The following is a 115343-nucleotide window of genomic DNA, read 5'->3' as shown; positions in this document are numbered from 1 at the left end:
GGGCCTGCGGGCGCTGAAGTCGGCGGGAGACGGGCGGGCGGGCGCGGTGGTGCTGGCCACCACCACCCCGGACCAGCCGTGCCCGGCCACCGCGCCGCAGGTCGCGGCGCGGCTCGGACTCGGCGAGGTGCCCGCCTTCGACGTGGCCGCCGTCTGCTCCGGCTTCCTGTACGGCCTGGCCAGCTCTGCGGGCCTGATCGCCGCCGGGGTGACGGACCGGGTGCTGCTGATCGCCGCGGACGCGTTCACGACGATCATCAACCCCGAGGACCGCACCACAGCGGTGATCTTCGCGGACGGCGCGGGCGCGGTGCTGCTGCGGGCCGGCTCCCCCGAGGAGCCGGGCGCGGTGGGCCCGCTCGTGCTGGGCAGCGACGGCGGGCTGAGCCATCTGATCGAGGTGCCGGCCGGAGGGTCGCGGCAGCGGTCGTCCGGCCGGGAGCCCGCACCGGAGGACCGTTTCTTCCGGATGGTGGGCCGCGACACCTACCGGCACGCGGTGGAGCGGATGACCGCCACCTCCACCGAGGCGGCCGAGCGGGCCGGCTGGCGGCCGTGCGACGTCGACCGGTTCGCCGCGCACCAGGCCAACGCCCGCATCCTGGAGGCGGTCTCGGAGCGGCTCGGCATCCCCGGCGAACGGCGGCTGAGCAACATCGCACGGGTCGGCAACACCGGCGCCGCCTCACTGCCGCTGCTGCTGGCCGAGAGCGCGGCGGACGGACGGCTCACCGCCGGGCACCGGCTGCTGCTGACCGCGTTCGGCGGCGGGCTGTCCTGGGGCGCGACCACGCTGGTCTGGCCCGAGGTGCAGACCATCTGACGTCCCGTCACAAGCGGGGCCCGGGCCGGCCCCTCCCCCAAGCGCTGTCCGACACAGCGGAGAACGGGCGCTTGCGCCTTCGAGAGAACTGTCGAAAGGAACCGACATGCTGGAGCAGCTCAAGGAAATCCTGTCCAACAAGCTCAAGGTGTCGCCCGAGGCCATCACCCCGGAGGCCACCCGGGAGGACATCGAGCTGGACTCGCTGGCCGTGGTGGAGCTGTCGCTGCTGCTGAAGTCCGAGCTCGGCCTGGACGTCAGCGACGACGACCTGCTGGAGGCGGAGACCGTGGCCGACATGGTCCGGCTGATGGAGGAGCGGAGTGCGAAGGTCTGATGGCCGGCATGGACATCGCCGTCACCGGGCTCGGCCTGGTCACCCCGGGTGGTATCGGGGTCGGGCCGAGCTGGGCGGCGGTCTGCGACGGCAGGCCGGCCGCCGCCCTCGATCCGCTGCTGACGGATAATCCCGTACGTATCTCCTGCCGGGTGCCCGGCTTCGACCCCGAGCGCCTGCTGAGCGCGCGGCGGGCCCACCGCCTGGACCGGTTCGTCCAGTTCGCGCTGGTCGCCGCGCACGAGGCGGTGGCCGACGCGGGCCTCGATCCGCAGACGTGGGACGGGGCGCGGGTGGGTGTGGTGCTGGGCTGCGCGGACGGCGGCCCGGGCACCGTCGAGGAACAGCACCACGTGCTGCGCGAGCAGGGCGCCGACCGGGTCTCGCCGCTGCTGCTGCCCATGCAGCTGCCGAACATGCTGGCCGGGCAGACGGCCATCGAGTTCGGGGCGACCGGGCCCAACCTGGTGGTGGCCACCGCCTGCGCCTCGGGCGCGACCGCCATCGGCACGGCCCGGGACCTGCTCGCCCTCGGCCGCTGCGACATCGTCCTCGCGGGCGGCAGCGAGGCCATGGTCACCCCACTGGTCATGGCCGGCTTCGCCCAGATGGGGGCGCTGTCGAAACGGCACGACGACCCGGCCTCCGCGTCCCGGCCGTTCGACGCCGACCGGGACGGCTTCGTCGCCGGGGAGGGCGCCGGCATCCTCGTCATGGAACGGGTGGCGGACGCCCGCGCCCGCGGCGCCCATGTGCACGGCCGGATCATCGGCTACGGCGCCACCGCCGACGCCCACCACATGACGTCGCCGCACCCCGACGGCGCGGGCATCGAGGCCGCCGTCCGCGCCGCGCTCGCCGACGCGGGCGCGGACCCGGACGACGTCCAGCACGTCAACGCCCACGGCACGTCGACACCGCTGAACGACCTGGCGGAAGCCCGCATGATCGGCCGGACGCTGCGCGGGGACCCGCTGGTCACGTCCACGAAGGGAGTCACCGGACACCTGCTCGGCGCGGCCGGGGCGGTCGAGGCCGCCTTCACCGTGCTGAGCGTCGAGCACGAACTCGTGCCCCCCACCGCCAACCTCGTCATGCCCGACTCCAAGATCGACATCAAACTCGCCCAGACCGCCACCTACATGCCCATCGACCTCGCCCTGAGCAACTCCCTGGGCTTCGGCGGCCAGAACACGGCCCTGGCCATCGCCCCGGCCTGAACGGCTCGGGCACGTACCGGCAGCCGCCCGCGGAGCACCTCCGCCGGGCGGCTGTTCCCGTGCGGCACCCGGCCGCACGGCGCCCGCCCCGCCGGTCCGCGGGCCACCCCACCCCACGTCAGGAGTCCACCGTGCACGATCCCCAAGAACTGCTGAAGGACGGGCCGCAGGCCGTACGGCGGCTGGCCCGCCGCCGCCACGACCTCGACCCGGCCGCGCTGGCCGACGCCCTGCGCGAGCGCAACGGCGCGCAGGCGGAGGTGACCCGGCTGCGCACCGAGCTGAACCGCACGGCCAGGGCCCGCCGCTCCGGCCCGCCGACCGAGGAGGAGAAGGCGTCCGCCCGGGCGCTGCGGACCGAGGTGCAGCGGGCCGAGGCCGCCGCCCGCACGGCCGCAGCACACCTGACCGAGCTGCTGCTCTCCGTCCCCAACATCCCCCTGGACGCCGTCCCGGACGGCGACTCGGAGAAGGAGGCCGTGGAGATACGCCGGGGCGGTCCCGCTCCGCGTCCGGCGGACGGCGCCCGCCACCACGCCGACATCGGGGAGTCCCTCGGCATCCTCGACGGCCCGGCCGCGGCCCGGCTGTCCGGTGCCCGCTTCGCCGTCGCCCGCGGGGCCGGGGCACGACTGGAGCGGGCCCTGCGCGACTTCCTCCTCGACCTGCACACCCGTGAGCACGGCTACACCGAGCAGTCGGTGCCGTTCCTGGTCGACCGCGACACCATGACCGGTACCGGGCAGCTGCCCAAGTTCGAGGACGACCTGTTCCGCACCCAGGTCGGTGAGCGGGAGCTGTTCCTCATCCCCACCGCCGAGGTCCCGCTGACCAACCTGGTGGCCGGCCGGCTCCTGGACTCCCGCTCGCTGCCGCTGGCCTTCACCGCCTGCACACCGTGCTTCCGGGCGGAGGCCGGGGCGTACGGCCGGGACACCCGCGGCATCCTTCGGCTGCACCAGTTCGAGAAGGTGGAGCTGGTGCGCGTCTGCGCCCCCGAGGACGCCCCGGCGCAGCTCGAACTCATGGTGAACCACGCCGAGGAGTGCCTGAAGCGCCTGGAACTGGCGCACCGCGTGGTGCTGCTGCCGGCCGGCGACCTCGGGTTCTCCGCCCGGATGACCTACGACGTCGAGGTGTGGCTGCCGGGCAGCGGCTCCTACCGGGAGATCTCCTCGGTCTCCGACTGCGGCACCTTCCAGGCGCGTCGCGCGGACATCCGCGTCAAGCGGCCCGACGGGAGCAGGACGCCGGCGGTCACGCTGAACGGCTCGGCGCTGCCGATCGGCCGCACGGTCGCCGCGCTGCTGGAGCAGGGCGTGCGCGAGGACGGCTCGGTGGTGCTGCCCGAGGCCCTCGTCCCGTACACCGGCTTCCGCCGGATCCTGCCGGGCGGGGACACCGCGTAGGCGCCGGCGGGCGCCACCGCGAAAGGGGCGGGAGCCGGGTCCGCGACCCGCTCCCGCCCCTTTCGCCGCGCGCCCGGCCCGGGGCTCAGGCGCCCATCATGTGCACCCCTCCGTCGACGTGCACGATCTCCCCCGTGGTGCGCGGGAAGAAGTCCGACAGCAGGGCGACGACCCCGCGGGCCGCCGGGTCCGGGTCGGTGGGGTCCCAGCCCGCCGGGGCCCGGTGCTCCCAGACCTCGGCCAGGTCGGCGAACCCGGGGATGGACTTGGCCGCCATGGAGCGCAGCGGTCCCGCCGCGACGAGGTTGCAGCGGACGCCGCGACCGCCCAGGTCCCGGGCGAGGTAGCGGCTGGTCGACTCCAGGGCGGCCTTGGCGACGCCCATCCAGTCGTAGCGCGGCCAGGCGACTGCGGCGTCGAAGGTCAGCCCGACCACCGAGCCGCCGCGCCGCTCCATCAGCGGCAGGCAGGCCGTGGTCAGCGACTTCAGGGAGTACGCCGACACGTGCACGGCGGTCGACACGTCGTTCCAGTCGCCGTCCAGGAAGGAGAAGGCGCCCCGCGGCCCGTAGGCGATGGAGTGCACCAGTCCGTCCAGGGTGTCGGTGTGCTCGCGGATCCGGTCGCCGAGGCCGTCCAGTTGCCGCTGGTCGGTGACGTCGAGTTCGAGCACCGGGGCCGGCTTCGGCAGCCGTGCGGCGACGCGCTCGATCAGGGAGAGGCGCCCGAAGCCGGTGAGGATGACCTCGGCGCCCTCCTCCTGGGCGATGCGGGCCGTGTGGAAGGCGATGGACGCGTCCGTGACGACCCCGGTCACCAGGATCCGCTTGCCGGCGAGGAGTCCGCTCATGTCCGGGTCACCGCCTCGGGCAGGGCCCGCACCAGCGGGGAGTCGTGACCGAGGGCGCCGAGTGCGGCGGCGCCGCCGGGCGAGCCCACGGCGGCGAAGAAGTCGGCGTTGGAGGCGGTGTGGTCGCCCCACTCGGCGGGCACGTCGTCCTCGAAGCAGATCGCTTCGACGGGGCAGACGGGTTCGCAGGCGCCGCAGTCGACGCACTCGTCGGGGTGGATGTACAGGGCCCGGCGGCCCTCGTAGATGCAGTCCACGGGGCACTCGTCGACGCAGGAGCGGTCCTTGACGTCGACACAGGGCAGGGCGATGACGTAGGCCATCGTCAGCTCCTCTTCGTCACGGGGGTGGTCGGGGGGCCGGGGACGCCGTCGACCGGAGCCCCGGTGGTGCGCTCGCCCAGCAGCAGGACGGTCGCCGCCAGGGCCGCCATCGCCGCGGCGATGACCCCGAACAGGGCACCCGGGCCGTGCGCGTCCAGGACCGGCAGCAGGACGAACGGCAGTGCGGCAGCGCTGAGTTTGGACAGCGAGTAGGCGGCGCCGGACGCGGTGGCGCGGATCGCGGTCGGATACTGCTCGGAGAGGTACACGTGCGAGACGCTGGAGAAGACGTTGCTGCACAGGGTGTAGATGAAGCCGAACGCCACGATGAGCGCGGGGGATCCGGCGTAGGCGAAGCCGAGGCCGGCCAGCATCATCGCCGCCGCGGAGGCCGCGACCAGCGTCCGGCGCTCGAACCGGTCGACGATCGGCAGGGCCAGCGCGGAACCGACCGGGTAGCCCAGGAAGGACAGCGCGGTGAAGCCGATGCCCGCGACGATGCCGTAGCCCTTGGCCGCGACGATCTGGGGGGCCAGCGTGCCGAAACCGTAGTAGCCGACCACGGACAGCACGCAGAAGATCCACAGCACCACCGTGCGGCGCCGCATGCCGCGGCCGAACACGTCGCGCACACGGTGGCGCACCGCGGCCGGTTCCACCGGTCCGGCGGTGTCCGCGGTCACCGGGCGAACCGTCGCGGGGCGGTCCGGGTAGGCCTGCTTCTCCATCTCGGCCACCAGCAGCTCGGCCTCCTCCGTGCGGCCCTGGGCGGCCAGCCACCTCGGCGACTCGATCAGCCGGCGGCGCAGCACCCACACCACGGCGGAGCCCAGCGCCCCGATCACGAACAGCCAGCGCCAGCCGTCGATGCCCAGCGGGGACAGGGGCACCAGCCACAGCGCGGCGAAGCCGACGGCGGGCACCCCGCAGAAGGCGACGGTGTAGGCCCAGGCGATGTACCGGCCGCGCCGCTTGGCGGGCAGCACGTCGGCCAGGTAACAGTCGGACAGCACCTGCTCGGCACCGATGCCGATGCCGGCCATGAAGCGGGTGACGATCAGCCAGGCGGCGTTCGGTGAGAAGGCGCCCAGCAGGGAGAAGCCCGAGTAGATGGCGAGGTTGATCAGGAAGGCCCGGCGCCGGCCGAACCGGTCGGCGATCCGGCCGAGCACCAGCGAGCCGATGAACTGACCGATGAACACCGAGGCCAGGACGAGTTTGAGCTCGGTCGCCCCGAAGGCGAAGTCGCTCTGGAGCACTTTGGCGATGGTGCCCGAGAGGTTGTTCTCGAACGTGTCGAAGAGCAGGCCGATGCCGATGACCATGGTGAGTCTTCGGTGCATCGGGGTGATCGGCATGCGGTCCAGGCGGACCCCGATCGCGGCGGGAGCGGTGACACCGCCCGCCACCGTGGTGGTCTGGGACATGGGGAGGCTCTCCTTGGACTCCTGGTTCTCAGGGGCTCCGGTGAGGGAACCGCCCGGGCCGACGGCGGGCCCGGGCGGGCGGCCCGGGGCCGGGGCTGTGGACGCGTGGGGGTGCGGGGGCCGTGCGGGACCGGAGCGTGGGGGGGTCCCGGACCGGCGGCGACCGAGGGGCGCGGGCCGGGTCAGGCCGCCTGGGCTGCCCGGCGCCTGATCTCCTCCTCCACGGTCCCGGCCCGCACCGGCTCACTGACCTCGTGCAGGTAGGAGGCGACCTCCCGGTAGGACGCCCAGAAGCCGACCTCGTGGTACGGCACCCCGCGCTCGGCGCAATAGGCGCGGGTCAGTTCCCGGGCGCGCGCCAGGTGCTTCTGCGGCATGGCCGGGAACAGATGGTGCTCGACCTGGTAGTTGAGGCCGCCGTAGAGGAAGTCGACCACCGGGTTCGGGCGGATGTTGCGGGAGGTGAGGACCTGGCGCTCCAGCCAGTCCAGGGTCTCCTCCTCGCCGTCGCGGACGTCCATGCCCTTGTGGTTCGGGGCGAAGATCATGCCGAAGTAGACGCCCAGGGCGGCGTGCTGCACGAGGATGAACGCGACGGCGAGGACCGGCGAGAGCACCGTGAAGACCAGGGCGCAGTAGACCGCGGCGCGCAGCACGATCAGGAACGACTCCAGCACGGGCCGCTTGGTCTTGCCCTGCGCGATGGACACCACGGCCGTCCGGAGCATCTTGAAGCCCTCCAGGACGAGCAGCACGAAGAACAGCACGCTCTGGTGGCGCACGACGAACTTCTGCGTGCCCCGCCGGCTGGGGTACTGCTTGACGTCGAAGATGACGGTGCGCCGGCCGATGTCCGGGTCCTTGTCCAGGTGGTTGGGGTTGCTGTGGTGCCGGTTGTGGTGGTTGACCCACCAGCCGTAGCTGACCCCGTTGACGAGGTTGGCGTGGATGTAGCCGACGGCGGAGGCGGCCTTCTTGCTGCGGAACATGGCCTTGTGTCCGGCGTCGTGCCACATGAACGCCGACTGGCCGCCGCACAGCCCCATCCACAGGGCCGTCAGCAGCTGCCACCAGGAGTCGCCCAGGGCGAAGAACGCGGCGAATCCGATCAGCAGCAGGGTGGTGTTGATCGCGAGACGGCCCACGTAGTAGCGCGGGTCGAGGTCGAGGAGACCTTCCGCTTTGACGCGTTTGAGGAGCTCGGCGAACGTCGCCGAGGCACCGGTGCGCGGGCCGGCCGCGGAGGCGGCTGCTGCCCCGGCTTCTTGTGTGTGCGGACGCTGCATGCGTTGCTCTCCTTGGGAGAAGTGCCCGGTTCGGGCGGCGGCGCCGCTGCCCCGCGGACCTGCGGGCGCCGCGAGTCGACAGTGCTCCCGCGGGCGGTCGGGAACGCGCGGGCGTGCCCGCCCGGCGGTCCGGGAACGCCGGAGCACAGTGCGGTACTCCGCCGGAGGACCACCGGACGAACACGTGTCCAGCGTGCTGCGCCGCGCTGATGTGCCACTGATGCCGGTCTGATCGGCGGCGGCCGTCAGGCGGCGGACTCGGCGCGCAGCCGTTCGTCGAGCGCCAGGACGGCGGCGTCCGCGTCGCGCGCCACGTCCTCGTCGTCGGGCGCGCCGATGACGGCCATCAGCCGCTCGACCACGGTGTGCTGGAGGACTTCGGTGCTGGTGTCGGGTCCGTTGTCGCTCATCGCTGGTTCTCCTGTTCCGGAAGACGGGTGGTGCGTGAGGGCGGTGCGGGGAGGGTGACCCGCGGCGCGCCGCGACGCCGCGCCCCGCTGCGGGCACGGTCGGTCCGGAGTTCCCCGCTGCGGGCGTGGCAGATGACGGATCGTCAGAACGCCTTGCAAGCACGGAAGACGTGGGCGAAGGACGCCAGCGAGGCCTGCGGGCCGTCGAAGGCGACGTACTCCGGGATGACCACGTCCGGAGCCCACTTCTGCTTGTACGACAGCTGGGTCTGCGCCGGGTACAGCGCGGCCCCCTCGGCCCACAGGGCGTGCATCAGCCACTGGAACGCCGGGCTGTGGCCGTCGATCTCGTGGCCGGCGTCGAGGCCGGTGAACGGGGTGAAGCCGAAGTGCAGCCACTCGACGCCTTCCGAACGGAACACCTCGACGGCGGTCGCGTTGATGGCCTCCATCAGTCCCGGGGAGCCGTCCGGGACGCGCCGGCTCAGGTCGTGCATCCAGCCGGCCCGGCCGCCGTACACCGGCGAGTAGGAGATGTACGCCACGGGGCTGCCGTCGATGGTGCCGGTGAACAGCCGGCGGTGTGCCTGGGCCGGTCCGCCGATCTGGCCGACCAGGAACTCCAGTTGCTGGGCGCCGCCCTTGGAGCCGAGCCAGGCCCGGTCGATGGCGGCGATCGCTTCCTGCCAGTCGTCGGCGGGGACCTCCTGGACGACCAGGCCGTTGCGGCGGGCCCGGGAGATCTTGTTGCGCAGCTGCATGAAGCGGGTGCCGCGCAGTGTGAAGTCCTGCAGGCCGACGGCCCAGGAGGCGCCGACCTGGTTGACGGTGAAGCCGCGGCGGGCGTAGTGCTCGGCGTCGGCGCGCTGGAGCTGGATGCCGACCAGGGTGCGGCCCTCGTCGCGGACGTGCCGGCGGAAGGCCTCCAGGAGGGGGCCGTAGGCGTCGGGGGCGGCGAAGGGGCCGCCGAACTGGACGGCGAACCGGCCCGTGCGGCGGTACACGACGACGCCGTCGGCACCGGGCAGTGTGAAGACGTCATTTCCGCTGTTGAGGGCCAGGAACGCGCTTGGGTTCTCGCTTGACGTATGGGTGCTTATCGCCTCGAGAACCGGGTTGTCCATGGCGGTCACGGTCATTGTTTTCCCCTTTCGGGAGCGTTTTCCGTCGTCCCGAGTAGAGCATCGAGGGCAGGCGCGGGAAAAGACCGGAAGGGAATTCTCCGATCGAGTCAGAAAGACGTCAGCGCTTTGTCAGACCTCCCTGCCAATGTTGTTCTCGTGAACGGCACGGGAGACCGGAAGCCGGGAACGAGGAGAGGTGCCCGGAGCGGCTCAACGGGGACCAGAGAGCAATCTCACGGTCGGGCCCACAAAGCCCACGCAGGTTCGAATCCTGCCCTCTCCGCGAAAACGGCCACGCACCAACGGCCACACAAGGAGAGGTGCCCGGAGCGGCTCAACGGGGACCAGAGAGCAATCTCACGGTCGGGCCCACAAAGCCCACGCAGGTTCGAATCCTGCCCTCTCCGCGAAAACGGCCACGCACCAACGGCCACACAAGGAGAGGTGCCCGGAGCGGCTCAACGGGGACCAGAGAGCAATCTCACGGTCGGGCCCACAAAGCCCACGCAGGTTCGAATCCTGCCCTCTCCGCTCGTCATATACGCCCCGGCGCCCGGTTTCCGGCGCGGCCCCGCCCCTCCGGCCCGCGCGGCCCCGGTGCCGCACGCACCGTCGGTGACCCCCGCACCGGCGGACACACGCGCCCCGGCGCACCGCCCGGCACTGGGCGGTGCGCCGGGGCGCAGACACGTCCGCATCCACCACCCCTTCCGGTTGACCTCTGCTGTCCGGCAACCGCACAGCTCAGCGCCCCTGTCGGCACGACTCGGACTCGTTCAGAAGAAAAATACCTTCTCAAAGGAATTATTTTGTGTCAGGATGGAGTCGGGAGGAAGCCCCGGGACGGAAACCGGCCCGGGAGACCGCCATGCGGCCTCGGCCGCAGAGACGGACCGCCGTGACCGGCCCCCCGACCACTCTCTGCCGCACTGATCGCCAAGGGGGAAACATGCTGACGTTCTCGATCCTCGGGGCACTGCAGATCCGCACCGCGTCGGGACCGGCCGAGATCTCCGGCGATCTGCAACGGACCCTGGTCCAGACACTGCTGGTCAGCGAGGGCCAGTCGGTCTCCGGTGAGGCGCTGGTCGAGGAGATGTGGGGCGAGGGCGCCCCGGACAACCAGGCCAACGCCCTGCAGGCCCACGTCAGCCGGCTGCGCCGCAAGCTGCGCGGCCTGGAGCCCGACCGCACCACCTCGCGCGTCACCATCCACCCCTCGGGCTACCGCCTGACGGTCAACGAGGGGGAGCTGGACGCCGCCGAGTTCGTCAGGACGGTCCGCCAGGCCGAGACCCTCGGCTCGGGCTCACCGGAGGAGGCGGCCCGGTTACTGAGGCAGGCCCTGGCCATGTGGCGGGGGCCGGTCTTCGGCGGCTTCACCGGCGGGACCCTGTGCCAGCTCGCCGGCGCCCGCTACGAGGAGTACCGCATGCGGGCCATGGAGCTCCGCTTCGACGCCGAGCTGCGGCTCGGTCGGCACGCCGCCGTCCTGGCCGAACTCGCCGAGACCCACACGAGCCACCCGCTCAGGGAACGCTTCTGCGAGCAGCTGATGATCGCCCTGTACTGCGCGGGCCGCCAGGCCGACGCCCTGGACGTGTTCCGCCGTATGCGCCGCCACCTCGCCGACGAACTCGGCATCGAGCCCTCCCCCGCGCTGCGGCAGGTCGAGAGCGCCATCCTGTCCCACGACCCGGCCCTGTCCGGTGACGTGCGCGCTCCCCTGCTCCAGCTCACCTGACGCCACCGGTCCCGACGCCGCGTAAGCGGCACGTCAGCCGCTGGTCAGCACTGCCTGGAACGATCCGGATCGGAAGTGGAAACCACCCCCCGACCTTTGGAGAACCACATGACCACGAGCCAGTCGCCTGCCCGCGCCGTGACGACCCAGGGGCGCGCGGAGGCCGCGCGTCCGTTACGTCTCTTCCTCGGCCTCGACGCCGTCGTGACCGGCGGCAACGGCCTCATCTACCTGTTCGCCGCCGGTCCGGTGGGGGACCTGCTCAGCCTCGACACCGGCTTCCTCCGCGGCATCGGCGTGTTCCTCACCGTCTACGGCGCACTGGTCGCCGTGCTGGCCCGCCGCCCGGTGCCGTCCACCGCGGCCACCAAGGTGGTCATCGAGGCGAACCTGCTGTGGGCGGTCGCGAGCGTGGCCGCCGTGGTCTTCGGCTGGCTGGACCCGAACACCGTCGGCACGGTGTGGACCCCGCTCCAGGCGGCCGTCGTCGCGGCCTTCGCCGTGCTCCAGATGAACGGTCTGCGCCGGCTCGGCAACTGACATCCCGTCCCATCAGGGGGAAGACATGAGGTCCCACGTCGCGGAGCTGGCCGAGATACGCCGCCAGGTGTTGGCCGGCCCTGGTGAGAAGGCGACGCGGGCGCAGCACGCCAAGGGCAAGCTGACCGCGCGCGAGCGCATCGGCCTGCTGTTGGACGAGGGCTCGTTCCGCGAGGTCGAGCAGCTGCGCCGGCACCGGGCGACCGGATTCGGTCTGGAGGCCAGGAAGCCGTACACGGACGGTGTGATCACCGGCTGGGGCACGGTGGAGGGCCGGACGGTGTTCGTCTACGCCCACGACTTCCGGATCTTCGGCGGCGCGCTGGGCGAGGCCCACGCCACCAAGATCCACAAGATCATGGACATGGCCACCGCGGCGGGCGCACCGCTGGTCTCCCTCAACGACGGCGCCGGCGCCCGCATCCAGGAGGGCGTCACCGCGCTCGCCGGCTACGGCGGCATCTTCCAGCGCAACACCAGGGCGTCCGGCGTCATCCCGCAGATCTCGGTGATGCTCGGCCCGTGCGCCGGAGGTGCCGCCTACTCCCCCGCACTCACCGACTTCGTGTTCATGGTCCGCGAGACGTCGCAGATGTTCATCACCGGACCGGACGTCGTCAAGGCGGTCACCGGTGAGGAGATCACCCAGAACGGCCTCGGCGGCGCGGACGTGCATGCCGAGACCAGCGGCGTCTGCCACTTCGCCTACGACGACGAAGAGACCTGCATCGCCGAGGTCCGCTACCTCCTGTCCCTGCTCCCGCAGAACAACCGGGAGAACCCGCCCGCGGTGCCGTGCGACGACCCGCACGACCGTCGCTGCGACACCCTCGCCGACCTGGTCCCGGCGGACGGCAACCGGCCGTACGACATGGCCAAGGTCATCGAGGAGATGGTCGACGACGGCGAGTACCTGGAGGTCCACGAGCGCTGGGCGCGCAACATCATCTGCGCGCTGGCCCGTCTCGGCGGGCAGGTGGTGGGCGTCGTCGCCAACCAGCCTCGGGTGCTCGCCGGTGTCCTGGACATCGAGGCCAGCGAGAAGGCCGCCCGCTTCGTGCAGATGTGCGACGCCTTCAGCATCCCGATCGTCACCCTCCTGGACGTCCCCGGGTTCCTGCCCGGCGTCGACCAGGAGCACGGCGGCATCATCCGCCACGGCGCCAAACTGCTGTACGCGTACTGCAACGCCACGGTGCCGCGGATCTCCCTGATCCTGCGCAAGGCCTACGGCGGCGCCTACATCGTCATGGACTCCCAGTCCATCGGCGCCGACCTCACCTACGCCTGGCCCACCAACGAGATCGCCGTCATGGGCGCCGAGGGTGCGGCCAACGTCATCTTCCGCCGCCGGATCGCCGAGGCCGAGGACCCCGAAGCCATGCGGGCCGAGCTGGTCAAGGAGTACAAGGCGGAACTGATGCACCCCTACTACGCGGCCGAGCGGGGCCTCGTCGACGACGTCATCGACCCCGCCGACACCCGCGAGGTCCTCATCCGCTCACTGGCGATGCTGCGCACCAAGCACGCCGACCACCCCGCCCGCAAGCACGGCAACCCCCCTCAGTGACGGCACGGCCACCCCACAGTGACGGAGGTCCCATGCTCACTCCCCCGCCCCCCATCCGCATCGAGAAGGGCCAAGCCACGGACGAGGAACTGGCCGCCCTCGCGGCCCTGTTGCTCAGCCGTGCCGCCCGGGCCGGCGTCGACGCGCAGGCGTCCACCCCCGGCACCACCTCCTGGCGCCCCCACCCCTTCCACGCCCCGCACAGCTGGCAGACGCCCTGAGCGGTGACCCGCCGAAGCGCCGGGCCGCCCCCTCCCTCCGAGGGGGCCGGCCCGGCGCTTCGGCGCACCCGGCTCCCGCCGGGACCCGGCGGATTCTCCCGACATGAGGCCCGGCGTCCGGGGTACTTCACCCGCTCGGACCCGTACACCCGCTGCCGCATCATCACGATGAACGGCATCGAGGTCGAGGCCATCCTGGTCGGCCACCAGTTCGCGCGCCACACCACGGACCCCGAGATCAAGCGGCAGCTCGCCCGGGTGCGCTACCTCGAGGCGCGGCAGTAGAAGGTGGTCAACTGGCCCCTTCCGGGTGTCTCCTCCGTGCTGGAGACGACGATCGCCTACGAGCAGGTCGCCGTGGACCTGACGGCGTGGGTGGCGCGGTGGAGCCGGACCCCTACCTGAAGCAGGCCTACCAGTTCGGTGTGCTGCAGGACTTCGACCACCTGGACCGGTACGCGAACCATTCGTATGCTGTCAGCTTTGAAGACTTCGGTAGCGGCAATCTGCGATCTGTCACACGTGATCTCTTCGAAAAGAACTCAGTGCGGCCGCACAGCATCAAATCGCAGGATCTAGTGTTTTCCCTCATGGAGTTGAGTCAACTCCGCCACCCAGTATTCTTCGTCTTCCCGCTGGTCGCACAGATGCGCTCCCCGTCCATGGACAAAGCAATGAACTCGACTGACCCATTAACCTTCAGCAGCCGGGAAGGCAGATGAGCATCGTGACGCCCCGTCAGAGTCAGCGTCGAACGAGCGTCAAGACGTTTCGCCAAGCGCCCCTCACGAAGTCGAGGTAGGGCGCACGTCACCGCGCCACTGCTCGAAGCGGCAGGTGAGACACGTGGCGCGAGCTGCGCCGCGCTCCACGCGATGGACCTACGGAAACATGTCGGCACGACCCGCCCACACCCCGGGGAATCAGAAGAACAGCAGGTCAGACGCCCTTTGCTGCGGGCTCGAGAATCGCCACGCACTCCACATGATGCGTCATCGGGAACAGATCGAACGCCCGAAGCGTCCGCACCCGATACCCCCCATCCCGGAAGTACCCCAAGTCCCGGGCCAACGCAGCCGGATCACAAGCCACATACGCGATCCGCCGCGCCCCGAGGGACGACAGATGCTCCACCGTCTTCCGTCCCGCCCCGGCCCGCGGCGGGTCCAGGACGATCAGGTCGACCTCCGTGATCCCCGTGCGCGGCAACACGCTCTCGACCTTGCCCTGCTCGATGCGGACGCGGTCGAACTCGTCGAGGTTGTGCCGGGCGTCCTCCACCGCACGCTTGCCGGACTCGATACCGAGGACCGCGCCCTGCTCGCCGACCCGGTCGGCGAGGGCGCCCGCGAAGAGGCCGACGCCGCAGTAGAGGTCGAGGGCCATGTCCCCCTTGCGGGGCAGGAGGCCCTGCATGACGGCCGTCACCAGGGTGTCCGCCGCCTGCGGGTGGACCTGCCAGAAGCCGCCGCCCCCGACCCGGTGCGTGCGGCCGTCCGCGCGCTCGCGGACGAAGGGGCGGCCGTGGACGCGGTGGACGCCGCCGGAGCGCTCGTCCACGCGCAGCACCGACACCGGACGGTCGAGTTCGACCAGCGGGAGGCGCGCGCCCGGCTTCGGCGTGAGGATCACCTGGCGGTCCTGCGAACCCGTCGCCGCGATCGCCTCGACGGAGTCCATGCCGGTCCAGACCCGCTTCTCGATGCCCAGCTCGCTGACGCCCTCGGCGGCGATCATGCAGTGGTCGATCGGCTCCACCTCGTGGGAGCGGTGCCGGCGCAGGCCCGCGCGGCCGTCGGCCGTGACGGCGTACTGGACGCGGGTGCGCCAGGACGGGACCTGGCCCGCGGGCACCTTGTCACCCTCGGCGGGCACCACCGTGCCGTCCCAGCCGGCCTCCTCCGGTGTGAGCCCGGCGAGATGCTGGAGCTGTTCGGCGATGACGTCGGCCTTCAGGCGCCGCTGCGCGCCCGGCTTGGCGTGCTGCCAGTCGCAGCCGCCGCAGCGGCCGGGGCCGGCGAACGGGCAGGGGACATCGATCCGGTCCTTGGAGGCGTCCAGGATCTTCACCGCGTCCGCACGCAGGAACCGGGCGCCCTGCTCGCCCTCGGTCACCCGCGCCACGACCCGCTCACCGGGCAGCGCGTGCCGGACGAACAGCACCTGGCCCTCGGACGTGCGTGCGATGCAGTGGCCGCCGTGGGCGACGGGGCCGATCTCGACCTCGTACTCCTCTCCCACCAGCGACTTCCTCGGTTCTGCCTGCATGGTGGGGTGACTCCAAAAACGTGAGGGGAAAGGGCCGAAGAAAATCGGCCGGACAACAGCCCACCAGTCTACGTGGGTGCCGCCCGGCCGATTCACGCCCGTTTCGACGAACCGCCGGCTGCCCTCAGGCCTTCGGGTCCGAGGACTCCCTCGGCCGGTCCTGAGCGGGACCTCGCCGCACCGAGCCCGGCGCGTTCCACTCCTGCTGCCTGCGGGCCCGCCGCTTGGCCGCCTCGGAGGACTGGAGCTGGTAGGGCACCGAGGTCACCATGATCCCCGGCGTGAACAGCAGCCGGCCCTTCAGCCGCAGGGCGCTCTGGTTGTGCAGCAGATGCTCGTACCAGTGGCCGACGACGTACTCGGGGATGATCACGGACACCGCGTCCCGCGGCGACTCCTTGCGCAGCCCCTTGACGTACTCGATGATCGGCCGCGTGATCTCGCGGTAGGGCGAGTCCAGGACCTTCAGCGGTACGTCGATGCCGCGCCGCTCCCACTCGTCGCGCAGCGCCTTGGTCTCCGCCGGGTCGACGTTGACGCTCAGTGCCTCCAGGGAGTCCGAGCGCATCAGCTTGGCGTAGGCCAGGGCGCGCAGCGCCGGGCGGTGGATCTTGGAGATCAGGACGACGGAGTGGACGCGGGAGGGCCGCACGCTGTCGTCGCTCGGGCCCTCGGGGGCGGCGATCTCCTCGGCGACCCGGTCGTAGTGCTTACGGATGGCCGTCATCGTCGCGTAGAAGATCACCATGCCGAGCAGGGCGACCCAGGCGCCGTGCGTGAACTTGGTGACGAGGACGACCACCAGCACGAGGCCGGTGAAGAAGGCGCCGAAGGCGTTGATGGCGCGGGAGCGGACCATGTGGCGGCGCTTGGCCTTGTCCTGCTCGGTGGCCAGGTGGCGGTTCCAGTGCCGGACCATGCCGGTCTGGCTCAGCGTGAAGGACACGAACACGCCGACGATGTAGAGCTGGATCAGGCGGGTGGAGTCGGCGCCGTAGATCCCCACCAGCAGGGCGGCGGCGCCCGCGAGGAGCACGATGCCGTTGGAGAAGGCGAGGCGGTCGCCGCGGGTGTGCAGCTGGCGCGGCAGATAGCGGTCCTGGGCGAGGATCGAGCCGAGCAGCGGGAAGCCGTTGTAGGCGGTGTTCGCGGCGAGGAACAGCACCAGCGCGGTGGCCGCGGCCAGCACGAGGAACAGGAGGCTGCCCTTGCCGAAGACTGCCTCGGCGACCTGGGAGATCACCGGGTTCTGGACGTAGTCCGCCCCGAGCGGCACGCCGTTGTGGATGAGGTCGTGGGCCGGGTTCTCGGCCATGCGGACGTCGGTCGCGGCGGCCAGCGCGATGATGCCGCAGAACATGGTGACGGCCAGCAGGCCCATCAACGCGAGCGTGTTCGCGGCGTTCTTGGACTTGGGCTTGCGGAAGGCCGGGACACCGTTGGAGATCGCCTCGACGCCGGTGAGCGCGGCGCAGCCGGAGGAGAAGGCGCGCAGCAGCAGGAAGACGAGGGCGAAGCCGGCCAAACCCTGGTGCTCGGGCTTGATGACGTAGTCCGCCGTCGGTGCCCGCATGGTGTCGTCCAGGACCAGTCCGCGGAAGGCGCCCCAGGCGATCATGGTGAAGACGCCCGCGACGAAGACGTACGTCGGGATTGCGAACAGCGAGCCCGACTCCTTCACGCCGCGCAGGTTCATCAGCGTGAGCAGCACGATCACGCCGATCGCGCAGAGGACCTTGTGCTCGACCACGAACGGGATCGCGGAGCCCAGGTTCTCGATGCCGGAGGAGATCGACACGGCGACGGTGAGGACGTAGTCGACGAGCAGCGCGCTCGCGACCGTCAGGCCCGCCTTGGGGCCGAGGTTGGTGTTCGCCACCTCGTAGTCGCCGCCGCCGCTGGGGTAGGCGTGCACGTTCTGCCGGTACGACGCGACCACGGTGAACATCAGCACGACGACCGCGACCGCGATCCACGGACTGAAGTGGTACGCCGTCACACCCGCGATCGACAGGACCAGCAGCACCTCCCCCGGCGCGTACGCGACGGAGGACAGCGGGTCGGAGGCGAAAACGGGTAGTGCGATGCGCTTCGGCAGGAGTGTTTCCCCCAGCCGGTCACTGCGCAGTGCGCGCCCGATGAGGATTCGTTTGGGCACGTCGGTCAGTTTGGACACAACAGAGGATCGTAAGCGTTCGATTGCGGGCTCGCCCACCCGCCACCCCCCATCGGCGTTCCGTCTGCTCTCCGAGTGAAATCAGGGGCTGCTGCGGCTGGGGATTCCGCAGGTCACCCGGTTCCCATGCCTATATGACTGAGCCCCGGCCGTCCCCCGGCCGTTGCCGCCCCTGGAGGTCCCATGCACACGACCGCAGAAGTGATCGGCGCCGCGGCCACACTTTTCGTCCTCGGAATCCTCACCGCGGCGAGCGTGCGGAGCATCAGCCGCCGCAAGGACGTGTCGCCCGGGACGCGCTAGAGACAGCCCGCTCCAGCTCCGCCACCCCGGCAAGCAGCTCCTCCCGCCCGATGCTGTCCGTCCGGGTCGACGGGACCGTGCAGGCGTACGCCCCCGCCACCGCGCCGTGGAGGGCGCAGCGGTGGGCTGGGGCGCCGCTCAGCCAGGCGTGGAGGAACGCGGCGGCGAAGGCGTCGCCCGCGCCGTTGGAGTCGACGACCGGTGCCGGGGGCGTGGCGGCGGGTACGTGGGTCAGCTCGCCGTCGGCCAGGAGGTACGCGCCGTCCGCGCCGGCGGTGGCGACGACGGTTCGGGCGCGGCCCCGCTCGGTGATCCGCCGCATGGCCCGCTCGGGGTCGGTCAGTGCCGTGCTGGACAGGAAGACCAGGTCGGCCTGGTGCGCGAAGGGCTCGTGGTAGGGGTTGGACCCGTCCCAGTCGTGCAGGTCGGTGGAGATCGTCAGGCCCGCCTCGCGCAGGACGGGCAGCGCGTGGGCGCAGGGCTGGGTGATGACGACATGGGCGTGCCGGCTGGCCGCGGCCAGCTTCCGCAGCGTGGCCTCGGGCAGCCGGTCCGTCTCCGCCGAGCGGGTGGCGTCGTACAGGGACAGCCGTCTGCCGTCGGGGCCGACGAGGTTGACCGCGCGCTTGGTGCCGAGCGGCTGGGGCACGGCGGTGAGCGCGATGCCGTGGTCGCGGTGCAGGGCGCGGACCAGGTCGCCCTCGGGGTCGTCGCCCAGCATGTCGACGTGGTGTGTGCGCAGCCCCAGCGCGCTCGCGGCCAGCGCGACGAAGTCACCGCTCTGGCCCGCACGCGTCACGATCCCGGGCCGGATCATGTGGCTGTCGGCGAACGGCACGGGCAGCTCGGGCACGTGCACGATCGTGTCGACGCCCGCGCCGCCCAGGACCAGGACGTCGATCTCGGTACTCATGCCGGCTTCCTCCCCCGGCCGAGGGCGGGCAGGGCCCTCGGCAACCCCCTCGACTTTGCCGATACGTTGGAGTCGGGCAGTCGAACGCGGCACCGGCCCCGGGAGGCATCATGACGTGATTCCACCGGCATGATGTTGCCTGGCGGCCCGCACTCAGGCCGCGACGTGGTGCCTGGCGAGCCGAAAGAGAGACATGAGCAGGACAATGTTGATGGTCAGAGGGCCCGTAGGAAGCACGGTGTGACGCGATGCATATTGTGATCATGGGTTGCGGAAGGGTGGGCTCCGCCCTGGCCCAGACCCTGGAGCAACAGGGCCACACGGTCGCCGTGGTCGACCAGGACCCCACCGCCTTCCGCCGCCTGGGTTCCTCCTTCGGCGGCCGCCGGGTCACCGGGGTCGGCTTCGACCAGGACACCCTGCGCGAGGCGGGCATCGAGGAGGCCGGCGCCTTCGCCGCCGTCTCCAGCGGTGACAACTCCAACATCATCGCCGCGCGGGTGGCCCGCGAGATGTTCGGCATCGAGAACGTCGCGGCCCGCATCTACGACCCCCGCCGCGCCGAGGTCTACCAGCGCCTGGGCATCCCCACCGTCGCGACGGTCCGCTGGACCGCCGACCAGATGCTGCGCCGCCTGCTCCCCTCGGGCGCCGAGCCGCTGTGGCGCGACCCCACCGGGGGCGTGCAGCTCGCCGAGGTGCACACCTCCACCGCCTGGGTCGGCCACAAGATCAGCCGGATCCAGGAGGAGACGGGCGTGCGCGTGGCGTTCCTGACCCGGCTCGGCGAGGCGGTCCTGCCCTCCTCCCAGACGGTGTTGCAGGAAGGCGACCTGGTGCACGTGATGATGCGCACCGACGAGATCGACAAGGTCGAGGCAGTGTTCGCCAAGGGTCCCGAAGAGGAGGGCGGTCACTGATGAGGGTCGCCATTGCCGGAGCCGGCGCGGTCGGCCGCTCGATCGCGGGCGAGCTGCTGGAGAACGGCCACGAGGTCCTGCTGATCGACAAGGCGCCGACCGCCATCTCGGTCGAACGCGTCCCGCAGGCCGAGTGGCTGCTGGCCGACGCCTGCGAGATCACGTCTCTGGACGAGGCGGCGCTCCAGCGTTGCAACGTCGTCATCGCCGCGACCGGCGACGACAAGGTGAACCTGGTCGTCTCGCTCCTCGCCAAGACGGAGTACGGCGTCCCCCGGGTGGTCGCCCGGGTGAACAACCCGAAGAACGAGTGGCTGTTCAACGAGTCCTGGGGCGTGGACGTCGCCGTCTCCACGCCGCGTCTGATGTCGGCCCTGGTCGAGGAGGCGGTGAGCGTGGGCGACCTGGTCCGCCTGCTCCGCTTCAGCCACGGCGACGCCAACCTGGTCGAGCTGACCCTGCCCGAGGAGTCGGCCCTGGCCGGCACGCAGGTCGGCGACGTCGAGTGGCCCGAGGACACGTCCCTGGTCACGATCATCCGCGGCACCCGCGTCCTGACGCCCTCCCGGGAGGACTCCCTGGAGGCGGGCGACGAACTCCTCTTCGTGGCCGCACAGGCCCGTGAGGAGCAGCTGGAGGACCTGCTGTCGGTACGCCGGGACAGCGCGGCGAGCTGAGCGGGTCCCTGCGGGGAACAAGCAGGAAGGGGCGTCCCGGATCTCCGGGACGCCCCTTCCTGCTTGCTTCACCTCTCGGCCGACCGCGTCGGGCGAGAGGTGAGGCATAGGCCCTGGGGGTCTGGGGGCGGAGCCCCCAGTAAGTCCGGCACAAACGCCGGTCACTACTCGGCGGACCGAGTAGCAGCTCCCCGTTCCCTCTCCTCCGCGGCCTTCTCCTCCGCCTCCATCTCCGCGAACACGTCGATGGGCGCGGGCGCCTTCGCCAGGAAGACCCACGTCAGCCATACGGCGAGCAGGAACGGCGGGATCTTGAGGGCGACCAGGACCCAGCCAAGCTGCGTCGTGTCGGCCCACCAGTACAGCGGGAAGAGGATCGCGCACTTGGCGAGCAGGATCGCACCCCACGCGTAACTGGCCTTCGCGTAGGCCTTCTTGCGGCCGGGGTTCCGCGTGCGCCAGGAGAGGTTCTCCTTGAAGACCGGGCCGAGGATCAGCCCGATCAGCGGGACACCGCACAGGGTGGTGATGATGTAGGCGAGTCCCAGGCCCAGCGTGTAGAGCATGCCGGGCAGGTAGAAGTCCTTGGCGTTGCCGGTCATCATCGCGAAGACGACACCGAAGGCCACGCCGAAGACACCGCTGAAGGCGTGCTTGACGGTGTCCTTCGTCACCAGCCGGACCACGACCAGCACCACCGACACGGCCAGCGCCGCGATCGCCGACAGGTGCAGGTCCTTGTTGATCGTGTAGATGGTGACGAACAGCAGGCCGGGCAGCACCGTCTCGATCATGCCCCGCACGCCGCCGAACGCTTCGAACAGGGCGGCCTCGGTCACCGCCCGGGCGTCGTCCGCAGATGTCTCTTCGGTCGGCTTGTCGAGCGACGTCACCGGCTACTCCCGTCCGAGGGGTCTCAGTTCGTACTTGGGATTGAACAGCACCCGGCGGCCCCGGCTCATGGAGACGCGGCCCGATGCGATCAGCTTGCGCCCAGGCTCTATGCCCACGATCGAGCGTCTGCCGAGCCACACCACGTCCAGCGCCGCGGAGCCGTCGAACAGCTCGGCCTCCAGGGCCGGGACTCCGGCGCGCGGCCGCAGGGTGACCGTGCGCAAGGTACCAGTAACCGTCACTATCTGCCGGTCCTGGCAGTCTCCGATCCGGATACAGCCCGCGGTCTCGGTGTCCTCGCGCAGTTCCTCGGACTCCAGGTCCTCCTGCGACGAGGAGAGCCGGTCGAGCATGCGCCGGAACCGGCCCGCCTGCTTCTGCGAACGAGGAACAGCACTCATGTCTAGAGCCTACCGGGGCGTGCTGACACCCACGTAGCCCCGTGGCGAGGACGTCACTTCTCGAACCGGTAGCCCATCCCCGGCTCCGTGATGAAGTGCTTCGGATGGGAGGGATCCGCCTCCAGCTTCCGCCGGAGCTGCGCCATGTACACGCGCAGATAGTTGGTCTCCGTCCCGTACGACGGCCCCCACACCTCCTGGAGCAGCTGCTTCTGCCCGACCAGCCGGCCGCTGTTGCGGACGAGGACCTCCAGCAGGTGCCACTCCGTGGGGGTCAGCCGTACGTCCTTCCCGGCGCGGTTGACCTTCTTCGCGGCCAGGTCCACGGTGAACTCTCCGGTGTCCACGATCACGTCGTCCTCACCGCCCCCGGCCGGTTCGGCCCGGCGCACGGCGGCCCGCAGCCGGGCCAGCAGTTCGTCCATGCCGAAGGGCTTGGTGACGTAGTCGTCGGCGCCCGCGTCCAGCGCCTCGACCTTCTCGTCGGAGGAGTGCCGGGCCGACAGCACCAGGATCGGCACCCGGGTCCAGCCCCGCAGGCCCCTGATCACCTCGACGCCGTCCATGTCGGGCAGGCCGAGGTCGAGGACGACCACGTCGGGGTGGCGGGCGGCGGCGAGCTGGAGGGCGGTGGCGCCGTCGTGGGCCGCGTCGACCTCGTACGCGCGTGCCCTGAGGTTGATCACGAGGGCGCGTACGATCTGCGGCTCGTCGTCGACCACCAGCACACGGGTCATGAGGCCTGCCTTTCCGGTTCGGCTGCGTGTTCCGCCACGTGAAGTAGGTCCGGGCGCGGTCCCGCCGCCCGGAGGGTGAGGACCATGGTGAGCCCGCCGCCCGGGGTGTCCTCGGCGTCGAGCGTGCCGCCCATGGCCTCGGCGAAGCCGCGCGCCACCGCGAGCCCCAGCCCCACACCGGCGCCGCGCGGGGCGTCGCCGTAGCGCTGGAAGGGCTCGAAGATGCGGTCCTTGGCCTCGTCGGGGACGCCCGGCCCCCGGTCGACCACCCGTACCTCGACCCGGTCGGCGAGCGCGCTGGCGGCGACCAGCACGGGCGTGCCGGACGGACTGTACTTGACGGCGTTCTCGACGAGGTTGGCCATGGCCCGCTCCAGCAGTCCGGGGTCCACGCCGACCATGGGCAGGGTCTCCGGGACGTCCAGGTCGACACTGCCCTCGGGTACGCCGCCGAGCGCCATCGGCACCACCTCGTCGAGGTCGATCTCGCGGATCAGCGGGGTGACCGTGCCGGTCTGGAGCCGGGACATGTCGAGCAGGTTGCCGACGAGGTGGTCGAGGCGGTCGGCGCCCTCCTCGATGCCCTCCAGCAGCTCCGCCCGGTCCTCCTCGGACCACTCGACGTCCTCGGAGCGCAGGGAGGTCACCGCCGCCTTGATCCCGGCGAGCGGGGTGCGCAGGTCGTGGCTGACGGCGGCGAGCAGCGCCGTGCGGATGCGGTTGCCCTCGGCGAGGGTGCGCGCCCGGTCGGCCTCCTCCTGGAGGCGGCGGCGGTCCAGGACGACGGCGGCCTGGGCGGCGAAGGCGGCCAGCACGCGGCGGTCCTCGGCGGGCAGGACGCGGCCGGTCAGCGCGAGCGCCATGTGGTCCCCGACCGGCATGTCCACGTCCGCCTGGTCGGGCCGCTCGACGGGACGTCCCTGCCCGGCGCGGCCGGCGCAGGTCCACGGCTCGACGTCGCTCACCCTCTCCAGCAGGGCCGCGGACTCCATGCCGAAGGTCTCCCGGACCCGTTCCAGCAGGTCCTCAAGGCCGGTCTCGCCGCGCAGCACGTTGCCCGCGAGGAAGGACAGGATCTCGGACTCGGCCCGCAGCCGGGCCGCCTGGTGGGTGCGGCGGGCGGCGAGGTCGACCACGGAGGCCACCGCGGCACCGACGGCGACGAAGATCACGATGGCGACGATGTTCTTCGGGTCGGCGATGGCCCACCGGTGCAGAGGCGGTGTGTAGAAGTAGTTCAGCAGCAGGGAACCCACGGCCGCCGAGGCCAGCGCCGGGAACAGCCCGCCGAGCAGGGCCGCCGCCACGGTCAGCGCCAGGAACAGCAGCATGTCGTTGGCGAGGCCGAGGTCGACGGCGCTGAGCAGCGCCGCCAGGACCGGCGGGCCGGCGACACCGACCAGCCAGCCCCACACGCGCCGGGACCGCCCGAGGCGCGCGCCCCGGGCCACCGGCAGTCCGCGGCCTTTGGCGACCTCGTCGTGGGTGACGATGTGCACGTCGAGGTCGGACCCGGACTCCCGGGCGACCGTCGCGCCGACGCCGGGCCCGAAGACGTACTGCCAGGTCCTGCGGCGCGAGGAGCCCAGCACGATCTGGGTGGCGTTCACACCGCGGGCGAAGGCGAGCAGCGCGGCCGGTATGTCGTCGCCGACCACGTGATGGAACGTTCCGCCGAGGTCCTCGACGAGGGTCCGCTGCAACGCCAGTTCCTTCGGCGAGGCCGAGGTCAGCCCGTCGCTGCGGGCTATGTAGACGGCCAGCACCTCACCGCCGGCGCCCTTCTCGGCCAGCCGCGCGGCCCGGCGGATCAGCGTACGGCCCTCGGGGCCGCCGGTCAGGCCGACCACGATCCGCTCGCGCGAGCCCCAGATCCTCGACACCCGGTGATCGCTGCGGTACTGGGTGAGGTAGGCGTCGACCCGGTCGGCCACCCACAACAGCGCCAGCTCGCGCAGGGCGGTCAGGTTGCCGGGCCGGAAGTAGTTCGACAGGGCCGCGTCGACCTTGTCGGGCTGGTAGACGTTGCCGTGCGCCATCCGCCGCCGCAGCGCCTCGGGCGACATGTCGACCAGCTCGACCTGGTCGGCCCGCCGTACCACCTCGTCCGGCACGGTCTCCTGCTGCCGCACCCCGGTGATCGACTCGACGACGTCGCCCAGTGACTCCAGGTGCTGGATGTTGACGGTCGATATCACGTCGACACCGGCCGCCAGCAGTTCCTCCACGTCCTGCCAGCGCTTGGCGTTGCGGGAGCCGGGGATGTTGGTGTGGGCGAGTTCGTCGACCAGGGCGACCTGGGGGCGGCGGGCGAGGACGGCGTCGAGGTCCATCTCGGGGAAGACGCCGCCGCGGTACTCCAGCCGCCTGCGCGGCACCTGCTCCAGGCCGTGCAGCATCACCTCGGTGCGGGGGCGGTCGTGGTGCTCGACGAAGGCCACCACGCAGTCCGTGCCCCGCTCGACGCGGCGGTGCGCCTCGGACAGCATCGCGTACGTCTTGCCGACGCCCGGTGCCGCACCGAGGTAGATCCGAAGCTTGCCGCGTCCCATGGCCTCATTGTCTTCCGGTCTGCCCACTGCGCAGCGTCGACCTTACGGCCAACAATCACGACATATGGGTTCCGGGCGCGGCAGCGGGGCCGTCTTTGACGGAACTCTGACGCGCCCGGCCGACCGGGGCCTTACGCGGGGTTGTCGCCGTGGGTGAGGGTCTCCCAGGCGACGAAGAGGTTGTTGCTGCCGGCGGGGCGGCCGCGCAGGGTCAGCGTCCCGGTGTTGGTCATGGCGTGTCCGAGACGGTTGGCCAGGGCGTTGTGGCCGACCTCGGGGACCGGCCCGAGCCCGAGCTTCAGGGAGCCGCCGCACAGCCAGCCCGGGGCGGCGGTGCCGAGCTGGTACCTGGCGTGGAAGCCGAGCCCGTGCCGCAGCCGCTCCCCCACGTCGGTGCCGTAGAGGTCCTGCCCCTGGATCCGGCTGGTCTCGGCGACGTGCGAGATGGCGGAGAGGCCGTACCCGGTGTGCGTGAAGTCCCGGCAGGTCTCCTGGCTGAGCCCGTCGACGAAGGTCGACTGCCCCTGCCAGTACTTGACGATCTTCTCGCGGGTGTCGAGGTTCTGGCTCGGCACGGTCTTCGGCAGGTCGCCGTCGGAGGCCAGGTAGACGTAGGCGGCCGTACGCGTGCGGAACTTCGCCATGGCCTTGTCGTACGACGCCTTGTCCTCCAGGAAGACGGAGATGCCCACGGCGGCCTCCATCATCGACAGCTCCCAGTTGCCGTTGGAGTTCGAGCCGTTGATCACCTCGGGCAGGTACACGGTGCGGAGCATGGTGGCGAAACGGCCGGAGTTGGTCCAGGTGCCGGTGTACGTGTACTTGATGATCTCGGCGGCCTTGGGCCAGGAGGAGCCGGCCCAGCCGGTCTGGAGGGGCGCGTTGCTGTTGGTGTGGTCCCGGATCACGGCGGACCAGGCGTCCATCAGCTCGATCGCCTTGCGCGCGTGCCGTTCGTCGCGGGTGACGTACCAGGCGAGGGCCTGGGTGTAGGCCGCGATCGCGTCCTCGCGTTCGTCGGTGCAGCCGTGGTTGGGGTTGGAGTAGGAACCGCATTCGACGATCGCTCGGGGCCTGGGCGTGCGGTTCAGGTCGGCGTAGTTGCTCGCCATCATCTGGTCGAAGGCGCCCTTCCAGGGCTGGGCACCGGCGTTGACCTTGGCGCGGGTGAAGTCCAACTGCCCCTTGGAGACGGTGACTCCGGGGTGGACGAAGGTGCTGGGAGCGGCGTCGGCGGGCCAGGCGAGCACGCCGGCGACGAGGGCGGCCGTGGCCGCTAAGAGTCCGGTTCTGCGCATACGTGAGGGCCTTCCGTTCTCCTATGTGAACGTGAAGCGCCTTTATGAACAGACGCGTTGGACGGAGACGGTAGGTACAGACCAATGGCCCGTCAAGGTTCCAGCATGAGAAAGGGCCGCACTCCGAAGGGTGCGGCCCTGGTGTCTCTACGACGCTCAGCGAACCTCGGTGATCTCCGGTCCGCGCTGGAGCTGGCCCATTCCGCCGGCGAAACGGGAGCCCTCCTCCTGCTGGATGCCCTCGGGGACCATCTGGGCGTCGTTGGGCAGCTTCAGGACGATCGGGTCGCGGGGCGCCATCGGGCCCTCGCCGCGGACCACGACCGTGTCCCGGAAGATCTGCTCGAGCAGCCCGGCGGCCTGCGGCTGCACCGCGCCCTGGCCCGAGATGACCCCGCGCAGGAACCAGCGGGGGCCGTCCACACCGACGAACCGCACGACCTGGAAGCCGCCGGTGCCGTCCGGCAGCTGTACCGGCACCTGGGCCCGCAGCTCCCAGCCCAGCGGCCCCTCGACCTCGTCGACGATGCCGCCCTGCTGGGTGATGCCCGAGCCGATCTCCTCGCGCACCTCGCCCCAGATGCCCTCGCGCTTGGGCGCGGCGAAGGCCTGCAACTGGATGGCGCTGTCCCGCAGCACGACCGTCGCCGCCACGATCGCGTCACCCGCGACCTCGACCCGCAGCTCCATGCCGTCGACGCCCGGTACGAACAGACCGCCCAGGTCGACCCGGCCCTCGCCCGGGTCCCGCACCTCGGAGCTGTCCCAGGGCCCGTCGGGCCGCGGCGCCGGCTCGAGCCTCAGGCGCTCGCCCTCGCCGCCCGCCTCACTGTCGACACCGTCGACGACCTGCTCGGCCTCGCCGGCCGCGCCCTCGGCGGCATCCCTCTTCTTGCGACGTCCGAACACGTCACTGTCCTTCCCGGTCGGATACGACCGAAGCGTATCGATTCCCACCCGCCTGACCGCCCAGGGCGGCCTGACCGCTTGTGCCGCTCGTCCCGTGCACCGCGGCGTGTCCTCCGGTGGACCCGAAGCCCCCCTCGGCCCGCGCGGAATCGGGAAGCTCCGCCACCTCCTGGAAGCGGACCCTCTCGACCTGCTGGACGACCAGTTGGGCAATCCGGTCGAAGCGCTCGAACCGCACGGCCTCGCGCGGGTCGAGATTCACCACGATCACCTTGATCTCCCCACGGTACCCGGCATCAACCGTCCCCGGGGCATTCACCAGGGCGACGCCGCAGCGGGCCGCCAGGCCGGACCGGGGGTGCACGAAGGCCGCGTACCCCTCCGGCAGTGCCACAGACACTCCCGTGGGCAGCACGGCCCGCTCGCCCGGCGCCAGTTGGCACGCCTCGGTGGTGCGCAGATCGGCTCCCGCGTCCCCGGGGTGCGCGTACGCCGGAAGCGGTACGTCCGGATCGACGCGCCGGATCAGCACGTCCACGGGCTGACGGCTCGCAGGAGTCATGGGGCCTTCCGGGCTGACGGGGCTCGTGGGTGTCATGGGAGTTGCGGGAGCGGTGGGGGTGATGGGGGTGATGGGGCCCAAGAGGCCGTCCGGACTCACGGGTTCACCTCGAAGGCACGGGCTCGCCGGACCTGGTCCGGGTCGTTCATGGCCGCCTGGATCTCCTCCTGGCGGCCGTGGTCGACGAAGTGGTCGACCTTCACCTCGACGAAGAGCGCGTCGGCACGGACGGCGACGGGCCCGTCGGGGCCGCCGACGCGCCCGGTGGCGGTCGAGTAGATCTTCCGCCCGGCCACCGCCGTCACCTCCGCCTCCAGGTACAGCGTGGTGCCGACGGGCACGGGCCGTACGAAGTCGGTCTCCAGCCGGCCGGTCACGGCGATCGTGCGCAGCAGCCAGTTCAGCGAGCCGAGGGTCTCGTCCAGGGCGGACGTGAGCACACCGCCGTGGGCGAGGCCCGGGGCGCCCTGGTGGGCGGGCTGCACGGTGAACTCGGCGGTGAGTGACACGCCCTCGCCGGCCCGCGCCTCCAGGTGCAGCCCGTGGGGCTGGTCGCCGCCACAGCCGAAGCACTGGCCGTAGTGCGCGCCGAGGAGCTCACCGGGCGCCGGCGCGTCCGGATGCCGCACCGGTCGCACGGCGTCGGCCGGAGGCTGAAGAGCAGTGGAAGTACGACTCACAGCCGGAGACCTTACCCGCGCGTCGGCCCCTTCCGGACACCGTGTCAAGCTTGGCTCCATGCAGCTCTCCGCCGCCCCGTACGAAGAACGCCTGACCGCTCCCCGGTCCTGGTGGCTGATCTCGTTCCTGGTCGGGGTCTCCATGGCCCTGGTCCTGCTCCCGTTCGGCACGCTGCTCATGCTCGGCGGCCTGGCCGGGGGCACCGCGGTCGCGGCCGTCGCCGCGAGTTCGTACGGCTCGGTCCGCATCCGCGTGGTGGGCGATTCGCTGATCGCGGGCGAGGCGAAGATCCCGGTGGCAGCACTGGGCGAGGCGGAGATCCTGGACGCGGAGGAAACCCGTGCCTGGCGCACCCACAAGGCCGACCCGCGCGCCTTCATGCTGCTGCGCGCCTACATCCCCACGGCCCTGCGCGTGGAGGTCACGGACCCTGAGGACCCGACTCCGTACCTGTACCTGTCCACGCGCGAGCCGCAGCGCCTGGCGGAAGCGCTGAGGGCGGCCAAGCCGGCGTAGCACACCTGCGCGGGGCGTCATCCGGCGGCGGGCGGCGGACCGACGGCACACGCACACGCGGGCCCGGCGTCATCCCGTGCCCGTCGTCCCGGCGTCGCCTCAGTGCCCGTCGTCGCGCTTGTCGCTTTTCTCGTGGTGCTTTTCGCTCTCGGGCTTGTCGTCCCCCAAGCGGCCCAGGGGGTCGTCAGTGATCTCGCCCATCTCCAGGGCGTCCGCCGGACGTTCCAGGGCGGGAAGCGGCTCCAAAGCGTCCCAGGGCACCTGGATCCTGCGCAGGTCCTCGCGGATCCGGACGGCGAGCTTTCTCGTCTCGCTGCGGTTCATGGCCGCTCCGACGGCGGCGCCGATCATGAACGGCACCAGGTTCGGCATGCTGCGGACCATCCGCTTCATGATCCGCTGCCGCAGGTCCCGCTTCATGCGGCTGTTCAGCGCCGTGCTCAGTGTCGACGGCTTGGTCGCGTCGATCCCGCGCTCCCCCGACCACGAGTGGAGGTACGCGGTGCTGCGCTGCTTGATGTTGCCGGGCGGCCGTACGCCGTAGACCTCGTGGAGTTCGGCGATCAGCTTCAGCTCGATCGCCGCGACGCCGGTGATCTCGGCGGCCAGTTCCGTCGGCATGGCGGGCGGCACGGGAAGCATCGCCGCCGCGCCGATGCCCGCCCCGACCGTCGCCGTCGCCTTCGCCGCGCCCGCGACGAGTTTGTCCGCGAGTTCTTCGGGCCCCAGGCCCGGGAACTGCCTGCGGAGCGTCGCCAGGTCCCGTACGGGGACGCGCGGGGCCAGATCGATGATCCGGTCGGCGAGATGGGCGAGGCCGGCCCGGGCCCGGACCGAGCCCTTGCGGGCACTGTCCATGGCCCGCTCCCGGAGCGTCCCCGCCGTCCGGGCGACGGGTGCGGGGACGTCCACGGACGCCGGAAGGTCACTCCGGTCCGCTGCCGGTTCGAGCGAGGCCGCCCCCGTACTGGTTGGGCCTCGCTCGTCGTCACGCGCGCCGTCTTGCGGGCCGTCGATCGGCCCTTCGTCCGCTTTCCGTTTGGAGAAGCGGCGCTTCCAGGGAGGGGTCGAGCCAGTCACGGCCGACCCGTCCTCAGTCGCAGTCGCGGCAGATCGGCTGGCCGTTCTTCTCCCGGGCCAGCTGGCTGCGGTGGTGCACCAGGAAGCAGCTCATGCAGGTGAACTCGTCCTGCTGCTTCGGGAGCACTCGTACTGCCAGCTCCTCGTTCGAGAGATCGGCGCCGGGCAGCTCGAGGCCCTCTGCGGCCTCGAACTCGTCGACGTCCACTGCGGAGGCCGACTTGTCGTTCCTCCGAGCCTTCAGCTCTTCGAGGCTGTCCGAGTCAACGTCGTCATCGGTCTTGCGTGGAGTGTCGTAATCGGTTGCCATGTCGCTCTCCCCCTCTGGGTGTCTGCGGTGTCTCCAGCGCACGTAACGCGTGAGAGGCCGGACTTGTGCCCGACCTGAGGCGGAGATTTTGCCTCACATCAAGGTCTGTTACTCAATCGACACCCAACCGGACTCCTCACGAGTGATCGGCTTGGATGGCGATGGGGACCGTACACGGTCCGAATGCCGCACTTCAAAGGCGTCTCACCGTGTACTTCCCGTGATCAAGACCCCCGAAAACCGGGATTTTCCCGGCTTTCCGACAGGACACATGATCACGGAGAGTAGATGGCCGGAAAAGCGTCGCTGTGATCGATCACACACGGGACACGCGCGGTGCGATATCGAAAATTCCGCGTAAAGCGAACATCCCCGTGTGCCGCCGAGTTGATCGGCGACATGATCTCAGATGGGCAGCGTGACTCGCATCACGAGCCCACCTCCTTCCCGCGGCTGTGCGTAGATGTGCCCGCCGTGCGCCCGGGCCACCGACCGGACGATGGACAGACCGAGTCCGACGCCCTTGTCGCTGCCCGTGCGCTCGGTGCGCAGCCGCCGGAACGGCTCGAAGAGGTTGTCGATCTCGTACGCCGGCACGACGGGACCCGTGTTGGAGACGACCAGGACCGCCTGGCCGTGCTGGACCTCGGTGGTGACCTCGACCCAGCCGCCCTCGGCCACGTTGTAGCGCACGGCGTTCTGCACCAGGTTGAGCGCGATGCGCTCCAGCAGCACACCGTTGCCCTGGACGACCGCGGGCTTCTGCTCGCCGCGGATCCGCACGCCCTTGCCCTCGGCCTCGCCGTGCACCTGGTCGATGGCCTGCGAGGCGACCTCGGCGAGGTCCACCGGCCCCCGCTCGACGACCTGGTTGTCGCTGCGGGCGAGCAGCAGCAGGCCCTCGACAAGCTGCTCGCTGCGCTCGTTGGTGGCCAGCAGCGTCTTGCCGAGCTGCTGGAGCTCCACCGGTGCGCCCGGGTCGGACAGGTGTACCTCGAGGAGCGTGCGGTTGATCGCCAGCGGCGTTCTCAGCTCGTGCGAGGCGTTGCCGACGAAGCGCTGCTGGGCGGTGAAGGCGCGCTGGAGCCGCTCCAGCATGTCGTCGAAGGTGTCGGCCAGCTCCTTCAGCTCGTCGTCCGGGCCGTCCAGCTCGATCCGGCGGGACAGGTCGGAGCCCGCCACCGCGCGTGCGGTGCGGGTGATCCGGCCCAGCGGCGACAGGACGCGGCCCGCCATGGCGTAGCCGAAGGCGAAGGCGATGACCGCCAGGCCCAGCAGGGCCAGGAGCGAGCGGCTGAGCAGGTTGTCCAGGGCGGCCTTGCGCTGGTCGTTCACGCACTGGTTCATGGCGTGGTTGAACTCGCTGGGCGAGGCCTGGTCGGGCAGGTTGCAGATGTCGCTGGTGACCTTGCCCTCGACGATCTTGAACGGCAGCTCGCTGCCCACGTTCAGCGCCTCCGCGGCCAGCAGGTAGATGATCGACAGCAGCAGGATGCCGGCGATCAGGAACATGCCGCCGTAGAGCAGCGTGAGCCTTATGCGGATGGTCGGGCGCAGCCACGGGAAGGGTGGCGCGGGCCTTCTGGGGTCCCAGGTGGGCTTCGGAGGTGCCTGCGGGGGCGCGGGAGTCGCTGCCACGGGGTATCAGATCCGGTAGCCGGAGCCGGGGACGGTGACGATCACGGGCGGCTCGCCGAGCTTGCGGCGCAGGGTCATGACCGTCACGCGGACGACGTTCGTGAACGGGTCGGTGTTCTCGTCCCAGGCCTTCTCCAGGAGCTGCTCCGCCGAGACGACGGCGCCCTCGCTGCGCATCAGCACCTCCAGGACGGCGAACTCCTTGGGCGCGAGCTGGACCTCCTTGCCGTCGCGGAAGACCTCGCGGCGGTTGGGGTCGAGCTTGATCCCGGCGCGCTCCAGGACCGGCGGCAGGGGCACGCTGGTGCGCCGGCCGAGGGCCCGCACGCGGGCGATGAGCTCACTGAACGCGAACGGCTTGGGCAGATAGTCGTCGGCTCCGATCTCCAGGCCCTCCACCCGGTCGCTGACGTCACCGGAGGCCGTGAGCATGAGCACGCGCGTGGGCATGCCGAGCTCGACGATCTTGCGGCAGACGTCGTCGCCGTGCACGAGCGGGAGGTCGCGGTCGAGGACGACCACGTCGTAGTCGTTCACGCCGATGCGCTCCAGGGCGGCCGCACCGTCGTACACGACGTCGACGGCCATGGCCTCCCGGCGCAATCCGGTGGCCACCGCATCGGCGAGCAGTTGCTCGTCCTCGACGACGAGTACGCGCACGTCCCTGGTCCTTCCTCATGTCCACCCGCGTAGCGCCGCACAGGCGCAGACGGGCAGGGGTCTTCGACAGTTCGTTGGTGTGTTGCCCTCCATCCTGCCCTTTTCGGCCATAAGTCGGAGGTAAGGCGGGTGAGGGGACGGGGCCCGAGGCGGAATAAGAGATTTTCTCCTCCGGTTAGGTTTCCACGGAAGGGAGCTTGGGGAGGACGGCTTTACATCCCACGATCACGCTCTGCTTGTACCGCACCACCATGCGGTGCGGCTCAACCCGCTTCCGCAGGGCGGGCGTGGGTGTCCGGCACCGTCGCCGCCCAGCTGAGCGGCGCTGGGCATCCACCGGAGACGTGATCGTCCCTTCCGAACGGCACACCCCCGTGCCATCGACCCACGACCCAGGACGAGGGGGCGCAGCATGGACGCATTCACCGCAGGACTTCTGCAGCGCATAAGGGCGACCGAGTCCGATCTCGACCGGGCTCGCGACGAGGGCGACGACTTCCTCGTCGAGGTGGAGCAGGGCGAGCTCGACGACCTGCGCCGCCTCGCCGCCGAGCACGGTGTGGAGGTCGGCGCGACGAGCGTCTGATCAGGCCGTACGAAGCGGGTCCCGGCGAATCCAGCGCCGGGGCCCGCTTCGTCGTGTTGCGGCCCCGTTCACTCGGTGTCGGGCGTGCCGTCGGCCGTCGTACGACTGCGGGTGCGTCACCGGCTGTCGTACGACGGCCGGGCCGTCCTCAGTCGTGCCGGGCCCGAAGTCAGTCGTGCCAGGCGCCGAAGTCCTCCAGCAGGCGCTGGAGGGGCTCGAAGACGCCCGGGGTACCCGCGACTGTCAGATCCTCCGACGGACGCTCTCCGGGGCGTCCACCGGTCAGCGCGCCCGCCTCCCGGGCGATCAGGTCGCCCGCCGCGAGGTCCCAGGCGTGCAGACCGCGCTCGTAGTAGCCGTCGAGGCGTCCTGCGGCCAGGTCGCACAGGTCGACCGCCGCCGAACCGCCGCGCCGGATGTCGCGCAGCAGCGGGATCAGCCGCCGGGCGACCTCGGCCTGGTGGGTGCGGACCTCGGCCACGTAGTTGAAGCCCGTCGAGACCAGCGCCTGGTCCAGGGGCGGCGCGGGGCGGCAGGCCAGCCTGCGCTCGCCGTCCCAGGCCCCGGTGGCCCAGGCTCCGCCGCCGAGCACCGCGTGGAAGGTCTCGCCGCGCATCGGGGCCGTGACGACTCCGACCACGGTCTCGCCGTCCTGCTCGGCGGCGATGGAGACGGACCAGGTGGGCAGCCCGTACAGGTAGTTGACCGTGCCGTCGAGCGGGTCGATCACCCAGCGGATGCCGCTGGTGCCCTCGGTGGTGCCGCCCTCCTCGCCGAGGATGCCGTCGTCCGGGCGACGCTCGGCGATCAGGCCGGTGATCAGCTTCTCGGCCGCGATGTCCATCTCCGTGACGACGTCGATGGGGCTGGACTTGGTCGCGGCCACCGCGAGGTCGGCCGGGCGCCCGTCCCGCAGCAGCGCGCCCGCACGGCGAGCGGCCTCCTGGGCGAGTTCGAGCAGGTCCTTGTGCAGGGGGTCGGTCACGGGGCTCCTCACGCGTAGGTGCTGTCGGCGCCCGCGGCGGCGGGGCGGGGGGCGCGGGCCGGGCAGCAGCCGACCGGGCAGAGGTTGTGGCTCGGCCCGAGGGCGCCCAAGGCGCAGGGGGTGACCTCCTGCCCGCGCTCGACGGCGGCGCGCTCCACGACGAGCTCGCGGATCGCGGCGGCGAACCTCGGGTCGGCGCCGACGGTGGCCGAGCGGCGCATCGGCAGCCCCAGCTCCTCCGCCTTGGCCTTGGCCTCCGTGTCGAGGTCGTAGAGGACCTCCATGTGGTCGGAGACGAACCCGATGGGAGCGATCACCACGGCCGGGACACCTGCCGCGTGCCGCTCCTCCAGGTGGTCGCAGATGTCGGGCTCCAGCCACGGGATGTGCGGGGCGCCGGAGCGGGACTGGTAGACGAGCTGCCAGGGGTGGTCGACGCCGGTGCGCTCCCGGACGGCGTCCGCGATGAGCTTCGCCACGTCCAGGTGCTGCCTGACGTACGCGCCGCCGTCGCCGTGGTCCTCGACGGGGCCGGAGATGTCGGCGGAGGCCGTCGGGATCGAGTGCGTCGAGAAGGCGATGTGCGCCCCGTCCCGAATGTCCTCGGGCAGCTCGGCGAGGGACCGGATCACCCCGTCGATCATGGGTTCGAGGAACCCCGGGTGGTTGAAGTAGTGCCGCAGCTTGTCGATCTCCGGCAGTTCCAGCCCCTCGGCCTCGAGGGCGGCGAGCGAGTCGGCGAGGTTCTCGCGGTACTGGCGGCAGCCTGAGTACGAGGCGTAGGCGCTGGTCGCGAGAACCAGGATGCGGCGGCGGCCGTCACGGACCATTTCGCGCAGCGTGTCGGTCAGATACGGCGCCCAGTTGCGGTTGCCCCAGTAGACCGGCAGGTCCAGGCCGTGGTCGGCGAAGTCCTTGCGCAGGGCGTCCAGCAGGGCGCGGTTCTGGTCGTTGATGGGGCTGACGCCGCCGAACAGGAAGTAGTGCTGCCCGACTTCCTTGAGGCGTTCCTTGGGGATGCCTCGCCCACGCGTCACGTTCTCCAGGAACGGGACCACGTCGTCCGGGCCTTCCGGGCCGCCGAAGGAGAGCAGGAGCAGGGCGTCGTAGGGGGTGACATCGCGCGCGTCTGGCATGAGTCGATCCTGCCACCCTGCACTGACAGCCGGGAAACGGCGGGGTGACACCTGCGCGGCGGACGGTCCCGGGGCCTGACGGGTGCGTCGGGCGCACCGCGCGGCGTAATCTGTGTCGACTGCGTTCGCAGCTTACTGAGCCTTCCGGAGACCCCGTGCCCAGCCCCTACCGCGCCCTGTTCGCCGCTCCCGGCAGCAAGGGCTTCTCCGCCGCGGGCTTCCTCGGCCGTATGCCGCTGTCGATGATGGGCATCGGCGTCGTCACGATGGTCTCCCAGCTCACCGGACGCTACGGCTTGGCCGGCGCCCTGTCGGCCACGATCGCGCTGGCGGCGGCGGTGGCCGGACCGCAGGTCTCGCGGCTGGTGGACCAGTACGGACAGCGGCGGGTGCTGCGGCCGGCGACGCTGATCTCGCTGGCCGCGGCGGCCGTCCTGCTGTTCGCGGCACACTACGGGTGGCCGGACTGGGTGCTGTACGTGGCGTGCGTCGGCATCGGCTGCGTGCCGAGCGTCGGCGCGATGATCCGGGCCCGCTGGGCGGCCCTGTACCGGGGCACGCCGCAGTTGCACACCGCGTACTCCTTCGAGTCCGTGGTGGACGAGGTGTGCTTCATCTTCGGGCCGATCATCTCCATCGGCCTGTCCACGGCCTGGTTCCCGGAGGCCGGCCCGCTGCTCGCCGCCTGCTTCCTGGCCGTCGGCGTCTTCTGGCTGACCGCGCAGCGCGCCACCGAGCCGGAGCCGCATCCGCGCGAGCACCGTGGCGGGGGCACGGCCATGCGCTCGCCGGGCCTTCAGGTCCTGGTGGCCACCTTCGTGGCGACCGGGGCGATCTTCGGGGCCGTCGACGTGGTCACCGTGGCCTTCGCCGACGAGGAGGGGCACAAGGCTGCCGCGAGCGTCGTCCTCGCGCTGTACGCGGCCGGTTCCTGCGTGGCGGGCATGGTCTTCGGACTGATGCACTTCGCCGGGGCGCCGGAACGCCGGTGGCTGCTGGGCGTGTGCGCCATGGCCGTGAGTATGATCCCCCTCCTACTGGTCGGAAACTTGCCGTTTCTGGCCGTGGCGCTGTTCGTTGCGGGTCTGTCCATCGCGCCGACGATGATCACGACGATGTCCCTCATCGAAGAGCACGTACCACGCGCGCAGCTCACCGAGGGCATGACCTGGGTGAGCACCGGGCTCGCGGTGGGGGTCGCACTCGGCTCCTCCGCGGCCGGCTGGGTGATCGACGCGGCCGGGGCGCGTGCCGGGTACGGGGTTCCGGCGGTGGCCGGGGCCGTCGCGGTCGCGGTGGGTTTCCTCGGATTCCGTCGGCTCAAGCGGCCGGCTACGGGTCGGGGAGGCTCCGTTGAGCAGCACAGCGAGCGGAAAGAACGGCACGTGGCGTAACTGGGGCGGCAACGTCTCCGCGCGGCCCGCGCGGGAGGTCACTCCGGCCTCCGTCGACGAGCTGGCCGCCGCCGTGCGGCGGGCCGCCGAGGACGGCCTGAAGGTGAAGGCCGTCGGCAGCGGGCACTCCTTCACGTCCATAGCCGCGACGGACGGTGTGTTGATCCGCCCTCAACTGTTGACCGGCATACGCGACATTGATCGCGAGGCCATGACCGTCACGGTGGAGTCCGGCACCCCGCTCAAGAGACTCAACGTCGCTCTGGCGCGCGAGGGACTGTCGCTGACGAACATGGGCGACATCATGGAGCAGACGGTCTCCGGCGCCACCAGTACCGGAACGCACGGCACGGGCCGCGACTCCGCCTCGATCGCCGCCCAGATCAAGGGCCTGGAGCTGGTCACCGCCGACGGCTCGGTCCTCACCTGCTCCGAGAAGGAGAACCCGGAGGTCTTCGCGGCCGCCCGCATCGGCCTCGGCGCCCTGGGCATCGTCACCGCGATCACCTTCGCCGTGGAGCCGGTCTTCCTGCTCACGGCCCGCGAGGAGCCGATGCCGTTCGACAGGGTCCTCTCCGACTTCGAGGAACTCTGGGCCGAGAACGAGCACTTCGAGTTCTACTGGTTCCCGCACACCGGGAACACCAACACCAAGCGCAACAACCGCAGCGCGGGTCCTGAGAGGCCGGTACCCCAGCTCCAGAGCTGGTTCGAGGACGAGTTCCTCTCCAACGGCGTCTTCCAGGTGGCCAACTGGGTCGGCCGCGCGGTGCCCGCCACGATCCCCGCGATCGCCCAGATCTCCAGCAAGGCCCTGTCCGCGCGGACCTACACCGACATCCCCTACAAGGTCTTCACGTCTCCGCGCCGGGTGCGCTTCGTGGAGATGGAGTACGCCGTTCCGCGCGCGGCAGTCGTCGAGACGCTGCGCGAGCTGAAGACGATGGTCGACCGCTCCGGCCTGAAGGTCAGCTTCCCCGTGGAGGTGCGTACCGCTCCGGCGGACGACATCACGCTGTCCACCGCGTCGGGCCGGGACACCGCGTACATCGCCGTCCACATGTTCCAAGGCACGCCCTACCAGCGGTACTTCACCGCGGCCGAGCGGATCTTCACCGCGCACGAGGGCCGTCCGCACTGGGGCAAGGTGCACACCAGGGACGCCGAGTACTTCTCCCGGGTGTATCCGCGCTTCGCCGAGTTCACGGAGCTGCGGGACCGTCTCGATCCTGACCGGCGGTTCCAGAACGACTACTTGCGGAGGGTTCTGGGGGCGTAGGGGACGCGCTGGGGGGGTGGCCTTCACCACGTTCAAGATCACGGAAAGCGGGCAGCGGGCGGCCGAGTCCGCCCCCTTGCCAGAAGTTGGACGGCGCGCCAATCCACGCACGTGGCCCAAATGGAGTACTGTGGCGAGCCCTGGGTCCGGTCTCCTGTTCAGGGTGTACGGGGCCTTTAAGGACCGCCGGGAGGGGGCTAGTTGCACAGGGTGACAGAGTTCGTCACTTAGCGTTGCGAATAGGTAACCGTGCCATAACGGCGATCCAGGGCCCGCGCCCGACACGCCGGGCAACTCGGCAAGGTTGTGGCAGGCTGCACCCGGGCAGGCCACACTCGACTAGCGGAAGCAGCGACGCACGTGACGTCGGCAGGCACCACCCGGGAGGTCCCCATGCCCGAACTGCGTGTCGTGGCCGTCTCGAATGACGGCACACGGCTGGTGCTGAAGGCTGCGGACAGCACGGAGTACACGCTTCCGATCGACGAACGGCTCCGCGCCGCCGTGCGCGGCGACCGTCCTCGCCTCGGCCAGATCGAGATCGAGGTGGAGAGCCATCTCCGCCCCCGCGACATCCAGGCGCGTATACGCGCCGGCGCGACCGCGGAAGAGGTCGCGCAGATGGCAGGCATCCCCGTCGACCGGGTCCGCCGCTTCGAGGGTCCGGTGCTGGCCGAGCGTGCGTTCATGGCCGAACGGGCCCGCAAGACCCCGGTCCGCCGCCCCGGCGAGAACTCCGGTCCGCCGCTGGGCGAGGCCGTGCAGGAGCGGCTGCTGCTGCGCGGTGCCGAGAAGGACACCGTCCAGTGGGACTCGTGGCGTCGCGACGACGGCACGTGGGAAGTCCTGCTGGTCTACTGCGTCGCGGGCGAACCGCACTCGGCGAGCTGGACGTACGACCCGCCCCGGCGGCTCGTCCAGGCCGTCGACGACGAGGCGCGCATGCTCATCGGCGAGACCGACGACCTGGCCGCGCCCGAGCCCAGCTTCCCGTTCGTCCCACGGATCGCCCGGCTGCCGCGCGACCGGCCGCTGGACCGTTCCGCCGACCGCGAGCGGCCCAGCCTTCCGCCCGCGGCGTCCGAGCCGGTGGAGGAGAGCACGGGTGAGCGGGACTCGCTGACCAGCCTGCTGGAAGCGGTGCCGAGCTTCCGCGGCGACCTGGTGGTGCCGGAGCGCCCTGCACCGGAGCCCGAGGAAGAGCCCGTCGCCGAACCCGAGGAAGAGGAGCCCCCGGCTCCCGCCGCCTCGGCCGGTTCCGCCTACGCGGACGTTCTCATGCCGCGCTCCGTCGGCAGCCACCGCGACCGGCTCATCGGCGCCACCGACCGCCAGGCCGAGGCCGACGGCGTCCGACCGGGGCGCAGAGCCGCCGTTCCGAGCTGGGACGAGATCGTGTTCGGGACGCGGCGCAAGAAGCAGGAGTAGCCGGATCGGCTTCGGCTTCGGCTTCGGCTTCGGCTTCGGCTGTACGAGGATGCTGTACGAAGATGAGGGCCGCGCCTTCCGGGCGCGGCCCTCGCTCATGCCGGGTTACCGGGGATCAGGTCCCACCGCGACCGGCCGGTCCGGGTCCGAGGACCACTCCGACCACGAACCCACGTACAGCTCCGCCGGAATGCCCGCGACCGCCAGCGCCAGGACCTCGTGGGCCGCGGACACGCCCGACCCGCAGTACACACCGACCCGCGCATCCTCGGTCACGCCGAGCCCCTCGAAACGCGCGCGCAGTTCTCCGGCGGGGAGGAAACACCCGTCCGCCCCCACGTTCTCCGTGGTGGGCGCCGACACCGCGCCCGGGATGTGCCCGGCCACCGGATCGATCGGCTCCACCTCGCCCCGGTACCGCTCCCCCGCCCGCGCGTCCAGCAGCACCCCGGACCGCGCCAACTCCGCGGCGGCGTCGGCGTCGAGCAGGCCTGCCGCACCCGGCTCCGGCACGAAGTCACCCTCGGCCGGTGTCGGCACGGTCTTCTCCAACGGCCCCTCCCAGGCCGGCAACCCGCCGTCGAGGACCCGCACGTCCGGGTGACCCGTCCAGCGCAGCAGCCACCACGCCCGGGCCGCCGCCCAGCCCTGGCCGCCGTCGTAGACGACCACCGGCGTCCCGGACGACACTCCCGCCCGGCGCATCGCGGCACCGAAGCGTGCGAGGTCGGGCAGCGGATGCCGACCGCCCTCCCCCGGCTCCGAGGCCAACTCCCGGTCCAGGTCGACGAAGACGGCCCCGGGAAGGTGCCCTGCCTCGTACGCGGCTCGGCCGTCGTACGGCGGCTCAGCTGTCGCCTTGGCCGCGGTGAGCTGCCAGCGGACATCGAGCAGGACGGGCGGGTTGGCGCCCGTCAGGTCGCTCGCCAGATCGGATGCGGAGATGATGGCGTTCATGGCTCCATCCTCGCGCACAGGGGTGGCCGAGCCGTCCGGGTCCGGCTAGTGTGCTCGGCCGAGCCGGGGCCATCACGCCGTGTACGGGAACAAGCACATGCTGTACAGCTGAACGACACGTGCCGGCAAGCGCGCCGCAAGGGACAGCGCACCGCACATCAGGCATTCTCCCGGACAGGGGCCACCCCGCGGGGCGTGCCCAGGAGGGCTGCGCAGAGCACGCCCACCGCGAGGCCGAGAAGAGAGTGACGATGACCGACGCACGGGAGTCAGCCGGCCCGAACGGCGCAACACCCGCTCGGCACGCGCCCGGCACGCCCTGCTGGGTGAGCCTGATGGTGCACGGGCCGGCCGCGACCCAGGAGTTCTACGGAACGCTGTTCGGCTGGGAGTTCCAGCCGGGCCCTCAGCAACTCGGCCCGTACGTACGGGCGCTGCTCGACGGGCACGAGGTGGCGGGGATCGGCCGGCTGCCGCCGGACCGCCATCTGCCCATCGCGTGGACCCCCTACTTCGCCTCGGAGAACGTGGATCTGACCGCCGAGACGGTGCGCAGTTGCGGCGGCACGATCGGCGTGGGCCCGCTGGACGCCGCCGACGCGGGCCGCCTGGCGATCGGCTCCGACCCCTCCGGGGCGGTCTTCGGCGTGTGGCAGGCCGCCGCGCATCTCGGCACGTCCGTCTCGGGCGTCCCCGGCACGCCCGCCTGGAACGAGCTGCTGACCTTCGAGTCGGCGACCGTCGCCAAGTTCTACCGGACGGTGTTCGGCTTCCAGGAGGAGCCGGTGGTGTCCGCCGACTTCGACTACGTGACCATGAATCTCGGGGGCGCGCCCGTGGCCGGCATCCACGGGCTGGGGCAGGCCCTGCCCCGCGACCGGGGCCCGCACTGGGTGACGTACTTCCTGGTCGCCGACGTCGACGACGCCCTGGACCACCTGGTGCATCTGGGCGGGCAGGTCCTCAAACCGGCCCACGACACCGCGCACGGGCGGGTGGCGACGGTGGCGGATCCGGAGGGGGCGCGCTTCGCGCTGTTGCAACGGAGGCGCTGACGGTCTGCCGGCCCGCCGGGGCGTAGGAACGGCACCGCCGGGTGGTCAGGCGGACGACGCGGCCGGGTATTCGGCAGGACGACACGGCCGGTGGTCAGGAAGACGACACCGGCAGCACGTCCGGGGACAGGGCCGCCGCATGGGCCGCCGCCGAGGTCATGCGGCGCCTGTGGTGGCGGCGGCACAGGACCTCGTAACCGACCTCGTCGGCGGAGTGGGTGACGTCCCCGACAACCACCTGGGCGCCCTCGACGACCATGACGCCGCCTATCGTGCGGGCGTTGTGCGTGGCCCGGGCGCCGCACCAGCACAGGGCCTCGACCTGGAGCACCTCGACCCGGTCGGCCAGTTCCACCAGCCGCTGGGAGCCGGGGAAGAGCTTGGAGCGGAAGTCGGTCGTGATGCCGAAGGCGTAGACGTCGAGGCCCAGGTCGTCGACCACACGCGCGAGCTGGTCGATCTGCTCCGGCGCGAGGAACTGCGCCTCGTCGGCGATCACGTAGTCCGCGCGGCCGCCCTGCGAGAGGTGGTCGACGATGTAGGCGTAGAGGTCTTGGCCGTCCTCGACCTCCACGGCGTCCGTGACCAGGCCGAGGCGCGAGGACAGCTTGCCCTCGCCGGCGCGGTCGTCACGCGAGAAGATCATGCCCTGGAGGCCTCGCGCCGAACGGTTGTGCTCGATCTGGAGAGCCAGCGTCGACTTCCCGCAGTCCATCGTTCCGGAGAAGAACACCAGCTCGGGCATGTGGAGTTGAGCACCTTTCGGTGTGGAGGTCGGGCGGGAGAGGTCGGGGCGGGGCTTCAGGAGCGTACTTCGAGCAGCGGGACCAGCTGCTCGGCGGGGGTCATCGAACCGTGGTTGCCGACCATGGCCGACTCCTTCGGCTCCCGTTCGGAGGCGATGAGCAGGACGTCGTCGCGCGCGGCGGCGACCACGTCGCCGATCCGGCTGTGCACCCGTTCGTCGATCTTCGGGCCGAACCAGCCCGCCGCGATGGCCTCGTCGCGTGAGGCCACCCAGAACTGCTCGCCGAGTACCTCGCGCCAGCAGGTCAGGACGTCGTTCGCGGCCCCGGGCACCGCGTAGACGTGCCGGGCACGGCCCTCGCCGCCGAGCAGGGCGACGCCGGCGCTCAACTCCCAGTCCTCGTCGAAGTCGATGCGGTGCTCTTCGTCGAACGGTACGTCGATCATGCCGTGGTCGGCGGTGACGTAGAGGGCGCTGCGCGGGGGCAGTTGCTCGGCCAGGCGCTGGACGAGGCGGTCGACGTACATGAGCTGGCCGCGCCAGGTGTCGGAGTCGACGCCGAAGCGGTGACCGGCGCCGTCGACCTCGGCGAAGTACGTGTAGACCAGGGAGCGGTCGCCCGCGGCCAGTTGCTCGGCCGCCAGGTCCATACGGTCCTCGCCGGTCAGCCGCCCGAGGAACGTTCCGCCGCTGAGCGCCACCTTGGTCAACGGGGTGCTCTCGAAGGTCGGGGACGACACCTGCGCGGCGTGCACCCCCGCCTTGTGGGCCAGCTGGAAGACCGTCGGGTACGGCTGCCAGGCGCCGGGCGGGGCCCACGGCTGCCACCGCAGCTGGTTCATCAGCTCGCCGGTGTCCGGGTTGCGCACGGTGTAGCCGGGCAGGCCGTGCACACCGGGCGGCAGGCCGGTGCCGACCGAGGCCAGGGAGGTGGCCGTGGTCGCCGGGTAGCCGGCGGTGAGCGGACGTCCGGTGCCGCCGCGCGAGGTGGCGAGCAGGGACGTCATGAAGGGGGCGTCCTCGGGGTGCGCCCTGAGCTGCTCCCAGCCGAGGCCGTCGATCAGGAACACGCAGTTCCGGTCGGCGGGGGCCAGCTCGGAGATCGCGGCGGTCATGCCCGGTACGCCCAGGCCGGCGGCCAGCGTGGGCAGCAGGTCGGCGAGGGAGCCGCTGCCGTACTCGGGGACCGGCGCGGAGGTGACGGTGAGCGGTTCGGGATGGTGGTCCCAGGCCGTGTTCGGCTGTGCCATCAGCGGGCGCTGTCCGCGGTCGCCTCGGAGAGGGCCTGCGCGAAGGCGAGTGCCTGGCGCACGGTCTCCGGTCCGTCCCCGGCCTCACTGACGCGCAGGCTGAGGTCGTCCGCCGTCGAGTTGCCGGTGTAGCCGTGGTCCGCCTCGCAGTTGGGGTCGCCGCAGGCGGCCGGCTCCAGGTCGATGCGGGAGACGGCGCCCCAGCCGATGGTGAGGACGACCTCACGGGGCAGGGTGCCCGGCTTGTACGACTCCGGGTTGGCGACCACGCGGCTGACCACGATCGACGAGATGCGGCTCAGCTTCACCGACTCCGTCGACGTCGTGGCGTACGGCGTCGGGGAGGTGGTGTCGGCGGCCTGCTCGTCGGTGTGGCTGACGATGAAGCGGTGGTCGGTGAGGACGAGCACGGTCACGTGCCGCCGTACCTCGTTCTGGTCGAACGTCGTCTCCTGATGGACCAGGTACGACCGGATGGGCTCGCCGCCCACGGCGGCCTCCACCGCCTCGGCCACGAGGGCCGGGTAGTAGCCGCTGCGCTCGATCGCCGCCCGCAGCCCCTGGGTCGTCGTACTGGTCTTGGCCATGACGCCCATCCTACGGGGGCCCACTGACTGCGAGGCACCGCTCGCCCCCTGTCAGTACGCAGGGAGGGTCCGCTGTCAGTACGCGGGGAGGGTCCGCTGTCAGTAAGCAGGGAGGGTCCGCGGGCCGAGGTCGTCGCGGGCGGGCGGGGGCGCGAGGCGGATCGAGGCGCCCAGGACGCTCAGGCCGTGCGAGGCGACGACGACCGGCTCCAGGGTGACCGCGACGACCTCGGGGTGGTCGTCGACCAGCCGGGACACCCGCAGCAGCAGTTCCTCCAGGGCGCCGGTGTCGGCCGGTGCGGAGCCGCGCCAGCCGAACAGCAGGGGTGCGGTGCGGATCGAGCGCACCAGCGAGGTCGCCTCCTTGTCGGTGACCGGAATCAGCCGGTGGGCCGTGTCCCCGAGCAGCTGCGAGGCGGCTCCGGCGAGCCCGAAGGAGAGCACGGCTCCGGCCGCCGGGTCGATGACGGCCCGTACGACGACGTCCACGCCGCGCGGGGCCATCCGCTGCACGACCGGGCGCAGCTCCTCGGGCGCGCCGAACAGCTCGGTCAACTCGGTGTACGAACGCCGCAGTTGGTCCTCGTCCGCGAGGTCGAGGCGTACGCCGCCCAGGTCGGCGCGGTGCCGCAGGTGCGGGGCGGTGGCCTTGAGGGCGACGGGGTAGCCGAGGGTGCGGGCGGCCTCGGCGGCGGCGTCGAGGGTCGGGGCGGGCAGGGCGCGGTGGACGTGGATGCCGTAGTGGCCGAGCAGGTCGCAGGTCTCCTCCGGCCCGAGCGTGAGTCCCTGTCCGCGCGCGAGGAGCCCGCCGATCAGCGTGGCGGCGCCCTTCTCGTCGATGTCCTCGTACTCGGGCACCCTGCCGGGGTCGGCGGCGTCGCGCCGCCACTGCGCGTAGGCGACGGCCTGCGCGAGGGCACGCACGGCACGTTCGGCGGCGGGGTAGGCGGGGATGAGGTGGGAGTCCTCAGGGGGTTCTCCGGGAGGCGTCGGGCTGAGGGTGACCTGAGGGCTCTCGGCGCGGGTTTGCGGCGGATCGTCCGCGTCGGTCTGCGGTGCCGTGCTCGCCGCCGCCGACAGGGCCTCCGCCAGGCCGCCCAGCTCCACGTGCACCACCAGGACCGGCTTGGCCGGGGCGGCGGCCACCGCGGAGCGCAGCGCGCCGGCGAGGGCCGCGTCCGCGACCGAGCCCTCCCCCACCGCCGGTATGGCGGTGACGACCACCGCGTCGCACCGGTCGTCGGCCAGCGCCCGCGACAGGGCGGTGTGGAAGTCGGCGGCGGAGGCCGCCGTGGTCAGGTCCTGCGGGGGGTGCGGCCGCAGCCCCTCGGCGAGACACGCGTCGTACGTGAGCAGGCCGAGCGACTCGGAGTTGCCGAGGATCGCCACCCGGGGCCCGGCCGGCAGCGGCTGGCGGGCGAGGAGCAGCCCGGCGTCCACCAGCTCGGTGATGGTGTCGACCCGGATCACGCCGGCCTGCCGGAGCAGCGCCGAGACGGTCGTGTGCGGCAGGCGGGTCGCCCGTACGGCGTGGCCCTGGGGAGCCGCTCCGTGCCGGGCGCCCTGGACCACGACCAGCGGCTTGGCCGCGGCCGTCCGGCGGGCGAGGCGGGTGAACTTGCGGGGGTTGCCGATGGACTCCAGGTACATGAGGACGACGTCGGTGTCCGGGTCCTCGTACCAGTGCTGGAGGACGTCGTTGCCGGAGACGTCGGCCCGGTTGCCGGACGAGACGAAGGTGGAGACGCCGGTCACCCCCGTGACGCCGCCGCCGCGCCGGTGCAGCCGGGACAGCAGGGCGATGCCGATGGCGCCGGACTGGGCGAACAGGCCGATCCGGCCCGGGCGGGGCGTCTCGGGGGCGAGGGAGGCGTTGAGCCGTACCCGCGGGGAGGTGTTGATGATGCCGAAGGCGTTCGGCCCGATGATCCGCATGCCGTACGTGCGCGCCTGCCGCACGAGGGCGCGCTGGCGTTCGCGCCCCTCGGTGCCGCTCTCGGCGTATCCGGCGGAGACCACGACCAGCCCCTGCACGCCGTGTTCACCGCACTCGGTGACGACCTCGGGGACGTGTTCGGCCGGCACGGCGACGACCGCGAGGTCGACCGGGCCGTCGATGTCCCGCACCGAGCGGTGGGCGGGCACCCCGTCGAGATCCTTCTGCTCCTCGGGGAGGGCCTTGTTCACGGCGTACAGGCGGCCGGTGAACCCTGCGTCGCGGATGTTCGCCAGGACGCTCCGGCCGACGCCGCCCGGCGTGCGCCCGGCGCCGATGACGGCGACCGAGCCGGGCGCGAGCAGCCGCTGCACGGAGCGGGCCTCGGCGCGGTGCTCGCGGGCGTACTGCACGGCGAGGGAGCGGTCGGTGGGCTCGAGGTCGAACTCCAGACGGACGACGCCGTCCTCGAAGCTGCGTTTCTGGGTGTACCCGGCGTCCGTGAACACCTTGATCATCTTGGTGTTGGCGGGCAGGACCTCGGCGGCGAAGCGGCGGATGCCGCGCTCGCGGGCGACGGCGCCGATGTGTTCCAGCAGGGCGGAGGCGACCCCGCGGCCCTGGTGGGCGTCCTGTACGAGGAAGGCGACCTCGGCCTCGTCGGCGGGTGCGGACGCGGGCGTTCCGTCCGCGCCGATCCGGTCGTAGCGTACGGTGGCGATGAACTCGCCGCCCACCGTGGCCGCGAGTCCCACCCGGTCCACAAAGTCGTGGTGCGTGAAGCGGTGGACGTCCTTGGCGGACAGGCGAGGGTACGGCGCGAAGAAGCGGTAGTACTTCGACTCGTCGGAGACCTGCTCGTAGAAGCTGACCAGGCGCTCGGCGTCATCAACGGTGATGGGCCGGATGCGCGCGGTACCACCGTCGCGCAGCACCACGTCGGCTTCCCAGTGGGCGGGATACTCATGCCGGTCCGGCGAGGTCTGCATGGGCCCCAGAGTACGGCTAGCGTCCGACAGCGGCGCGAGGCAGTCTGTGGAGGGCGTCAGTCGGGTCGAGGCCGCGATCCGACGGCACCCCGGGGCGGGACATCAGGACCGCTCCGGTGCAGCTTCACGATATGGGAAACTGGTCTAGACAACCCTGAAAACCGAAGGGCAGCAACACATGGCTGAGCGCCGCGTCAACGTCGGCTGGGCCGAGGGCCTCCACGCCCGCCCCGCCTCCATCTTCGTCCGAGCCGCCACGGCCGCAGGCGTCCCGGTGACGATCGCCAAGGCAGACGGCAACCCCGTCAACGCGGCCTCCATGCTGGCCGTCCTCGGCCTCGGCGCCCAGGGGGGCGAGGAGATCGTCCTCGCCTCCGACGCCGAGGGCGCGGACGCCGCCCTGGACCGGCTGGCGAAGCTGGTCTCCGAGGGTCTCGAGGAACTGCCCGAGACCGTCTGAGCTTTCTTCCGCACCTGATCCGGTGCACCACTGAAGGGCTCGTCCGAATTCATCGGGCGAGCCCTTCGCCATTTCCGGTCTCGGATCGCCGAATTCCCGTTCACGGGCAGCAGAAATAATCCCCCGCGAATTAGCTGCTCTTTGTATACGGCTCTCGTGTTAATGCCGCAGGCTCGCCGTGTTTACGGGATGTTGCGAGTTCCTCACACGCTCCGCCCGTTCCCCGGCGGAGCCGAAACGCAGCCGGTGCGCACCCGTCGCGCGCTCGGCGTGCAGCGCCGTGACCGCCCGCGCGCGCTCGCTGTCACCGCGCGCCACCGCGTCCACGATCGCGCCGTGCTCGGTCCAGGACTCCACGGGACCGGCCGACGCCTCGACGGTGTACATCCAGGCGATCTTGTGGCGGAGCTGGGTGAGCGTCGAGGTCAGCGCGGGGCTGCCGGAGGCCTGCGCGAGCGTCTCGTGGAACCAGCCGCCCAGGGAGCGCAGGTCGTCGCTGTTGCCCCGGCGGGCGCGCTCCTGGCCGAGCCTGACCAGGCCGCGCAGGACCTTCAGGTGGGCCTCGGTGCGGCGCTGGGCGGCGCGGGCGGCGCCGAGCGGCTCCAGCAGCGTCCGCATCTCCAGCAGGTCGGCGGCCTCCTGCTCGGTGGGTTCGGCGACGCACGCGCCCGCGTGCCGCCGGGTCACCACGAAGCCCTCGGCCTCCAGGGTGCGCAGGGCCTCCCGGACGGGGACGCGCGAGACACCGTAGCGGCGGGCGAGGAGTTCCTCGGTCAGCCGGCTGCCGCGCTCGTAGACACCCGCGACGATGTCGTCCCGGATGGCCGTGCACACCGAGTGCGCGGGAATACGCATGACCGACCTCCGTTTAATCCCCGTGAAACGTCGAGGAGTGACGCGTGTTCCGTGACTCTATTGCAATGAGCCGGAATTTCCGACGGCGGACCGGAATCCATGGATATTTTTTGGACAGCCGGGCGTCACAAACGCCGAAAGCCCCGGCTCGGGAGCCGGGGCCTCGGGTGCGGTGTACGCCGTCAGACGTTCACGCCGTGCGAGCGGAGGTAGGCGACGGGGTCGATGTCGGAGCCGTACTCGGGGCTCGTACGGGCCTCGAAGTGCAGGTGCGCACCGGTGACGTTGCCGGTGGCGCCGGACAGGCCGATCTGCTGGCCCGGAGTGACCTGCTGGCCCACCGAGACACCGATGGACGACAGGTGGCCGTACTGGGTGTACGTCCCGTCATTCATCTTGATCACTACTTGATTGCCGTAGGAACCGCCCCAGCCGGCCTCGACGACCGTACCCATGCCCACGGAGTGGACGGAGGTGCCGCTGGCGGCGTGGAAGTCGACGCCGGTGTGGCTGCCGGAGGACCAGACGGCGCCGCCGGCCTTGTAGCCGGTGGAGACGTAGGAGCCGGAGATCGGGGACACGAAGGTGTTGAGGCGCTTGCGCTCGGCCTCGCGGGCGGCGCGCTCCTTGGCCTCACGGGCCTTCTCGGCCGCCTCCTTGGCCTCCTTGGCCGCCTCGGCGGCCCGCTCACGGGCGGCCTCCTCGGCCTTCTTCTTGGCGGCGGCCTCCTCGGCGGCCTGCTTCTGGGCGGCGGCCTGGGCGTCGATCTGCTCGGCCACGGTGTCGCCGATGGTGACGACAGGGGTGAGACCGGTCTGCTCGACGGCGGGCTCGGCGGCGAAGGCCGGAGCTGCCACGGTGCCGATGACGCCGGTGGTGGCGAGGGCCGCGACGCCCGCGGCGCGGGCGGTGCCGCGCTGCATACGGCTGGGACGACGATGCTTCCCGGTGGCGCGGGTGAACGCCATGGAGTGGCTGGTCCTTTCCTTCCTTCTCGCCTACCGGGTTAGCTGACGGGTTCGGAGCAGGAAGGTCTCCTACGGACCCCCTCGCGGCTCGCGCGGGCGTCCGATTCACCCCAGGGACTGCGTTGGGTCCCCGGCTCCCCTGGCTCGCGCCGTACGGGGACTCGGCGATGACTGTCCGGTGCCGCGGGTGCGGCGCACTGCCTGACGAACAGCCCGGACGAACCTAAGCGGGGCGACTTTCAATTCCCAAACGGATCCCGGTTTTTGTAGCGCATCCCACAGGGCAGACAGGCAACCTCCGCACCAATTCGGGCAAAAAGGAGCCCTGGTGCCTTAGAAGACAACCAGGGCCCCTGCGCGTGCGTGCTCCTACTCGGCGGCGACGACCGAGACTTCGCCGATGCCCAGGGCCTCGACGGGGCCCTTGATCTGCGCCGCGTCGCCGACGAGGACGGTCACCAGACGGTCCACCGGGAAGGCGCTGACGGCCGCCGCGGTGGCCTCCACGGTGCCGGTCGCGGCGAGCTGCCGGTACAGCGTGGCCTGGTAGTCGTCGGGCAGGTGCTGCTCGACCTGGTCGGCCAGCGTGCTCGCGACGGCCGCCGCGGTCTCGTACTTCAGCGGCGCCACTCCGACCAGGTTCTGCACGGCGACGTCCCGCTCGGCGTCGGTCAGTCCCCCGGCGGCGAGGGTGCGCAGCACCGTCCAGAGGTCCTGGAGGGCGGGGCCGGTGTTGGGCGTGTCCACGGAGCCGCTGATGGCGAGCATCGCGGCACCGGTCCCGTCCGGGGCGGACCTGAGGACCTGGCCGAAGGCCCGCACCCCGTAGGTGTAGCCCTTCTCCTCGCGCAGCACGCGGTCCAGGCGGGAGGTGAGGGTGCCGCCCAGGCAGTACGTGCCGAGCACCTGCGCGGGCCACACGCGGTCGTGCCGGTCCGGGCCGATCCGGCCGATCAGCAGCTGGGTCTGGACGGCGCCCGGGCGGTCCACGATGACGACCCGGCCCGTGTCGTCGGCGGTCACCGGCGGTACCGGGCGCGGCTCGGCCGCGGAGCCGGTCCAGGCACCCAGCGTGTCGCCGAGCAGGGCGTCGAGGTCGATGCCGGTGAGGTCGCCGACGACCACGGCGGTGGCCGTGGCGGGCCTGACGTGCCTCTCGTAGAAGGCGCGTACGGCCCCGGAGTCGATCGCGGCGACCGTCTCCTCGGTGCCCTGGCGGGGCCGCGACATGCGCGAGCCGGCCGGGAACAGCTCCTTGGAGAGCTCCTTGGCGGCGCGGCGGCCGGGGTTGGCCATCTCGTGCGGGATCTCGTCGAGGCGGTTGCGGACCAGGCGCTCGACCTCGCTGTCGGCGAACGCGGGTGCCCGGAGAGCGTCGGCGATCAGGCCGAGCCCCTTGGCGAGCCGGGAGGCCGGGACCTCCAGGCTGAGCCGGACGCCGGGGTGGTCGGCGTGCGCGTCGAGGGTGGCGCCGGCGCGCTCCAGCTCGGCGGCGAAATCCTCGGCGGAGTGCTTGTCGGTGCCCTCGGAGAAGGCCCGGGCCATGATCGTGGCCACGCCGTCGAGGCCGGCCGGCTCGGCGTCCAGGGGTGCGTCCAGCAGCACCTCCACGGCGACGACCTGCTGGCCGGGGCGGTGGCAGCGCAGGACCGTCAGGCCGTTGCCGAGCGTGCCGCGCTCGGGAGCCGGGAACGCCCAGGGCTTGGGCTCGCCCCCCTGCGGCTGGGGGTGGAAATCCATCGTGGCGAGCTCGGTCACTTCGCCGCCTCCTCGTTCTCGTCGGTGGCTTCCACGGTCGCCGCGGACTCCGGGGCTTCGGTGCCTTCCGCGCTCTCGGCGTCCGGGTCGGCCGGGGCGATCGGCTCGTAGACGAGCACCGCGCGGTTGTCGGGCCGCAGGCTGGCCTTGGCGACCTCCTGGACCTCCTCGGCCGTCACCTCCAGCACGCGCTGCACGGCGGTCAGGGCGAGCTGCGGGTCGCCGAACAGAACGGCGTACCGGCACAGTTCGTCGGCGCGGCCGGCGACCGTGCCGAGCCGGTCCAGCCACTCGCGCTCCAGCTGGGCCTGGGCGCGCTCCATCTCCTCGGCCGTGGGGCCCTCCTCGGCGAAGCGGGCGAGCTCCTCGTCGATGGCGGACTCGATGACCGGGACCTCCACGTCACCGGACGTCTTCACGTCCAGCCACCCCAGGGAGGGCGCCCCGGCGAGCCGCAGCAGGCCGAAACCGGCCGCCACGGCCGTACGGTCGCGCCGTACGAGGCGGTTGTACAGGCGGGAGGACTCGCCGCCGCCGAGGACCGTGAGGGCCAGGTCGGCCGCGTCGCACGCGCGCGTGCCGTCGTGCGGCAGCCGGTAGGCGGCCATCAGGGCGCGCGCCGGGACCTCCTCCTCGACGACCTCGCGCAGCTGCTCGCCGATGATCTCCGGAAGCGTGCCGTCCCGGGGCGCGGGCTTGCCGTCGTGGCCGGGGATGGAGCCGAAGTACTTCTCGATCCAGGCCAGCGTCTGCTCGGGGTCGATGTCGCCGACCACGGAGAGCACGGCGTTGTTCGGCGCGTAGTAGGTCCGGAAGAACGCCCGCGCGTCCTCCAGGGTGGCCGCGTCCAGGTCGGCCATCGAGCCGATCGGGGTGTGGTGGTAGGGGTGGCCCTCCGGGTAGGCGAGGGCGGTCAGCTTCTCGAAGGCGGTGCCGTACGGGACGTTGTCGTAGCGCTGGCGGCGCTCGTTCTTGACGACGTCCCGCTGGTTCTCCATCGACTCGTCGTCGAGCGCGGCCAGCAGGGAGCCCATGCGGTCGGCCTCCAGCCAGAGGGCGAGCTCGAGCTGGTGGGCGGGCATGGTCTCGAAGTAGTTGGTCCGCTCGAAGCTGGTGGTGCCGTTCAGCGAGCCGCCCGCGCCCTGGACGAGCTCGAAGTGGCCGTTGCCCTTCACCTGGGCGGAACCCTGGAACATCAGGTGCTCGAAAAGGTGAGCCAGGCCGGTACGCCCCTTGACTTCGTGGCGCGAGCCGACGTCGTACCAGAGGCACACCGCCGCGACCGGGGTCAGGTGGTCCTCGGAGAGCACCACGCGCAGGCCGTTGGCCAGGCGGTGCTCGGTCGCTGTCAGGCCCCCGGAGCCTGCCTGGGCTGTGGCCGTGTGACCCATGGGCATGTACGTCCCTTCGATCGCGGCGCGGTCGTCGAACCGCGGTTTTCCTGGCGAGTCCTGCCACTGTATGCAAGCGTGCGGGGCCCTGGTGAAGTTCCCGAGGGGCGTACGCGGAGAGCGTGAGAGGGAAGCGGCCGGGGCGGTGTGCGGTGGTGACGGCGTGCCTCGCCCGGGGCCCGGTGACCGCGGTGTCCGCGTACGGTCATCCCGGCGCACGGCAGGCCGCCCGGAGCCGGGAGGCTCCGGACGGAAGACGGCGGGCGGGCCGGCCCACGGCGGTCCTCCGACGGGGTCCCGGGCCGCCGCTGCGGCCCGGCGAGCGGCGGCCTCGACCGTGTGCGAACCCCTGCCGGTGGGGCCGTGGGCAGGGTCCTGGTCCCGGTTGTCAGTGCGGCGGTCCACAATGGTCGGCGTCAGATCTCGTTCCACGCTTCAGCAAGGAGCCGGCAGCGATGGCCCGCCGCAGCACGAAGACCCCGCCGCCCGACGACTCGTACGAGGAGAGAATCCTCGACATCGACGTCGTCGACGAGATGCAGGGCTCCTTCCTCGAGTACGCGTACTCGGTCATCTACTCCCGCGCCCTGCCCGACGCGCGCGACGGCCTCAAGCCGGTGCACCGCCGCATCGTCTACCAGATGAACGAGATGGGCCTGCGCCCCGAGCGCGGGTACGTCAAGTGCGCCCGCGTCGTCGGCGAGGTCATGGGCAAGCTGCACCCGCACGGCGACACGTCGATCTACGACGCCCTCGTGCGCATGGCCCAGCCCTTCTCGATGCGCGTCCCCCTGGTCGACGGCCACGGCAACTTCGGTTCGCTGGGCAACGACGACCCGCCGGCCGCCATGCGGTACACCGAGTGCCGGATGGCCGAGGCGACGAGCCTGATGACGGAGTCCATCGAAGAGGACACCGTCGACTTCAACCCCAACTACGACGGCCAGGAGCAGGAACCGGTGGCCCTGCCGGCCGCCTTCCCGAACCTCCTGGTCAACGGCGCCTCCGGCATCGCGGTCGGTATGGCCACGAACATGCCTCCGCACAACCTGCGCGAGGTGATCGCCGCCGCCCGCCACCTGATCAGGTACCCGAACGCGGACCTCGACGCCCTGATGAAGCACGTCCCGGGCCCCGACCTGCCCACCGGCGGCCGCATCGTCGGCCTGTCCGGCATCCGGGACGCCTACGAGACGGGCCGTGGCTCGTTCAAGATGCGCGCCACGGTGTCCGTGGAGGCCGTGACGGCCCGCCGCAAGGGTCTCGTGGTCACCGAGCTGCCCTTCACGGTCGGCCCGGAGAAGGTGATCGCCAAGATCAAGGACCTGGTGGGCTCGAAGAAGCTCCAGGGCATCGCCGACGTCAAGGACCTCACCGACCGCGCCCACGGCCTGCGCCTGGTCATCGAGATCAAGAACGGCTTCGTGCCGGAGGCGGTCCTGGAGCAGCTGTACAAGCTGACGCCGATGGAGGAGTCCTTCGGCATCAACAACGTCGCCCTGGTCGACGGCCAGCCGCTCACGCTGGGTCTGAAGGAGCTGCTGGAGGTCTATCTCGACCACCGCTTCAACGTCGTGCGGCGGCGTTCGGAGTTCCGCCGCGGCAAGAAGCGCGACCGGCTGCATCTGGTCGAGGGTCTGCTGACGGCCCTGCTGGACATCGACGAGGTCATCCGCCTCATCCGCTCCAGCGACAACTCCGCGCAGGCCAAGCAGCGCCTGATGGAGCAGTTCTCGCTGAGCGAGGTGCAGACCCAGTACATCCTCGACACGCCGCTGCGCCGCCTGACCAAGTACGACCGCATCGAGCTGGAAGCGGAGAAGGACCGGCTCAACGCGGAGATCGAGGAACTGACCCGGATCCTCGACTCGGACACGGAACTGCGCAAGCTGGTCTCCACCGAACTGGCCAATGTCGCCAAGAAGTTCGGCACCGACCGGCGTACGGTCCTGCTGGAGTCGGGCGGGGCCCCGGTCGCCGCCGTGCCGCTCCAGGTGGCCGACGACCCGTGCCGGGTGCTGCTGTCCTCGACGGGGCTGCTGGCCCGTACGGCGAACGGCGAGCCGTTCCCGGAGGACGCCGGTGCCAAGCGCGTGAAGCACGACGTGATCGTCTCGGCGGTGCCGGCCACCGCCCGCGGCGAGGTGGGCGCGGTCACCTCCACGGGCCGGCTGCTGCGGCTGAACGTGGTCGACCTGCCCCAGCTCCCGGAGTCGATGCCGACGCCGAACCTCGCGGGGGGCGCCCCGCTGGCGGAGTTCGTCTCCCTGGAGGACGACGAGACGGTGGTGTGCCTGACGACGTTCGACGAGTCGTCGCCGGGCCTGGCGCTCGGCACGGCACAGGGCGTCGTCAAGCGCGTGGTGCCGGACTACCCGGCCAACAAGGAAGAGCTCGAGGTGATCACCCTCAAGGAGGGCGACCGGATCGTCGGCGCGGTCGAGCTGCGCACCGGTGAGGAGGACCTGGTCTTCATCACCGACGACGCCCAGTTGCTGCGTTTCCAGGCATCCCAGGTCCGGCCGCAGGGCCGCCCGGCCGGCGGCGTGGCCGGCATCAAGCTCACCGAGGGCGCGAAGGTCATCTCGTTCACGGCGGTGGACCCGGCGGTGGACGCCGTCGTCTTCACCGTCGCCGGCTCGCGGGGCACGCTGGACAACTCCGTGCAGACGACGGCCAAGATGACCCCGTTCGACCAGTACCCGCGCAAGGGCCGCGCCACCGGCGGCGTCCGCTGCCAGCGGTTCCTGAAGGGCGAGGACTGCCTGTCCCTGGCCTGGGCGGGCCCGGCCCCGGCCCTCGCCGCGCAGAAGAACGGCACACCCGCCGACCTCCCGGAGATGGACCCGCGGCGTGACGGCTCGGGTGTGTCCCTGGCGAAGACGGTGGCCGTGGTGGCGGGGCCGGTCTAGAGCCCCCCGGCGGAGGGCTCAGGCAGGCTCTGCCGGGTCCTCCTCCGGATTCTGTACGTACCTCAGGACGCCCCACATGCCGCGCTCGTCGGCGTGCGGGGCGTCGCTCCTGCACGCGCCGAGTTCCTTGTCGAGGCTGGAGGCGTCGATGCCGGAGCCGATGAGCACCAGCTGGGTGAGGCGTTCGCCGCCGGCCGGCCAGGGCTCCGGGTAGAAGCGCAGGAACCGCCCGACAGCATGGACGGCGTAGCGGTTCAGGACGTCGTACGGCCCGAAGTCGACATAGCCCTTGATCCGGTACAGCCCCTCGGGCCGGCTGTCGAGGAACTCCATCAGCCGGCGCGGGTCGAGGGGCTCCCGCGAGACGAACGACAGGCTGTCGTAGGCGCTGTGCAGGTGCTCGGCGTGGTCGTCCGTACCGTGCTCGTGCAGGTCGTCGAAGGACAGCTGCCCGAGGCGCTCCTCGCTCGGCCTGCAGTCGAAGAGGAACTCGGGGTCGATCCGGCCGTAGGAGGCCGGGACGACGGCGGCGCGGTCGACGAGGGAGCGGACCAGTTCGAGGACGCGTTCGCCGTCCGCCGCCCGGTCGAGCTTGTTGACCACGGCGAGATCGGCCAGCGCGAGATGCCGGTCGATCTCGGGGTGCCTGGACCGGGTGTCGTCGAACTCGGCGGCGTCGACGACCTCGACGAGCCCGCCGTACACGATCCCGGGGTGCTCGCTGGCGAGCACCATCCGCACGAGTTCCTGCGGCTCGGCCAGTCCGCTCGCCTCGATGACGATGACGTCGATGCCGAGGGAGGGCTCCGCGAGCCGTTCCAGGTACTGATCCAGCTCGCTCGCGTCTACGGCACAGCACAGACACCCGTTGCCCAGCGAGACCGTCGAGTCGCCGAGCGCTCCCGCCACGGCCATCGCGTCGATCTCGATGGCCCCGAAGTCGTTGACGATGGCGCCGATACGACTGCCGCCGCTGCGGTGGAGGAGGTGGTTGAGGAGTGTGGTCTTTCCCGAGCCGAGGAATCCGGCCAGGACGACGACCGGGATCTGCTGCGGTTCCGGGCTCGGCAGGCTCACCGTGCGACCTCTCTCACGCCGACGCGTGCACCGGCTCGTTCCCGGCACACGTACGAGGATGGGATGCCGCCCCAGGATACGAGCCGCGGGAATCACGACGAAGTGAACGACTGTCAGCAGCACTCGCGGGCAGACGTTGGGTGGGGCACGCAGGATTCGAGCTTGCGACGGCTGGGCGCCATGGTCTCGGCGGGGATCGCCCTGGCCGCGAGCGCCGCCGGCGCCATGGCCGCGCGGTGGCTCACGTACCACGCGTTGCGTGCACGGATCACTCGGAGTTGCTGAGCAAGACAATGGACGACCCGGAGCTGGCCGAGGTGCTGGACGCGTACGACGGACCGTCTCGCCCAGGAAGCTCCGCCAGTTCCACTTCGCCAGCGCCCTCTACACGAACGCCCTGTGCAGCTACCGCATGGGCAACATGAACCGCGAGGAGTTCTTCGGCTTCATGCCCTGGCCAACTCTCCCGAGGACACGGACGAGTGGTGGGTTGTGGGTGAGCCCGCCGGTAGACAACGAAACACACCAACCTGCCAACGAGTAGTCAAACTGGGTCTACTCTTCCCTGAGTTGCGGGTGATCCCGCAAGTATCGTTCGCACCACCGAGCTGCCGGCGCCGCACTGACAAGCGCTCGCCGGATTCCGGTATTCGCGTGCTCTGCCATGCACTTAAGGATCATCAGTGACACTGATTGTTCGTCGGATCGGCATTCCCCCGCGTGAACGCGGAAGCACTTCCGGCGCAAACTGCCCCGACCTCTTCGAACTGGCCGACGGCAACTTCGCCGTCATCGGGACAGAAGCCACCGCCGAGTTGGAGAGCGAGCTTCCTGGAGACGCCTCGCGAGCCGACTACGAAACGATCGTCATCATCACCCGGGAAACCCTCGTCCGCACCAAGGCGGACATCCCGGACGCCTGATCCCGCACTCGAGCGCGGTTTCCCGTACCTCTGGCAGGGAAGCACCACGCAGCGCCGTCTTTTCAGGGCCTGCTCTGCTCCTGCTTGTGATCACACTGCTGTTCCAGCAGCGAGAATTGCGCTTGCAGCGTCAGGAGCTGTCCCTACAGCGCCAAGAACTCATCTCCTCCCGCGAAGAACTACGACGCAGCGCAAGAGCCGACCTTCGAGCGCTGCACGTCCCATTGACTCAGATGGCAATGGACGATCCCGCCCTCGCGCGTGTATGGAACGACTATCCGAGCGAACCGCATGAAGTGGTGCGCCAGCACTTGTTCGCCAAGCTCACTTTCGGCCATTACCTGCTCTTCTACGAATGGGGAGACGTAACGGAAGAAGAGTTGCTCGAGTACGCTCGGACCCTTCTCCGAAGCCCCTTGTTCCACCGCTACTAGGAAGCTTCTCGTGGCGCGAAAGAGGGCCTTTCGCCGGACAGTCACGAGGGTCGGCTCTTCCGAATCTTCGAGCAGGCCATTCGCGAATCTCAGGCCCACGGAACACCCAATCCACCGTGACGTGCGGCAGGCACTCAGACGCCCCCACTTCCTTGCGGAGCCGGTCCCACATAGCGCGCAACCGGCCTGATGATCTTCGTGTCCTCCGCCTGTTCCAGGATGTTGGCGCTCCAGCCCACCGCGCGCGCGGCGGCGAATGTCGGTGTGAACATCTCCCGGGGCAGGCCGCAGAGCTCCATGACCACGCCCGCGTAGTACTCGACGTTGGTGTGGAGTTCGCGGCCCGGCTTCAGCTCCGCCAGGATCGCCTCGACGTGCCGCTCGACCTCCACGGCGAAGTCCACCCGCGGACCGCCGAATCCCTGGGCGACCTCGCGCAGCATCCGCGAGCGCGGATCCTCCGTGCGGTAGATGGCGTGCCCGAAGCCCATGATGCGCTCACCGGAGAGCACCCGCTGCCGTACCCAGGAGTCGATACGGTCCGGGGTACCGATCGCGTCCAGGGTGTCCAGCGCGCGGCTAGGCGCACCCCCGTGCAACGGCCCCGACAGCGCCGCCACCGCACCGGCGAGGCATGCCGCCACGTCCGCACCCGTCGACGCGATGACCCGGGCCGTGAAGGTTGATGCATTGAATCCGTGATCAATGGTTGAGATCAGGTATTGCTCGATCGCCCGTGCCTGCCGCTCGGCCGGCACCGAGCCGGTCAACATGTACAGGTAGTTGGCTGCGTACGACAGGTCCTCGCGCGGCTCCACCGGCTCGAGCCCTTTCCCCAGCCGGTGCAGCGCCGTGAGCAGCGCGGGTACGGCCGCGGCCGCCTCGAGGGTGTCCTGCCTGCGCCGGTCGGCTTCGATGTCGTACACGGGCCGGAAGCCCTTGGCGGCGCCCAGCAGCGACAGCGCCGTGCGCATCCCGGCGAGCGGGCCGGAGCGCCCGCCGGCCGCCGCGATGACCGGCAGGGCCGCTCGCACCTCGTCGGGCAGCCGCCGCAGCGCCGCGGTCTCCGCCGCGAAGACCGCGCTCTGCCGGGCGTCCGGCAGTTCGCCGTGTACGAGCAGGTGCCAGACATCCTCGAAGGTGCGGGTCCGCGCGAGGTCGACGGCGGAGTACTGCCGGTAGTGGTAGAAGCCCTCGACACCACGGACGTCACCGATCCGGGTGTCGGTGACGACGACACCGGCGAGTCCCCGTGGTGCGTCGATGAGAGCGGCTGCGGACCTGTTGACGGACATGTCTTCCTCCCTGGACCCCTGGACTTGATTCAACTGTCCATGGTTGACTCAAGTTGTGTCAATATTGATTGAATCAATGTATCGGTCAATGGCCCCCTAGGCGGATACCGTGACCCCCATGCGCGATCAAGAACCCTCCCCCCGCGACGCTGAACGGCGGCTGAGCACCAAGGAGGCCGCCGAACTGCTCGGCGTGAAGCCGGAGACCGTGTACGCGTACGTGAGCCGCGGTCAGCTCAGCAGCCGGCGGGTTACCGGCGGACGAGGCAGCACCTTCGACGCCAGGGAGGTCGATGCGCTCGCCCGGCGCAACAGGCGGGATGCCGCGGGGAGTTCCCCCTCCGGCGGCGAGTTGTCCGTACGGACCCGCATCACCCTCATCGAGAGCGACCGCTACTACTACCGCGGTGTCGACGCCGTCGACCTGGCCACCCGGCACAGCTACGAGGAGGTCGCCGAGTGGCTGTGGACCGGCCGGATGCGGCCGGGCACCACGTTCACCGCGCCGGCCGCCTCGGTCGCCGTCGCGCGCCGCGCCGTCGACACGCTGCCCGAACACGCCGCGCCCACCGACCTGCTGCGCGTCGCGACGATCGCCGCCGCGACCGCCGACCCGCTGCGCTACGACCTGTCCGAGGACGCCGTGCTCGGCACGGCGCGCACCCTCATTCCCACGCTCGTCGCCGCTCTGCCACCGGCGGGACACGACCGCCGCGACGAGGGGCCCCTGGCCCACCGCCTGTGGACCCGGCTGTCGCCGCGCAAGGACCCCGACGAGGCGTCCCTGCGCGCCCTGGACACCGCCCTCGCCCTCCTCGTCGACCACGACCTGGCGGCCTCCACGCTCGCGGTGCGCGTCGCCGCGTCGGCCCGTGCCCACGCCTACGCGGCGGTCTCCGCCGGACTCGGCGTGATCGAGGGCCCGCTGCACGGCGCGGCCAGCGGTCTCGCCCACCGGCTGCTCGTCGACGTGCTCGACCAGGGCGACGCCGCGCCCGTGATCGCGGACGAACTGCGCGCCGGCCGCCGCATCCCGGGACTCGGCCACCGGCTCTACCCGGGCGAGGACCCACGCGCGCGTGCCCTGTTCGCCCTCCTGGAGCGAATCCCGCGCGCGGAACCCGCTCTCCTCGCGGCCCGGGACATCGTCGAGACCACCGCCCGCCACGCCCCGCTGCACGCCAACGTCGACCTGGCGCTCGCCGTGCTCACCACGTCCTGCGGCATGCCCCCGACCGCGGGCGAGACGATCTTCGCGGTGGCCCGTACGGCAGGCTGGATCGCCCACGCCCTGGAGGAGTACGGCGAGCGGCCGTTGCGCATGCGCCCGAGCGGTCTCTACGCCGGTCCGAAACCCCCTCAGCCACTACCGGAGTAGTGCTGGGCGGGGCCGAGAGTCGCCCCGATCCAACTCAGGTTAGGCTTACCTCTGTGAGTACGTGTTCAAGCGTCTCCCGGGGCTCCGCCGAGCCCGTTTCGGGAACCGCGGCCACCGCGAGGACCTGGCTGTTGCTGGAACAGCCCGGTCCGTGGGGTGCCAAGGCGCTCACTTCGAGCCACCTGGACCCCGCCCTGGGCCGTGCCCTGGAGGCAGCGGCGAAGGACACGGGCGTACGGATCGTGCTCATCCGCCGCCCCGGACGCCACGCGGACCGCCGGATGCCCGCCGCACGCCGGGTGTACGCGGCCCACACCGTTCCGGGAAACGTCTGGCTGCACGGCGCGACGATCTCGGACCCCGGGCAGCTCCTCGACCTCGATTTCGCCGCACTCGGCCGGGGCGAGCACCGCTCCTTCGACGCGGTGCTCGGCGGACGGCCGCACGACGGCGAGCCGCTCGCCCTCGTCTGCACCAACGGCAAGCGCGACCGCTGCTGCGCCCTCCTCGGCAGGCCTCTCGCGGCCGAACTCGCCACGTCCGGGGTCGAGGGCGTCTGGGAGGTCACCCATCTGGGTGGTCACCGCTTCTCCCCGACGGTGCTCGTGCTGCCGTACGGATACGCGTACGGCCGCGCCGAGGCGCACACCCTCAAGGAGGTTCTGCACGGTGCGCGGGAGGGGCGGATCGTCGTGGAGGGGTGCCGGGGCAGCTCGGCCTGGGAACGGCCCGGTCAGGCGGCAGAGCTCGCCGTGCGCACCAGGACCGGCGAAGACGCCGCGGAGGCGCTGAGCGTCGTACGGACGGTCGGCGCGGCCCCGCGCTGGGAGGTGACCGTCGCCCACGCCGACGGGCGCCACTGGCAGGTCGAGGTGGCCCAGGGGGCGGCCCTGCCGCCCCGGCCGGAGAGCTGTGGGGCGGCAGTCCTCGGTTCGCCCGCGCGGATGGACGTCGTGGCGGTGCGCGAGGTGAGGGTGACGACGGCGCTCGCGAGCTGACCGGTCCACAGGCCGCGGGTCCGGATCGTCTCCTCAAGCATTGATCAAGAGATCCACGCCACACCCATTACGGCAGCTAGCCGGCCCCACGTACCTTCTTGGGTATGAGCCCCACTCCCCCCGCACGCCGCCTGCGCCTCGGCCTGCCCCGGCGGGTGTTCTCGCAGGTGCTGCTGATGCAAGTGGCGATCGCCGCGGGAGTCGCGGTCCTCGCGACCGGGCTGTTCCTCGCGCCCCTGAGCGACCAGCTGGACGACCAGGCGATGCGCCGAGCGCTCGCCATCGCGCAGACCACCGCGCAACAGCCGGGCCTCGCGGAGGAGGTGAGGGACACGCCTCCCTCACCGAACGGTCCGGTGCAGAGGGAAGCCGAGCGGATCCGGAAGGCCACCAAGGCCGAGTACGTCGTGGTGATGGACTGGCGGGGCGTGCGGTGGTCGCACACCGACCCGAAGCAGATCGGCGGCATCGTCTCGACCGACCCCGGCCAGGCCCTGGCGGGCAAGGAGGTCATGGAGATCGACAGCGGCACCCTGGGCCGCTCCGCCCGCGGCAAGGTGCCGCTGCGTGACAGCGACGGCACGGTCGTCGGCGCCGTCTCGGTCGGCATCGCCTACGACAGCGTCCGGGCCCGGCTGATCCACGCGATCCCGGGGCTGCTCGCGTACGCCGGAGGTGCCCTGGCCGTAGGCGCGCTGGCCGCGTGGCTCATCTCCCGGCGGGTCCAGCGGCAGACCAGGGACCTGGCCTTCTCGGACATCGCGTCGCTCCTGTCGGAACGCGAGGCGATGCTGCACGGCATCCGGGAGGGCGTCGTCGCCCTGGACCGCACCGGCCGCATCCGGCTCGTCAACGACGAGGCGCAGCGGCTGCTGGGCATCGGGGACGCGGTGGTGGGCCGTTCCCCCGACGAGGCGCTCGGGGCGGGCCGCACGGCCGACGTGCTGGCCGGGCGCGTGGCCGGTACGGACCTGCTCACCGTCCGCGGCCAGCGGGTGCTGGTCGCCAACCGCATGCCCACCGACGACGGCGGCGCCGTGGCCACCCTGCGCGACCGCACCGAGCTGGAGCAGCTGGGCCGCGAGCTCGACTCCACCCGCGGCCTGATCGACGCGCTGCGCGCCCAGGACCACGAGCACGCCAACCGTATGCACACGCTCCTGGGCCTGCTCGAACTGGATATGTACGACGACGCCGTGGAGTTCGTCGGCGAAGTGGTCGGCGACCACCGGGCGACCGCGGAGCAGGTCACCGAGCGGATCGAGGACCCGTTGCTCGCCGCCCTGCTGGTCGGCAAGGCGACCGTCGCGGCCGAGCGGGGCGTCGCACTGTGGGTGTCGGACCGGACCCGGCTGCCGGACCGGCTGATCGACCCCCAGGGGCTCGTCACCGTCGTCGGCAACCTGGTGGACAACGCCCTCGACGCCGTCGCGGGCAAGCCGCACGCACGCGTGGAGGTCGAACTGCGCGCCGAGGGTCGTACGGCGATCCTCCGGGTGCGCGACACGGGGCCGGGAATCCCGCCGGAGCACCGGGAGCTGATCTTCACCGAGGGATGGTCCACGAAGAAGCCGCCCGCGCACCGCGAGCGGGGCATCGGACTCTCCCTGGTGCGCAGGCTCGCCGAGCGGCAGGGGGGCAGCGCGACCGTCGGCGAGGCGCACGGCGGAGGCGCGGAGTTCACCGTCGTCCTGCCCGAGGCGCTGGCCCAGCCGGGCCCGGAACCGGCCCTGACCGTGCCGTCAGCTCCGCAAACCGTCAAGGAGGAGTCGTGATGATCGAGGTGCTGGTCGTGGACGACGACACCAGGGTCGCGCGGGTCAACGCCGCCTACGTCGAGAAAGTGCCGGGCTTCCATGTCGCCGGCGAGGCCCACAGCGCCGCGGACGCGCTGCGTCAGTTGGAGACGCTGCCCCGGCTCGACCTGGTGCTCATGGACCACTACCTGCCCGACGAGACGGGGATCGCGGTCGTCCAGGAGATGCGCCGGCGCGGCCACCAGACCGACGTGATCATGGTGACGGCGGCCCGGGATGTCTCCACCGTGCAGGCGGCGATGCGGCACGGCGCGTTGCAGTACCTGGTCAAGCCGTTCGCCTTCGCCGGCCTGCGCTCCAAGCTGGAGGCGTACGCGGAACTGCGCCGCACCCTCGACGGCGGCGGGGAGGCGGAGCAGGCCGAGGTCGACCGCATCTTCGGGGCGCTGTCGACCCCCTCCGAGCCGGACCTGCCCAAAGGTCACTCCCCCACCACCGCGGAGCTGGTCCGTCAGTCCCTGATGAACGCGGACGGGCCGCTGTCCGCGCAGGAGATCGCCGAGCGGACCGGGGTGAGCCGCCAGACCGCCCAGCGCTATCTGAAGCTCCTGGAACGCACGGGACGGGCCAGGCTGACCCTCAAGTACGGCGACGCGGGCCGCCCGGAACACCGTTACGTGTGGGCGACCCGCGCCTAGGCCCTCGGTCTGAGGCCGTTTCGGCTGTCAGCCCGTGGCCTTCTTCGCGAACTCCGTCGTGTAGGTCCCGGCGAGACCACCCAGTCCCTCGCGTCGCCGGGGCCGGCGACCGGCCACTCGGAGCCGACGACGGAACTGATCTGCCGCCGTACGCCGGTGAAGGCCCCGCCACTACGCCGCTCCCGCCCCGGTCAGCGACCGCACCTCGGTCTCCGCGTGCCTGGCCTCGTCCGGGACCTCCGCCGAGGTGACCGTGCCCAGCCAGCCCGCGAGGAAGCCCAGCGGGATCGAGACCAGACCCGGGTTCTGCAACGGGAAGTACCGGAAGTCGACGCTCGGGAACAGTGAGTCGGGGCTTCCGGAAACCACCGGGGACAGCACCACGAGCACCAGGGCCGGGACCAGACCGCCGTAGACGGCCCACACGGCTCCGCGTGTGGTGAAGCGGCTCCAGAACAGGGAGTAGAGCAGCACCGGAAGGTTCGCCGACGCGGCGACGGCGAAGGCGAGGCCCACCAGGAACGCGACGTTGAGATCCCGCGCCAGCAGCCCGAGGGCGATCGCCACCACGCCGACACCGACGGCCGCGACACGGGCCACGGCCACCTCGCTACGGGGCTTGCCGCGCGGGCGCCGCAGGGACGCGTACAGGTCGTGGGCCACCGACGCCGAGGACGCGAGTGTGATCCCGGCGACCACGGCGAGGATCGTGGCGAAGGCGACCGCGGCGACGATCGCGAAGAGAACCGTTCCACCCGTGGATCCGGCACCACCGCCCAGATCGAGCGCCAGCAGCGGAACGGCCGTGTTCCCGGCCGCGTTCGACCCGCGTACCGCGTCCGGACCCACGACGGCGGCCGCCCCGAATCCCAGCACGATCGTCATCAGGTAGAAACCGCCGATGAGCCCGACGGCCCACACGACCGAGCGGCGTGCGGCGCGCGCGGTGGGCACGGTGTAGAAGCGGGACAGGATGTGCGGGAGCCCGGCCGTGCCCAGCACCAGGGCAAGCCCCAGACTGATGAAGTCGAAACGGGCGGTCCAGTCCCCGCCGTACTTCAGACCGGGCGCCAGAAACGCCTGCCCATGACCGCTGCGCTCGGCCGCCGTGAGCAGCAGCCGGTCCAGGTCGCCGTGGAAGCGCATCAGGACGAGCACCGTCAGCGCGATCGTGCCACCGAGCAGCAGGACGGCTTTGACGATCTGGATCCACGTCGTAGCCCGCATACCTCCCAGCGACACATAGATCACCATGAGCGCGCCGACCCCGATGACGGTCCAGTCGCGCGCCGCCTCACTCGTGCCCCCGAGCAGCAGCGCCACCAGGCTGCCCGCGCCGACCATCTGCGCCACCAGATACAGAACGGACACGGTGACCGAGGACGTTCCCGCCGCGATCCGTACCGGTCGCTCCCTCATCCGCGCCGCCACGACGTCCGCGAGCGTGAACCGTCCGCAGTTGCGGACCAGTTCGGCCACGAGGAACAGCACCACCAGCCAGGCCACGAGGAAGCCGACGACATACAGCAGCCCGTCGTAGCCGAACAGCGCGATGAGGCCGGTGACCCCCAGGAAGGAGGCGGCCGACATGTAGTCACCGGCGATGGCAAAACCATTCTCCATGGGTGAGAAGAGCCGCCCGCCCGCGTAGAACTCCTCCGCCGAACCGCGCCGGTTGCGGCTCACCCAGGTCGTGATCGCCAGCGTGACCGCGACGAACCCGCTGAACAGCAGCAGTGCCAGCGTCTGGTGTTCATCCGTCACGAGACACCGCCGTTGACGCCGCGCGTCAGCTCCTGTGTGTCCCAGCGCAGTTCGAGCGCCGCCCGGTCCCTGCGCAGCCGCGCGTGCCGCGCGTACGCCCAGGTGAACAGGAACGTGCTCAGGAACTGCCCGAGCCCCGCCACCAGCGCCACGTTCACCGCTCCCGCCACGGGCCGCGCCATCAGCTCCGGCGCGGTCGTGGCAGCCACGACGTAGCCTACGTACCAGGCGAAGAAGGCCACGAAGCCCGGCACCACGAACCTCCGGTAGCGCCGCCGCACCTCCTGGAAGGCCTCGCTGCGCTGCACCTCCAGATACACATCGGCCGCCGCGACCCCGGTCTCGCCCTCCCTGCGTGCCGACGGGACCACGGCCGGATCCGGCACCCCGGCGCCCACCGACTCGCCCCAGCCGGAGGCGAGGGCGTCGTACCAGGGATCGTCGTACCTGAGGCGCCCGGCCTCATCGGCCGGGACCGGGCCGACACCGTCGAGTGGCTCGACCGGACTTTCCTGGCCGGCCCCGTCTCTACGGGGACGGCCCTTGCTTGGCTGCATGTCCAAGGATGGACAGAACGGGAAGATCCCCGACTCTTCTTCCCTTCGCTCTTCACCCCATCAGGTGACTCAACCCGCTGGTGGCCGCACCAGTCCCTTTCCGTAGGCGTAACGCACCGCCTGCGCGCGGTCCTTGAGCCCCGTCTTGGCGAAAAGGTTGTTGATGTGGGTCTTCACGGTCGCGGTGGAGACATGCAGCCTGCGGCCGATCTCCTGATTACTGAGCCCCTCGGCGATGAGCAGCAGCACCTCCGTCTCCCGCACGGTGAGCCCGTCCGGTGCCTCAGGGGGCGCGGCCGGTCTCGCCTCGGTCTCCGCCAGCCGCTCCAGCAGCCGCCTCTGGATGCTCGGCGACAGACCGGCGTCCCCCGACAGCACGCTGTGCACGGCCCGCACGATCTCCTCTCCGTCGGCGTCCTTCGTGAGATAGCCGCGCGCTCCCGCAGCCAGTGCCGGGAAGAGCGACTCGTCGTCGGCGTACGTCGTGAGCACCACGACCTGCGTCCCGGGGTACTCCGCGCGGATCCTGCGGGTCGCCTCCACTCCGTCGCAGCGAGGCATACGCAGGTCCATCAGCACCACGTCCGGGGCGACTTCCGCGACGAGCCGAACGGCCTCCTCCCCGTCCCCCGCCGCGCCGACGACCTCGATCCCGGGCAGCAGACCGAGCAGCATCACGATGCCCTCCCGCACCACGGTCTGGTCGTCCGCGACCACCACCCGAGCGGGCTTCCGCTCGGCCCCCTCCGTCATACCGGCACCTTCAACGTCACCACGAACCCCTCCTCGCCCGGCCCGGCCTCGAACGAACCGCCCAGCAGCTCGGCTCGCTCCCGCATGCCCAGCAGACCGTACCCGGCTCCCGTCCCGGTCAGCTCGCCCGGCGAGCCACCCGAGTCCCGCACATCCAGGGTCACTTCGTGCGGGTTGTAGTCGAGCCTCAGGCGCACCTTGGCGCCCGGGGCGTGCTTGCGGGCATTCGTCAGAGCCTCCTGAGCCGCTCTGCGCACAGCCTGGGAAGCCTCTGCCGGCAGCGCCCTGCGTTCACCCGTGATGGTGATCTCGGCACCGCCGGCCGCACCCACCAACTGGTTCAGGAACTCCTCCAGCGGGGTCAGGTCCCCGCGCAGGGCGGAAAGCGCCTGCCGCGTCTCGGCGAGCCCGCCACGCGCCATCTCCCGTGCCGCCACCACTCGTTCGAGAACCTGCTCCCGTTCCCCGCCACGCTCGATCAGAAGCCGGGCCGCCTCCAAGTGCACGAGCTGGGCGGACAGGCTGTGCGCCAGCACGTCGTGAATCTCCCGCGCGATACGGGCCCGTTCAGCGAGCGCCGCCGTCTCCGCCTCAGCCGCCCGCGCGGCCCGCTCCTGGGCGAGCAGCCGCTGGGCGCTGCCGCGGGCCTCGGCGTCCAGGCGCAGCGTGTATCCGGCCAGAGCGAGGCCGAGGCTGGTGACCACGGACGTCAGCACGTCGTCGTTGTTCACGGCCCCGAACGAACCGAGTGCCACGCCCGCTGCGCTCAGGGCGATTGCCGGTGGGAGTCGCTCCAGTGCCGAGACGGCACACCCGCACCACATGACCAGGGCCGCGACCTTGAACCCCGACAACTGGGCCGCGACGGCGACACCCTGAAGCAGCGCGAGCAACGCCAGCGACGGCCACAGCCGGTGCTGGAGCGTGGTCCGGAAGAACGCCCAGGCGAGCAGTGCCGCCCCAAGCACCCCTCCGGCTCCGGCCGCCGCCTTCCAGCCGCGTATCTCACTCCCGGCGAAGGCACCCCACATCAGCACACCGAGGACCAGTGCCCTCACCGTCCAGGCCAGCAGACACCGGGAGCGTGAGAGTCCCTCGCGGCTGAGCGCCTCCCGGGAAGGCCAGCGTGTCCAGGCGTTCTCCTTCACACGCGCTCCCTCCCCACAGGCCGCACCGTGCTGTCACCGTACGCCCAGCCCGAGTCCACGGCAGAGCCCGGCGACCGACCGCGCCGGGCCAGGATTCCGGCCCGGACGAGCAGGGTGCCGGCAAGCCCCAGCAGCAGGGCGGAGCTGTCCTGGTGAACGCCCATCGCGGCACCGAGCGCGAAGAACCCGACGCGCAGTCCGATTCCCACGCCCCAGACGGCGACGCCCGCCCTGCTGCTCTTGCTCCACACCGTGCCGTCCGGCTCCACCCATATGCGGGTGGTCCAGGCCCAACCGGCCCCGGTGGCCAGGCCGACGAGCAATTCGGCGCCGAGCAAGAGCACCGAGGCCGTGTGGTGATGGGCGTCGAGTACGCCGGGCTCGCGCAATGCGACGACGGCCAGAATTCCGGGCAGGAGCCACCAGCGACGCTCGCCGTCGATGGGAGTTGCGCGGAACTGCCGGGCGATCACCAGCATGGCAACAAGCACGATCACCAGCGCGTCGACGAGCCCGGACATCACAACCTCCGTGAGCGAGAAAGGGGATGTCGGCAGCGTTGCCGCCGACACCTTCGACGCTACGGAAATCGCCAGGTCACGGGATCGGAGCGCGGGTGGATCATGGGTGGATCCCCGACCGTGCGTTTCTCCACCCAAGGGTGGAGAAACGGCTCGGCCACGGCGGTCTGGCCGCGGGCCGGGGCGTCCGAGCCGGTCGGGCCGTACACGAGGCATGGCGGGCGCTACGCGCCGACTTCCAGGCATGGCACGAGTCATGCGCCGGCTTCCCGGCCGAGCCGGACCAACCGGAACCGCTGGAACCAGCCGAAACTCCTCCCGATCCCTGGCGCTGGCAGCCCAAGCTCCCGCCGCTCCCTGGCTCTGCCAGCCCCGGCTCCCGCCGATTCCTCACTCTGTCAGCCCAGCTCAGGCCAACACCAGGACCCAACCGGCACCGGCCCCGACCAGGACCCGCCCGCTCAGATCACCAGCACCCGACCCCGCCCGGTCCTGCCATGCCATGCCGAAGCCCAGCGCAGCGGCTACGCATCGATCCGCGACCGATCCAGCGTCGCCGCCGAGTTGGAGATGAACTCCTTGCGCGGCGCGACGTCGTTGCCCATCAGCAGATCGAAGACCTGCTCGGCGGCCTCGAGGTCGGAGAGGTTGATCCGGCGCAGAGTGCGGTGGCGCGGGTCCATGGTGGTCTCGGCCAGCTGGTCGGCGTCCATCTCGCCGAGACCCTTGTAGCGCTGGATCGAGTCCTTGTAACGGACGCCCTTGCTCTGGAGCTCCATGAGCTTGTCCCGCAGCTCGCGGTCCGAGTACGTGTAGACGTACTTGTCCTGGCCCTTCTTGGGCTGGACGATCTCGATGCGGTGCAGCGGCGGCACCGCCGCGAAGACCCGGCCTGCCTCGACCATGGGCCGCATGTAGCGGTGGAACAGGGTCAGCAGCAGTGTGCGGATGTGCGAGCCGTCGACGTCGGCGTCGGTCATCATGATGATCTTGCCGTAGCGGGCCGTGTCGATGTCGAAGGTGCGGCCCGACCCGGCCCCTATGACCTGGATGATCGCGCCGCATTCGGCGTTCTTGAGCATGTCCGTCACGGACGACTTCTGGACGTTGAGGATCTTGCCCCGGATCGGCAGCAGCGCCTGGAATTCGGAGTTCCGGGCGAGCTTCGCCGTGCCGAGCGCGGAGTCGCCCTCGACGATGAACAGCTCGCTGCGGTCGACGTCGTCGCTGCGGCAGTCGGCGAGCTTGGCCGGCAGCGAGGAGGACTCCAGCGCCGTCTTGCGGCGCTGGGCATCCTTGTGCTGCCGGGCGGCGATGCGCGTACGGGCCGCGGCCACGGCCTTCTCCATGACCACGCGGGCCTGCTGGGCGGCGTCCCGCTTCGTGGACGTCAGGAACGCCTTGAGTTCCTTCGTGACCACGTTGTTCACGATGCGGCGGGCCGCCGAGGTCCCCAGGACCTCCTTGGTCTGGCCCTCGAACTGGGGCTCGGCGAGACGCACGGTGACGACCGCGGTCAGGCCCTCCAGGGCGTCGTCCTTGACGATGTCGTCCTCGGCGACGCGCAGCAGCTTCTTGGCGCGCAGCACCTCGTTCATCGTCTTGGCGACGGCCTGCTCGAAGCCGGCGACGTGCGTACCGCCCTTGGGGGTGGCGATGATGTTGACGAACGACCTCAGCGTCGTGTCGTAGCCGGTTCCCCAGCGCAGCGCGACGTCGACGCCGAGTTCGCGGGTGACCTCGGTGGGCGTCATCTGGCCGTGGTCGTCCAGGACGGGGACCGTCTCCTTGAAGGAGCCCGATCCGGAGAAGCGGAGGACGTCGCAGATCGGCTTGTCGTTCGCCAGGTACTCGCAGAACTCGCTGATGCCGCCGTCGAAGCGGAAGGACTCCTCCCCCTTGCTGCCCCCCTCGCCGAGCCCGTACTCGTCGCGCACGACGATGGTCAGGCCGGGCACCAGGAAGGCGGTCTGACGGGCGCGCTGGTGCAGGTTCTCCAGGGAGAGCTTGGCGTCCTTGAGGAAGATCTGGCGGTCGGCCCAGTACCGCACGCGCGTGCCGGTGCGGGTCTTCGGGATCTTCTTGGCCTTGCGCAGGCCGCTCTTGGCCTCGAACTTGGCGTCTGGGCCGTTACCCGCGAAGGCGCCGGGGACACCACGACGGAAGCTGATCGCGTGGGTGTGTCCACCGCGGTCCACCTCGATGTCCAGACGGGCGGACAGGGCGTTCACCACGGAGGCGCCGACGCCGTGCAGACCGCCGGAGGCGGCGTAGGAGCCGCCGCCGAACTTGCCGCCGGCGTGCAGCTTGGTCATCACGACCTCGACACCGGAGAGGCCGGTCTTGGGCTCGACGTCGACCGGGATGCCCCGGCCGTTGTCCCGGACCTCGACCGAGCCGTCGTCCTGGAGGATGACCTCGATGTGGTCGCAGTAGCCGCCGAGGGCCTCGTCGACGGAGTTGTCGATGATCTCCCAGAGGCAGTGCATCAGGCCACGGCTGTCAGTCGACCCGATATACATACCGGGGCGCTTCCGCACGGCCTCGAGCCCCTCGAGGACGAGCAGGTGCCGCGCGGTGTAGTTGGACCCGTCCCGGTCTGCTCCTGCCAGCAGAGCTGTGGACGGCACGGACGTCTCGGCGGTCACGCGGTTCGCTCCTCGCTGAATTTCAGATGGGGCCCTCATGGGTAAGGGCGCGGCTTCAGTCACCGGTGAGAGGGTACCGAGGCCTGGTAGAGCCGTTGTAACGCCACCCTCGTCGGAAACTCACCCTAGTCCAGACTCGCATGGGTGTTCGATCCCTCGTTGGAGTGAAGCACACATCACGTTCCCTTCCAGGCATGAACCATTTAGGCTCCGGGCACGTCCTCATGAACAACCGGCAACCCAGCCGGGAGGACCGACCACCGATACAACGCGAAGCTCCGTAAGACACATAGACACGCAATACGGCACATTCGCCGCCAACCGGCAGCAGACAGCCGCCTCGCAAAGATTTTTCGAGGAAAAGCCACGAGCGGGAACGTTTTGGGGCTGGTTGGATGTTGACCCTGGTACGACAGCTCGTCGAGCTAGAGAAGAGGCGACGTGACTACTGTTCTGACCCCTGCGAGCCAGTTGACGGCCGCTGATCGCTGCGACCGCTGCGGCGCCCAGGCGTACCTGCGCGTCGTCCTGCTCAGCGGCGGAGAACTGCTCTTCTGTGCCCACCACGGGCGCAAGTTCGAGCCGGAACTCAAGAAGATCGCCGCTGAGATACAGGACGAGACGGAGCGGCTGACGTCCGCTCCCGCGACTGCCTCCGAAGAAGAGCGCTGACACCTCGCGTCCGACGACGAGCCAGCACGGCACAGGCCGGTGAACGGGCGGCTGCCTCCCCTATGGAGGCAGCCGCCCGTCCTCGTTCTCGCGAGTCCGCTCAGGCTCCCCCGCACGCCCACCGCGCGGTTTCTACACGCCGTACCGGCCGAGCTTGCGCATGATCCTCACATGTGTGCCCAGCCGAGCGTGCGCATGATGCCGGACACACGCGTGTACACCCCGGGGCTGCCGGCTCGACCGCAGCCGATCCCCCAGGACACGAGGCCGATCAGCCGCCCCTGGGCCACCAGCGGCCCCCCGCTGTCGCCCTGACAGGCGTCCCGGCCTCCCTTCGCTTCTCCGGCACACAGCATGCTCCTGGCGTCGTAGACGCCGTCCTCGCCGCCCGGGTACGCCTCCTCACAGAGAGCGTCGGGGAGCACACGCACGCGTGCCGCCCGCAGACTGTTCGGATACTCCCCGGCGCCCGAGACATCCCCCCACCCGTACACCGTCGCGGCTTCGCCCACGGCGTAGGCGGGGTCACCGCCGACCGCCATGCCGATGACCGAGTCGGCGGGGAGAGGCTCGGCAAGGGTGAGCACGGCGAAATCCCCGACATTGCTGACACCGTCGTAGGCCGGGTTGACCCAAATCTCTCGCACCGCGACCTCCCGGCCACCGCGGTCCGAGAACAGGTCCGTGCGCCCCGCTATGACCTTGAGATCGCGTACGCGCTCCGGTGGCCCGCCCAGGACCTCCTCGTCCACGCAGTGGGCCGCGGTGAGCACCGTGTTGCGGCCGACCGCCACACCACCGCAGAACTGCCCCGCGCGCGTTCCCCCGAACTGGTCACGACTGGACAGGGCCACCGTCCACGGACTCTCCGACGCGTCGACGGGGAATCCCCCTATGACGACCCGGTCGGCGGCCACAGGGCCGCTGGGACCCACTGACAGGGCGAGTACCGCTGCCGCCAGGACCAGCGGTCGGGCCAGGGCTCGAGAAAGGCGACGACGCATGAACACTCCTCACTCCGTGATGTCAGCGAGACACCCAGAGTGATTCACCCCGTGGCGGCCCGCACCCGCGGAGGGGCATGACGAAGGCCCGGCCCCCTGGGGGGACCGGGCCTTCCGCGTCATACGACCGCGACGACTAGTCGAGGTAGTCGCGCAGCACCTGCGAACGGGACGGGTGGCGCAGCTTCGACATGGTCTTGGACTCGATCTGGCGGATCCGCTCACGCGTGACGCCGTAGACCTTGCCGATCTCGTCGAGGGTCTTCGGCTGACCGTCGGTGAGACCGAAGCGCATCGAGACGACGCCCGCCTCGCGCTCGGACAGGGTGTCCAGGACGGAGTGCAGCTGCTCCTGGAGGAGCGTGAAGCTGACCGCGTCGGCCGGGACGACCGCCTCGGAGTCCTCGATGAGGTCACCGAACTCGCTGTCGCCGTCCTCGCCCAGCGGGGTGTGCAGCGAGATGGGCTCACGGCCGTACTTCTGGACCTCGATGACCTTCTCAGGGGTCATGTCGAGCTCCTTGGCCAGCTCCTCCGGGGTGGGCTCGCGGCCCAGGTCCTGGAGCATCTGGCGCTGCACGCGCGCGAGCTTGTTGATGACCTCGACCATGTGCACCGGAATACGGATGGTGCGGGCCTGGTCGGCCATGGCGCGCGTGATCGCCTGACGGATCCACCAGGTGGCGTACGTGGAGAACTTGTAGCCCTTGGTGTAGTCGAACTTCTCCACCGCGCGGATCAGACCGAGGTTGCCTTCCTGGATGAGGTCCAGGAAGAGCATGCCGCGGCCGGTGTAGCGCTTGGCCAGGGAGACCACCAGACGGAGGTTGGCCTCCAGGAGGTGGTTCTTGGCGCGGCGGCCGTCCTCGGCGATGATCTCCAGCTCACGCTTGAGCTTCGGCGCGAGCTTGTCGGCGTTGGCCAGCTTGTCCTCGGCGAACAGACCGGCCTCGATGCGCTTGGCGAGCTCGACCTCCTGCTCGGCGTTGAGCAGCGGGACCTTGCCGATCTGCTTGAGGTAGTCCTTGACCGGGTCGGCGGTGGCACCGGCGGCGGCGACCTGCTGCGCGGGCGCGTCGTCCTCGTCGTCGTCGGACAGCACGAAACCGGCGTTCTCCGTGCCCTCGGGTTCCTCGCCGGCCTTGCCGGGAGCGGCCTCCTCGAGCACCTCCTCTTCGAGAAGCTCGGCGTCGTCCTTCTTGGCGCTGGTCTTCTTCGCCGCGGTCTTCTTGGCAGGCGCCTTCTTCGCGGCCGCCTTCTTGGCGGTCGTCTTCTTGGCGGCTGCCTTCTTGGCGGGTGCCTCGTCCTCGGCGGCGGGCTCGGCTGTGGGCGCCGCCGGCGTGGCGGTGGCGGTGGCCTTCCTGGTGGTCACCGCCTTGGCCGCGACCGTCTTGGTGGCGGTGCGCTTGGCGGGACTCTTCGCTGCGACGCTCTTTCGGGTGCGCTTGGGCTCTGCGGCACTGACCATCAGCGTCACACCCTCTTCCTCGAGGATCTGGTTGAGGCTGCGCAGTACGTTCTTCCACTGAGTGGCCGGAATCTGGTCAGCTTCGAAGGCCCGACGCACGTCATCGCCGGCGATCTGCCCCTCAGCCTTTCCCCGCTCAATGAGAGCCATGACAGAGACGGACTCGGCGATCTCCGGCGGGAGCGTACGGGATGTGCTGGCCGACACGAACAACCTCTCGGAACGTTGGAAAACGGCTTCCGGCCCCGTCCACAGTGGACAGGAGCCGACCGCCGGCTTGGGGGTGGGCCGACGGCGCGGGCGGGGGCCGGGAAGATGCACAGCGCCGTGAACGGCGTCCGTATTCCCTCCGCGGCTGTCACCTCTTAGGTCATCGCGTTCTTCCCGCGAGCGTTACGCCCAATTCGCGTGGCCCGAGTCACACCCCGTAAGCGAACAAAAGCGATCATACGCGGGCAAAGGAGGTCACACCTGGCCGTTCACTGGCCGCTCCGGCGGATCTGCGGCCCCTTCGCGCCGTCGGACCCCGCGGGATCGCGAGGATCCTGCGGGGTCCGACGGGAGGCGGTTCGCCGTACGGGCACTGCCACAGGAGGGGGGTGGCAGACCCGGGCGCGCCGCCCGCGGAACGCGGTCAGCGCTCGCGCGGAGCGGGCACCACGCGTTCCACCTCGGGGTGGACCGTGAGAAGTTGCCGCATCGCCGCCTCGGCCGCCGCCCCGTCGCCGGCGGCGAGGGCGTCACAGATGCGGCCGTGGTGCGCCAGCGACGCCTCGGTCGGCCGGTCACAGCCCGCGATCGGACCGCCGGAGACCTGGAGGGCCGCGGACACGATCCCGGAGAGGTGCTCCAGCATGCGGTTGCCGGCGACCTGGATGAGCAGCGAGTGGAACTCGGAGTCGGCGCGGGAGAAGGTGAGCGCATCACCCTGGGCCATCGCGTGCCCCATGATCTCGACCATGTCCGCCAGGCGCTGCTGGACGTCCTCGCGCCCGTGCCCGGCGGCGAGGCGGGCGGCGAGCGGCTCGATCGTCCAGCGCAACTCGCTCAGCTCGCGGCGCTGATCGTCGCGCTGCGGCCCGAAGGCCCGCCACTCGATGATGTCCGGGTCGAGGAGGTTCCAGTCGCTGACCGGGCGCACGCGCGTGCCGACGTTCGGGCGGGCGCTCACCAGGCCCTTGGCCTCCAGGACGCGGAGCGACTCGCGGACGACGGTGCGGGAGACCTCGAACCGCTGGCCGATCTCCTCGGGCACCAGTGGACGGTCGGCGCCCAGGTCGCCGGAGACGATCATCTGACCCAACTGCTGGACGAGTTGGCCGTGCAGCCCGCGTCCGCGGCTGCCCGCGGCGCGCCTGCCGACCCGGCCCAGCTCGGGGTCCCCGCCGTCCCAGACAGGGGCACCGACGCGGTCGACGGCGGGCGCCTCCGCGTAGGGGTAGCGGTCGAGTTCGCCCGGGCTCGCGAGGCCGGAGTCAGCGGAGCGGGCGGCGGTCATCATGGTGTGCGCAAGGGTACTCACGCATCCTTTGTCGGCGCCGTCTCCAACTCCCTTGAGGTCTTTGGTGAAAAGCACACGAAAGGGTGATCGCTCCCCCCGTCGCAATTGACGCCTTATCGGAAAGAAATGGGCGTTCTGCGGGGAGTTGTGCGCATGGCCGGACTAAGGGTTACGGACAGTCGTCACCGGAACCGGCTCCGCAGTGCGGTGAGGAGATACGCGCAGAGCAGTGCGGTCAGCGACAACGTCAGTGCGCCGCCGACAGGTTGGGAGACCACGCTGAGCGCGGCTTCCAGGTAGCGCTCTCCCCCGAAGGGCCATCGCGGCAGCAGAGCCTCGCGCAGCCGCACGGGAAGTCCCGCCGCGGTCCGCACGGACGGCCCTTCAAGGACCTTGTGCACCGCGGGCACGACCAGGAGCGGCACGGCGCCCACGGCGGCCAGTCCGGCCGTGGTGGAACGGAAGACGCCTGCGGCCAGTACGCCCGCCCAGGCACAGCCGACCACCAGCCCGATCCAACTCGCACTCAGCGACAGCCAGTCGGCGGGAACCTGGGCGAGCTCCCGTCCGTACACGAGGTAGAGCACCTCGGCGTCGCAGCCGACGGTGAGTACGGCCAGCATCAGCGCGGTGGCCGTGGCGACGAGCAGTTTGGCGGCCAGCAGCCCCAGTCGGCGGGGCACGGTGCCGCGGTCCGCGGCCAGGGCGGGGTGGCGGAACTCGTCGCCGAAGGCCAGCGCGCCGAGCAGCCCAGCGCCGAGCGCCGCGGGCGGCAGGGGCAGCTCCTGCGGCCACGCGGCCAGCAGGCGCGGCTGAGGAGTGTGCCCGATACGGGCGAGCGCGACGGCGGTCACGGCGGACACGACGAGTACCGCGGCCCCGGTGATGAACCCGGTGCCGATCCCGGCGGCGCGGCGGATCTCGTAGCGGAGGGGACGGAGGGGGCTGGGGGCGGGGCGGACGGAGATGGGCGGCGGCAGCGGGGGCAGCGCGCCGAGTGTGCGGGCTGTGCGTGCGGTGCGGGCGTCGGCGGGGTGGAACGTGCGGCGTGTCGCCGCCTCCTGAGGATGGGCCTCGGCGTTGGGCGGGTGGCCGGCCGATGGGGCGTCCGGGCGCTCGTGCGGCTCCGCGGCGGCCTGCGCATGCCCGGCGGGGAGCAAGGGCTCGACGGTGACTGGTTGCGCCGCGTCGACGGTGGGCCGTGGCTCAGCCGGGCGTGGCGACTCGATGGCGACGACCATGGGCTCCGCGGTAACCGGATCAGCGGTATCCGGGTCGGCGGTGACCGCGGGCGGCTTCGACGCGTCGAGGGTGGGTCGCGGCTCACCGTTGGCGGCCGGGGGTGCAACCGTCACCCCGGGCGCCTCGGCGACATGCCCCGCCTCGGCACTCGTGCGATCCGGCTCCACGCGGACGAGCTCGAGCGTGTCGGCAGACGATCGCGCTGCGTCGGTCCCGTGCAACTCACCCCCCGCCTGCTCCGCCTTGCCCAGTCCCGGGGCGCTGCCGCCATGCGGCTCATCTGCGTGTACCGCTCCCGCCCCGGGCCCCATGTCACCGATCTCATCGGCCAGTTGGTGCACGACGATGCCGTGACGGAATGCCGTCTCGCCGATCTCGGCACAGGTACTGCCGTACACGGAGAGGCGGTTGCCGTCTTCTCGTACGACCTCGACGGAGCGCTGAGCGGTGCGGGCCTGCTTGGCCAGGAGGGCCGCCAGACGGGCCGCGTACGGGCTGCGTACGGCGACCCGGGGACGCAGGCGGGTACGCGAGAACTCCGCGGCCTCCTGGTCGGCCACGAGCCTGCCCTGTTCCAGTGTGACGACGCGGTCGGCGGTACGCGCGGCCTCCTTGGGGTCGGCCGTGGTGAACAGGACCGTGCCGCCCTGGTCGGCATGGGCGCGCAGCATGCCGTGCAGCCAGTGGCTGTCGCGGACGGACAGCCCACCGGCGGGGTCGTCGAGGACGAGCGTGTGCGGGTCGGCCAGGAGGGCGCAGGAGAGGCCCAGGCGGCGGTCCATGCCGCGCGAGAGGGCGCCGAGGCGTTCGTCGCGCAGGCTCACGAGCCCGACCGCCTCGAGCACTTCGTCGGCGCGCCGGACCGGGACCCCTGCGGCCGCACACAGCATGCGCAGATGCCCGCGGACCGTGCGGGCCGGATGCCCCGGCACGTCGCCCATCAGCACACCGACCTCGCGTGACGGATGGGCGATGCGGTGCAGGGGGCGGCCCCGGAAGTAGGTGACCCCACGGCCCTGTTGGAGTTCCAGCATGAGTCTGAGAACTGTCGTCTTACCGGCGCCCGGTGCTCCGAGCAGCGCGGTGACGCGGCCCGCGCGCGCCTCGAAGGAGACGTCGTCGGCTGCGGGCGGGAGCTCTTTGCGGGGGTTGCTGGTCAGTCCGAAGGCCTGGATCACTCGCAGCAAGATAGCGCGCTATGTCCGATTTTTCGGGCAGCACGAGGCCTGCCCGGGCACGACCATCACCCTTGTCCGGGCAGCGGGCGCGTGGTGTTCGGACTCGGCGTCAGACCTCGGGGCGCAGCATCGGGGGGTTGAGCAGAGTCGCGCCACCGGCACGGAAAAGCTGGGCCGGGCGGCCGCCCTGGCGGGTGGTCGTCCCACCGGTGGGGACGAGGAAGCCCGGTGTGCCCGTGACCTTGCGGTGGAAGTTGCGCGGGTCGAGCGCCACGCCCCACACCGCCTCGTAGACACGGCGCAGCTCTCCGACGGTGAACTCGGGCGGGCAGAACGCAGTGGCCAGCGACGAGTACTCGATCTTGGAGCGAGCACGCTCCACTCCGTCCGACAGGATCTGCGCGTGGTCGAACGCGAGCGGCGCGACCGGTTCGGCGTCCCGCCCGTAGCCGCCCTGCCGCAACAGTTCCTCCACGGGAGCCCAGCGGGCGTTACTGGCGTCGCCGCCTGCCCTGGGCGCGGGCAGGTCGGGAGCGAGCGCCAGGTGGGCGACACTGACGACCCGCATCCTGGGGTCCCGCTTGGGGTCGCCGTAGGTGGCGAGCTGCTCCAGATGCGCCCCGTTGTCCTGGGCGGGGACGGACGGGTCGTGGACACGCAGCCCGGTCTCCTCGGCCAGCTCGCGTGCCGCGGCCTGCGCTAGGTCCTCGTCGGCCCTTACGAAACCGCCGGGCAGCGCCCAACGCCCCTGGAAGGGGGGCTCGCCCCTGCGTACCGCCAGCGCGCACAGGGCATGGCGGCGCACGGTCAGCACGACCAGGTCCACGGTGACGGCAAACGGCGGGAACGCTGACGGGTCGTAGGGCATGCGGCGATCATAGTCGTCTGCCTGACGATAAACACTCCCTTCGGCGGTCGCATCGGCGACTGATCCACTTCGGTCGGATATGAACTTCGCTCTCCGGCCCGGTCGTCCGACAGTTGAACATTGCACCAGGTCACACCCCCAATTGAAGTCCGTCAGCCGCTTCCTCGACCATGGCGAGGCCGAGCCGGCTGACCCGTACGGAGAAGGGGGCGCCCGCGATCCGCAGTCCCGTGAAGCCGACCTCGCCCAGGGGTGCGCTGCGCATGGGGCTCAGGGTGACCGTCCCTGCCGGGGCGTCGGGGCGGATGCCGACGAGCGTGGTCAGCAGCAGCACTCCGGCGGCCGCCGATGTGGCTGCCGGGCGGCAGGCCGCCGGGTGCGGGAGAGGAGCGCTCCCCTCCGTGCGCTGTTCCCCGGCGTACATGTCAGGTAGCCGGTGGGCGAAGGCCTCGGCGGCCGCGAGTACGCCGCGCAGCAGCGAGGTCGCCTCCTTCTCGTAGCCGGCGGCGGTCAGGCCCGCGACGGCGAGTGCGGTCTCCTGGACCCGTACGGCCCCGGCCCGGTGGCCGAACGGATTGAACCCCGCTTCCTTAGCGCCCAGTCCGCGCAGGCCCCAGCCCGAGTCCATGACAGGACTGCCGAGCAGCCGGGCGAGGTGCTCGGTCTGCACCTTGTCGAGCAGACCGGGGGCCAGGGCGCCTTCGCCCAGCAGGCCGGTGTCGAGGAGGTGGGCGGCGGCCGCCCCCAGATGAGGCACGGGCCTGCCGTCCGGGGCTCGGGCAGCCGCGGGCCGGCCGCCCCCGAGGTCGTCGATCCAGAAGTCCCTGCGGAAGGCAGTTCTCAAGGCCTGCGCCCACTGCCGGAGTGCCGCTCCGCCCGTGCGGCCGCAGGCGTCGAGCAGATCGGCACCGAGGAGCGCGGCACGGTGGGCGTGCGCCTGTGTCTCGCAGCGGACGGGATCGCCGGGATGCGGATCGCGCAGGTACGGGTCGTCGCCCACGGTGGTTCGCAGCCAGGTCAGGCAGCGCTCGGCGGCCGGCAGCAGTTCCTCCGTCTCCTGCTCGCCCAGGCCCCAGCGGCGGGCCTCGGCGAGCAGTGCCGGGAAGAGCAGCGTGGCCTCCGTGCCGGTGCACAGCGGCGGAAGGTGCGGGCCTGCGTCCCGTCTCGGGCCGGGGATCATCCCGGACTGTGGCCCCGGGCCGGTGAGTTGGGTACGGGCGAGGATCCGCAGCGTCCCCGCTGCCAGACCCGTCCCGAGCGGCAGGGCCATCCGGGCGGCCACGAGCGCGTCGGCTGGGGCGAGACCGCAGCGCCAGGGTGCACCGGCCGCGAGGTGGGTGTCGGCGGGGTTCGCGGAATCACGCAGCAGGAGGGCCTGGAGGTCCTCGATGCTCGTTCCGAGGAGCGCGGGAACTCTGGGATCGTCGCCTTCGGCTCGCGCGGCGGCAAGGGGGCTGGTCGCCGCACGGCCCACGGCTCGGAGGGGACCGGCACCGTCCGGCCGCACCCGCAGTTCCACGCTTCTGCTGCCGCCCGGCGGCAGGTCGAGCTCCCATCGCAACAGCCCGGCCGAGGCCAGGGCGTCCGAGGGAGGCGGTGCGGCCGTGACGGACGCATTGCCGGTGGCGCAGGACCACCGCAGTCCGGAGTCGTGGACGCTCGCGGGGAGTTCGGGTCCCGGCTGGCCCGAGGCGATCGACCCGAGGTCGGCCAGGTCCGTGCCCAGGGACACCTCGACCGGCAGGCGCAGGGGACGGGGTGCCGCGCTGTGGAAGGTGATCCGCTCCGTGCCGTCCGCGAGACGGTTGCGTTCCACGACCACGTCCGGATCCGGGCCTGCCTGCGGTGACGTGCGGAGCGTGCCGACGAACCTGGCTCGGTCGGCGGCAGCCATGCGGGCCTGCACGGCGAGCGGTTCCCGCCCGGCCACGCGGATCTCGCACCGGGAGAGCACGCGCCGGCCGGCGCGATAGAAGCCTTCCAGCCCCCGGCCGGTCATCTGCCCTCCCTCCGTCGAGATGGCCAGACCGGGAAGCGCGACGCAGATCATCATGGTGTGGGCGGGCGGCAGGTCGGCAGACCAGCGCAGACCGGGGATCGTGGCACCCCGCGGAGGCCCGGCGGGCTGCCCCGCGGAGGACGGGCCCCGGCTCTGAGGCAAGGGCGGCGGGGGCGAGCCGTACCCCGACGCGGCACCGGGACGACGGTTCCGGCCCGCCCCATGGGGGGACGAACGGCTCCGGTCCGGTGTCGAGGGCGGACACGAGCCCGGGCCGGTGGGCAGCGAGGCGGGCGAGGCCCCTCCGGGGAACCTGGGCCCGAATCCGTCGACATGTGCCGCCGGCCGCTGAGGGGCGTCTCGGTCCCCCGACCTCGGAGTCCCGGCCCCGGCCCCGGGCTGCCCGGGGCCCGACGCCAAGGGCGGCGGGGGCCCGCCCGGGGCGTGGCGGTCGTCGGTGGCGGAGGAGGGCGGAGTCGGCTGATGCATGGAGAGGCTTCCTCTGCGCTCTGTGCGCCTCGATCGACTTCGGCGCCGGTGCCGGAGGGCTCCGACGGGGCAGGGGCAGTGCGGCGTCACGCCCCGTCCAGGCGTTCCGCCACTCAGGTGAACGGCGTGAACCTCCTTCGGGTCACGCCCGCGTCCCCGCCCCGGGCGCGTCGAGGCCGCCGGGAGGACACTCACTCCTCCCCCTCCGTCTCCGCGCCCTGGCCGAGCCGTCCGCCTTCCTTGCCCGTGTCGTGGCACGGCATGGCCGCCTTCCGCGACGTACGCGCACGCGTGCCGCCCGGGTGAACGCTGCCGGACCGCGCAGCACCCGCGGTCGCCCGGCCGGTACGCGTGCCGGCTGCTACGACCCTGGCAGGGCGCGTGGTGCCCGTCGGAGTACGCCGACGGGGCACCCGCGCGCTCGGGACGTGGTCTCCTGCACGGGCACCGCTCGGGGCCGCGCCGACGACACCGGCGGAGCGGGCTGAACGGGTACGGCGTCGACGACGTGAAGGCACTGCTGTGGACGCGGGTGCGGGTTCCGGCTCGGACTCGGGCGCGGCTGCCTCACCTGTGGCGACCTCGTCGGCGTCCGGCCGAGCCGGGGGGCCGGCCTGCTGCGCGACGGAGGTGTCCACTCGCCCGGCGGAGTCGTCCGCCCTGGCCGGGGAGCCGCCCATCCACTCGGCGGAGTCCTCCGCCCCAGCCAGGGAACTGTCCACCGGCTCGGCGGATTCCTCCGCCCCAGCCAGGGAACCGTCCACCGGCTCGACACACTCGTCCGCTGGGGCAGGGGAGCCGCCCGTCCCAGCTTCCAAGCCAACGGCCCGAAGGTCCGAGGCGACGGCCCGCGCATCCGAGCCGACAGTTCCCGGGCACTCCCGGCCTTCGCGCTCCGCTCGCAGGCAGCTGCGGATCGACTCCGGGTCCAGGCCCTCGTTGCAGGCCTGGTGCAGGAGGCGGGCGAAGAGATAGTCGGGGTCCGCGCTCAGGGCCATGGCGAGAGCTTCCCTGGCCTCCAGTTCGTCGCCGGTGGACCATGCGACCCAGCCGGCGAGAGTGAGGGGAGCAGCGGCGTGCTCGCCATAGGGTCCGACGCAGCGGCGGGCCAGTGTCCGCCACAGGCGCAGGGCGCGTCCGGCCTCGTCGCCCTCCATCCACTCGGCGGCGCGGTCACGGGTCGCGCGGTCCTGGAGGCCGAGGATCAGCCGGGCTGCCTCGTCGTGCCGGAGAAGTTCGTCGTCGCGGAGGTCTGCCAGGAGCATGCCGGAGACGGGCTGTGCCTCGGCGAAGCGGTCCAGGATCCGCCCGGCCAGTTCCAGTGTCTCGCCGGCCACCTCGGCACGGCCGGCGTCGTCCAGGATCCTCGGGACCAGCGCGAGGCTGGCGGTGTCCAGGGCGGTCTCCTGCTCGAGAGCGGCGGCGTTCTCCCAGGGGAGCAGCCGGGCCCGCAGCTCCCGCAGCGTGCCGCGTACCTGGATCCCCGCGTAGGTGGCAGCGGCGGCCAGCACCGATGTGCCCGGCAGGCCCATGGGGGCTCCCTCGGGCGAGCAGCATGTCGCGTTGTCACAGCAGTAGGACCAGTAGCGACCGTCGGAGATGCACAGCGCCTCGACCACCGTCACGTCCAGGGAACCGCACTCCACACGCAGCTTGTGGGCCAGCGGCCGCAGTCGTTCCATGACCTGTCGGCCGGACTCCCCCTTCTCCGGTTCCTGGCAGAGGAAGGCGACCATCGACTCGGGGCGGGCCCCTCGGCGCTCGCTGCCCTTCACCAGGCCGTGGGCCAGTTGCCGGGCCGCTGACGGCCAGTCGTCAGCGTTCGAGGGGATGCCGAGCCGGGCCCGGCCCCCGAACCGCCCGCGTCCGTCCCTGTCGTGCAGGGCGACCAGGATGATGCTGTCCTCGGGGCGGTATCCGAGCAGATACGGCAGGGCGTCGGCCAGTTCGGCCGGGGTACGCAGGGTGACCTGGTGCTCGCCGCCGTGGTCGTCGTACGCGGGGCTGGGGACGTGTGACATGGTCCCGTCGCTTCCCCGCTTCTCCTGTCCCTCGTCCTTGTGCCTGCCGTGCACGCCGGGCTGGGTGATGTCGCCGTTTTCGGAGGATCCAGTCGTTTCGCTGTGGTTCGTCATGCGAAGACGATCTCGCGGAATCCAAAGATCCGCTTGACCCTGTGGATAACTCCGATCAGGGACACGTCACTCGAAACGCGAAGCACCTGATTACCCCTCGCACCGCTCGCGCTGTCAGTGCCGTCCTGTTGTATGGAACGCATGGAGCACACGAGCAACGCGGATCTCCGGGCAGCGGCCGACGCGGTCCTCGCCCGTCTCGTCGGGGACGTCTCGGGAACGGCCCGGCTGCGCGAGGACCAGTGGCGGGCGATCGAGGCACTGGTCGCCGACAGACGCCGCGCCCTGGTCGTCCAGCGCACGGGCTGGGGCAAGTCCGCGGTCTACTTCGTGGCGACCTCGCTGCTGCGGGCCCAGGGCAGCGGTCCGACCGTGATCGTGTCCCCGCTGCTCGCGCTCATGCGGAACCAGGTCGAGGCGGCGGCCCGGGCGGGCATCCACGCCCGGACCATCAACTCCTCCAACAACGAGGAATGGGAGGCCGTCCAGGACGAGATCGCCGCGGGTGAGGTCGACGTCCTGCTGGTGAGTCCCGAGCGGCTGAACAACCCGGACTTCCGGGACCAGGTGCTGCCCCGGCTCGCGGCCGCCACAGGGCTGCTGGTGGTGGACGAGGCGCACTGCATCTCCGACTGGGGCCACGACTTCCGGCCGGACTACCGCCGGTTGCGCACGATGCTCGCCGACCTCCCGCCCGGCGTGCCGGTGCTCGCGACCACCGCCACCGCCAACGCGCGCGTGACGGCCGACGTCGCGGAACAGCTCGGCACCGGCGGCAGTTCGGACGCCCTCGTGCTGCGGGGCCCACTGGACCGGGACAGCCTGAGCCTGAGCGTGCTACGGCTGTCCGACGCCGCACACCGGATGGCCTGGCTCGCCGAGCACCTCGACGAACTGCCGGGTTCCGGGATCATCTACACGCTCACCGTGGCCGCCGCCGAGGAGGTCACCGCCTTCCTCCGGCAGCGCGGGCACACGGTCGCCTCGTACACGGGCAAGACGGAGAACGCCGACCGTCAGCAGGCCGAGGAGGATCTGCTCGCCAACAAGGTGAAGGCGCTGGTCGCCACCTCCGCACTCGGCATGGGCTTCGACAAGCCCGATCTGGGTTTCGTGGTGCACCTCGGTTCGCCCTCCTCCCCCATCGCCTACTACCAGCAGGTGGGCCGCGCGGGACGCGGTGTGGAGCACGCCGAGGTGCTCCTGCTCCCCGGGAAGGAGGACGAGGCGATCTGGGCGTACTTCGCGTCGCTCGCCTTCCCCTCGGAAGAGCTGGTGCGCCGCACGCTCGACATCCTCGCGCACGCGGAGAAGCCTCTGTCGCTGCCCGCCCTGGAGCCCCTGGTGGAGCTGCGCCGCTCGCGCCTGGAGTCGATGCTCAAGGTCCTCGACGTGGACGGGGCGGTCAAGCGGGTCAAGGGAGGCTGGATCGCCACCGGGCAGCCCTGGACGTACGACGCCGAGCGGTACGCATGGGTGGCGCGTCAGCGCAAGGCCGAGCAGCAGGCGATGCGCGAGTACGCCTCGACGACCGACTGCCGAATGGAGTTCCTGCAGCGCCAGCTGGACGACGAGGCCGCCAAGCCGTGCGGTCGCTGCGACAACTGCGCGGGCCCGCGCTTCACCGCGGACATGTCCGAGGAAGCGCTCGACGCGGCGCGCGTGGACCTGGGGCGGGCGGGTGTCGAGGTGGAGCCCCGCCGGATGTGGCCGACCGGGTTGCCGGCGATCGGAGTGGACCTCAAGGGACGTATCCCGGTCGGCGAACAGGCCGCGCCTGGACGAGCGTTGGGGCGCCTGTCGGACATCGGCTGGGGCAACCGGCTGCGGCCGATGCTCGCGCCCCAGGCACCCGACGGGCCCGTGCCGGACGACGTGGCGAAGGCCGTGGTGGGTGTGCTGGCCGACTGGGCCAAGGGACCCGGCGGCTGGGCCCCGGGGGTATCGGACCCTCAGCCCCGCCCGGTGGGCGTCATCACCGTCGCCTCTCGCACCAGGCCCCAGTTGATCCACTCCTTGGGGGCTCGCATCGCGGAGGTCGGCCGGCTGCCGCTGCTGGGCACCGTCGAATACACGGGCGACGTGTACCCGGGGCCCCGGAGCAACAGCGCCCAGCGGCTGAAGGCGCTCGACGGGGCACTGACCGTACCGCCCGCTCTCGCGTCCACCCTCGCCGAGGCCCAGGGCCCGGTGCTCCTGGTGGACGACTACACGGAGACCGGCTGGACCCTCGCGGTCGCGGCCCGCCTGCTCCGGCGCTCCGGTGCGCAGGGGGTGTTGCCGCTGGTGCTGGCCGTGCAGGGCTGACCGTGCGCCGGGAGCCGCGGCCGCTATGACCTGGCCGGGCATCGACCCCCTGACCGGGCACGGAAACCTGCCCGGTCGCGCACACCCCTGGACGCCGCGCACCCCCGTAACGTACGAACGTGTCGTGCTCGAACGCCCCATGGGTGGCCCGGCGACGCACAGGGTGGGGATATTAGCCGCGCATCATCTGATAACGGTCGGCTGCCCCAATTGCTCGTTGCCGCATTCAAGTTCGACAGGAAGAATTGAGGTCCGCTCCCGCACGGTACGACCGCCGATCCGGTCGGCTTCGCTGCGGTGCGCGCTCCCAGAATCCGACCCCGCCCGCAGTGTGGGCGCGTAGCCGAAGGGAGGACCGTGACCTTCGGATTCGCTCCGGCCTCGGCAGCGGCGTCGACGTCCGCCGCTTCCGCCAACCGCTTGCTCGAACCCGCGGAATGGGCCGCCGCCGGGATCCCGCTGCTCCGCAACCCCCGTGAAGTCGTCAGCGGACTGCACGCCCGGCACCACCCGCAGCCGGCGACCGCAGTCATCGCCGTGCTCGACCCGGACGAGCGGCTGCGGGCGAGCGCCTCGTTCGTCCGCCGCCCGGCCCCGGCCGACGGCTGGATGTTCCGCAATGTGCTGCTGGCGCAGTTGCGCCTGATCATCCCGCACGATCTGCGGCGCCGCACACCGGTGCGCACCGCCGTGCTGCTCTACTGCCGTGAGGGCGACGCCCGTTGGACGGAAGAGGACGGCGCGTGGATGTGGGGGCTGCGCGACGCCTGCACCCTGCACGGGCTGCGCTGCGGGGCGTACATCACGCTGACCCGTGACGGCTGGCAGGTGCTCGGCGAGGGCCGCGGCGGACGCCGCCCTCACTCGGCCTCGGCGCCGGAGCCGTTCGCCACGTCGGAGGCACCGCCGCCGCTGCCACGCACCGGTGGCGCCGCCTCCGAGGTGCTGCGCCGCGCTGCGGCGGCACGCTGAGGCCCCGGCAGAGCGTTCCGCACGGACTCGGGGCCACACCGACCGCTGGTTGCGCGGGGCTCTGCTCACCGGTCAGGCAAACGCCGTCGCACGGCACGCCGCAGTTGCCTCGACGGACACTCGGCATGAGCACCCGGGACCAGGCTGAGGCCACCCGGGCAAGACCCGTACGCAGCCCCGCCCTGGCACGCCGCAGTTGCCTCGACGGACACTCGGCATGAGCACCCCGGACCAGGCTGAGGCCACCCGGGCAAGCCCCGTACGCAGCCCCGCCCTTCAGCCCTCCGGGCAGGCCGAACCAGCCGCCGTGCGGAGCCCCGGAGCGGCGCCCCGAAGTCAGCCACCGGCGCCCGACCGGACGCCACGGCACCGACTCAGACGCTCGTGCCCAACACCGAGTTGATCCGCTGCGGATCACCGCAGACGATCAGCAGGGCGGTGGCCCGGGAGTGGGCCGAGGACAGGGCGCTCGCGGCCGCGGCCTCGGCACCGCCGTTGACGGCGACAACGACCACCGGACGAGACGCGGCGCGGTCGGCGACGGTGGCATCCGTGTAGAAGACGTCGTCACCGGCGTCGTGCTGGGCCCAGTAGGAAGTCTCTCCGAAGGACAGCTCGTGGGCAGCCCACGGGTGCTGTTCGCCGGTCGTGATCACCAGGACGTCGCCGGGGGCGCGACCGGACTCCAGGAGCAGGTCCACGGCCTCCTCGGCGGCATCGAGCGCGCCTTCGGCTGAAGCCGGGATCAACTGGATCTGCGGGGCTGCCGGAGCGGCGGCACCGGCTGCGGGACCCGACGGACCGGGCTGGGCGGCCGCGTCACGCGGCGTGCGCTGCACCGGCGGCGCGGGCCGGAGAGGACCGGGACGACCGGGACGCGACGGAGCCGCGGGACGGGGGCCGGGTACGGGGCGAGGGGTCGGCGCGGTACGGCCGCTGGCCGGAGTGGCGCGGGGACCCTGGGCACTCTCGTGAATCTGAGGCTCCTCGGGAATGAGAGGCATGGGTTGATATTTATCAAACGTTGGTACGGCCCGCTTCGGCGGGTGGCGCATGCGTGCGAACGAAACTGTCAGAAATCGAAGCCGAGCTGACCCTCGATTTCCGGAACGCTTCCGTCCGTACAGCTGCGGACCTTCTTGAGGTGCCGCCACTGGGGCAGCGCATCAAGATACGCCCACGACAACCGGTGGTACGGGGTGGGGCCCCGCTCCGCCAGTGCGGTCTTGTGCACGGGTGAGGGATACCCGGCGTTGTCCGCAAAACCGAAGTCTGCATGGTCGATACCCAGTTCGGCCATCATTTTGTCGCGCTGGACCTTGGCGAGCACCGAGGCCGCCGCGACCGCCACGCACGACTGATCGCCCTTGATCACCGTGCGGACCCGCCAGGGTGCGCCGAGGTAGTCGTGCTTCCCGTCGAGGATGACCGCGTCGGGGCGGACCGGCAGGGCGTCGAGGGCACGGCCCGCGGCGAGCCGCAGCGCGGCCGTCATCCCCAGGTCGTCTATCTCCTCCGGAGAGGCGTGCCCCAAGGCGTACGACGTCACCCACTTCCGCAGTTCCGCGGCGAGTTCGGTGCGTCGCTTGATGGTGAGCAGCTTCGAGTCGGTGAGACCCTCGGGCGGCCGGCGCAGTCCGGTGATCGCCGCGCAGACGGTGACGGGACCGGCCCACGCGCCGCGCCCCACCTCGTCGACACCTGCAACGATCTTCGCTCCGGTCGTGGCTCGAAGGGAGCGCTCGACGGTGTGAGTAGGCGGTTCGTACGGCATGGCGACCCTAGGTTACGCCGCCCGGAACCGCCCGCGACACCCCGGTCGGGCCGAGCGGTGTCGCAGCTCTCCCCGGCCCCTGTCAGTCGCTGCTCGACCGCAGCAGCGGAACCATCAACTGGTCGATCATCTCCTCGATTTCCTGGTCCTGCCATTCGCAACCGCACATCTTGGAGCGGTACATCATCATTGCCGGGATGGCATCGAAAACGTATCCGTTCGCAGCGTCGGAACGCACCTCGCCTCGCGTGATCCCACGCTCGATCACCTCTCGCAGCATCTTGATCGTGGGCTCCACGACCCCGTCGAAGATCACAGCATGGAAGCGCTCGGCCTGCGTTGTATCGCATTCGTGAATCACTGAGCGAAGCGCGAAACCCGGACGGGAGAACATCGCGTCACGGGCTCGCCGACACAGCGCCAAGAGGTCCTCACGCACGCTCCCTTCATCCGGCACCGCGTCGAACTGCGGCAGCCCGGCACGCAGGGCGTCGGCCACGAGGTCCTCCTTGGAGGGCCAGCGCCGGTAGACGGCGGCCTTTCCGGTCTGGGCGCCGGCGGCGACACCTTCCATCGTCAGGCCGTTCCAGCCGACGGTGCTGAGTTGGTCCAGCGCGGCGTCGAGGATCGCGCGTTCGAGTACGGCGCCGCGGCGGCGGGCGGACGTCTGAGCGGGGGCGTCCGCCCAGCTCGGGGTAACCATCGGACTCTCTCCAACGAGCAGAGGAAGCGGGCATTTCGGGGACGGGGGACGTGCCGGGCGGCAGCAAAGGGGGACGTGCCGCATGACGACGCCATAAGTGAACGCTTGCGTTCACTGTCGGGGACTCACTACCGTTGACGCGGCAGTGAACGCCAGCGTTCACTACCGCACTCGTGGGGGACCCATTGTGACAACCTCTCCATTGCTCAGGAACCAGAAGCCAGGTGCGGCACGCCGGGAGGGGCGCCCCGGCATCGCACTCACCGTCATCGCGGCCTGCCAGCTCATGGTGGTACTCGACGCGACGATTGTGAACATCGCGCTCCCGCACATTCAAGACGCACTCAAGTTCAGCACCACCGACCTCACCTGGGTCGTCAGCTCCTACACACTCACTTTCGGCGGCCTGCTGCTCCTCGGCGGCCGCGCCGGCGACCTCCTCGGGCGCCGCCGGGTATTCATGGCCGGCATCCTGCTCTTCACCTTCGCCTCGCTGCTCGGCGGGCTCGCCCAGGAGCCGTGGCAGTTGCTGGCCGCGCGGGTCCTCCAAGGCGTGGGAGGCGCGATCGCGTCGCCCACCTCGCTGGCGCTCATCACCACCACGTTCCCCGAGGGCCCGGAGCGCAACCGGGCCTTCGGCGTCTTCGCCGCGGTGTCCGCTGGTGGTGGTGCCATCGGCCTGCTCGCGGGCGGCATGCTCACCGAGTGGCTCGACTGGCGCTGGGTGCTCTTCGTGAACGTGCCGATCGGCGTGCTGATCGCCGTGCTCACTCCGCTCTACATCGGCGAGTCCGAGCGGCACACCGGCCGCTTCGACATAGCGGGCGCGGTGACCTCGACCGCGGGCATGGCGTCCCTTGTCTACGGCTTCATCCGGGCGGCGGACGAGGGCTGGCGGGACAGCCTCACCATCGGGTCCTTCGCCGCCGCGGTGGTCCTGCTGCTGGCCTTCGGGATCATCGAGGCCCGAGCCAAGGAGCCGATCACTCCGCTGCGGATGTTCACCGACCGGAACCGCTCGGGCACATACGTGATCATGCTGAGCCTCGCGGCGGCGATGTTCGGCATGTTCTTCTACATCGTGCTGTTCGTGCAGAACGTGCTCGGCTACAGCCCGATCGAGGCGGGGCTCGCCTTCCTGCCCGTGACGGTCGTGATCGCGCTCGGCGCCGGTCTGTCGCAGCGGTTCCTGCCGGTGCTGGGCCCGAAGCCGTTCATGCTCCTGGGCTCGGCGCTCGCGGCGATCGGACTGGCCTGGCAGGCACTCATCAGCTCCGACAGCTCGTACGTCGGCGGGATCCTCGGGCCGATGCTCGTGTTCGGCTTCGGTATGGGGCTGAACTTCGTGACGCTCACGCTCACCGCCGTCTCCGGTGTCGCCCAGCACGAGGCCGGCGCCGCGTCCGGGCTGCTCAACACCACGCAGCAGGTGGGCGGATCGCTGGGTCTGTCCATCCTGACGACCGTCTTCGGCACGGCGACCAGGGACGAGGCGGAGAAGCAGCTTCCGCAGTTCATGGCCGAGGGCTCCGCGGAGCAGAAGGCGGAGTTCGCCGCGACGCATCAGCTGCCCGCGCCGTGGGGGCACGAGGTGCTGGCCGAGGGCATCTCCGCTGCTTTCATCCCGGCCGCGGTCATGGCCGTCCTCGCCCTGGCCACCGCCTGGCTGGTGATCCGGGTCCGCAAGAGCGACCTGGACGCGCTCTCCGGCTCGGCCGGGCCGGGGCTGGGCTGACGCAAAGGCATCGCGAGACGGCTCAGACGGCTCGCCGGTGGGCTTGAAGCAGGCCTGCCGGCGGCTGTCGGGCCGATCCGCGACCGGCTGCGGATGGGCGGACCGTGTCCGGGGGACGGACGGTGAGGGCAAGGTGCCTGCCTTCCGCGCATGTCCCACGCGGCGTGCGAAGGCGTCCCGCCAGTGGATCAGAACAGTGAGCAGGAAGCCCATGGCCATCCCCCCTTTCACGCTCAATGCATGTACTTCCGGCGTGTGCGGCCTCATGGCTCGCACAGCGGATGTCACGACAACGAGCAGCCGGTCACGGAGAGTTCCCGACGTGCACGGAGAGTTCTGGCCCCTGGGTCGATGCCGGAGAGTTCTGATCGCGCAGACCGAGGCGGGAGACTTCTCATCGCGCAGACCGACGCGGGAGACCTTTCATCGCTCAGGCCGACGCGGGAAAGTTTCCGACCGCCATGCCGACGCGAGAGAGTTTCCGACGGTCACACCGACATGGGGGAGACTTCCGGCCCTAGACCGACCCGTGCACCCAGTCCGGCAGCGACTCCGTCCGCTCCACCCACTCGGCGGGCGGCGCCCCCGCCTTCCCGGAAGCGATCACGCCGCCCACGATGGCACAGGTGGTGTCGACGTCCCCACCGACCTGGGCGGTCGTCCAGAACGCCTGCTGGTAATCACCGAGGCTTCGCGCGGCCGACCAGAGGGCGAACGGCACGGTGTCGTGGGCGGTCGTCCGCCGTCCGCATCCCAGGACCGCCGCGACCGTGGCAGGGTCGCCGTAGTCGAGCATGTCCCGGGCCCGGCGCAGTCCCGCACCGACCGCGCTCTTCTTCGGCACCAGGTCGATGACCCCGTCCATGAGAGCCTCGGCACCGGGCGGCCCTCCTGGGGCGGCGGCGAACGCGGCGGCCGCGGAGACGGCCATGGCGCCGACGACGGCCTCGCGATGCTGGTGGGTCGTGTAGGCCGAGATCTCCGCCTGGTGGGTCGCCTGCTCCGGGTCGTCCGCGTACCAGGCGCCCAGCGGGGCGATCCGCATCGCGGCGCCGTTGCCCCAGGACCCCTGTCCGTTGAAGAGCGCCGCGGCGAGTTCACGCCAGTCGCCGCCCTCCCGGACGAGCCGCAGCATGCGGTTGACCGCGGGACCGTAGCCCCGGTCGAAATCGTGGTGCTCGGCGAAGGATCGCGCCAGGGCGTCCTGGTCGATGCGGCGGTGGGCGACCAGGACGGCGACCACAGAGGCGGCCATCTCCGTGTCGTCGGTCCACTGCCACGGCCCGGACGGCACCTCCCGGCGCTTCAGCAGCGGGTAGTTCACCGGCACGAAGTACTGGGAGCCCAGGGCGTCCCCGACGGACAGTCCGCGCAGGCTGGCCAGGGCGCGGTCCAGGCGCCCGTCGGGGGAGGAATCAGCGGTCATCGCCCTGCCACTCTATCCGGTGATCCCGTAGGGCTCGGGATCTCGCCAGCGGTCGAACGGCCGGTCAAGGGTGTACTTGCCGTCGTCTCCGAGAACGAGCATCCGCACCTCGCCGTTCCCCGGGTTCGACAGCGACTCGAACTCGGCGACCGTCCAGTGGAACCACCGCATGCAGAACAGCCGCATGGCCAGACCGTGGGTGACGATCAGGACGTTCGGCGGATGGTCGGGGTCCTCGAAGCTGCGGAACAGGCTCTCGAGGAAGCCGCCGACCCGGTCGTAGACGTCGGCGCCGGACTCGCCCTGGACGAAACGGTAGAAGAAGTGTCCGTACGTGTCACGGTAGGTCTTCTGCAGGCGGACCTCGTCCCGGTCCTGCCAGTTGCCCCAGTCCTGCTCGCGCAGCCGGGGTTCCTCGCGCACCCGTATGAGCCCCGGGTCGAGGCGGAAGGCGCGCAGCGTCTCGTGGGTGCGGCGGTACGGGGAGACGTACACGCTGACGCGCTCGCCGCCGAACAGCTCGCGCAGTCGCTCGCCCGTCGCCTCCGCCTGCCGCCGGCCCCGCTCGGTCAGCGCCAGGGCGTGGTCGGGTTCACGCTCGTACACGGAGTCATCAACATTGCCCGTTGACTCGCCGTGCCGGACAAGGACGATGCGCCGTGGTCGTGCCATGCCAAAACCCTAGATCGGGTGAGGGCCCATCGAGCACTCGTACCGCGCCCATACAACGTAGGTCACACACATCCTGCACCACAGATCACACAGGTCGCACGTAAGTACGATCGGAATCCATCGATTAAGGCCCGTCAGATCACCCGAACGTCAAACCGTCCAGCTCGGCTCCATGTCCACGACGTCCCCGGTGAGCGCTGCCACGTCCGCCTCCGTCTGGGCCCGCAGGGCGAGCCGCTCCACGCGCTCGGCGCGGTACTTGCCGTGCTCTGCGGCCGACCGCCACATCGACAGCACCATGAACTCGTTCCCGAGGGCCTCGCCGAACAGTCCGCGCACCATCCCGGGCGAGCCGGCCATCGCCGGGTTCCAGACCTTCTCCTGCATCAGCACGAAGTGCTCGACCCGCTCCTCGTGGACACGGCAGAGCGCGACCCGCAACAGGTCGGCGTCCGTGAAGCGCGGCTCGAACCCGGTCTTCACGTCGAAGCGGTAGTCGAAGAGTCTGACCTGGGCGTCCTTGAACGTGCCCGACTGGGCCGACGCGAGCCGGTCGTGGGATCGCGCCATGAAGGAGTCGTAGAAGGCGCGGCTCTCCCAGAACGCGAAGATGTGCGCCACGTCCGGCCGCCCCCGGCTCCAGCCACCCCCCTGTCCCCGAAACCCCGGCTCCCCCAGAAGCCCCGCCCACTTCCGCTGCCCCCGCTCGAAACCGCGGCGGTCCACCACGGTGCAGCGAATCCACTTGACCAGCACCGCGCCATGGTAAGGCCAGGGAGCGTGGCGCCGGTCACTCTCGGCTGGACCGCTCTCCGGCGCGCGCACCCGCACGCGTGGCAGGATGGACAAACAGTCGTGACGGCCCGGCAGTTGAGGTGAACGGGCAAGTCGGTACGGGGAAGGGGACGCCGGTGGACGGGCTCAACAAGGGGCTTCGCAAGGTCGAGATCGCGGTGCGGTGGGATCCCAGTCCGGCGGGGCAGCCGTCCACCGACCTGGACCTCGTCGCGGCGACCTATCTGGCGGACGATCCGCACGGCGATCCCGCCTACGTGGTGCACTTCGACAGCCGCTCCCCCGACGGCACCATTTATCTCAACCGGGACAGCAAGGACGGCCAGGGCTTCGGCTACGACGAGGTCATGACGCTGGAACTCGACCGACTCGACGGCCGGTACGCGCGCGTGGTGGTCGGCGTCGTCATCCAGCAGCGCCCGGCGGGGCGCACTTTCGTCAGTGTGGTGAACCCCGGGCTGCGCATCCGCGAGGGGTACACGGTCCTGGTCGAGGACGACTTCGGGGGCGTGCTGGGGGCCACTGCGGCGACGGTCGCGGAGTTCGTCCGGGACGGTTCCGGTCCCTGGGACTTCCGACCCGGCGTCCGTGGTTTCGAGGGTGACCCTGCGGACTTCGCCAGGACGATGGGTGCAGCGCGCCGGCCGTGAGCTTTCCCCCAGGGAGCCTGCGGGGCAGGGACGGACTCGGTTGTTCGGGGCGGCGGGGACTGCGAGGCACGGCTGGCCGACGGCCGCCGGGTCGAACGCCGTCCCCGCCGCCGGGACTCGGGTGAACCTCTGAGCGCTGGACAGGCGCCCCGGTTTCCGTAACCCGTGACGACAAGTGGGGCACCAGGCAGACCGTCCTCAACGAGCTGTTTCGGCCGCTGCTCGCCACACGCACTGCTGGGTTTGCCAGATCCAAGACGGAAAACTGCAAGCACTGACCGAGTACTGCGATACCGACCTCATAGCAAGAACACTCGGGGCACCAGGCGACACCAAGCGTCGTTAACAAGGACAGCCGGGTGGGGAGCCGACATTTCGCCGACTCCCCACCCGTAGCCGTCACTTCACGCCTCGAAGGCGCTCACCTTCAGCTGCAACCGCTGGTCGAACCGCAGCCTTCGCAGATGTAGCAGGAACCGGCGCGCTGCATCTTCGTACCGCAGGAGAAGCACAGCGGGGCGTCGGCCTGGATGCCCAGCTGCATCTCCACCAGTTCGGCGCTGGTGTGCGCCTGCTGCGGTGCGGGCTGGGCCGCCACTTCGTTCTTCGGTGCGGAGACGGCCTTCAGCTCCTGGGCCCGCGGCGCCGACTGGGCCAGGCCCTCGACGTCGACCTCGTCCTCGTTCGGCTCGTACGAACCGGTCTCCAGGTGACGCTGACGCTCCTCGGCCGAGTGGATGCCGAGCGCGGAGCGCGTCTCGAACGGCAGGAAGTCCAGCGCCAGGCGGCGGAAGATGTAGTCGACGATCGACTGCGCCATCCGCACGTCCGGGTCGTCCGTCATGCCGGCCGGCTCGAAGCGCATGTTGGTGAACTTCGAGACGTACGTCTCCAGCGGGACGCCGTACTGGAGGCCGACGGAGACCGCGATGGAGAAGGCGTCCATCATGCCCGCGAGGGTCGAGCCCTGCTTGGACATCTTCAGGAAGACCTCGCCGAGACCGTCGTCCGGGTAGGAGTTGGCGGTCATGTAGCCCTCGGCACCGCCGACGGTGAAGGACGTGGTGATGCCGGGACGTCCCTTCGGAAGGCGCTTGCGGACCGGTCGGTACTCGACGACCTTCTCGACCTTGGCCTCGACGGCGGCGGGCTCCTCGGCCTTCTCCTCCCACTTCTTGGTGGAGAGCGGCTGGCCGACCTTGCAGTTGTCGCGGTAGATCGCGAGCGCCTTGACGCCCAGCTTCCAGGCCTCGAAGTAGATCTCCTCGACCTCCTCGACGGTCGCCGTCTCCGGCATGTTGACCGTCTTGGAGATGGCACCGGAGATCCACGGCTGGATCGCGGCCATCATGCGGACGTGGCCCATCGGGGAGATGGCCCGCTCGCCCATGGCGCAGTCGAACACCTCGTAGTGCTCGGGCTTGAGACCGGGCGCGTCGATCACGTTGCCGTGGTCGGCGATGTGGGCGACGATCGCCTCGATCTGCTCTTCCAGGTAGCCGAGGCGGCGCAGGGCCTGCGGGACCGTGCCGTTGACGATCTGCATCGAGCCGCCGCCGACCAGCTTCTTGAACTTGACCAGGGCGAGGTCGGGCTCGACACCGGTGGTGTCGCAGGACATCGCGAGGCCGATGGTGCCGGTCGGGGCGAGCACGGACGCCTGGGAGTTACGGAAACCGTTCTTCTCGCCGAGGCGCAGTACGTCCTGCCACGACTCGCTGGCGGCGGCCCACACCGGGGTGTCCAGGTCGTCCATGCGGACGGCCTTGTCGTTGGCGTCGGAGTGCTGCTTCATGACGCGCTTGTGGGCGTCGGCGTTGCGGGCGTAGCCGTCGTACGGGCCGACGACCGCGGCGAGCTCGGCGGAGCGGCGGTACGCCGTGCCGGTCATCAGGGAGGTGATGGCACCGGCGAGGGAGCGGCCGCCGTCGGAGTCGTAGGCGTGGCCGGTGGCCATCAGCAGGGCGCCGAGGTTGGCGTAGCCGATGCCGAGCTGGCGGAACGCGCGCGTGTTCTCGCCGATCTTCTGGGTCGGGAAGTCCGCGAAGCAGATCGAGATGTCCATCGCGGTGATGACCAGCTCGACGACCTTCTGGAAGCGCTCGGCCTCGAAGGACTGGTTGCCCTTGCCGTCGTCCTTCAGGAACTTCATCAGGTTCAGCGAGGCCAGGTTGCAGGACGTGTTGTCCAGGTGCATGTACTCGCTGCACGGGTTCGACGCGGTGATCCGGCCGGACTCGGGGCAGGTGTGCCAGTTGTTGATGGTGTCGTCGTACTGGATGCCGGGGTCGGCGCAGGCCCAGGCGGCCTCGGCGATCTTACGGAAGAGCGACTTGGCGTCGACCTCCTCGATGACCTCACCGGTCATCCGGCCCCGCAGGCCGAACTGGCCGCCCTGCTCGACGGCCGTCATGAACTCGTCGTTCACGCGGACCGAGTTGTTGGCGTTCTGGTACTGGACGGACGCGATGTCGTCGCCGCCCAGGTCCATGTCGAAGCCCGCGTCGCGCAGGACGCGGATCTTCTCCTCTTCCTTGACCTTGGTCTCGATGAAGTCCTCGATGTCCGGGTGGTCCACATCGAGGACGACCATCTTGGCGGCGCGGCGGGTGGCGCCACCGGACTTGATCGTTCCTGCGGAGGCGTCGGCACCGCGCATGAAGGAGACCGGACCGGAGGCGTTGCCGCCGGAGGACAGCAGTTCCTTGGAGGAACGGATCCGGGAGAGGTTCAGGCCGGCGCCGGAGCCGCCCTTGAAGATCATGCCCTCTTCCTTGTACCAGTCGAGGATCGACTCCATGGAGTCGTCGACGGACAGGATGAAGCAGGCGGAGACCTGCTGGGGCTGCTTGGTGCCGACGTTGAACCAGACAGGGCTGTTGAAGCTGAAGATCTGGTGCAGGAGGGCGTACGCCAGCTCGTGCTCGAAGATCTCGGCGTCGGCGGGCGAGGCGAAGTACTTGTGGTCTTCTCCGGCCTTCCGGTACGTCTTCACGATGCGGTCGATCAGCTGCTTGAGGCTGGTCTCACGCTGCGGGGTGCCGACGGCACCGCGGAAGTACTTGCTGGTGACGATGTTGACCGCGTTCACCGACCAGAAGTCGGGGAACTCGACGCCGCGCTGCTCGAAGTTGACCGAGCCGTCGCGCCAGTTGGTCATGACGACGTCACGGCGCTCCCAGGCCACCTCGTCGTACGGGTGGACCCCGGGGGTGGTGTGGATGCGCTCGATACGCAGGCCCTTGCTCGCCTTGGTGCTCTTGGCGCGGGAACTCCGTGCCGGACCACTCGCCGTCTCTGTCATGCCGCCTCCCTGTACGGGCGAAAACGCCCTGAAGTGCCCCGTTGTTCCCGTGGCACGGTGTTCTGTCTGGTGTTGCGGGCACCCACTCACCTCGCCCGCAACAGGTCTTCACATCGCCGCCGCCCGGCCGGGCCCGGAGCTGCCGTCCGGGTCCGGCCCGCCGGTCAGTCGGCGGCGCCTGCGGGCTCGGGGACGGGTGTCGTCCCTCCGGGCCCGCGGTCGTCTTCCTGGCTCCCCGCCCCCGCGTCCTCGCGGTCTCCGTCGTCCGTGTCGGGGGGTCCCGTCTCTTCCCTGAGCTCCGCGATGGCCGCCTCGAAGTCCTCGAGCGAGTCGAACGCCCGGTAGACGGAGGCGAATCGCAGATAGGCGACGAGATCGAGCTCCTGCAACGGGCCGAGTATGGCCAGCCCCACGTCGTGGGTGGTCAGCTCGGCGCTTCCGGTGGCCCGCACCGCCTCCTCGACCCGCTGGCCGAGCTGGGCGAGCGCGTCCTCGGTGACGGGCCGCCCCTGACACGCCTTGCGCACACCATTGATGATCTTGGTACGGCTGAAGGGTTCGGTGACTCCGGACCGCTTGACCACCATGAGCGAGCACGTCTCCACGGTCGTGAAACGACGGGAGCAGTCAGGACACTGGCGGCGCCTGCGGATCGACGTGCCGTCGTCGGTCGTACGACTGTCGACGACACGGCTGTCGGGGTGCCTGCAGAAGGGGCAGTGCATGAACTCCAACCCTCCTCACAGCAGACTCAATAGCCTCGCTGGGTCTCTTGCGCCCCACGAAGCAGCCCCCAGCATAGGCGATGACCATGAGCGCGGAGACCCGGGGGACCACAACTTGTGGGCTACTGCTGCAATCCAACCACTAGATGTGGGGATTGGCTCATACATGCACGCCATACGCGCGTGTCGCACAAGTAGACGCAGGTGACGCGCGACCGACCGCGTCGCACCGAGCTCTCGCGCCCGCGGCGGCACCGCCGGACACGGTCTGCCACACCCGCCGGCCGCATCCGTACGCGCACAGCCGTATCGCTGCGGCACATGCGGAGATACCGTGGGCGCCGCGAGGAGGGGACGTGCGACTCCCGCACAGATGAGGGCTGGTCCCGGGGCAGGGGAATGCCGGATGGCAGACTGGGGCAACAGTCACCGAGGCGATCACCCCGGCGGTGAAGAGTACAGCAATGGGCGCTTTTGCCCGCCAGGTGGAGCGGTAGCCAATACACCCGGACACATGATCGCGTCAGCCGATTCGCGATTTTTCACTCGAACGTGTGTTTGGCGCAACCTTTCGAAAGCAACTACCGTTGTCCAGCAGGGAGACCATCGAGAGGGGCCGACGTGACCACCACCGCAGACAGTGCCGCCATCACTGCCCAGGAGCGCTCCCAGGGCCGACTGGAGCCGGTGCACGCGATGAACGAAGCCACGAACCCGGAGGGGCACAAGCGCTCTCTGCCGGGACGACCTCCCGGCATCCGGGCGGACAGTTCCGGACTCACCGACCGCCAGCGTCGAGTGATCGAGGTCATCAGGGATTCGGTGCAGCGGCGCGGCTACCCGCCGTCGATGCGCGAGATCGGCCAGGCCGTCGGCCTGTCCAGCACCTCTTCCGTCGCACACCAGCTGATGGCACTGGAGCGCAAGGGCTTCCTGCGCCGTGACCCGCACCGCCCGCGCGCATACGAGGTGCGCGGTTCCGATCAGGCCGCGTCCGTGCAGCCCACGGACACGGCGGGCAAGCCGGCCGCGTCGTACGTCCCGCTGGTCGGCCGCATCGCCGCCGGTGGCCCGATTCTCGCCGAGGAGTCCGTCGAGGACGTTTTCCCTCTTCCGCGCCAGCTCGTCGGCGACGGTGAGCTGTTCGTCCTGAAGGTCGTCGGCGACTCGATGATCGAGGCCGCCATCTGCGACGGCGACTGGGTCACGGTCCGCCGCCAGCCGGTCGCCGAGAACGGCGACATCGTGGCCGCGATGCTCGACGGAGAAGCCACCGTCAAGCGGTTCAAGCGCGAGGACGGCCACGTCTGGCTCCTGCCGCACAACGCCGCTTACGAGCCGATCCCCGGCGACGACGCGACCATCCTCGGCAAGGTGGTGGCCGTACTGCGCCGCGTCTGACACCGCGCACCGCGTCGGGTGGGCCCAGTCGGCCCGCCCTCTGACCGGGCCCCGGGACCCCTGCGCCGGTTCCGGGGCCCTGCGCTGTCCGGGCCCGGGGCAAAAGGGTGGGGGTCGGCCCCCCGGCTTGGCCGCCGCAGACCGCAGACCGACCCCGTGGCTCAATCGGCTTCCGTCTGCTTCGCCAGCGCGTCGATCGCCGCCAGCGACTTCCGCACCTGGTTACGGTCCGTCGTGTACCAGAAGTCGGGCAGTGACGCCTTCAGATAGCCGCCGTACCGCGCGGTCGCCAGACGCTGATCCAGGACGGCGACCACACCCCGGTCGCCCGACGCCCGTACGAGGCGGCCGGCGCCCTGGGCCATGAGGAGCGCGGCGTGCGTGGCGGCGACCGCCATGAAGCCGTTGCCGCCCGCGTCCTCCACCGCCTTCTGGCGGGCGCTCATCAGCGGGTCGTCGGGGCGTGGGAACGGGATCTTGTCCATGACGACCAGCTGGCAGCTGGGGCCGGGGACGTCCACGCCCTGCCACAGCGACAGCGTGCCGAACAGGCAGGTCATGGGGTCGGCCGCGAAGTTCTTGATGAGCTCGCCGAGGGTCTCCTCCCCCTGGAGGAGGATCGGGAACTCCGGGATCCGGGAACGCAGTTCCTCGGCGGCCAGCTGGGCCCCCCGCATGGAGGAGAACAGGCCCAGGGTCCGGCCCCCCGCCGCCTGGATGAGTTCCGTGAGCTCGTCGAGCATGTCACCGCGGTCGCCGTCCCGCGCGGGGCGCGCCAGGTGCCTCGCGACGTACAGGATGCCCTGCTTGCGGTAGTCGAAGGGTGAGCCGACGTCGATGCCCTTCCATTTCGGGACGTCATCGCCCTCGGTCCCCTCGGGAGCGAGCCCGAGGGACGCGCCGACCCCGTTGAAGTCCCCGCCCAGCTTCAGCGTCGCGGATGTCAGGACCACGGAGCGGTCCGCGAAGAGCTTCTCCCGCAGCAGCCCCGAGACGGACATGGGGGCGACGCGCAGGGAGGCGCCGAAGCGGTCGTGGCGCTCGTACCAGACCACGTCCCACTCGGAGCCGTTCGTGATCCGTTCCGCCACGTCGTGCACGTTCTCCACGGCCGCCAGGGCCTGCTTGCGGACCGCGTCCTCGTCCTGGACGGACTTGTCGCGGGTCGTGCCGATGGCGGAAATGACCGTGCGGCACGCGTCGCGCAGTGCCATGAGGGCATAACCGAGGTCCTCGGGAATCTCCTCCAGGCGGCCGGGCAGCGCGAGCTCCATCAGCCGCTCGAAGCCCTCGGCGGCGGTCTGTAGCTGGTCCGCGGCCTTCTCGTTGACGAGTTTCGCGGCCCGGCGCACCGCGCGGTTGACCTGGCCGGGGGTGAGTTCGCCGGTGGCGACTCCGGTGACGCGCGAGACCAGCTCATGGGCCTCGTCGACGATCAGCACCTCGTGCTGCGGAAGGACCGGGGCGCCCTCGATGGCGTCGATCGCGAGCAGTGCGTGGTTGGTGACGACGACGTCGGAGAGCTTGGCGCGCTCGCGGGCCATCTCGGCGAAGCACTCCGCGCCGTAGGCGCACTTCGAGGCGCCCAGGCACTCCCTCGACGACACCGACACCTGGGCCCAGGCCCGGTCCGAGATGCCGGGAGTGAGGTCGTCACGGTCGCCGTTCTCGGTCTCGTCGGCCCAGTCGCGCACCCGCAGCAGGTCCTGACCCAGCTTGCTGGTGGGCGCGGCCGCCTCGAACTGGTCGAAGAGGCCCTCCTCCTCGTCCTGCGGGACACCCTCGTGCAGGCGGTGCAGGCACAGGTAGTTCGACCGGCCCTTGAGCATCGCGAACTCCGGGCGGCGGCGCAGCAGGGGGTGCAGCGACTCGACCGTTCTCGGCAGGTCGCGCTCCACCAGCTGGCGCTGGAGCGCCAGGGTGGCGGTCGCGACGACCACACGCTCCCCGTGCGCGAGCGCGGGCACCAGATAGCCCAGCGACTTGCCGGTGCCGGTGCCGGCCTGGACCAGCAGGTGGGAGCCGTCGTCGATCGCCTCCGCGACGGCTTCGGCCATGGTCACCTGACCGGGGCGCTCCGTACCGCCGACGGCAGTGACGGCAGCATGCAGGAGTTCGGGGAGTGAGGGCTTCGTCATAGCGCGACCACCCTACGACCCAGCACTGACAAACGGGTGATCAAGGCGGGGACGGGGGACGGGATCAAGACCTTGGACTCCTCGGTGGGGATGGGCCGGATGGGCGGAGGGGTAGTTCTGGGCCCGGGGGGGGGCGTGACCGGTTCGGGACAGGCGGTGCGGCTCGGGCTGTAGGCGGGACGGGCTGGCATGGCGGGCGGCGCCAGCTGTATGCGGTGCGGGCTGGAGCCGGCCCCGGCCCTCCGCTGTGCGACGTGGCTGCGCCGGCGAGCGGCTCGGGAAATTTCTGCGGCACGAATGGGAACTGCGGCGGCACACGCCGCGTTCAATGAGTGATGGCGCGGTGACACAGCGCTACAGCAGATGCCGAAGGGCCCGTTCTCGGACCATGAGGGCGGCGCGCTTGTCGGGCAGGTCGACCTCGGCGGAGAACCGGAAGCCGGCGGTCAGGAAAGCGGCGATGGAGGGGGTGTTGCGGATGTCGGGTTCCGCGATGACGCGTGCGCAGGAGGGCCGCCGCACGAGTACGAGATCGGCTACGGCGCGAAGCAGCAGACCGCCGAGACCACGTCCTCGGTCGGCGATGGCGCCGACCAGAAGGTGAAGCCCCGTGTCGTGAGGCCGGGCCGGGTAGCGGCGGGCCAGCGGGTCCAGGTCCGCCCGGTAGATCTCCCAGTAGCTCATCGGCGTACCGTCCAGCACCCCGATGCACGGCACGCTGCGCCCGTCGCCGGCTAGCTGGGTCAGCACATGCTCCTCGGTCACGTTCTGGGATCCGGACAAGCCCCAGAACGCCGCAGCGGCGGGGTCGTTCATCCAGCGGCTGATGAGCGGAAGATCACGTTCGACGCGCACGGGGACGAGCTGGAAGACGCCCACGGGTGTGTCGGTCGGGCCCCAGTCGGCAACACGGTCGAGGAGATCGTCCTCGGCCGGGACAAGGGAGGGGACCGAGAGGACGGAGGCCTCACGGGTCGTGGCGATGGAGGCGGAGGGCTGTGCCCTGTCCTGGTCCGGCCGCCGTGCTCCGTGGTTGTCGGACGACTCGTCCTCGATGAGGGCGAAGAGTTCGTCCGGCAGCCGTAGGTCCATGGTGTCCTCGCCGGGACCGCCGGCACCGGCATCCGCATCCAGGTCCGCGTCGACTCCCGCGCTGGAGCCCGCGTGGGAACCGGCACGGAAGCGGGCGCTGGAGCCGGCACCGGCGTTGACGTCGGCCGTGGCGGGGACAGCGGTACCGGTGTGGGCGGTCGGGTCGGCGGGGGGCACCAAACGCTCCTCTCAGGAAGGGGTGAGGCGTGTCCTCAGGGATGAAGGAGGTCGGTTGTGGTGAGGGACGGTCAGGGCGATTCAGCAGTGCAGGGGGTTGGCGATGGTGACGTAGACGGACTGGGTGTCGACCGGGCCGACGAGTTCGTCGAGGCCGTGGAGCCGGGTCAGCAGGTTGGCCTTGCAGCGCAGTACGGGTGAGTCCAGTAGCCGGGCCGGCAGCGAGGAGCGCAGCCTGGCCGGTCCGGAGGCGACGTTTCCGAGGAAACGGCGGAAGGCGGCGAGCAGCAGCCGCTCGTCGGCCAGCCGCTGGGAGCCGAACGCGCCGATGAGGCCGAGGACGTTGTTGACCGCCAGGTAGTAGCCGAGCCGTTCGTCGGTGACCTCGTCACAGACGAACGTGTCGCTCCGCTCTCCGATACCGGGCAGCCGGGCGTCGAGGTCCACGCGCCGGGACTCGCGGAAGTAGTAGCCCTGGTTGTCGCGGTAGCGGCCGCCTCTTGGCCACCCGTCGGCGTCCAGCAGAAGCAGAGTGTTCTGCTGGTGAGCCTCCAGGGCGATGCCGGCCTCACCGTCCAGCCACAGGACGGGACGCACGACGTGCTCGAGGTAGCGCAGAAACCACTCGGCGGCGACGGCTCCGCGGGGCCGGCCGGTCCGGCGGGCGAGGCGCGTGACGACCTCGGCGAGCCGGGACCGAAGGATCGGGCCGTGGGTCTCCGGGCGGCCTGGAGCGGTTCCCGGCCGGGCAGGTGGGCAGGGGCGCGGCGAGACGAGTCCGGCGACGCAGGAGACATCGTCCGAGGGGCTGAACGGGTTGTGGCGGATCACCACGTCCAATCCGGGCAACGGGACGCCGTCGGAACCTCCGTAGCCATCGCATCCGTCGACGGCGATCCAGGCCGGGTCGCGAACGATGTCGAAGCTCGGATGCACGGCCCGCCACTGCTGCGCGAGTCCGCTGCGGAGCAGGCGGTGGACCTCGACACCGCGGTGGAGTTCCTTACGGAGGTTCTCGCGACGGGAGTTGGTGATGCGCAGGCCCAGCGACAGCTTGAGCATCGCGGGGGCACCGGTTCGGTAGACGGTTCGTACGGAGGAGGTGGGTTGCCACGGAGTTCCGTGGGTGCCGAGGTCGCGGAGCAGTCCGCTGTCGAGCAGGGCAGCGATCTCGGGGCGGTGCCGGATCTCGCGTGCCTGCCAGGGGTGAAGGGGCAGTAGGGCGTAACCGTCCGGCGAAGGCAGGCCGGTCCCGGCCAGACGCGCGGTGAGTCGGGTCGCGGCGACAGGGCGGCCGCGTTCGGTCCAGGCGGAGTCAGTGGCGAGAACAGAGGGGGCGACAGCCATCCAATGCAGGGGGAAGGAGCCGCGCAACTCGGGCGAGTACGGCCCCGCTTCGGCCTCGGAGAGGCCCTCGCGGCTCTTCGGAGCCGGGTGCAGGGGGTGTCCGAGGACGAGTGATTGCTCCGCGGCCAGGAAGAGGTCGGGGCCGTCGACCGGGTGTTCACGGCGGTCGCTGAGGAAGGAGGTGACGCGGCGGAGAGAGTCGGCAACGCCCGCGACGAGTCCGACGCCGTCGCAATTACCGCCGCGGTCGCCCTGGCTGCAGCCGTCCCCGTCTGCGGGGGTCTCCCTGGAGAGCAGAGCGGCGACCGTGACGGCGTCGGCCGGTGGGGCGTGGTCGGGAGCGTCGGCCAGGCGCGGGAGACCGAAGCGGTGCCAGCCCGTCGGGGACCAGTAGCGCACGGGGGCGAGCAGAGCCGTGCCGCTGGCGGGAAGGGGGATGCGGAGGATGCCGTCGGCGGGAGCGGACTGGTTGGTCTCGCGCACCCAGCAGCGGAGCAGCGTCTCCACTGCTGCTGCCTGGGCGACGGTGTGCGGGTCGGGATGCTCCAAGAGGTCGGTGGTGGCTCCCCCGGCCCTCAACGCACCACCCAGCGCGTCACCGTCCCACACCTCGCCGCCCTGCACCTCGGCGAGCTGCGCCGCCCCAGGCCTCTGACACGGCACTGCCGGGAGCACCGGCGTTCCCGAGCCGCGGACGTCAGCAGAGCCTCGTCCCGGTGATGTGGCGTGGTGGTCGGGCTCGGACATGGCGTTCAAGACAGGTACCTCGTCGGGTGGTTCCGGGACGCGCGCTCGAGATCTGCGAGCGGGGGGTTCTGCATGGGCTCGCGATGTGAAAACTCGCGGTGTGGAGGCTCATGGCATGAGCCCTCACGGCATCAGGCTCACGGTGTGAACGGCGCCGCCGCCGCGCCCCCATCGCACCGAGCCGCCGCCCGGACGGCGTCGGCCAGCCGGTCCTGCACGGCGGCCGCCTGTTCGTCGGTGATCGTCAGGGGCGGCAGCAGTCGGACGACGCCGGCGTGACGGCCGTCGAGTCCGACGATGAGGCCGCGCCGCAGGCACTCCCGCTGGACGGCGGCCGCCAGTTCGGGGGCGGCGGGGACGGGCGTCCCCGCCGACTCAACCACCTGCCGGGCTCTCCCGGTCTCTCCCTCCGGATCCACGAACTCCACCCCGATCATCAACCCCCGTCCCCGCACATCCCCCACGATTGGAAACTCCGTGGCCAGGCCCTGGAGTTGGCTCAGCATGCGCGCCCCGAGCGTCGCCGCGCGCTCGGCGAGGTGGTTCTCCCGGACGTGAGTGAGGGTCGCCGTGCCGACGGCCATGGCGAGTTGGTTGCCGCGGAAGGTGCCGGCGGGGGCGCCGGGTTCCGGGGCGTCGAGGTCCTCGTGGTAGACCACGACGGCCAGCGGCAGGCTTCCTCCGATGGCCTTGGAGAGGACCATCACGTCGGGGGTCACTCCGCTGTGCTCCACGGCCCAGAAGGCGCCGGTCCACCCGACGCCCGTCTGGATCTCGTCGGCGATCAAGGGGACGGACCGGTCGGCCGTGAGCTGCCGCATGCGCCGCAGCCAGGTGTCCGGCGCGGGGATCACCCCGCCCTCGCCCTGGACGGGCTCGACGATCACCCCGGCGGGGAGCGGAGCGCCCGGCCCGGAGTCGTCGAGGACGGACTCGGTCCAGCGGGCGGCGAGGTCGGCCCCGCGCTCGCCCCCGACGCCGAAGGGGCAGCGGTAGTCCTGCGGGTAGGGCAGGCGGGCCAGGGATACGTCGTGGGCACCGGCGGACGCGTCGAGTGCCCCGGCCGTCCTTCCGTGGGAGGCGCCAGTGAACGCGATGAGGCCGGTCCGGCCGGTCGCCGCGCGCACCAGCTCACAGGCGGTCTCCACGGCGTCGCCGCCGGCCGGTCCGCAAAACCGTACGCGGGCCCGGCCGGCGAGCCCTGGGGGAAGGGTGCGGAACAGCTCGGTGACGAAGGCGTCCTTGACGGGTGTGGCCAGGTCGAGGGCGTTCAGGGGCGCGCCGGAGTCGAGGACCCTGCGGATGGCTTCCAGGACGACCGGGTGGTTGTGCCCGAGGGCGAGCGTGCCGGCGCCGGAGAAGCAGTCCAGGTAGCGGCGGCCGTCCGCGCCCTCGATGGTCAGCCCCCGGGCCCGCACCGGCACGATCGGCAGGGCGCGGGCGTAGGTGCGGGCGGCGGACTCGCGCGCGGACTGGCGGCGCAGAATTCCCTCGTGCGCGGCGCGCGCTCCCGGTGCCGTGTCGTCGACGGCACTGGGGAGGGCCCTCACCGGCATACGCCCCACAGCGGCCTCCTCGGACGCACATCCCCCTTGGGTGGATTCCGCCACGACTTCCCTGACCTCCCACTGGGCACGGGCACAGAGGACCGCACACAGACAGCAGGCCCCCAACCGCTACCAACCCCGATCCGCTCACCGGGTTACGGGTTGCCTCAAGATCCTTTCCGTGACGGAACTGTTGCGGTTCCGTCGGGCCGCCCCCACAGCCACCGCATAGTGTGTGGTGCCGTTCCCGGACGCCGTGAAGTCGGCCCCAACTCCCCATGAAACTGGCGGACAGCAGGGCTGAAGCACCGGTTCGTCCATGTTCGTTCCATATCAGGGGGAGTCACATCATGCGATCCATACGGCCGTCGTCCATCGCCAGCCGAGGGGGGAGGGCGCGCCGCAGGAACTCCCCCGTGCTGGCCGCCGTTGCCCTCGCCTCGGCGCTCGCGTTGACCGCCACCGCCTGCGAGTCGGGCGACGCCGCGGCGGGCGGCGAGGCCTCCGCGTCGGCCGGCGCCTCCGATGACGGCAAGCTGAAGATCCCGGACGACATCAGGGACCGGCTCCGCGAGCACGGGATCGACATCGACAAGTGGAAGAACGGCGCCTGGAAGAACTGGGACCGGGACGACTGGCTGCGCGAGGCCAACGAGTACATCAACCCGATCATCGAGGGACTCTGGGACCCGGACCGCATGCGGGAGGCCGAGGAGCCCGACCAGGGCGTGGACGACAGCGACCTCGCCGGTGACCAGGGCGTGACCGATCCCACGCCCGAGCCGGTCCGGGCGCAGGCCGTGCCGCCGTCGTACCACGCCAGCGCGCCCACGGCCGGGAAGGTGTTCTTCGACTCCCCCAAGGGCTCGGCCGTCTGCTCGGCGACGGTCGTCGAGGACCCGGCCCATCCGGGCAAGTCCAACCTCGTGTGGACGGCGGGCCACTGCGTGCACGCGGGCAAGAAGGGCGGCTGGTACCGCAACATCGCGTTCGTGCCGTCGTACAACGACGACGGCAAGCCGGTCGCGGAGCTGGAGAACGCCACCAGGGAGGACGTCGCTCCCTACGGCGTCTGGTGGGGAGACTGGGCGCAGACCTCGGACCAGTGGATCGAGCAGGGCGGCTCGACCGGCGGGGACGGCGCACCCTATGACTTCGCGGTCATCCATGTGACGCCGGAGAAGGGCAGCGGCGGCAAGTCGCTGGAGGAGACGGTCGGTTCGGCGCTGCCGGTGGACTTCAGGGCTCCCGCCGTACCGAAGGTGAAGAGCGTCACGGCGATCGGCTACCCGGCCGCGCCTCCGTACGACGGGCAGAAGCTGTACCGGTGCCAGGACCGGCCGGGCCGGCTGTCGGTCACCGCTTCGGACCCGACGATGTACCGCATCGGCTGCACGATGACCGGCGGTTCGTCCGGCGGCGGCTGGGTCGCGCCGGGTTCGGACGGCAAGCCGGCGCTGGTGTCCAACACCTCGATCGGTCCGGTGACGTCGGGCTGGCTGGCCGGTCCGCGCCTGGGCGAGGCGGCGAAGGGCGTGTACGACTCGGTCAGCGAGAAGTTCGCGGGCCGCTGACGGCCCGCTGAACACCTTCAGCGGTGGGGCGGTGCGCCGTGCCCGTGCCCGTGCCCGCGCGCACCTGGCGCAATGGCCCGTGGACTCACGGAAACCTTCACCGCCCCACCCCGGTACGCCCTCAACTCCACGGGCATAGTGGGGTGTCGCGCCGGGGGCTCCGGCGCCAGGTCTGACATGCACACGCAGCAGCACAGCACACGGTTATGCACCAACGGGGGTCATCGCACCATGCGTTCCACACGTACGCCCGCGGCACCGAGGCGCGGGCGGCGCTCCCTTCTCGCCGCCACCGGGCTCGTCGCCGCCCTGGCGCTCACCGCGACCGCCTGTGAAGGTTCGGCGGACTCGGCGAACGACAAGCCCGACGTCACCACCTCGCAAGCCGCGGACGGCGGTGGCAAGGTCAAGATCCCGGCCGACCTCGCCGGCAAGCTCGAGGAGCACGGGATCGACGTCGACCGGTGGAAGGACGGCGGCTGGAAGGACTGGGACAAGGACAAGTGGCTCAGTGAGGCCAAGGACTTCGTCAACCCGGTGATCGAGGGCCTCTGGAAGCCGGAGCGGATGCAGTCCGCGAAGGAGGCCGACAAGACGGTCACGACGAAGGACGCGTCGGCCGGCCGGGGCGTCAGCGATCCTGACCCGGCGCCCGTCCAGGCGCAGGCCGAGAAGACGCCGTACCACCGGAACGCCGCCCCGGTCGGCAAGGTCTTCTTCGACTCCCCCGACGGCCCGGCCGTCTGCTCCGGCACGGTGATCAAGGACGTCAACCACCCGGGCAAGTCCAACCTGGTGTGGACGGCCGGCCACTGCGTGCACGCCGGCGGCGACGGCGGCTGGTACCGCAATCTCGTGTTCGTCCCGGCCTACAACGACCTCGGCAAGTCCGAGGCGGAGCTGAGCAACGCGAACCCGACGGAGGTCGCGCCGTACGGCAACTGGTGGGCGGACTGGGCCTCGACCTCGAACCAGTGGATCCGGGGCGGCTCGGAGACCGGCGGTGACGGTGCCGCGTACGACTATGCCGTGCTGCACGTGAAGCCCGAGCAGGGTGCCAAGTCCCTGGAGGAGACGGTGGGCGCCGCGCTGGACGTGGACTTCTCGGCGCCGTCCGCGGCCGGGGCCGCCAAGATGGGCGCCTGGGGTTACCCGGCGGCGCCGCCCTACAACGGTCTGAAGATGTTCAAGTGCGTCGACGTCCCGGGCCGGTTCTCGCTCAGCCCGAGCCTGCCGACGATGTACCGCATCGGCTGCACCATGACCGGCGGTTCGTCCGGCGGCGGCTGGTTCCGGGTGGTGAACGGCAAGTCCGTCCTCGTGTCCAACACCTCGATCGGCCCGGCCGACAACAGCTGGCTGGCCGGCCCGCAGCTGGGCCGCGATGCCGAGGCGCTCTACCAGAACATGAGCAAGACGTACGGCGGTCGGTGACCGGAACAAGCTGAAGGCCCGCTCCCTGCGGACAGGGAGCGGGCCTTCTCGTGCTCAGGCCGTAACGCGCTCAGGCCGTAGACGCCCTCAGATCGAAGAGCCGCTCACGCCGAGGACTCGCTCGCGACCCCGCTCGCGACGAAGCCGTCAGAGCGCCGGCGCCGGGACGTACGGCGCGAGCTCCGCCGCCAGTTCCTCGTGCACCCGCGCCTTGAGCAGGGTGCCCTCCGGGGTGTGCTCCTCGGAGAGGACCTCGCCCTCGTCGTGGGCACGGGCGACCAGCTTGCCCTGCGTGTACGGCAGGAGCGCTTCGATCTCGACCGACGGGCGCGGCAGCTCGTTGTCGATGAGCGCGAGCAGCTCGTCGATGCCCTGGCCGGTGCGGGCCGAGACGGCCATGGACCGCTTCTCGACACGCAGCAGCCGCTGGAGCGTCAGCGGGTCGGCCGCGTCGGCCTTGTTGATCACGACGATCTCGGGTACGCCGGTGGCGCCGACGTCCCTGATCACCTCGCGCACGGCGGCCAGCTGCTCCTCCGGGTTCGGGTGCGAACCGTCCACCACGTGCAGGATCAGGTCGGACTCGCCGACCTCCTCCATCGTGGAGCGGAACGCCTCGACCAGGTGGTGGGGCAGATGGCGGACAAACCCGACCGTGTCGGCCAGCGTGTACAGCCGGCCGCTCGGGGTCTTGGCCCGGCGCACGGTCGGGTCGAGGGTCGCGAACAGGGCGTTCTCGACCAGCACGCCCGCGCCCGTGAGGCGGTTGAGCAGCGAGGACTTGCCGGCGTTGGTGTAGCCCGCGATGGCGACCGAGGGCACCTTGTGGCGCTTGCGCTCCTGGCGCTTGATCTCGCGGCCGGTCTTCATGTCCGCGATCTCCCGGCGCATCTTCGCCATCTTCTCGCGGATCCGCCGCCGGTCCGTCTCGATCTTGGTCTCACCCGGACCACGGGTGGCGAGGCCGCCGCCCTTGCCGCCGCCCATCTGCCGGGACAGCGACTGACCCCAGCCGCGCAGCCTCGGCAGCATGTACTGCATCTGCGCGAGCGCGACCTGCGCCTTGCCCTCTCGGGACTTGGCATGCTGGGCGAAGATGTCCAGGATCAGGGCGGTCCGGTCGATGACCTTGACCTTGACGACGTCCTCGAGGTGGATCAGCTGGCCCGGGCTGAGCTCACCGTCGCAGATGACGGTGTCCGCGCCCGATTCGAGGACGATGTCGCGCAGCTCCTCGGCCTTGCCGGAGCCGATGTAGGTGGCCGCGTCGGGCTTGTCGCGGCGCTGGATCACACCGTCGAGCACCAGCGCGCCGGCCGTTTCCGCGAGGGCGGCGAGCTCCGCGAGGGAGTTGTCCGCGTCCTGCGCGGTTCCCGAGGTCCAGACGCCGACGAGCACGACCCGCTCCAGGCGGAGCTGGCGGTACTCGACCTCGGTGACGTCCTCGAGCTCGGTGGAGAGGCCCGCCACACGGCGCAGAGCCGCGCGCTCGGAGCGGTCGAGCTGATCGCCGTCCCACTCTCCGTCGATCTCGTGGCTCCAGGCGACGTCCTCTTCCATCAGGGCATCGGCCCGAAGACCCTCGGGGTGGCTGTGCGCGAAGCGCTTGGTGTCCTGGGAAGGGGAAGAAGAGGAGGTCATTGGATCCTTACGTAGCTGGTAAACCGTTTGCGGCGACGGAGCGCTGCGAGCTTTCCGTCACCGGCATAACGCGCGAGCGTTCCGGGAGATTCCCGGCGCTCCGTGCCGCGCCGACCTGAAGATAGTCGCACGGCACGGGGCGTCTCGTCACCGTGTTATCGAGCGGCCGCCCCAGCGGATGCGGCCGCCTTCCCGGGCTCAGCCGGTTTCGCCGGCGCGGCCGGTTTCCAGTCCGGGTGCCCCGGCATCGGCGGGGTCTTCTCCGCGTACAGCCAGCCCTGGAAGAAGCCGTCCAGATCGCGCCCGGAGATCTCGGCGGCGAGCCGGACGAAGTCCTCCGTCGTGGCGGTGCGGTCCTTGTACCGGCCGGCCCAGGCGCGCTCCAGGCGTTCGAAGGCCGCGCGGCCGATCTCCTGACGCAGGGCGTACAGGACGAGCGCGGCGCCGTCGTAGACGTTCGGCCGGAAGATGCCGATCTTGCGGCCGGGCTCGGGGGCCTTGGGGGCGGCGGGTGGGCCGCCGGCCACGCGCCAGCCGTCGGAGGCACCGTACGCGGCCTTCATGCGGTCCCGCATGGGCTTGCCGGCCTGCTCCTCGGCGTACAGCGCCTCGTACCAGGTGGCGTGTCCCTCGTTGAGCCACAGGTCGGACCAGGTGCGAGGGCCGACGCTGTCGCCGAACCACTGGTGGGCCAGCTCGTGGATCATGATCGACTCGACGTACCACGCGGGGTGGACGGGCTCGGTGAACAGCTCCCGCTCGAAGAGGGAGAGCGTCTGGGTCTCCAGTTGGAAGCCGGTCGAGGCGTCGGCCATGAGCAGGCCGTACGTCTCGAAGGGGTAGCGGCCGACCTTGCCCTCCATCCAGGCGATCTGCTCCGGGGTCTTCTCCAGCCAGGGTTCGAGCGCCTTGCGGTACCTGGTCGGGACGACGTCCCGTACCGGCAGTCCGTGCGGGCCGGTACGGTGCAGCACCGTGGAGCGGCCGATGGACACCTGGGCGAGTTCGGTGGCCATGGGGTGCTGGGTGCGGTACGTCCACGTGGTCGCCCCGCGGGACTTGTCCACCCCGGCGGACAGGCCGTTCGCCACGACCGTGTGACCGTCGGGGGCGGTGACCCGGAAGGTGAACATCGCCTTGTCGGAGGGGTGGTCGTTGCACGGGAACACCAGGTGCGCGGCGTCGGCCTGGTTGGCCATGGCGAGGCCGTCCGCGGTGCGCACCCAGCCGCCCTCGCGCCCCCTGGCGGGGACGGGGTCGCTGGTGTGCCGCACGGTGATCCGCATCCAGTTGCCGTCCGACACGGAGTCCTCGGGCGTGATCACCAGATCCTCGCCGGCGGTGCTGAAGAGTGCGGGCTCGCCGTCGACCTCGACCGAGTGGACCGTGCCGTGGGCGAAGTCCAAGTTGATCCGCTCCAGGTCGGCGGTGGTCCAGGCGTCGATGGTGGTCACGGCCCGCAGCGGCTCGCTGTTGCTGCCGGGATAGGTGAAGGAGAGGTCGTACGACGCGACGTCGTAGCCGGGGTTGCCGAGGTACGGGAAGAGGCGGTCGCCGACGCCGAGCGGGACGACGGGGGCACTCGCGGCGACGAGGCAGACGGAGACGGCCGAGGCGAGCAGCACCGCGGACGTGCGCCGACGACAGGGGCGGGTACGGGGGCGGGTGCGGTGGGGGGTGAGGCGCATGCCTCACGGCTATCAGCGCGCGCGTGCGTGACGGGGACGACGCGCGTCCGGCACACCCGAATCGGGGACCGGGGCCTGCGCCGGGTGCCGCCCCGCGTCAGATGGCCGACGCCCGGGCTGGCTCAACCGAGCCGTATCCGGTGGGCGACGCCTGTGCGGGTTCAGCCGAGCCGTATCCGGTGGCCGGCGCCTGTCCGAGTTCAGCCGAGCCGTATCCGGTGGCCGGCGCCCGGGCGGGCTCAGCCGCCCTGCGTCTGCGGCTGGGCCCGGGTGACGTCGTAGACCCCGGCGACGTTGCGCATCGCGCGCATGAGAGCGGGCAGGTGGGCCGCGTCCGGGAGCTGCACGGTGTACGTGTGACGGACCTGCTGCTGCGTCGGGGGTTCGACGGTCGCGGAGACGATCTCGGCGCCTTCGAGGGCCATGGCCTCCGTGAGGTCCGCGAGCAGATGGGGACGCACGAACGATTCGGCGACCAGCGTGACCCGGCACTCGGTGGCATCGCCCCAGCGCACGCCGACCTCCGTACGCCCTCCGTCCTTCATACGGGCCACCGCGGCGCACTCGGCGCGGTGCACGGTGACGGCTCCCCCGCGTACGGCGAAGCCGGTGATCTCGTCGGGCCGTACGGGTGTGCAGCAGCCGGCGAGGCGGACGGTCGCGCCGGGCCGGTCTGTGAGGACGTTGCCGTCAGCGGGACGGGCGGGCGCCTGCTCGGGAGCCGGTCCGTCCGGGTCGGCTGCCTCGGCGGCCGCCGGCCGGCGGGCCCCCGTGTCCTCGGCCCGCCGGTCCTCCTGGACGTCGGTCCGCTGGGCCTCGGCCTGTGCCGGATGGGCGGCCAGCCAGCGCTGGATGGCGATCCGGGCCGCGGGCGTGTGCGCGTGCTCCAGCCACTCCCGGGAGGGCTCGGACGCCGGGTCCTGGCCCATGAGGAGCTGGACCGTGTCACCGTCCTTCAGGACCGTGCTCAGCGTCGCCAGACGGCCGTTGACGCGGGCGCCGATGCACGCGTGCGCGTCCTCGCCGTACTGCGCATACGCGGCGTCCACACAGGTCGCCCCCTCGGGCAGGCCGATCGTGCCGCCGTCGGGCCGGAAGACCGTGATCTCGCGGTCCTGGGCGAGGTCCTCGCGCAGGGTCGACCAGAAGTGGTCCGGGTCGGGTGCCGCCTCCTGCCAGTCGAGGAGCCGGGAGAGCCAGCCGGGGCGGGTGGGGTCGACGCGCTCGCCGTCGGCCGGGTCGTCGGGGGCCGGTGCGTACGGGTTGCCGAGCGCGACGACTCCGGCCTCGGCGACCTTGTGCATCTGGTGCGTGCGGATGAGGACTTCGACGACCTGGCCGTCCATGGGGGTGCCCCCGGGCGAGTCGGTTCGAGCCTGGGGGAGGGCGACGGCCGTGTGCAACGACTGGTACAGGTTGAACTTCGGTACGGCGATGAAGTCCTTGAACTCCGAGACCACCGGCGTCATGCAGGTGTGGAGTTCGCCCAGGACGCCGTAGCAGTCGGCGTCCTCGTTCACCAGCACCAGCAGCC

Annotated in this window: 95 protein-coding genes, 4 pseudogenes and 1 riboswitch (2 of these 100 cut by a window edge); of the genes and pseudogenes, 37 read left to right on the top strand and 62 right to left on the bottom strand. The window is 71.0% G+C overall.

The window, feature by feature from the left end; genetic code table 11:
• The 4 genes from CP976_RS32260 to serS all read left to right on the top strand — a co-directional run.
• Positions 1-823, top strand: the 3' portion of a protein-coding gene (locus CP976_RS32260; protein ID WP_150483460.1) for a beta-ketoacyl-ACP synthase III. It extends 185 nt beyond the left edge of the window; 823 of the gene's 1008 nt are visible here — the last part of the coding sequence; its start codon lies off the left edge, out of view; the stop codon is at positions 821-823.
• 106 nt (positions 824-929) lie between these two features.
• Entirely contained in the window at positions 930-1160 is a 231-nt protein-coding gene (locus CP976_RS32255) for an acyl carrier protein (RefSeq protein WP_018888444.1), read from the top strand.
• Entirely contained in the window at positions 1160-2380 is a 1221-nt protein-coding gene (locus CP976_RS32250; RefSeq protein ID WP_150483459.1) for a beta-ketoacyl-[acyl-carrier-protein] synthase family protein, read from the top strand. Before CP976_RS32255 ends, CP976_RS32250 begins: the two co-directional genes overlap by 1 nt.
• Before the next feature lie 131 nt (positions 2381-2511).
• The gene (gene serS, locus CP976_RS32245) at positions 2512-3789 is read left to right on the top strand and encodes a serine--tRNA ligase (RefSeq protein WP_150483458.1); all 1278 of its coding nucleotides are present in this window, start codon (positions 2512-2514) and stop codon (positions 3787-3789) included.
• 85 nt (positions 3790-3874) lie between these two features.
• Here serS and fabI read toward each other — a convergent pair whose 3' ends face one another.
• The 6 genes from fabI to CP976_RS32220 form a co-directional block, all read right to left on the bottom strand.
• The gene (gene fabI / locus CP976_RS32240) at positions 3875-4639 is read right to left on the bottom strand and encodes an enoyl-ACP reductase FabI (protein WP_150483457.1); all 765 of its coding nucleotides are present in this window, start codon (positions 4637-4639) and stop codon (positions 3875-3877) included.
• The gene (gene fdxA / locus CP976_RS32235) at positions 4636-4962 is read right to left on the bottom strand and encodes a ferredoxin (protein WP_150483456.1); all 327 of its coding nucleotides are present in this window, start codon (positions 4960-4962) and stop codon (positions 4636-4638) included. Before fdxA ends, fabI begins: the two co-directional genes overlap by 4 nt.
• Positions 4963-4964: 2 nt before the next feature.
• Entirely contained in the window at positions 4965-6389 is a 1425-nt protein-coding gene (locus CP976_RS32230; RefSeq protein ID WP_150483455.1) for an MFS transporter, read from the bottom strand.
• A gap of 182 nt (positions 6390-6571) precedes the next feature.
• Positions 6572-7675 (bottom strand): fatty acid desaturase family protein, encoded by a 1104-nt coding sequence (locus CP976_RS32225; RefSeq protein ID WP_030854067.1) that lies wholly within the window; start codon positions 7673-7675, stop codon positions 6572-6574.
• A 245-nt stretch (positions 7676-7920) separates the two neighbouring features.
• Entirely contained in the window at positions 7921-8085 is a 165-nt protein-coding gene (locus CP976_RS43055; protein WP_167537461.1) for a hypothetical protein, read from the bottom strand.
• Between the two features lie 143 nt (positions 8086-8228).
• Entirely contained in the window at positions 8229-9224 is a 996-nt protein-coding gene (locus CP976_RS32220) for a DUF2156 domain-containing protein (protein WP_150483454.1), read from the bottom strand.
• Positions 9225-9399: 175 nt separating this feature from the next.
• Between CP976_RS32220 and CP976_RS32215 the strand changes: the two are divergent.
• The 8 genes and pseudogenes from CP976_RS32215 to CP976_RS44520 all read left to right on the top strand — a co-directional run.
• Positions 9400-9492: pseudogene (locus CP976_RS32215) on the top strand.
• A gap of 31 nt (positions 9493-9523) precedes the next feature.
• Positions 9524-9616: pseudogene (locus tag CP976_RS32210) on the top strand.
• A gap of 31 nt (positions 9617-9647) precedes the next feature.
• Positions 9648-9740 (top strand): annotated as a pseudogene (locus CP976_RS32205).
• 418 nt (positions 9741-10158) lie between these two features.
• Positions 10159-10953 carry an AfsR/SARP family transcriptional regulator gene (locus tag CP976_RS32200; RefSeq protein ID WP_150483453.1) on the top strand — a complete coding sequence of 265 codons (795 nt, stop codon included), beginning with the start codon at positions 10159-10161 and terminating at the stop codon, positions 10951-10953.
• A gap of 108 nt (positions 10954-11061) precedes the next feature.
• Entirely contained in the window at positions 11062-11493 is a 432-nt protein-coding gene (locus CP976_RS32195; protein ID WP_150483452.1) for a hypothetical protein, read from the top strand.
• A 25-nt stretch (positions 11494-11518) separates the two neighbouring features.
• On the top strand, positions 11519-13063 hold the full coding sequence (locus CP976_RS32190) for an acyl-CoA carboxylase subunit beta (protein ID WP_150483451.1): 1545 nt from the start codon (positions 11519-11521) through the stop codon (positions 13061-13063).
• Between the two features lie 32 nt (positions 13064-13095).
• On the top strand, positions 13096-13284 hold the full coding sequence (locus CP976_RS32185) for an acyl-CoA carboxylase epsilon subunit (RefSeq protein WP_030234973.1): 189 nt from the start codon (positions 13096-13098) through the stop codon (positions 13282-13284).
• A gap of 138 nt (positions 13285-13422) precedes the next feature.
• Positions 13423-13748 (top strand): annotated as a pseudogene (locus CP976_RS44520) (hypothetical protein); the annotation flags it as partial.
• Positions 13749-14223: 475 nt separating this feature from the next.
• Here the strand turns inward: CP976_RS44520 and CP976_RS32175 are convergent.
• From CP976_RS32175 to CP976_RS32165, 3 genes are all read right to left on the bottom strand, one after another.
• The gene (locus CP976_RS32175; RefSeq protein ID WP_150483450.1) at positions 14224-15552 is read right to left on the bottom strand and encodes a class I SAM-dependent RNA methyltransferase; all 1329 of its coding nucleotides are present in this window, start codon (positions 15550-15552) and stop codon (positions 14224-14226) included.
• Between the two features lie 124 nt (positions 15553-15676).
• Positions 15677-17728: an APC family permease gene (locus tag CP976_RS32170; RefSeq protein WP_150483449.1), complete on the bottom strand. Its 2052-nt coding sequence runs from the start codon at positions 17726-17728 to the stop codon at positions 15677-15679.
• 265 nt (positions 17729-17993) lie between these two features.
• Complete coding sequence (locus CP976_RS32165; RefSeq protein ID WP_150483448.1) at positions 17994-18944, bottom strand: PfkB family carbohydrate kinase; 951 nt, start codon at positions 18942-18944, stop codon at positions 17994-17996.
• A 248-nt stretch (positions 18945-19192) separates the two neighbouring features.
• Here CP976_RS32165 and CP976_RS32160 point away from each other — a divergent pair, with 248 nt between their 5' ends.
• Positions 19193-19864, top strand: a complete 672-nt coding sequence (locus CP976_RS32160; protein ID WP_150483447.1) for a potassium channel family protein — start codon at positions 19193-19195, stop codon at positions 19862-19864.
• A complete protein-coding gene (locus CP976_RS32155) occupies positions 19864-20541 on the top strand; it encodes a potassium channel family protein (RefSeq protein WP_010035052.1) in 678 nt (225 codons plus the stop codon). The genes CP976_RS32160 and CP976_RS32155 overlap by 1 nt, the downstream gene beginning before the upstream one ends.
• 164 nt (positions 20542-20705) lie before the next feature.
• Here CP976_RS32155 and CP976_RS32150 read toward each other — a convergent pair whose 3' ends face one another.
• The 8 genes from CP976_RS32150 to CP976_RS32115 form a co-directional block, all read right to left on the bottom strand.
• Positions 20706-21434, bottom strand: coding sequence for a DUF3159 domain-containing protein (locus CP976_RS32150; protein WP_150483446.1), 729 nt, complete (start codon positions 21432-21434; stop codon positions 20706-20708).
• Positions 21435-21437: 3 nt separating this feature from the next.
• Positions 21438-21836 carry an OB-fold nucleic acid binding domain-containing protein gene (locus CP976_RS32145; RefSeq protein WP_150483445.1) on the bottom strand — a complete coding sequence of 133 codons (399 nt, stop codon included), beginning with the start codon at positions 21834-21836 and terminating at the stop codon, positions 21438-21440.
• A gap of 53 nt (positions 21837-21889) precedes the next feature.
• On the bottom strand, positions 21890-22573 hold the full coding sequence (locus tag CP976_RS32140) for a response regulator (protein ID WP_150483444.1): 684 nt from the start codon (positions 22571-22573) through the stop codon (positions 21890-21892).
• On the bottom strand, positions 22570-25125 hold the full coding sequence (locus CP976_RS32135; protein WP_150483443.1) for a sensor histidine kinase: 2556 nt from the start codon (positions 25123-25125) through the stop codon (positions 22570-22572). The genes CP976_RS32140 and CP976_RS32135 overlap by 4 nt, the downstream gene beginning before the upstream one ends.
• Before the next feature lie 131 nt (positions 25126-25256).
• Entirely contained in the window at positions 25257-26423 is a 1167-nt protein-coding gene (locus tag CP976_RS32130) for an alginate lyase family protein (RefSeq protein WP_150483442.1), read from the bottom strand.
• A 156-nt stretch (positions 26424-26579) separates the two neighbouring features.
• Entirely contained in the window at positions 26580-27332 is a 753-nt protein-coding gene (locus tag CP976_RS32125) for a DUF3710 domain-containing protein (RefSeq protein ID WP_150483441.1), read from the bottom strand.
• Position 27333: 1 nt separating this feature from the next.
• Positions 27334-27894, bottom strand: a complete 561-nt coding sequence (gene dut / locus CP976_RS32120; protein WP_150483440.1) for a dUTP diphosphatase — start codon at positions 27892-27894, stop codon at positions 27334-27336.
• A 95-nt stretch (positions 27895-27989) separates the two neighbouring features.
• Positions 27990-28574 (bottom strand): PaaI family thioesterase, encoded by a 585-nt coding sequence (locus tag CP976_RS32115; protein WP_150483439.1) that lies wholly within the window; start codon positions 28572-28574, stop codon positions 27990-27992.
• Between the two features lie 58 nt (positions 28575-28632).
• Here CP976_RS32115 and CP976_RS32110 point away from each other — a divergent pair, with 58 nt between their 5' ends.
• Entirely contained in the window at positions 28633-29091 is a 459-nt protein-coding gene (locus tag CP976_RS32110) for a DUF3093 domain-containing protein (protein ID WP_150483438.1), read from the top strand.
• A 99-nt stretch (positions 29092-29190) separates the two neighbouring features.
• Here the strand turns inward: CP976_RS32110 and CP976_RS32105 are convergent, their stop codons facing one another.
• The 4 genes from CP976_RS32105 to CP976_RS32090 all read right to left on the bottom strand — a co-directional run bounded on the left by CP976_RS32105 (position 29191) and on the right by CP976_RS32090 (position 32779).
• On the bottom strand, positions 29191-30171 hold the full coding sequence (locus tag CP976_RS32105) for a hypothetical protein (RefSeq protein ID WP_229875329.1): 981 nt from the start codon (positions 30169-30171) through the stop codon (positions 29191-29193).
• A 13-nt stretch (positions 30172-30184) separates the two neighbouring features.
• On the bottom strand, positions 30185-30481 hold the full coding sequence (locus CP976_RS32100; RefSeq protein ID WP_003993510.1) for a DUF4193 domain-containing protein: 297 nt from the start codon (positions 30479-30481) through the stop codon (positions 30185-30187).
• Positions 30482-30886: 405 nt separating this feature from the next.
• Positions 30887-32119, bottom strand: a complete 1233-nt coding sequence (locus CP976_RS32095) for a sensor histidine kinase (RefSeq protein ID WP_150483437.1) — start codon at positions 32117-32119, stop codon at positions 30887-30889.
• A gap of 6 nt (positions 32120-32125) precedes the next feature.
• Positions 32126-32779, bottom strand: coding sequence for a response regulator transcription factor (locus tag CP976_RS32090; RefSeq protein ID WP_003993508.1), 654 nt, complete (start codon positions 32777-32779; stop codon positions 32126-32128).
• A gap of 412 nt (positions 32780-33191) precedes the next feature.
• On the opposite strand from CP976_RS32090, the gene CP976_RS43050 reads away from it, so the two are divergent.
• A complete protein-coding gene (locus CP976_RS43050) occupies positions 33192-33365 on the top strand; it encodes a hypothetical protein (protein ID WP_167537460.1) in 174 nt (57 codons plus the stop codon).
• Positions 33366-33534: 169 nt separating this feature from the next.
• Here the strand turns inward: CP976_RS43050 and CP976_RS32085 are convergent, their stop codons facing one another.
• A complete protein-coding gene (locus CP976_RS32085) occupies positions 33535-34350 on the bottom strand; it encodes an inositol monophosphatase family protein (RefSeq protein ID WP_150483436.1) in 816 nt (271 codons plus the stop codon).
• An 8-nt stretch (positions 34351-34358) separates the two neighbouring features.
• Positions 34359-35486, bottom strand: a complete 1128-nt coding sequence (locus tag CP976_RS32080; RefSeq protein WP_150483435.1) for a ferrochelatase — start codon at positions 35484-35486, stop codon at positions 34359-34361.
• A 155-nt stretch (positions 35487-35641) separates the two neighbouring features.
• Between CP976_RS32080 and CP976_RS32075 the strand changes: the two genes are divergently transcribed.
• From CP976_RS32075 to sepH, 3 genes are all read left to right on the top strand, one after another.
• Positions 35642-36880, top strand: coding sequence for an MFS transporter (locus CP976_RS32075; RefSeq protein WP_150483434.1), 1239 nt, complete (start codon positions 35642-35644; stop codon positions 36878-36880).
• Positions 36840-38159, top strand: coding sequence for a D-arabinono-1,4-lactone oxidase (locus CP976_RS32070; RefSeq protein WP_150483433.1), 1320 nt, complete (start codon positions 36840-36842; stop codon positions 38157-38159). The genes CP976_RS32075 and CP976_RS32070 overlap by 41 nt, the downstream gene beginning before the upstream one ends.
• A gap of 393 nt (positions 38160-38552) precedes the next feature.
• Positions 38553-39587: a septation protein SepH gene (gene sepH, locus CP976_RS32065; protein ID WP_150483432.1), complete on the top strand. Its 1035-nt coding sequence runs from the start codon at positions 38553-38555 to the stop codon at positions 39585-39587.
• A 105-nt stretch (positions 39588-39692) separates the two neighbouring features.
• Here the strand turns inward: sepH and CP976_RS32060 are convergent, their stop codons facing one another.
• A complete protein-coding gene (locus CP976_RS32060; protein ID WP_150483431.1) occupies positions 39693-40544 on the bottom strand; it encodes a sulfurtransferase in 852 nt (283 codons plus the stop codon).
• Positions 40545-40795: 251 nt separating this feature from the next.
• Here CP976_RS32060 and CP976_RS32055 point away from each other — a divergent pair, with 251 nt between their 5' ends.
• Positions 40796-41599, top strand: coding sequence for a VOC family protein (locus CP976_RS32055; protein ID WP_150483430.1), 804 nt, complete (start codon positions 40796-40798; stop codon positions 41597-41599).
• A 94-nt stretch (positions 41600-41693) separates the two neighbouring features.
• Here the strand turns inward: CP976_RS32055 and CP976_RS32050 are convergent, their stop codons facing one another.
• The 4 genes from CP976_RS32050 to CP976_RS32035 all read right to left on the bottom strand — a co-directional run bounded on the left by CP976_RS32050 (position 41694) and on the right by CP976_RS32035 (position 47109).
• Positions 41694-42344: a thymidine kinase gene (locus tag CP976_RS32050; protein ID WP_150483429.1), complete on the bottom strand. Its 651-nt coding sequence runs from the start codon at positions 42342-42344 to the stop codon at positions 41694-41696.
• A gap of 56 nt (positions 42345-42400) precedes the next feature.
• Positions 42401-43597, bottom strand: a complete 1197-nt coding sequence (locus CP976_RS32045; protein WP_150483428.1) for an alkaline phosphatase family protein — start codon at positions 43595-43597, stop codon at positions 42401-42403.
• Entirely contained in the window at positions 43597-44184 is a 588-nt protein-coding gene (locus tag CP976_RS32040) for a DUF5998 family protein (RefSeq protein ID WP_150483427.1), read from the bottom strand. The genes CP976_RS32045 and CP976_RS32040 overlap by 1 nt, the downstream gene beginning before the upstream one ends.
• 99 nt (positions 44185-44283) lie before the next feature.
• On the bottom strand, positions 44284-47109 hold the full coding sequence (locus CP976_RS32035) for a bifunctional acetate--CoA ligase family protein/GNAT family N-acetyltransferase (RefSeq protein WP_150483426.1): 2826 nt from the start codon (positions 47107-47109) through the stop codon (positions 44284-44286).
• A gap of 178 nt (positions 47110-47287) precedes the next feature.
• Between CP976_RS32035 and CP976_RS32025 the strand changes: the two genes are divergently transcribed.
• The gene (locus CP976_RS32025; RefSeq protein ID WP_003993478.1) at positions 47288-47569 is read left to right on the top strand and encodes an HPr family phosphocarrier protein; all 282 of its coding nucleotides are present in this window, start codon (positions 47288-47290) and stop codon (positions 47567-47569) included.
• Positions 47570-47728: 159 nt separating this feature from the next.
• Here the strand turns inward: CP976_RS32025 and CP976_RS32020 are convergent, their stop codons facing one another.
• From CP976_RS32020 to CP976_RS32005, 4 genes are all read right to left on the bottom strand, one after another.
• The gene (locus CP976_RS32020) at positions 47729-48424 is read right to left on the bottom strand and encodes a GntR family transcriptional regulator (protein WP_086845734.1); all 696 of its coding nucleotides are present in this window, start codon (positions 48422-48424) and stop codon (positions 47729-47731) included.
• Between the two features lie 182 nt (positions 48425-48606).
• Positions 48607-49392 (bottom strand): M23 family metallopeptidase, encoded by a 786-nt coding sequence (locus tag CP976_RS32015; protein ID WP_150483425.1) that lies wholly within the window; start codon positions 49390-49392, stop codon positions 48607-48609.
• A 13-nt stretch (positions 49393-49405) separates the two neighbouring features.
• Positions 49406-49569: riboswitch (cyclic di-AMP (ydaO/yuaA leader) on the bottom strand.
• Positions 49570-49761: 192 nt separating this feature from the next.
• Positions 49762-51150 carry a M16 family metallopeptidase gene (locus tag CP976_RS32010; RefSeq protein WP_086845730.1) on the bottom strand — a complete coding sequence of 463 codons (1389 nt, stop codon included), beginning with the start codon at positions 51148-51150 and terminating at the stop codon, positions 49762-49764.
• Positions 51147-52541 (bottom strand): M16 family metallopeptidase, encoded by a 1395-nt coding sequence (locus tag CP976_RS32005; protein ID WP_150485588.1) that lies wholly within the window; start codon positions 52539-52541, stop codon positions 51147-51149. The genes CP976_RS32010 and CP976_RS32005 overlap by 4 nt, the downstream gene beginning before the upstream one ends.
• Positions 52542-52996: 455 nt before the next feature.
• On the opposite strand from CP976_RS32005, the gene CP976_RS32000 reads away from it, so the two are divergent.
• Complete coding sequence (locus CP976_RS32000) at positions 52997-55453, top strand: DNA gyrase/topoisomerase IV subunit A (RefSeq protein ID WP_150483424.1); 2457 nt, start codon at positions 52997-52999, stop codon at positions 55451-55453.
• An 18-nt stretch (positions 55454-55471) separates the two neighbouring features.
• Here CP976_RS32000 and CP976_RS31995 read toward each other — a convergent pair whose 3' ends face one another.
• Positions 55472-56530: a CobW family GTP-binding protein gene (locus CP976_RS31995; RefSeq protein WP_150483423.1), complete on the bottom strand. Its 1059-nt coding sequence runs from the start codon at positions 56528-56530 to the stop codon at positions 55472-55474.
• Positions 56531-56789: 259 nt separating this feature from the next.
• Between CP976_RS31995 and CP976_RS43910 the strand changes: the two genes are divergently transcribed.
• The 3 genes from CP976_RS43910 (at position 56790) to CP976_RS43905 (ending at position 57887) form a co-directional block, all read left to right on the top strand.
• Complete coding sequence (locus tag CP976_RS43910; protein WP_229875330.1) at positions 56790-57074, top strand: DUF6082 family protein; 285 nt, start codon at positions 56790-56792, stop codon at positions 57072-57074.
• 139 nt (positions 57075-57213) lie between these two features.
• Positions 57214-57453 (top strand): hypothetical protein, encoded by a 240-nt coding sequence (locus CP976_RS31990; RefSeq protein ID WP_167537459.1) that lies wholly within the window; start codon positions 57214-57216, stop codon positions 57451-57453.
• Positions 57450-57887, top strand: a complete 438-nt coding sequence (locus tag CP976_RS43905) for a DUF6082 family protein (protein WP_341874646.1) — start codon at positions 57450-57452, stop codon at positions 57885-57887. The genes CP976_RS31990 and CP976_RS43905 overlap by 4 nt, the downstream gene beginning before the upstream one ends.
• A 134-nt stretch (positions 57888-58021) precedes the next feature.
• Here CP976_RS43905 and CP976_RS31980 read toward each other — a convergent pair whose 3' ends face one another.
• Positions 58022-59182: a citrate synthase/methylcitrate synthase gene (locus tag CP976_RS31980; RefSeq protein WP_150483422.1), complete on the bottom strand. Its 1161-nt coding sequence runs from the start codon at positions 59180-59182 to the stop codon at positions 58022-58024.
• A 118-nt stretch (positions 59183-59300) separates the two neighbouring features.
• Between CP976_RS31980 and CP976_RS31975 the strand changes: the two genes are divergently transcribed.
• From CP976_RS31975 to CP976_RS31960, 4 genes are all read left to right on the top strand, one after another.
• A complete protein-coding gene (locus CP976_RS31975; RefSeq protein WP_150483421.1) occupies positions 59301-60560 on the top strand; it encodes a citrate synthase family protein in 1260 nt (419 codons plus the stop codon).
• 53 nt (positions 60561-60613) lie between these two features.
• Positions 60614-61558, top strand: coding sequence for a sucrase ferredoxin (locus tag CP976_RS31970; RefSeq protein ID WP_150483420.1), 945 nt, complete (start codon positions 60614-60616; stop codon positions 61556-61558).
• A 104-nt stretch (positions 61559-61662) separates the two neighbouring features.
• On the top strand, positions 61663-63333 hold the full coding sequence (locus CP976_RS31965; protein WP_150483419.1) for a sensor histidine kinase: 1671 nt from the start codon (positions 61663-61665) through the stop codon (positions 63331-63333).
• Entirely contained in the window at positions 63333-64013 is a 681-nt protein-coding gene (locus CP976_RS31960; protein WP_150485586.1) for a response regulator, read from the top strand. The genes CP976_RS31965 and CP976_RS31960 overlap by 1 nt, the downstream gene beginning before the upstream one ends.
• A 171-nt stretch (positions 64014-64184) precedes the next feature.
• Here CP976_RS31960 and CP976_RS31955 read toward each other — a convergent pair whose 3' ends face one another.
• The 6 genes from CP976_RS31955 to CP976_RS31930 form a co-directional block, all read right to left on the bottom strand.
• A complete protein-coding gene (locus CP976_RS31955) occupies positions 64185-65777 on the bottom strand; it encodes a solute symporter family protein (protein ID WP_150483418.1) in 1593 nt (530 codons plus the stop codon).
• Positions 65774-66334, bottom strand: coding sequence for a DUF485 domain-containing protein (locus CP976_RS31950; protein ID WP_150483417.1), 561 nt, complete (start codon positions 66332-66334; stop codon positions 65774-65776). The genes CP976_RS31955 and CP976_RS31950 overlap by 4 nt, the downstream gene beginning before the upstream one ends.
• Before the next feature lie 69 nt (positions 66335-66403).
• A complete protein-coding gene (locus tag CP976_RS31945; protein WP_150483416.1) occupies positions 66404-67087 on the bottom strand; it encodes a response regulator transcription factor in 684 nt (227 codons plus the stop codon).
• Entirely contained in the window at positions 67084-68235 is a 1152-nt protein-coding gene (locus CP976_RS31940; RefSeq protein ID WP_150483415.1) for a sensor histidine kinase, read from the bottom strand. Before CP976_RS31940 ends, CP976_RS31945 begins: the two co-directional genes overlap by 4 nt.
• Positions 68232-68756 carry a DUF1453 domain-containing protein gene (locus CP976_RS31935; protein ID WP_150483414.1) on the bottom strand — a complete coding sequence of 175 codons (525 nt, stop codon included), beginning with the start codon at positions 68754-68756 and terminating at the stop codon, positions 68232-68234. Before CP976_RS31935 ends, CP976_RS31940 begins: the two co-directional genes overlap by 4 nt.
• Before the next feature lie 524 nt (positions 68757-69280).
• Positions 69281-71404 carry a DNA gyrase/topoisomerase IV subunit B gene (locus CP976_RS31930; protein WP_150483413.1) on the bottom strand — a complete coding sequence of 708 codons (2124 nt, stop codon included), beginning with the start codon at positions 71402-71404 and terminating at the stop codon, positions 69281-69283.
• Between the two features lie 441 nt (positions 71405-71845).
• Between CP976_RS31930 and CP976_RS31925 the strand changes: the two genes are divergently transcribed.
• The gene (locus CP976_RS31925; RefSeq protein WP_010034922.1) at positions 71846-72076 is read left to right on the top strand and encodes a DUF7455 domain-containing protein; all 231 of its coding nucleotides are present in this window, start codon (positions 71846-71848) and stop codon (positions 72074-72076) included.
• A 167-nt stretch (positions 72077-72243) separates the two neighbouring features.
• Here CP976_RS31925 and CP976_RS31920 read toward each other — a convergent pair whose 3' ends face one another.
• The 7 genes from CP976_RS31920 to CP976_RS31890 all read right to left on the bottom strand — a co-directional run bounded on the left by CP976_RS31920 (position 72244) and on the right by CP976_RS31890 (position 83960).
• On the bottom strand, positions 72244-73080 hold the full coding sequence (locus tag CP976_RS31920; protein WP_150483412.1) for a S1 family serine peptidase: 837 nt from the start codon (positions 73078-73080) through the stop codon (positions 72244-72246).
• A 136-nt stretch (positions 73081-73216) separates the two neighbouring features.
• A complete protein-coding gene (locus CP976_RS31915) occupies positions 73217-74755 on the bottom strand; it encodes an RNA polymerase sigma factor (RefSeq protein WP_150483411.1) in 1539 nt (512 codons plus the stop codon).
• A 427-nt stretch (positions 74756-75182) separates the two neighbouring features.
• Entirely contained in the window at positions 75183-76070 is an 888-nt protein-coding gene (locus CP976_RS31910) for a FadR/GntR family transcriptional regulator (protein WP_150483410.1), read from the bottom strand.
• 161 nt (positions 76071-76231) lie between these two features.
• A complete protein-coding gene (locus CP976_RS31905; RefSeq protein WP_150483409.1) occupies positions 76232-78469 on the bottom strand; it encodes an ABC transporter ATP-binding protein in 2238 nt (745 codons plus the stop codon).
• A gap of 109 nt (positions 78470-78578) precedes the next feature.
• A complete protein-coding gene (locus tag CP976_RS31900) occupies positions 78579-79337 on the bottom strand; it encodes an NUDIX hydrolase (protein ID WP_010034909.1) in 759 nt (252 codons plus the stop codon).
• A gap of 130 nt (positions 79338-79467) precedes the next feature.
• Positions 79468-81336 carry a glycogen debranching N-terminal domain-containing protein gene (locus CP976_RS31895; protein ID WP_373304851.1) on the bottom strand — a complete coding sequence of 623 codons (1869 nt, stop codon included), beginning with the start codon at positions 81334-81336 and terminating at the stop codon, positions 79468-79470.
• 680 nt (positions 81337-82016) lie between these two features.
• Complete coding sequence (locus CP976_RS31890; RefSeq protein ID WP_150483408.1) at positions 82017-83960, bottom strand: DUF4192 family protein; 1944 nt, start codon at positions 83958-83960, stop codon at positions 82017-82019.
• A 141-nt stretch (positions 83961-84101) separates the two neighbouring features.
• On the opposite strand from CP976_RS31890, the gene CP976_RS31885 reads away from it, so the two are divergent.
• Together CP976_RS31885 and CP976_RS31880 are read left to right on the top strand one after the other, a co-directional pair.
• The gene (locus CP976_RS31885) at positions 84102-86267 is read left to right on the top strand and encodes a RecQ family ATP-dependent DNA helicase (RefSeq protein ID WP_150483407.1); all 2166 of its coding nucleotides are present in this window, start codon (positions 84102-84104) and stop codon (positions 86265-86267) included.
• A gap of 357 nt (positions 86268-86624) precedes the next feature.
• On the top strand, positions 86625-87239 hold the full coding sequence (locus CP976_RS31880; RefSeq protein ID WP_059417406.1) for a hypothetical protein: 615 nt from the start codon (positions 86625-86627) through the stop codon (positions 87237-87239).
• Positions 87240-87613: 374 nt separating this feature from the next.
• Here the strand turns inward: CP976_RS31880 and CP976_RS31875 are convergent, their stop codons facing one another.
• The 3 genes from CP976_RS31875 to CP976_RS31865 form a co-directional block, all read right to left on the bottom strand.
• On the bottom strand, positions 87614-88243 hold the full coding sequence (locus CP976_RS31875) for a hypothetical protein (protein ID WP_150483406.1): 630 nt from the start codon (positions 88241-88243) through the stop codon (positions 87614-87616).
• A 68-nt stretch (positions 88244-88311) separates the two neighbouring features.
• Positions 88312-89013, bottom strand: a complete 702-nt coding sequence (locus CP976_RS31870; RefSeq protein WP_150483405.1) for a ribonuclease HII — start codon at positions 89011-89013, stop codon at positions 88312-88314.
• 82 nt (positions 89014-89095) lie between these two features.
• A complete protein-coding gene (locus CP976_RS31865) occupies positions 89096-89716 on the bottom strand; it encodes a TetR/AcrR family transcriptional regulator (protein WP_150483404.1) in 621 nt (206 codons plus the stop codon).
• A gap of 187 nt (positions 89717-89903) precedes the next feature.
• On the opposite strand from CP976_RS31865, the gene CP976_RS31855 reads away from it, so the two are divergent.
• Complete coding sequence (locus tag CP976_RS31855; protein WP_150483403.1) at positions 89904-91451, top strand: MFS transporter; 1548 nt, start codon at positions 89904-89906, stop codon at positions 91449-91451.
• Between the two features lie 517 nt (positions 91452-91968).
• On the opposite strand, the gene CP976_RS31850 is transcribed toward CP976_RS31855, so the two are convergent.
• The 3 genes from CP976_RS31850 to CP976_RS31840 form a co-directional block, all read right to left on the bottom strand.
• Positions 91969-92877, bottom strand: a complete 909-nt coding sequence (locus CP976_RS31850; protein WP_150483402.1) for an ADP-ribosylglycohydrolase family protein — start codon at positions 92875-92877, stop codon at positions 91969-91971.
• 12 nt (positions 92878-92889) lie between these two features.
• Complete coding sequence (locus tag CP976_RS31845) at positions 92890-93549, bottom strand: histidine phosphatase family protein (RefSeq protein WP_150483401.1); 660 nt, start codon at positions 93547-93549, stop codon at positions 92890-92892.
• 150 nt (positions 93550-93699) lie between these two features.
• The gene (locus CP976_RS31840) at positions 93700-94305 is read right to left on the bottom strand and encodes a YdbC family protein (protein ID WP_150483400.1); all 606 of its coding nucleotides are present in this window, start codon (positions 94303-94305) and stop codon (positions 93700-93702) included.
• Between the two features lie 155 nt (positions 94306-94460).
• Here CP976_RS31840 and CP976_RS31835 point away from each other — a divergent pair, with 155 nt between their 5' ends.
• Entirely contained in the window at positions 94461-94994 is a 534-nt protein-coding gene (locus CP976_RS31835) for a TerD family protein (RefSeq protein ID WP_150483399.1), read from the top strand.
• A 427-nt stretch (positions 94995-95421) separates the two neighbouring features.
• Here the strand turns inward: CP976_RS31835 and CP976_RS31830 are convergent, their stop codons facing one another.
• Together CP976_RS31830 and nrdR are read right to left on the bottom strand one after the other, a co-directional pair.
• Positions 95422-98298: a vitamin B12-dependent ribonucleotide reductase gene (locus CP976_RS31830; RefSeq protein ID WP_150483398.1), complete on the bottom strand. Its 2877-nt coding sequence runs from the start codon at positions 98296-98298 to the stop codon at positions 95422-95424.
• A gap of 164 nt (positions 98299-98462) precedes the next feature.
• A complete protein-coding gene (gene nrdR / locus CP976_RS31825; protein WP_150483397.1) occupies positions 98463-99023 on the bottom strand; it encodes a transcriptional regulator NrdR in 561 nt (186 codons plus the stop codon).
• A 621-nt stretch (positions 99024-99644) separates the two neighbouring features.
• Between nrdR and lexA the strand changes: the two genes are divergently transcribed.
• Entirely contained in the window at positions 99645-100424 is a 780-nt protein-coding gene (lexA, locus tag CP976_RS31820; protein ID WP_010034857.1) for a transcriptional repressor LexA, read from the top strand.
• A gap of 161 nt (positions 100425-100585) precedes the next feature.
• Here the strand turns inward: lexA and CP976_RS31815 are convergent, their stop codons facing one another.
• From CP976_RS31815 to CP976_RS31800, 4 genes are all read right to left on the bottom strand, one after another.
• On the bottom strand, positions 100586-102562 hold the full coding sequence (locus tag CP976_RS31815) for an ATP-dependent DNA helicase (RefSeq protein WP_150483396.1): 1977 nt from the start codon (positions 102560-102562) through the stop codon (positions 100586-100588).
• Between the two features lie 354 nt (positions 102563-102916).
• Positions 102917-103831, bottom strand: a complete 915-nt coding sequence (locus tag CP976_RS31810) for a GNAT family N-acetyltransferase (protein WP_150483395.1) — start codon at positions 103829-103831, stop codon at positions 102917-102919.
• 81 nt (positions 103832-103912) lie between these two features.
• Positions 103913-105802 carry an IucA/IucC family protein gene (locus tag CP976_RS31805; protein ID WP_190146849.1) on the bottom strand — a complete coding sequence of 630 codons (1890 nt, stop codon included), beginning with the start codon at positions 105800-105802 and terminating at the stop codon, positions 103913-103915.
• A gap of 260 nt (positions 105803-106062) precedes the next feature.
• A complete protein-coding gene (locus CP976_RS31800; protein WP_150485584.1) occupies positions 106063-107481 on the bottom strand; it encodes a diaminobutyrate--2-oxoglutarate transaminase family protein in 1419 nt (472 codons plus the stop codon).
• 341 nt (positions 107482-107822) lie between these two features.
• Here CP976_RS31800 and CP976_RS31795 point away from each other — a divergent pair, with 341 nt between their 5' ends.
• Together CP976_RS31795 and CP976_RS31790 are read left to right on the top strand one after the other, a co-directional pair.
• The gene (locus CP976_RS31795; protein WP_150483393.1) at positions 107823-109046 is read left to right on the top strand and encodes a trypsin-like serine peptidase; all 1224 of its coding nucleotides are present in this window, start codon (positions 107823-107825) and stop codon (positions 109044-109046) included.
• A gap of 231 nt (positions 109047-109277) precedes the next feature.
• Positions 109278-110480 (top strand): trypsin-like serine peptidase, encoded by a 1203-nt coding sequence (locus CP976_RS31790; RefSeq protein WP_150483392.1) that lies wholly within the window; start codon positions 109278-109280, stop codon positions 110478-110480.
• Positions 110481-110627: 147 nt separating this feature from the next.
• Here the strand turns inward: CP976_RS31790 and hflX are convergent, their stop codons facing one another.
• From hflX to CP976_RS31775, 3 genes are all read right to left on the bottom strand, one after another.
• The gene (gene hflX / locus CP976_RS31785) at positions 110628-112121 is read right to left on the bottom strand and encodes a GTPase HflX (protein WP_150483391.1); all 1494 of its coding nucleotides are present in this window, start codon (positions 112119-112121) and stop codon (positions 110628-110630) included.
• Between the two features lie 155 nt (positions 112122-112276).
• Complete coding sequence (locus CP976_RS31780; protein ID WP_150483390.1) at positions 112277-113809, bottom strand: M1 family metallopeptidase; 1533 nt, start codon at positions 113807-113809, stop codon at positions 112277-112279.
• Between the two features lie 239 nt (positions 113810-114048).
• A protein-coding gene (locus tag CP976_RS31775; RefSeq protein ID WP_150483389.1) for a RelA/SpoT family protein crosses the window boundary here: on the bottom strand, positions 114049-115343 show its 3' portion. It continues 934 nt past the right edge of the window; 1295 of the gene's 2229 nt are visible here — the last part of the coding sequence; its start codon lies beyond the right edge, outside the window — the gene reads right to left on this strand; its stop codon occupies positions 114049-114051.

The sequence above is a fragment of the Streptomyces coeruleorubidus genome (assembly GCF_008705135.1).
Lineage (GTDB): Bacteria > Actinomycetota > Actinomycetes > Streptomycetales > Streptomycetaceae > Streptomyces > Streptomyces coeruleofuscus.
Note: the sequence above shows the minus strand (reverse complement) of the source record. Positions and strands in the feature narration are given on the sequence as shown.

Excerpts from the sequence above, each read along its gene's own strand:
- CP976_RS32110 (WP_150483438.1), top strand. The coding sequence starts at position 28,633 with ATGCAGCTCTCCGCCGCCCCGTACGAAGAACGCCTGACCGCTCCCCGG.
- CP976_RS32055 (WP_150483430.1), top strand. The coding sequence starts at position 40,796 with ATGACCGACGCACGGGAGTCAGCCGGCCCGAACGGCGCAACACCCGCT.
- CP976_RS31790 (WP_150483392.1), top strand. The coding sequence starts at position 109,278 with ATGCGTTCCACACGTACGCCCGCGGCACCGAGGCGCGGGCGGCGCTCC.
- CP976_RS32190 (WP_150483451.1), top strand. The coding sequence starts at position 11,519 with ATGAGGTCCCACGTCGCGGAGCTGGCCGAGATACGCCGCCAGGTGTTG.
- CP976_RS31780 (WP_150483390.1), bottom strand. The coding sequence starts at position 113,809 with ATGCGCCTCACCCCCCACCGCACCCGCCCCCGTACCCGCCCCTGTCGT.
- CP976_RS31885 (WP_150483407.1), top strand. The coding sequence starts at position 84,102 with ATGGAGCACACGAGCAACGCGGATCTCCGGGCAGCGGCCGACGCGGTC.
- CP976_RS31830 (WP_150483398.1), bottom strand. The coding sequence starts at position 98,298 with ATGACAGAGACGGCGAGTGGTCCGGCACGGAGTTCCCGCGCCAAGAGC.
- CP976_RS32020 (WP_086845734.1), bottom strand. The coding sequence starts at position 48,424 with ATGCGTATTCCCGCGCACTCGGTGTGCACGGCCATCCGGGACGACATC.
- CP976_RS32050 (WP_150483429.1), bottom strand. The coding sequence starts at position 42,344 with ATGCCCGAGCTGGTGTTCTTCTCCGGAACGATGGACTGCGGGAAGTCG.
- CP976_RS32145 (WP_150483445.1), bottom strand. The coding sequence starts at position 21,836 with ATGAGTGCTGTTCCTCGTTCGCAGAAGCAGGCGGGCCGGTTCCGGCGC.
- CP976_RS32015 (WP_150483425.1), bottom strand. The coding sequence starts at position 49,392 with ATGGCGTTCACCCGCGCCACCGGGAAGCATCGTCGTCCCAGCCGTATG.
- CP976_RS32045 (WP_150483428.1), bottom strand. The coding sequence starts at position 43,597 with ATGGCACAGCCGAACACGGCCTGGGACCACCATCCCGAACCGCTCACC.
- CP976_RS32230 (WP_150483455.1), bottom strand. The coding sequence starts at position 6,389 with ATGTCCCAGACCACCACGGTGGCGGGCGGTGTCACCGCTCCCGCCGCG.
- CP976_RS31800 (WP_150485584.1), bottom strand. The coding sequence starts at position 107,481 with ATGCCGGTGAGGGCCCTCCCCAGTGCCGTCGACGACACGGCACCGGGA.
- CP976_RS31900 (WP_010034909.1), bottom strand. The coding sequence starts at position 79,337 with ATGCCCTACGACCCGTCAGCGTTCCCGCCGTTTGCCGTCACCGTGGAC.
- CP976_RS32140 (WP_150483444.1), bottom strand. The coding sequence starts at position 22,573 with ATGACCCGTGTGCTGGTGGTCGACGACGAGCCGCAGATCGTACGCGCC.
- CP976_RS31895 (WP_373304851.1), bottom strand. The coding sequence starts at position 81,336 with ATGACCGGCCGGGGGCTGGAAGGCTTCTATCGCGCCGGCCGGCGCGTG.
- CP976_RS32000 (WP_150483424.1), top strand. The coding sequence starts at position 52,997 with ATGGCCCGCCGCAGCACGAAGACCCCGCCGCCCGACGACTCGTACGAG.
- CP976_RS32255 (WP_018888444.1), top strand. The coding sequence starts at position 930 with ATGCTGGAGCAGCTCAAGGAAATCCTGTCCAACAAGCTCAAGGTGTCG.
- dut (WP_150483440.1), bottom strand. The coding sequence starts at position 27,894 with ATGACTCCTGCGAGCCGTCAGCCCGTGGACGTGCTGATCCGGCGCGTC.
- CP976_RS32060 (WP_150483431.1), bottom strand. The coding sequence starts at position 40,544 with ATGAACGCCATCATCTCCGCATCCGATCTGGCGAGCGACCTGACGGGC.
- CP976_RS32200 (WP_150483453.1), top strand. The coding sequence starts at position 10,159 with ATGCTGACGTTCTCGATCCTCGGGGCACTGCAGATCCGCACCGCGTCG.
- CP976_RS32135 (WP_150483443.1), bottom strand. The coding sequence starts at position 25,125 with ATGGGACGCGGCAAGCTTCGGATCTACCTCGGTGCGGCACCGGGCGTC.
- hflX (WP_150483391.1), bottom strand. The coding sequence starts at position 112,121 with ATGACCTCCTCTTCTTCCCCTTCCCAGGACACCAAGCGCTTCGCGCAC.
- CP976_RS32165 (WP_150483448.1), bottom strand. The coding sequence starts at position 18,944 with ATGAGTACCGAGATCGACGTCCTGGTCCTGGGCGGCGCGGGCGTCGAC.
- CP976_RS31845 (WP_150483401.1), bottom strand. The coding sequence starts at position 93,549 with ATGGCACGACCACGGCGCATCGTCCTTGTCCGGCACGGCGAGTCAACG.
- CP976_RS31890 (WP_150483408.1), bottom strand. The coding sequence starts at position 83,960 with ATGACGAACCACAGCGAAACGACTGGATCCTCCGAAAACGGCGACATC.
- CP976_RS32195 (WP_150483452.1), top strand. The coding sequence starts at position 11,062 with ATGACCACGAGCCAGTCGCCTGCCCGCGCCGTGACGACCCAGGGGCGC.
- CP976_RS31870 (WP_150483405.1), bottom strand. The coding sequence starts at position 89,013 with ATGCCGTACGAACCGCCTACTCACACCGTCGAGCGCTCCCTTCGAGCC.
- CP976_RS31965 (WP_150483419.1), top strand. The coding sequence starts at position 61,663 with ATGAGCCCCACTCCCCCCGCACGCCGCCTGCGCCTCGGCCTGCCCCGG.
- CP976_RS43055 (WP_167537461.1), bottom strand. The coding sequence starts at position 8,085 with ATGAGCGACAACGGACCCGACACCAGCACCGAAGTCCTCCAGCACACC.
- CP976_RS31815 (WP_150483396.1), bottom strand. The coding sequence starts at position 102,562 with ATGACGAAGCCCTCACTCCCCGAACTCCTGCATGCTGCCGTCACTGCC.
- nrdR (WP_150483397.1), bottom strand. The coding sequence starts at position 99,023 with ATGCACTGCCCCTTCTGCAGGCACCCCGACAGCCGTGTCGTCGACAGT.
- CP976_RS31950 (WP_150483417.1), bottom strand. The coding sequence starts at position 66,334 with ATGCAGCCAAGCAAGGGCCGTCCCCGTAGAGACGGGGCCGGCCAGGAA.
- CP976_RS32025 (WP_003993478.1), top strand. The coding sequence starts at position 47,288 with ATGGCTGAGCGCCGCGTCAACGTCGGCTGGGCCGAGGGCCTCCACGCC.
- CP976_RS31980 (WP_150483422.1), bottom strand. The coding sequence starts at position 59,182 with ATGTCCGTCAACAGGTCCGCAGCCGCTCTCATCGACGCACCACGGGGA.
- fdxA (WP_150483456.1), bottom strand. The coding sequence starts at position 4,962 with ATGGCCTACGTCATCGCCCTGCCCTGTGTCGACGTCAAGGACCGCTCC.
- CP976_RS31960 (WP_150485586.1), top strand. The coding sequence starts at position 63,333 with ATGATCGAGGTGCTGGTCGTGGACGACGACACCAGGGTCGCGCGGGTC.
- fabI (WP_150483457.1), bottom strand. The coding sequence starts at position 4,639 with ATGAGCGGACTCCTCGCCGGCAAGCGGATCCTGGTGACCGGGGTCGTC.
- CP976_RS32080 (WP_150483435.1), bottom strand. The coding sequence starts at position 35,486 with ATGCCAGACGCGCGCGATGTCACCCCCTACGACGCCCTGCTCCTGCTC.
- CP976_RS31850 (WP_150483402.1), bottom strand. The coding sequence starts at position 92,877 with ATGACCGCTGATTCCTCCCCCGACGGGCGCCTGGACCGCGCCCTGGCC.
- CP976_RS32185 (WP_030234973.1), top strand. The coding sequence starts at position 13,096 with ATGCTCACTCCCCCGCCCCCCATCCGCATCGAGAAGGGCCAAGCCACG.
- CP976_RS32160 (WP_150483447.1), top strand. The coding sequence starts at position 19,193 with ATGCATATTGTGATCATGGGTTGCGGAAGGGTGGGCTCCGCCCTGGCC.
- CP976_RS32040 (WP_150483427.1), bottom strand. The coding sequence starts at position 44,184 with ATGGCCAAGACCAGTACGACGACCCAGGGGCTGCGGGCGGCGATCGAG.
- sepH (WP_150483432.1), top strand. The coding sequence starts at position 38,553 with ATGCCCGAACTGCGTGTCGTGGCCGTCTCGAATGACGGCACACGGCTG.
- CP976_RS32225 (WP_030854067.1), bottom strand. The coding sequence starts at position 7,675 with ATGCAGCGTCCGCACACACAAGAAGCCGGGGCAGCAGCCGCCTCCGCG.
- CP976_RS32175 (WP_150483450.1), bottom strand. The coding sequence starts at position 15,552 with ATGCAGGCAGAACCGAGGAAGTCGCTGGTGGGAGAGGAGTACGAGGTC.
- CP976_RS31865 (WP_150483404.1), bottom strand. The coding sequence starts at position 89,716 with ATGGTTACCCCGAGCTGGGCGGACGCCCCCGCTCAGACGTCCGCCCGC.
- CP976_RS32250 (WP_150483459.1), top strand. The coding sequence starts at position 1,160 with ATGGCCGGCATGGACATCGCCGTCACCGGGCTCGGCCTGGTCACCCCG.
- CP976_RS31795 (WP_150483393.1), top strand. The coding sequence starts at position 107,823 with ATGCGATCCATACGGCCGTCGTCCATCGCCAGCCGAGGGGGGAGGGCG.
- CP976_RS32005 (WP_150485588.1), bottom strand. The coding sequence starts at position 52,541 with ATGGGTCACACGGCCACAGCCCAGGCAGGCTCCGGGGGCCTGACAGCG.
- CP976_RS31945 (WP_150483416.1), bottom strand. The coding sequence starts at position 67,087 with ATGACGGAGGGGGCCGAGCGGAAGCCCGCTCGGGTGGTGGTCGCGGAC.
- CP976_RS43050 (WP_167537460.1), top strand. The coding sequence starts at position 33,192 with ATGGACGCATTCACCGCAGGACTTCTGCAGCGCATAAGGGCGACCGAG.
- CP976_RS31875 (WP_150483406.1), bottom strand. The coding sequence starts at position 88,243 with ATGCCTCTCATTCCCGAGGAGCCTCAGATTCACGAGAGTGCCCAGGGT.
- CP976_RS32220 (WP_150483454.1), bottom strand. The coding sequence starts at position 9,224 with ATGACCGTGACCGCCATGGACAACCCGGTTCTCGAGGCGATAAGCACC.
- CP976_RS32100 (WP_003993510.1), bottom strand. The coding sequence starts at position 30,481 with ATGGCAACCGATTACGACACTCCACGCAAGACCGATGACGACGTTGAC.
- CP976_RS32035 (WP_150483426.1), bottom strand. The coding sequence starts at position 47,109 with ATGCAGACCTCGCCGGACCGGCATGAGTATCCCGCCCACTGGGAAGCC.
- CP976_RS31975 (WP_150483421.1), top strand. The coding sequence starts at position 59,301 with ATGCGCGATCAAGAACCCTCCCCCCGCGACGCTGAACGGCGGCTGAGC.
- CP976_RS31935 (WP_150483414.1), bottom strand. The coding sequence starts at position 68,756 with ATGTCCGGGCTCGTCGACGCGCTGGTGATCGTGCTTGTTGCCATGCTG.
- CP976_RS31920 (WP_150483412.1), bottom strand. The coding sequence starts at position 73,080 with ATGCGTCGTCGCCTTTCTCGAGCCCTGGCCCGACCGCTGGTCCTGGCG.
- CP976_RS32130 (WP_150483442.1), bottom strand. The coding sequence starts at position 26,423 with ATGCGCAGAACCGGACTCTTAGCGGCCACGGCCGCCCTCGTCGCCGGC.
- CP976_RS32155 (WP_010035052.1), top strand. The coding sequence starts at position 19,864 with ATGAGGGTCGCCATTGCCGGAGCCGGCGCGGTCGGCCGCTCGATCGCG.